This window comes from Micromonospora profundi (assembly GCF_011927785.1).
Lineage (GTDB): Bacteria > Actinomycetota > Actinomycetes > Mycobacteriales > Micromonosporaceae > Micromonospora > Micromonospora profundi.
The window spans coordinates 229567-343938 of record NZ_JAATJK010000001.1 but is presented as its reverse complement, the minus strand read 5'-3'; the positions used below and the strand labels follow the sequence as shown (position 1 = coordinate 343938).

Genomic DNA, 114372 nt, shown 5'->3' with positions numbered 1-114372 from the left:
CTCATCCTGCCAGCCGCCTGCGACACCGCCCGGGCATTGCCGTACCCGGGCGGTGTCGGCAGGGTGCCGCCACCGCTACCGGCGGTGGGCGACGAATCAGGCGGAGACGGGTTCCTCGATGCGCAGCCCCCGGGCGCGGACCTCGCCGGCGACCCGGGAGAGCACCGAGTCGAGGGCGACCAGGGCGGCGGAGAGCTCACCGAGCTGTTCGTTGAGCGTGTCCTCGGACCACGCGGAGACGTCGACGTCCCCCAGCGCACTGACGGCGGCCCCCAAGCGGGCCATCACCTCGTTCGTACTCATGTTCGAAAGGCTATAACAAACCCGCCCGCGACACGCCGCAAACTCCCAGATCAGACAGGGAGTTACGGTTCCGACACCTATCGTCCGTTCGTACCTGCCGCCGCCACCGCGCCCAGCAGCAACGCCTCGGCGAGGCATACCCGAGCGAACTCGCCAAGGTGCAGGCTCTCGTTCGGGCCGTGCGCGCGGGCGTGCGGGTCCTCCACACCGGTCACCAGGATCGCCGCCTGCGGGAACATCTCCTGGAAGGTCGCGATGAACGGGATCGAACCGCCGACACCGATGTCCACCGGGTCGGTGCCGTCCCAGGCGGCCCGGAACGCCGAGCGGGCGGCGTCGAACATCGGGCCGGAAGCGTCGATCACGCACGGCTCACCGTCGTGCTCGAACGTCACCGTCACCTGGGCACCCCAGGGCGCGTGCTTCTCCAGGTGCGCGCGCACCGCCGCGTACGCCCGCTTCGGGTCGTCGCCCGGGGCCAGACGGATGCTGAGCTTTGCCTTCGCGGCCGGCAGCAACGCATTCGGAGCCTCGCCGGTGGCCGGTGCGTCGATGCCGAGCACTGCCAGGGCCGGCTTGTTCCAGAGCCGGTCGGTGATCCGGCCGGTGCCGATGAACTGCACACCCTCGGCCAGCCCCGCCTCGGCCCGGAACCGGTCCTCCGGGTAGTCGACGATGGCACCTCCACGGCTGACCAACCCGTCGACCGCCACGTCACCGGCATCGTCGTGCACTGTGGCCAGCAGGCGTACCAACGCGGTCAGCGCGTCCGGAACGGCACCGCCGAACATGCCGCTGTGCACGGCGTGGTCGAGCGTACGGACCTCGACGAAGCAGTTGACGATGCCGCGCAGCGAGGTGGTCAGCGCCGGTACGCCGATGTCCCAGTTCGCGGAGTCGGCGATCACGATGACGTCGGAGGCGATCTCGTCGCGGTGCTCGGCCAGCAGTCGCTCCAGCGAGTCGGAGCCGTACTCCTCCTCGCCCTCGATGAAGAGGACCACGCCGACCGGCAGCGCGTCACCGTACGCGCGCAGCGCCGCCACGTGCGCCATGATGCCGGCCTTGTCGTCGGCCGCGCCCCGGGCGTAGAGCCGGCCGTCCCGCTCCACCGGCTCGAACGGGTCGGACTCCCACAGCGACCGGTCACCGACCGGCTGCACGTCGTGGTGGGCGTACAGCAGCACTGTCGGCGCCCCGGGCGGTGCCGGCCGCCGGCCGATCACCGCCGGCTGGCCGCCGGAGCGCACGATGTCGACGTCCAGGCCGCAACCGCGCAGCAGCTCGGCGACCGCCTCGGCGGAGCGCTCCACGTGCGAGTGGTCGAAGCCGTCGAACGCGATGCCGGGGATACGGACGAGGCGCTCCAGGTCGGCACGGACGCCGGGCATCTCCCGCTCGACGGCGGCCCGCACCTCGGACTCGGACATGATCGGTGAGGTCATGACCGGAATCGTATGCCGGCCTTACACCGCCGCGCCGCCCGAGCCCGTACCGTCACCGCCACCGGCTCCGCCGGCACCCGCCGTGGCGCCGGGCGCAGCCCGACCGGCGCGGTGCGCCCGGCCGGCTGCCTCAGTCGCGGCATCCACCCAGGAGCGCGCTCGGCCGGCGGTGCCGCCCACCCACTCGCCGACGTCGCTGGCGCCGTCGCCGAGGCGGCGCAGCAACCCGACAAGCGGGTCGGTGGACCTGCTGAATTCCTCCCGGTACGACTCAGCGGCGGCCTTGATCTCCTCCGAGACGCTTGTCGAGCCGTCGTCGTCGCGGCGTGGATAGTCCCCGGCCAGCACCCGCCCGTACGCCCCGGAGTCGATCCACTGCCGCAGCTGGGCGGCCCGCGCCACCGGCGCCGGATGGGTGCTCCACGCCGTCATCCGGATCTTGTGCAGGCTGTCCCGCACATCGCCCCCACCGGCGTACTCGGCGGCCTGCTCCAGGAAGGCTGTGGTGTCGACCTGGGACAGGTCGCCGCCACCGGCGAGCTTCATGAGCAGCCGCAGCGCGGCGGCCGGGTCCTGCCCGGCGAGCAGCCCTGCCCGGTCGGCGGACAGCTCCGCCTTGCGCCACCACTCCAGCATCGCCGCGATGATCGCCCGCAACGCGAACGCGCCCACCGGCAGCCAGCTCAGATTGGCCGCCCACCGGGTCAGGATCATCAGCATCGTCTTGTAGACGGCGTGCCCGCTGCCCACGTGCCCCAACTCGTGGCCGAGCAGGCAGCGCAGCTCGTCCTCATCGAGCTGCTGCACGCACGCCGAGTTCAGCACGATGAACGGCCGCTCCAGGCCGACCGCCTCGGCGCCCAGCCACGGAGACTGCGTCACGTACAGCTCGGGCAGCTCCGCCACGTCGAGCGCCGCCGCGGCCTCGGTGTAGCGCTGCCACACCGCCGGGTACTGCCGGTGGTCGACACGGATGCCGGAGGCCAGCACCGAGAGTCGGAACCCGCGCTCGTTCCACATGCCGAAGAACGCCCGCAGCACATCGTCGAACCCGCGCAGCTCCCGCAGCGCGACAAGGGCGCCCCGGTCCGCCGGATGCTCCCACGCTCGGGAGCTGATGCCGGTGAGGGTGACCCGGCGTCGTGCGGGTGTGTCCGTTGTCGACATGTGACTCCCGTTCGCCGTTCCCGACCTTCCCCGCATCGTGCCCCAGTCGGTGGCCGGCGTCCACGCCCCGGCTGAGGTCGTGCGGGTCCCGGCTCGGGTCGTCCGGGCCCGCCCTCGGGTTCGGGTCGTCCGGGCCCGGACTCGGGCTCGGGTCAGCGGGTCCGCATGTAGTACCTCTCGGCGTCGTACGGCAGGGTCGGTGCACCGTCGATCACCAGGTCGACCCGGCCGGCGGTGCCGTCGGCGGCGAAGTGCGCCCGCTCCCCCGCATGCCAGCGGCGCAGCTCGGGCAGGATCTCAGGCCCGTCCCGGGCAACCGCGCGAGCCAGCCGCGTCGGCGCGGGCGCGGTCACGAACACGGCCGCTGTCACCTCGGGCCGGACGACAGCGCGCGCCGCGCTGACACCCTCCACGATCAGCACCGGCGCGACCGGCACCGGGACCGGGCGGGGCAGGAACGACCGCCGCACCCAGCTGTAGCGGCGGTACGCCCCGGGCCGTCCCGCCCGCAGCGGAGCCAACACCTGCGCCTCCAGCCGCGGCCAGAAGGTGAGCTGGTCGTCCCAACCGTCGAGCAGGTCGTCGGTGTGCACCACCGGAGGTCGCCCGCCTTCACCGTGGCTCCGGGGCGGACCGGTCAGCTCGGCAAGGGCATCCGCGAGGTGCGCCGCGAACCGGCTCTTGCCCGCGCCGCTCGGCCCGTCGACAGCGACAAGCCGGGTCCGCCCCAACCGCGCCGGGCCCGCGAGCACCCGACGAGCCAACTCGGTGTACGCCTCGACGACGGCCACGGTCAACCTACTGTCGGTGCGGTCGGTGGCCTGGTCCACACCACCGAAGTATGCCGTCGTCGCCGAAGGCCGACGTGAGTTGGTCGGGCTGACACGTCCGGCTGACCGCCACGGCCGGGGCACCGTCACGTCCGGGGGAATTGCGGCGGCGACGGGTGACGGGCGACCCGTTCGCCACGCGGGCGGGTAGCCCGCTCGGCATGATCTGGTGGTGCTCCGAGACGTGATGAGCCCCGGCATTGACGCCCTCCTCGAACAGGCCCGCGCCGGGCTGCACCGACTGACTCCGCAGCAGACCGTCGAGGCGGTCCGCGGCGGCGCGCTGCTTGTCGACACCCGTACCGACACGCAACGCCGAGAACAGGGCGACCTGCCCGGCGCCGTCGTCATCGACCGGACGGTGCTGGAATGGCGACTCGACCCGGCCAGCGCCTGGCGCATCCCGGAGGCCACCGGCTACGACCGGGAGATCGTGCTGGTGTGCCGCCAGGGCTACAGCTCCAGCCTGGCCGCCGCCAGCCTGCAGACCCTCGGCCTGCGCCGCGCCACCGACATGATCGGAGGCGTGGACGCCTGGCTCGCCGCCGGTCTGCCCACCACGGATCGCCCCGCCGATATCCGCCCCTGAAGTCCGACCCGACGCCACCACGCCGGCCCGACTCGTGGGGGACGGGCAGACTCTGCCGTCGCGACGCCGCGCCGCGGGCCAGCCGGGACGACAGACACAATCGCCGCTGAGTCTCCGGTCAGGTTCGTGGCGGGCCTGGTGGGATGAACGGGTGCCCGGGAGTGGGGCCGTTTTCGATGAGTTTCCAGAGGGCGTCGGTGTCCAGGTGCTCCTCGACGAGGTCGCCGAGCAGGTCGAGCGAGCGTTCCCGGGCGGCGGCGAAGCTGGTGGCCGGTGAAACACGGAACCCGGTGCGCCCCGCCAGCCGAGCCGCCTCGGTGAGAAACCAGCGACGGAACTCGTCCGACTCGAACGTCCCGTGCCAGTGCGTGCCGTACACCGGGCCGAGCACGGCACCCTCGCCGACGCCGTCGGCACCGGTCAGCAGCGTGGTGAGGGTCGGGTCGGTGTGTGAGACGTACCCGTGGTGGATCTCGTAGCCACGGACGGGCAGGCCACCGAGGGCGGTGCCCACCGACTGCCGGACGGTCTTGCGCGAATCGAAGGTGATCTCGATCGGCAGCAGGCCGAGCCCTGCCACGCTGCCCTGCCGGCTTTCCACCGGGTCGTGGATGGCCCGGCCGAGCATCTGAAAGCCGCCACAGAGGCCGAGCAGCGGCTTTCCGCTGCTCACGTGGGCGTGGATCGCGTCGGCGAGGCCCGTCTCGCGTAGCCAGGCGAGATCCGCGACTGTCGACTTCGAGCCGGGTAGGACGATCAGGTCGGCGGCGGCCAACTCAGCCGGTTCGACGGTGAGGCGGACGCGCACGCCCGGCTCGGTGGCCAGCGCCTCCACGTCGGTGGCATTGCTGACCCGGGGTAGCCGCACTACTGCCACATCCAACCATTCGGTCCCGTGCGGCGCGGCGGGGCGACCGAGCACCCGGCCGTAGGCGAGCGAATCCTCCGCGTCCAGCCAAAGGTCCAGTGCCCAGGGCAGCACCCCGTACGTGGGGCGGCCGGTCACCTGGCGCAGCATGTCCAGGCCGGGCTGGAGCAGACCGAGGTCCCCGCGGAACTTGTTGATCACGAAGCCTGCGATCAGCGCCTGGTCGGCGGCGTCGAGCAGGGCCACGGTGCCGAACATCGAGGCGAACACGCCACCTCGGTCGATGTCGCCGACCACGAGGGTGGGCAGGTTGGCGTGCCGGGCCAGGCCCATGTTCACGTAGTCCCCGGCCCGCAGGTTGATCTCTGCAGGGCTGCCCGCGCCCTCGCAGATCACCACGTCGTACGCGTCACGCAACTCGGCAAGCGCCGCGTACGCGGTCTCGGCGAGCCGGGGCCGCAACTGCCCGAAGGTGCTCGCCGTGATCGTGTCGACCGCCTCGCCGAGCAGCACCACCTGACTGGCCAGATCGCTGCCCGGCTTGAGCAGTACCGGGTTGAAGCGCAGGTCCGGTGCGATGCCGCAGGCGGCTGCCTGCATGGCCTGGGCTCGGCCGATCTCGCCGCCGCGCCCGTCCGGCCCGACGACGACTGCCGAGTTGTTCGACATGTTCTGCGCCTTGAACGGTGCCACCTTCACGCCCTGGCGGTGCAGCCATCGGCAGATGCCGGCGGTGAGCACGCTCTTGCCAGCGTCGGAGGTGGTGCCCGCGACCAGCAGGCCGCCGCTCACCGCCCGTTCCCCTGCCCTGCCACGACAGCCCGCGACCAGCTTTGACCAATCGCGCCACCCAACCCGCGCCCGCCGACCGCGTCACCCAGCCCACGCCCGCTGATCGCCGCACCCAGGCCACGCTTGCCGACCGCGCCACCCAACCCGCGCCCGCCGACCGCTGTGTGCAGGGCGCGCCGACCCACGGCGTTTACCACTCGGCCGACGGTCACCGGGTACGCGGCTGCCAGCCCGAGGGCGGCCAGGCCGACGGCGCCGGAGATGCGGGCGGCCCGCTTGAGGTGGCGTGCTTCGGGGCGCGGGCCGTCACCCAGGAACGGGCGTACCTCGGAGCGCCCGAAGTAGACGTTGCGGCCGCCGAGGCGGACGCCGAGCGCGCCGGCCATCGCCGCCTCGCACTGGCCGGCGTTGGGGCTCGGGTGGTCGTTGCGATCGCGCCGCCACACCTGCCAGGCCCGCTCGCGGTCACCGTGCGCTACCGGGGCGACAGCGATGGTGAGCAGCCCGGTCAGCCGGGACGGCACCAGGTTGAGCAGGTCGTCCAGCCGAGCGGCAGGGGTGCCGAACCGCGCGTACCGCTGCGACCGGTGCCCGACCATGGCGTCGAGGGTGTTAGCCGCGCGGTAGCCCAGGAGGCCGGGCAGGCCGGCGACCGCGCCCCACACGAGCGGGGCGACCACCGCGTCGGAGGTGTTCTCCGCGACGGACTCGACGGTGGCTCGGGCCAGCTCGGACTCCCCCAGGGTCGACGGGTCACGGCCGCAGAGGTGGCCGAGGCGCTGCCGGGCGGCGGGCAGGTCGCCGTCGCGCAGCGTTCGACCCATGACAGAGGCTTCGTGCCGCAGGGTGCGGCCACCCAGCACGGCCCACGTTCCGGCGGCGACGAGTGCCGCACGGGCCACCGGTCGGTGCCGGGTGGCAGCCGCAGCGACCGCACCGAGCATCACGGGCCCACCGACGGCGAGCGCGGTGAACGCCGCCCCGGCTGTCCGGTCCGGTCGGTAGAGGCGGCGCTCCAACGCGCCGGCGGCCCGCCCGAAGCCGGCCACCGGGTGCCACCGGCGGGGGTCCCCGAGCAGCCTGTCCAGGGCGTACCCGGCCAACAGCCCCACCGCGTCAGCAACCGGCGCTGTCCGTCGCACGCGTACCACCTCCGGCCAGCCAGCCTAGACGAGCACCCTATGAGCCGATCCGCGTCCGCAGCGCTCCACCAGCCCGGTGCTGCAGACACGCGGGGTGACGACGCGAGTCGCATCGCCACCCCGCCCCCGTCGTGCCGTGCCGGCGTCGCCGCCCTGCCCTCGCGATGTCCTGGCCCTCGCCATGGCCGGGGGAACCGCGAGCCGAACGGTCACACCGGCTGCGGAACCCGCCCTCGGCCACGCCGCCCCCGACCGGACGGCGCGGCGTCCGGCCGACCCTCGTCGGGGACCGGCCCCAACTCGTCGTCGCCGTCGCCCTGCGGGTCGCCGTCGCCCTGCGGGTCGCCGTCGTCGGGAGGGGTCAGTTCGTCGTCGTCGAGCGGGTCGTGGTCGACAGGGCTGGTCCGCAGCGAGCCGAAGTCGGACAGCTCGAAGTCGTCGTCCACCGGGCGGTCGGCGGGCAGCACTGGTGCCTGGCCGGCCGGCACCGGCTCGGTGGGCTCGCCGTGCACCCGGCTCTCGGCGTCCGCGTCCTCGACCGTGCTGGTCGTCAGAGCCGGCCGGTTACGCAGGAAGCGGGCCCGGCCACGGGACAGGTCGTGGCCGACGGCGACCGCCTCCAGCTCGTAGACGGTGCGGTGGTTGCCGGCGTCGTCGGTCCAGTCGCGGGTGTAGAGGCGGCCACAGACCACCACCGGGTCGCCGACCATCACGGAGGCCGCCACGCCTTCGGCGAGCTTGCGCCAACAGTTGACGCGGACACGCAGCGAATTGCCGTCGACCCAGCGACCGCTGTCGCGGTTGAGCCGGCGGGCGGTGGAGGCGACCTTGAAGTTGGCCACGAGCGTGTTGCTCTGGGTCGTACGTCGCCACTCGGGTGCGGTCAGCACGTTGCCGACGATCGTGACGTAGGTGTCGAACATCGTCCCTCCAGGGGATCGGGGTCTGCCAGCGCGAGTCGACTCGGCCCTCAGCCTGAGCGGCGCCGGCGTGTGTCGCCAGCGCCGCACCTCGACCTGTGGACAACCGGACCGCCTGTGGATAACGCCCTGATCAAGCCCGCATGTGCTACAGCCGAAGACGCCTGCCGTGCCGCCGACCACGCCCACGGCACGCCCACCACGCTCGACACGCTGCCGGCGGTTCCGGGGCCGACCGAGTGGGTATGGATTTGATCAACGCACCACCGACAGCTCCACGTCGACGAGAGGTCAGCGTCATGATGATCACTACTTCCGGCTTCGCGACCGTTTCCGAGGTGCGGCGATGAGCGCCGTGGCGAACCCGGCCACCGTGGCGGAGTGCCTGCGGGTCGGCGCCGGTTTCTCGCAGGGCGACCGCAACTGGATCGCCGAGCAGTTCGCCACTCTCGACGCCCGGCTGGCCAGCTTCCATGCCGACGCCACCGAGCTTGAGGTGTCGGTGAAGGATCGGGAGGCCCGGGGTCAGAAGGTCACCCTGGAGTGCTGGATCGCCGGCCGCCAGAAGATCGTCACCACCTCCGGCGAGGAGGACCTGCACGCCGCGCTCAACGACGTCCGCGACGACCTGCGGCGGCGGCTCAACGACGCCAAGACCCGCCAGGAGCCGCGGCACAACAAGCACCTGCGCGACGTCAGCCCGCCGCAGAGCCCTGTCGACACGGAGGAGCCGGACGCGCTGCCCGCCGCCGACCCGAGCCGCGCCGACGCCGAGACGGCCTGAGCGCGTACCCGCTGTGTCCCGGCCGGCAGGCACGGCCGGTCGGGGCCGGCGGGCTTGCCGGCCGCGGTTCGCGGACCGGGAGGTGAGCCCGGCGGGGCCGGGGCTACCACCGGGTAGCCGGTCGGCGTAGCGTCGGATTCGTGGAACCGGACGTGTTGGGGCCGCCCTACGAGCGGCAGACGATCGACCTGGGCGTCGACGACGAGGGTCCTGTCGTCGCGACACTGGTCCGCCGGCGGGCCGAGCGCCCCACCGGGCGGGCGGTGCTCTACGTGCACGGCTTCGTCGACTACTTCTTCCAGACCCACCTGGCTGACTTCTTCGCCGAGCGTGGCTGGGATTTCTACGCCCTCGATCTGCGCAAATACGGCCGCAGCCTGCTTGCGCATCAGACCCCGAACTTCTGCCAGGACGTCAACGACTACTTCTCCGAGCTGGATGCCGCCGTCGAGATCATCCGCTCCGACGACGGGCATGACACCCTGCTGGCGATGGGCCACTCCACCGGCGGCCTGATCATGTCGCTCTGGGCGGACGCCCGCCGCGACGCCGGCACCATCGACGGCCTGGTGCTCAACAGCCCCTTCTTCGACTTCAACGCCTCCTGGGCGGTGCGCCGGCCCATCGCGGCCGCCGCGGCCCGGCTGGGCCGCAGGGCGCCGCACCGCATCGTGCCGCTCGGGCTCGGCTCGGTGTACGGCGAGAGCCTGCACGCCGACCATCGTGGCGAGTGGACGTACGACCTGGCGTGGAAGCCGCTCGCCGGGTTCCCGGTCCGGGCCGGCTGGCTGAACGCGATCCGCACCGGGCAACGCCGGCTACGCGCCGGGCTGAACATCCAGGTGCCGGTGCTGGTGGCCTGCTCCACCCGCTCCTTCCGGAGCAGTAAATGGCACGAGAACGCGACACTTGCCGACACGGTGCTGGACGTCGAGCACATGGTCCGGTACGCGCCCCGCCTCGGCCGGCACGTCACACTGGCCCGCTTCGACGGAGGGCTGCACGACCTCACGCTCTCCGGCGCAGCCGTACGCGGACAGGTTCTGGACGAGGTCGGCCGGTGGGCCGAGGCGTTCCTGGCCGCCGGTCCCACCGCCCCGGCCGATCCAGCCCCGACCGACCTCGCCCCTGCCGACCGGACCGGGGCGACGGCCAACGACTGACCACCCCGCCCGCAGGGCGACAGCTCAGGCGTCGCCGCGCGTGGCCGGAAGGACTGCCCGGATCCGGTCGAAGGTGGCCACCGGATGCCCGTCGACACCGGGCAGGACCAGGCCGAGGCAGTACAGCGACACCTCGCCGGTGGCGTCGGCGTGCACTGTGAAGACCGGCGCGCCGACGTACCCCTGGGGTAGCTCCGTGGTGATCCGCACGGTGTCCCCGTCGCGGACCACCCGCTCGATCGCCACCTCAAGCGGCCGGGAGCCGTCGGCGCGTACCCCATGGGCCAGCACGAACGCGGACCCGGCGGCGGCGGTGCTGCGCTCGACCACCTCGGGCCCGGCGGCGATTCCGGCGGGCACCGGCTGCACCCGCCACCGCCAGCCGCCGTCGCCGGCGTAGCGGTGCAGCCCGGCGGTGGGGAGTACCGCGACGCCGTCGCCCGGGAAGCGCGCCCAACCGGGGGTGATCTCGGCCACCGTGATCGCGTCCGGGGCGACGCCGGCCGGCTCGCTGACGCTCGCCCGCAGACTCAACTGGCCGCCCGCCGCGCCGACCAGGTCGGCGGCGGTCAGCAGCGACTCCCCCACCGGGTCGTCGGCAGCCTGGAAGAAGAACGCCGTGCCGAAGCGCTGGTCGGCGGCGTCCGATGACCGGAACGGCAGGATGGCGCGGCCGACGACCTGGCACAACTCGTAGGCGACGCCGCTCTCGGCGTCGGGGTCCAGCAACACCAGCCGAGGGTACGGGCCAGCGCCGCGCCCACCGACGAGAACCCGGATGCCCGCCACCTGGCCGCCGTGGGACCCTGCTCGGCGATGTGGACGCGAGCACCCTTTTCGCCGCTGCGAGGCAGGGCGGCGGTACCCTCTTGGCGCGACATCCACGCCACGCGCCCGTAGCTCAGCGGATAGAGCAGGGGACTTCTAATCCCAAGGCCGCAGGTTCGAATCCTGCCGGGCGCACCTCCACCACCGCAGGCCGCCGGCTCCACGTGGTCGACCCGTCGATCGTCGGCTCCCGCCCTCATGGCGGCTGTCAGAGCATCTCGGTGCGGTATTCGGGAGCCAGTTCGACGGCGCGCCGCCGACGCTCCGCGATGTCCTCGTCGGTGAGCTGCGGTGGCGGCGCGTCCCTGTCGGCGACTTCGTCGCCGACGCGCAGGAAGTATTCGTCCTGGCCCGCCGGGGTGCACATGCACAGCATGCGGGCGGGTGCGCCGGAGGCGTTGCGGAAGTTGTGCGGGGCGTTGGCTGGGATGTTGACTGTCGATCCGGCCGGCACGGTGTGCTCCTCCCCGCGGAAGGTGAACTCGATCTCCCCTTCGAGGATGGTGAACATCTCCTCGAAGTCGTGCCGGTGTGGCGGCGGCCCGCCGCCGTCGGGGACGCGCATGTCGATGAGGCAGTACCGCCCGTTGGTCTGCTTGCCCGTGATCAGCATGGCGTAGTTACCCCCGGCGAGGGAGATGCAGGTCGTCGCCGGGTCGTCGGGGTTCGCCACGGTCAGCGTCCGGGTCGGGTCGTCGTCCGGGATGGCGGGGGCAGCGCGGTCGAAGCTGGTCATGCCGCATGTCCTCTCTGGTGTGGTGCTTCGCGGTCGGCGGGTCCACGCCGACACCCTCCTCCTTCTCCGGGTGGCGGCGCCGTTAAACGGAATATATCGTCCGCATAAGAAGGAATCACTGCTGGAGGAAACATGAGCGTGGCGCCCGGTTTCACGCGGAGCACGATCACCACCAACGGCACCGATCTCAGCGTCCTGCACGGCGGCCACGGCGAGCCGCTGGTGCTCCTGCACGGTTGGCCGCAGACCGGCGACTGCTGGCTGCCGATCCTGCCCGCGCTCACCGAGGCGGGCTACACAGTCGTCGTTCCCGACCTACGCGGTCTCGGCCGTTCGGCGCCGGCCGAGACCGGCTTCGACAAAGACAATCAGGCCGAGGACATCCGCGCGCTGCTGCGTACCCTCGGCTTGGGACCTGCCGCGCACGTGGCAGGGCACGACGTCGGCGGCATGGTCGCGTTCGCCTGGGCACGCCGACACCCCGATGAGGTACGCAGCCTCACCCTCATGGAACTCGCCGTGCCCGGCCTCGGGCTGGAACAGGCAATGGACGTCGCGCACGGCGGCCGCTGGCACTTCGGCTTCTTCATGACCCCGCACGTGCCCGAGTTGCTCATCGACGGGCACGAGGACGAGTTCTTCGACCTCTGGTACGCCCAGCTCGCCGGCAACACCAACCCCCTGGCGTCGCACGAGGTGAGCCGGTACACCGACGCGTACCGCGGCAGAGAACGCCTACGGTCGAGCTTCGGCCACTACCGCACGCTGCTCGACGACGGCCGGGCCAATGCGGCCTGGGTTGATGCGGGCAACCGGCTCACCATGCCGGTCCTGGCTGTCGGCGGGGATCAGGCCGTCGGCGACCGGCTCGCCACCAGCCTCCGCGCCGTGGCACCGCACGTCGACGCGGCGGTCGTCGCCGGCAGCGGCCACTTCCCGGCCGAGGAACAACCGGCGCGGCTGACCGAGCGCCTGCTCGCCTTCCTGGCGCAACAATGACGGCCCTGGCGCAACGGTGACGGCCGGCGGCCAGACCGCAAGCAGCCAGCCGCCGGCTAAGCGCGGATAGCCGTGAGGAACAGGTCGATCTGGCGGCCCGCCACCTCGGGCCAGTCGCCCGCGAAAGGCATCGGAACTGCGATCAGCGAGCCGAAAATGATGACATCGCGGGCCGTCAGATCGGCTCGCAGCGTTCCGTCCGCCGCGCCGAGTTCGACAATCCGACCGACGCCCTCCCACACGAGCCGGTCAAGACGTCGGTACTCCGGGTCGGTCGTGACCGGGGCTCCGTGGTGCGGCAGGAAGAGCTCGGAACCGTGCCGCACCGTACCGATCAGGAACTCCCGCACGGCCTCGATGCCCGGAAGCCCGCGCTTGAGCACCTCGTCGAGCATTGTCAGGACCATACCGATGGAACGGACCTCCAGGGCCACAAGCAGGGCGTCGCGGTCGCGGAAATGACGGTAGAGCGTCCCGACGCCCACGCCGGCCTCCTGCGCGACGGCCGCCATCGGAGCCGTGCTGTCACGCTGTAACGTCCGCAACGCCGCCGCCAGGATCTTCTCCCGGTTGGCGAGGCCGTCGCTGCGGGGAGCACGACTCACCGTTGGTCCGCGGGACGCGCTGCACTCATGACCCGAATACTAGGTTCCCCCTCGGCGTCGCCCCGCCCGCGAGCCCTCGCGCCGGGCCATCTCCGCAGCTAGCCGCGCCGCACCGGGGCTATGGCCGTTCCATGACGGATGTGTGGCCCACCCTCGGAGACTGGCGTCAGTCGATGTTCCCGCGCCAACCACCCCAAGGAGGAATCTTGAGACGACTCGTCGCCGCGGTGGCGGCCGCCGCCGTGGTCTTGGTCGGTCTGCAGACGCCTGCGAGCGCCAGCACCCCGACGCTTTTCGGATCGTCGGTGCACCAGCCGTCAGGGCAGACGTTCAACCAGGCACTGGCGGCGGCGGACGCCCGCTACGGCACGCTGCCGATCCTGCGGGTCTTCTACCCGGGCGCCCCCGGCGCGTGGACCGACGCCAAGCTCAACACTCCGGGACGCTCCACGGTGGTGTCCTTCAAGTACGACGCCGACGTCATCCTGACCGGCTCGGCGGACGACTACCTGCGCACGTGGTTCGCCAACGCGCCACGGGACCGGGACATCTACTGGAGCTACTTTCACGAGCCGGAGGACGACATCCGGGACGGGGCGTTCACGGCCGCTGCGTACCGGGCGGCGTGGCAGCGCATCGCCGGCCTTGCCGACCAGGCGAACAACTCGCGCCTGTACGCCACCACCATCTGGATGGACTGGACGCTCGACCCGAAGAGCGGGCGGAACTGGCGCGACTACTACCCGGGTGCGGCGTACGTCGATGTCATGGCCTGGGATGTCTACGGCTTCGACGTGACGAAGTCCGAGACCATGGCGGCGCACAACGCCCTGCGTCCGGGTCTTGAGGTGGCCCGGTCAGAGGGCAAGCCGTACGCGGTGGCGGAACTGGGTGTGGACGACCACGCGAACCGGCCGGCGATGCTCCGCGAGATCGCCAGGTGGATGCGCAACACGGCCGACGCGCGGTTCGTCACCTATTTCGACGCGACCGGCTGGCCGCAGTACGACCTGATCGGCGACTCCGGCAGCATCCAGGCGTGGCGGGAGGCGGTGACCGGTTCACTGTTCGCCGGCCCGCCGGCCATGACCACCTCCGCGGGTCCCGCGGCTCCCACGTCCACGTCGATCCAGTGGTCGACCCGGGTCGATCCTGGACAGGCAACCGGCTGGGTCTCCTGCGCGTCCTGGCTGGCCGTCGGCGGGGACTTCCTGGAAGGGCCGCGCCGGTCGGTGTCCGGCAACCCGGAGACCGTCACCTGCGACCGGGCCGGGTTGGCGCCGAATACCGCCTACCAGGGCCGCCTCAAGTGGTGGAGCGCCCAGACCGGTGGCACCCTGACCGCCACCAGCAACATCGTCACCCAGGTCACGGCCGCGGCATAAGGCACTTCGACCGGTGATGACCGCCGGCCGAGGTCGACATCCACCCACTCACACCGGCGTCGGTCGCCTCCCCCCAGGCGGCCGACGCCGGCCTCTCTGTGCCCGGGAGGACAAGCGCGACGTATCCGGTCCGGGCAAGCGAAAAGTGGTCTGCACAGTGGACACTGAGGCGCCTGCGAAGGAGGGCTGCACGTCTTACTGATGATCCGGTACGGGGGTAACGGATGAGAATCAAGGTGTTCACCATGCTCGGGCCGGTCGAGGTCCATGCCGGAGACAACGGCGTGGCGCTCGGCGGAGCCCGTAACCAGTCGATCCTGGCAGCTCTGCTCCTGGACACTGGTCGAGTGGTGTCGATCCGCCGGTTGATCGACGCCGCCTGGGGAGACGACCCGCCAAGCAGCGCGCGTGCCCAGGTGCAGAACCGGGTGGGTGTCCTGCGTCGTCTCCTACGCTCCGAGCACGCAGAAAGCGAGCTCATCGCCACCCGGGGCTCGGGATACCAGCTCAACCTCGACGGCTGGCAGCTCGATCTGCGCCAGTTCGACGAGGCGGTCGATCGCGCGAACGTCATGGCGGACGGCGGCGACCTGGCTGGCGCCCGCGCGACTCTCTGCGCGGCGTTGCAGTTGTGGCGTGGCCCCGCCCTCGACGGTCTGTCCACTCCGCTGCTGCAAACCGCCGCCGCGCAGATCGAGGAGCGGCGGCTGAGCGCGTTGGAACGCCGCATCCAGCTCGACCTCGCGCTGGGCCGGCACGGGGAGCTGGTGTCCGAGCTGACAAACCTCACCGGCGAGCATCCCTACCGGGAGGGCCTGCAGGCGCTGCTCACGCTGGCGCTCTACCGGTCCGGGCGGCGGGCCGAGGCGCTGAACGCGCACCAGCGCGTACGCCGGCTGCTGGTCGAGCAGATCGGTGTCGAGCCCGGTGAGCTGCTTCGTACGCTGCACGGGGCGATGTTGCGCGGCGACGAGTCGCTGGCCTGGCGGCCACCCGTGGACGAGACAGTGGTGCGCTCGGTCGCCGTACCTCACGAGCTTCCGGCGGACGTCGCCCTGTTCACCGGCCAACGGCGGGCGCTCGCCGAATTGGACCTGCTGCTCCCGGAGGCCGGCGCACCGGCGGTCTCCGCGGCGATCGCGGGCTCGGCCGGGGTGGGCAAGACGGCGCTGGCGGTGCACTGGGCACACCAGGTGGCGCACCGGTTCCCCGACGGGCAACTGTTCATCAACCTGCACGGCTACGCCCCGGAGCCGCCGCTGCGGCCCACCGCGGCGCTGGGTGTGCTGCTGCGCTCGCTCGGGGTCCGCCCCGAAGAGGTGCCGGTCGACGTCGCCGGGGCTTCGGCGATGTACCGGTCGCTGACGGCGGGCAAACGCCTGTTGGTGGTGCTCGACAACGCGCGCTCGGCGGAGGACGTACGCCCTCTGCTGCCCGGGGGTCCGGGCTGCCTGGTGCTCATCACCAGCCGGGACCGGCTCGCCGGGCTCGCCGCCCGCGAGGGTGTCCGCCGCCTCACGCTGGGCGTGCTCACCCCCGATGACGCCGGCACACTGCTGGCCAGGCTGCTCGGCGAGGACCACGCCCGCGCCGAACCGGAGGCGATAGGCGAGCTGGCGAGCCTGTGCGCGTACCTGCCGCTCGCTTTGCGCATCGCTGTCGCGAGCCTCGCGCACCGGCCGTACCGGCGCGTCGCCGATCTCGTAGCCGAGTTGCGCACCGAGGACAGGCTCGCCGCCCTCGCCGCCGATGACGACGACGAAGCGGCCATCCAGGTGGCGTTCGACCTGTCCTACGAGACGGTGCCGCCAGCCGCGCAGCGGCTGTTCCGGCTGTTGGGCCTCGCGCCCGGCGAGGACTTCTCGACCGCGACCGCCGCCGCGTTGAGCGGGACCGCACCCGCCGAGGCGGAGCTGTTGCTCGAACGGCTCGCCGCCGCGCATCTCATCGAGGAGCACGCCCCGGGCCGGTTCGCCTTCCACGACCTGCTCCGCCGGTACGCCCACGACCGGGCGATGCGGCAGCACAGCGCCCACCAACGTCGGGCAGCCCTCGGACGGCTGCACGGCTCCCGCCTAGCCGAGTTGGACTATCCAGCGGGTGAGCGGGATGGCCGGCCCGCCCGGCACCAGCGGCTGTTGGTGTGCGGCGCATCGGGCGCGGCGTGTCGGCGATAGCGCGCAGCCGCAGCCCAGAGAGGGGTCGGGTGCGGTTCGCGCGGTTAGGAGGGGCCCCTTCTTATGCACCAGGCGTTAAGAAGGGGCCCTTCCTTGCGCAGGAAGGGCCTATGCGGCCAGCGCCGAGGGTGTCCGGCAGCCGACGATCGCCGGTGCCTCGTGGACCAGTTCGTCGTTCGTCAGCGCGTCCACCATGAACAGGGCGAAGTCCACCCGGCGCGTGATGTTGCTCTTGAGTACGGGATCGCCCACGTGCCGGCTCCAGACGGGTAGGCCCTGGCTGTCGCCCTCCTCAAGGTCGCTGCCGCGCACCACCGTCCACCGGGTGTCGCTGGCGAAGATCTGCCGGCACGCCTGCACCTGGTCGCGGATGTCGGCGAAGCGGGCCAGCCGCGCGAGCACACCGAAGGCCGCGACGAACGCCCTGAGCCTCCACGGGTAGACGTCCTGGCCGTCGCGCGTGACGTGCCAGCCGCACGAGAAGACCAGGCGTGCTCCCGGGTCGGCGTGGTCCAGGACCGCCCGCGCCGTGCCCGTCGAGTAGCCGTGCACACCCCAGGGGACCAGGACGGTGAGCACACCGTCGCAGCCGGCGACCGCCCGCCCGATGACGTCACGATCGTTCGTCGGCCCCGCGACGACTGTGATGCGGCCCTTGAACTCGTCCAGTTTTCCCACGCTGCCCGCACGGCACACGCCGACGACCTCGTAGCCCTTGTCCAGCGCGTGCCGGACCATGTACCTACCGAGTTTTCCTGAGGCTCCGACGACGCAGACCCTCGACCTGCCACGACTGCTCATGATCGTCCTCTCGTTGCCATGTCGGCCCGATTCGCCTACTCGTCGGGGTATTGAAAGACCTCGTCCAGTGGCACGCCGAACGCCCGGGCGATCTGGAACGCCATCTCCAGCGACGGCGAGTAGCGCCCCTGCTCGATGGCGATGACCGTCTGCCGGGTGACACCGACGCGCTCGGCCAGGTCGGCCTGGGTCATCTCATCGTTGGCGAACCGAAGAGCGCGGATCCGGTTGGTGACGCGGGTCGGCTTAACCATTGAAGACACCGTGGTACGCGCGGATCTTCGCGACGGCCCCCCACGTCGCTCCGATGGCGCCGATCACGAACAGGGCGTTGCCGATCCAGAAGTGATCCACCTCGAACATCACCAGCGCCAGGACGACAGCGCCACCGAAGGCGGTGATGGCCTGTGCCAGGCGGTCGCCGTAGCGGTCGATCTGCTTGTCTCTCACGTCCCCTTTGGACTCCACGTCGCGGTTGGTGATGGCTGCCGCGATCGAGATGAGGATGGTCCCCACGATGGTGCCGACGACCGTCGCGCCGATCGTCCACAGCATCGGCCCCACCCAGGAGACCTCTGCGGCGGGCCGGTCACCCAGCCGGGGCAGGACCACGGCAAGGTACGCGATGGATGCCGCAGGCATGACGACGGCGGAAACCCATGCGTTCCGCTGCCCGAACGTCATGGCGACCCGGTCTTCTCGGTTGGCGTCGCGGATCATCGCCCACTCCCCCCGTGTCAAGAATTGTTTACATGGCCCAATGTAAAACATCCCTTACATCACGTCAACCATCCTCGACACGCACTCCCGCAGCGGCACGCGTGGTGACCCGACTCACCTACCGATCGGTACAGAAACTGCTACGGTTGGCTTGCAGGCAACCGATCGGTACAAAACATGGACACGCGGGGCCGCTCCGGCCGAACGACCGACCGGGGCCAACCAGTCCACACCAGCAGAACGGAAGATCAATCATGAGCACCACCGCGACACGTTCGGGCATGACGACCGAGGAACTGCGCGACTTCTACCTGCGCTACGTCGAACTGGCGAACAAGCGCGAGTTCGCCCGGATGGCCGAGTTCGCCCACGAGGAGGTGATCATGAACGGCACCCCGGTCAAGATGGCCGACATGGTCGCCGAGTTCTACAAGCACGTCGACGCGGTGCCGGACTTCCACTGGGAGATCCAGGACCTCGTCGTCGATGGCGACCGGGTAGCCGCCCGCCTCATCGACACCGGGACACCGGTCCGGGAGTGGAGCGGCCTCGCGCCCACCGGCAAGTCGGTGAAGTTCGCCGAGACCGCCTTCTACCGGATCGAGGACGGCAAGTTCAAGGACATGTGGTACCTGATGGACGCCGACACGGTACGGCGACAGCTCGCCGGCTGATCCGCCGCCGAGAACGCGCCGCGCGACCGCCGCTGACCCTCGTTCTTCGAGGCCAGCGGCGGTCCGGCAACTCACGTCCACGTGGCTGGTCAGGAGTAGCGAGAACCTGGCCGGAAGCAGGTCCCTGCTCGTCACTCCGGTGCCATATGCTGCGCGCGTCGGCACGGGGGCCACGGGGAGATTTCACATGCGACGGCATCTAACGGCAGCGCTCGCGGCTGCGTTCATCACTGTGGCATCGGCGGGCTGCGGCACGCCGGCCGGCACGGACGGCGACCTGGCCGACGACTGGCGACCGATGGCCCAGGCGAAGCAGTTCTCGCCGCAGGCCGGCGAGTGCCATGTCATCCCCGAGCCGACCGCATATCTGAGCAGCTACGCCCCTGTGGACTGCGCGAAGACGCACCTGGTGGAGACGTTCCACGTCGGCACCTTCACGGGCGCCCTGGCCGCGCGGAGCGCCCCGCCGACGGTGGAGTCAGCAGCCATGCGCGCGATCTTCACCGACTGCGACACCCGCGCCAAGGATTTCGTCGGCGGTGAGTGGCGCAGCGCCCGGCTCTCCGTGCAGGTCGCGCCGACGTCACCGGCCGGCTGGGCGGGCGGCAGCCGGTGGTACCGGTGCGACATCTTCGAACTGGACGAGGTGGACGGCGCCAACGGCGACACGGACCGGGCCATCCACCGGGCCGGCACGCTGCGCAACGCTGTGGGCAGCCGCTCCCCGCTGACGTACGGCTGCATGAACGAGGACGAGTGGGGCCGGCTGCGACCGGCTGGCTGCACCACCGCGCACCAGTACGAGTACGTCGGCATCTGGACCGCCCCGGACCGCTCCTACCAGGACGCCGTCCGCGACGAGGCAGCCATCCACCCCGCCTGCCGCACTCTGGTCGCCCGTTACGCCAAGGTTCCCAACGACGCCAACCTGCGCTACCGCACCGGAACGGCGTACCGCCTCCCCTCCCCCAATCTGTGGGCGCGCGGCGACCGGGGTGTGCGCTGCTACTTCTGGTCCGGCGGCGAAACGGTAAAGCGGTCGATCGCCAACGGCGGCCCGGCGGCATTGCCGATCCGCTGAGTCGTGGCCGCGCCGACGGGCGGCCGGAGACCGGAAAGGGACGGCTCAGATCGGCCCGAGCAGCGCGGTCAACGCGGCGTCGCCCTGCCCGAGCCGTGACCCGCCGCCCGGCGGCACGACCAGAATAGGCCGGCAGCCGTCGAGTTCGACGTACGACTCCGCTCCGCTGCCGTCCAGCTGTCGGAGCACAGCGAAACGGGACGCCGGGGTGCCGCAGGGTTTCGCCGGCCGGGTCGTGGCAAGCGCCCGCAGGATGTTCGCCTGCCGATCCGGCGGCAGCGCCCCGCCGTACGCGAAGTCACCGGCTGGCTTGCTGCCGCCCCGCTCGTGGGCGGGCACCCGGTAGACGCAGAGCCGCAGCGGCCCGGCGCCCGGCGCGGGCGGTTCGGGGCGGCCGTCGGTCCCCTGCGCCCAGACCATGTCCGACCACTGTTGGTCGCAGCCTGCGGCCTCGGCCGCCGGAGATTCGATCTGCCTGACGGTACGTGTGGCGACAGTGGTCAGGCGCAACCCGTCCAACGCCGCGCGCACCTCCGGGCGGGGCTTGGTGCACCCGTCCACAGGCAGGTGTGGCCGCAGCCAACGCCCCTGTTGGTCGAGTAGTGCCACCCAGGGCGGGATGACCAGGTCGAGGGTGCAGGCGACCTCCTCGTCGCCGCGCTGGTCAGGTAGGCGCAGCGCGGCGAGCAGGGAGTCGATGTCGTCGGCGCGTCGTTCGGTGGCCACCTGCTCCGTGCCGCCGGCGGGGCCGGGCCGGATCTGCTGTCCGCAGAGCACTGCGGTGAACGGCGTGAACGCGGGGTCGATGCGCCCGGCCGCCGGCTCGTCCGACACCGGGGACGCCGATCCGCCCGGCGGGGGCGGGGCGGGCAGCACGGCGCCGGCGTGCGGTGCGTCCTCGGCACAGGACGTCCACTTGTCGACGATCTGGGCGGGGCCGGGAGTATCCACTCCGTCCGGCCCGGTGTCGGTGCCTGCACAACCGCTCAGCGCCACGCCGAGCAGCGCCGCCGCCACTATCGTTGCCCGCGAGCGCATCCCGGCCCACCACCCCTCTGTCACCAATTCAGACGGGCGGTGACGGTGCCGGGTTCCCACTGGAACAGGTAGTGCGTCGGAGCGACATACCCGCCTCGGCCTGCGGTCTTCGCCATCCGCACGGCGACCGCTGGGATCAACGGCCGATAGCGCAGAGCAACGACGTAATGACACCATGCGGACGGTGGGTGAACACTCACCGTCCGCATGCTATTGTCCGATGTCGATCTCCGCCGTGCGGACCCGCACCGGGTCGTTGTCGGAAGGGACACCCCCCGATGCCGGCGTTAACCGCCCCCACTGTGCCGCCCCCCTCGCTGGACAACCCGGCAGGTGGCGCGTTCGGCCTCATCTTCACCACGCTGCCCGCGCTGCTGCGGCTGACGTGCGGGCTTGTCGGTGCGGCCGTGGCGCTCTCGGTACGTACCTCACCGGTCGAGCCGGCGGTGCTGTGGCCCGGCGTGGCCGTGTTGACCGGCTGGTCACTCTTCTACGGCGTTCGCGCGCTGCGCCACGGCATCAACCGGGTGTTGGCCATCGGCGACATCGTGGTCACCGTTGCTGCGTGCCTGCTCATCCCCCAGATGGTGGCACCGGAGGTGCTGCCCGGCGAGGGCAGCTGGATCGCGGTGTTGGCCAGCACCACGGTGATCAACGCGCAGGCCACGGCTCCCGCCCGCTGGTCGGTGCCGGGAGGGCTGCTGGTCACCGCCGCGTACGTCGCGGGCACACACGCCGCCGGCAACGTCACCGAGGCGCGGGCGCACGCCGCGACGCTGCTGGTGCAGACGGCCGTCACGGCGTTGGTGACTGTGGTGATGCGCCGCCGGATCGGTCGGGCGGACCTGGCGTTCGCCGAGCACCAGCGGCTGACCCGGGAGTCGTTGGTCGCACGGGCAGCACGGGAGGCGGAACGCCAGCAGAACCGCGACCTGCACGACACCGTGCTGGGCACGCTGACGATGGTGGGGCTCGGCGCGGTGGCTGGCCCGTCCGTTGCGTTCCGCGATCGGTGCGCCACCGACCTGCGTACCCTCGTGGCGTTGACCGACAGCGGCCCGACGCCCGGCGACGGCCCGGTGTCCCTGGACGGTCGACTGCGGACGGTGGTCGACCGGCTGCCCCAGTTGCGGATGCACATGGACCTGGCGCCGTGCGCGGTGCCCGCCGGGGTGGCCGACGCGATCACCGAGAGCGCCTACGCGGCGTTGTCCAACGTGGACCGTCACGCTCCGGGCGCGCGGGCCGTGCTGCGGCTGACCCGCGACGCGATGACCGTCGTGGTCGAGGTCGTCGACGACGGTCCCGGCTTCGACCCGGCCACCGTCCCACCGCACCGGTACGGGCTGCGCGAGTCGATCCACGGCCGGATGGCAGCGGTCGGCGGGCGGGCCGACGTGCGGTCCGCGCCCGGCGCGGGCACCCGAATCCGATTGGAGTGGCCCGGTGTCGGCTGACCTCGACGTGCCAGCGGGCCACACCGTCACCCGTGGAGCGGCGACCCGGCAGCAACAGTCGAACGCGACACCGGAGCCCGGGGAGGGGGTGCTCGCCGCACCGGCGGCGGTGGCGCGGGCGTCCGATCGCGGAGCCCGGATCGTCGTCGTCGGCATCGCATGGGCCTGGCATGTAACGATCAGCCTCCCCGCGGTGCTCGGCGTACGCACGGAGTTCGCCGAGCCGGCTGTCGTGCTCGGCTGCTGGGCGCTGGTCGCCGTGGCGGGCGCGGTCGCCGGCGTCCTCCTGCTGCGCGGCACACCGCTGCCGCCGTGGCCGCTGGCCGTGCTGCTGCTCGCCGCCGACGCGGCGGTCTTCGCGGCGGTCGGTGAGCGGCACCTGTTCGGCGCTGCGAACTGGGTGTGGGGCACGCTCGGCTGGTTCTTCGTGCTCATGCTGTGGGGCCGCCGGGTCGTCGGGCTTGTCGTCCTGCTGACGACGCACACGGTGATCGCGTTGGTCGCCGTGCTCACCCACGGCCCCGACGCCGCCGCGCTGGCCCGCTTCACGATGTACGTCTACGGCACCTTCTCCCTGCAACTGGCCGTCTTCGTGGGCGGTGCGACGATCGTCGGGCTGGCCCGTGACCGGGCCGCCACGGCTGCCGCATTGCACGCGATGGCCGCCGAACGGGCTGCGGCCGAGCGGGGCCTGCGGGAGCGCCGTGACCGGCTCGCCCTGGCCGGCGCCGCGGCGGGGCGGGTCCTCGGTGAGCTGGCCTACGGTGCGGCCGACCCGGACGACCCGGAGGTGCAGCGGCGCTGCGTACTGGCCGCGGCCCGGTTACGCCGCATGATCGCGGAGTCCGACGACGTACCCGATCCGCTGCTGCACGAGTTACGGGCCGCCGCCGACCTGGCCGAACGCAACGGACTGCCGATCGACCTGGTCACCATCGGCAATCCACCGCCGTTGCCTGTCGAGATCCGCCGCCAACTGGCCGACCCGCTCGCCGCGCATCTCGCCGACGCACGGGGTTGGGCACGGCTGACCGTCGTTTCCGGGCCCGACGAGGTGGTGGTCAGCCTGGTCACGCCCGACCGGGAGGGGCCGGAGGCGACCGGCCCACCACCCGGGGAGTACGACCACGGGCCGGTACAGCACCTCTACGAACGGGACGGGGACATCAGATGGGCGCAGACCCGGTGGCGGAAGTGACCGGCGACCGGCCGGTCGGGGTGGCGATCGTCGACGACCATCCGGTGGTCGTCGACGGGGTTCGCGCCTGGATGGCCACCGAGCCCCGGCTGAGGGTGCTGGCCACCGGCGACGACCCGGACGAGGTGCTGCGGGCGGCGCCGGACGCCGATGTCGTCCTGCTCGACCTGCGGCTGCACGGTCGGATGGCGCTGGACAAGCTGGCCGAGTTGAGTGCCACCGGGCGACGGGTGGTGGTCTATTCGGAGCACACCGATCCGCAGACGATGCTCGCCGCGCTGGACGCCGGGGCGGTGGCATTCCTGGCCAAGCACGAGGGCCGGGAGCACTGCGTGGCGACCGTGTTGGCGGCGGCGAGCGACCGCCCGTACGTGCCACCGGCGTTGGCCGGCGCGATGGTCGGTGATCCGCGGCCGGACCGGCCGATGCTGTCCGACAAGGAGCGTGAGGCGCTGCTGCTCTGGTTCCAGTCGATGTCCAAGGCGTCGGTGGCCCGCCGGATGCAGATCAGCGAACACACGGTGAAGCAATACGTGGACCGGGCACGCATCAAGTACACCCGTGCGGGGCGGCCGGCCGCCACAAAGGCCGCATTGCTCGCCCGTGCGATCGAGGACGGGCTAGTCCGCCCGGAGGAGATCGGCATCTACCGGTCACAGGCGACGTACGACCGGCCGACCCCCTAACGACCGTCATGACAGCGACCCCCGGATCCGCGAGGCTCGTACGCACAGCCAGCTGACCGGAAGGTCGTGACGATGCACACGGACGCGTCCCCCTTCTTTATCGGTCCACACCGGTTCGACGCACCGGACGACGAGGTGGGTCCCGCCCTGGACCGGCACTACAACATGCGTCCGCTGCCCGGTGAGAACGTGCTCAGCCGACACCGGCTGTTGGTCGCGGGCTGCCTGCTCGGGCCGACAGAGGCCCATCTCGGCTGGCAGCTTCCCGGGCCGGTTTCGGTGACAGTCACCGATCAGCGAATCTGCTGGGTGGGCACCGGTTCGCAGCTGTCCCTCGTCGCCGACGGCACGTCCCGACGCCGACCCCCGGGCCGGCTGGGCGGCCTGATGACCGGCCAGGTCCGCTGGCAGTGGCCGTCCCGGCTGGAGCTTCCACAGGCCGATCCGGCCGAGCTGCTGATCGTCTGCGACGCGCTGCGCACCATCCAGCAGCCGGCGCTGGCCCTCGGCGGGCCGGCCGGAGAGGTCATGGCGCTGGCCCAGCAGATCCGCCGGGCGGTGGCAGTGTTCCGGCTCACCCACCCGGAGCTCGTGGACCTCTCCGCCCAGGAACGCGACGTGCTGCTGCTGCGGGCCGGTCCCGCGTTGCTCGCCGGGGAGAACCGGATCACCCTGCCTGGTTCACTGCCTGTGGAATTCCGCTCCCGGGACGACTACTACCGTTCGGGGCCGGAGCCGACGTCCTGGGACGGGCTCGCAGGCGGCGCAGCATCCGGGCGTCGGTGAAGCCCACGTTCCGCGCCGCAGCCTCCACGGTAGCGCCGTGCCCGATGAGGTGCTCGGCGCGTTCCACGCGCAGCGACTGCTGATAGCCCAGCGGCGTCAGCCCGGTGGCCGCGCGGAACAGCCGGCTCAGTGTCCGCTCCGCCACACCACCGGTGGCGGCCAGCTCGGCCAGCGGCAACGGCTCGGCGTACCGGGTGTCGATCACGTCCTGCACCCGGTGCACCGCGTCGGACAGGTGCAGGCGATGACGCATCATCGCGCTGGCCTGCGGCTCGTTTCCGTTGCGCCGGGTGTGGACGACGAGCGTGCGGGCGATCCGGGCGGCGGTGGCCGGGCCGTGCCGGGTCGCCACCAGGTGCAGGGCCACGTCGATGCCGCTGGCGATGCCCGCCGAGGTGACCACCCGGTCGTCGACCACGTACAGCACGTCGCGGGCCACCCGGGCTGCCGGGTAACGGCGGGCAAGATCGTCCTGCACCTCATGGTGGGTGGTGCAGCGTCGGCCGTCGAGGAGCCCGGCGCGGCCCAGCGCGTACGCGCCCGCGCAGACGCTCGCCACAGTGCCGCCGGACGCGTGGTGGTCGGCCAGGCGCCGCAGGTCGGCCGGCGACACCGGCCCCTGCGGGCCGTGCGCCGCCGGCCGCCAGCCCGGCACGATCACCAGGTCGTCCGGCGTCAGCTCGGGCCAGAGCGTCTCGGCGACCAGCGGTACGCCCTGGACGGTGGGGACCTGCTCCCGCTCGGCCACGTAGTGCAGCCGGTAGTCGTGGCCGAGGTCCGCGGCGCTGGAGAAGACCTGGGCCGGCCCAGCGAGGTCCAGCAGGTGCAGCTGCGGGACCAGCAGGAATACGACCTTGGCCATCGGCTCACCTCCGGGCGTCGGCGAGGGCCGCGCCGGTGACCTCGTCGACAGTGCTGATAGTCGCGAAGCGGCCTGCCAACGCGTACTCGGTGCGGGTGATGATCTCCTCGGTGGTCATGGTGCGCGGATCGGCGAGGATCTCCTCGACGGTCGCTGTCTCCGGCACCTCCCGGTGCGGGATGGGGAAGGTCTGCGTCGCGTCGGTGACGAACGTCATCCGGTAGCCGAGGTCCGACCCCACCCGGGCGGTGGTCTCGACGCACTGCTCGGTGCGGATGCCGCAGACGGTGAGGTCGTCCACGCCCGCGGTGGTGAGCAGCTGCTGCAGATTGGTGGTGGTGAACGCGTTGTGGGCGGTCTTCACGAGCGTCGGCTCACCCGCGGCCGGTGTCAGTCCGTCGAGCAGGCGCACGTGGCCGCGCGCCGGGTCGAAGACGCCGCCTGTGCCCGGTTCGGCGTGCAGGACCCAGACCACCAGGTCGCCGCGTTGACGGGCGGCGGTGACCAGCCGGTCGACCTGCCCGACGATGTCGGGGTTGGAGCCGTACGCCCAGATGGGGCGCTGCCGGAACGATTCCTGGACGTCGATCACGAGAAGTGCTGCTCTGCTCATGACGTCGATCCTGGTCGGGCGGTGACCGCGACGGCAGACACCATCACGCCCGCTTGCGGAACGATCCGGTCACCGTGCCGACCGTTCAGACGCTGGGGGTACGCCGCTCCCCGGCGGCGTCCATGGCGGCGGCCTCCTCCGGCGTCGGGGCGGTGCCGCCCAGGTGCGCCGGCAGCCACCACGTGTCGTCCGGGCCGACCGGTGCGTCCGGGTACTCCCTCTGGGCGCGATCGACGAGCGCCGTGAGCCGGGTCGTCAGCTCGGCGGCCAGCAGATTCGGGTCCCGGAAGTCCGCCGGCTCGATCGGCTCGCCGACCAGGATCGTGATGGGCGTGTGCCGGCGGGTCAGGGTGCGCGGGCGGCCCTTCGTCCAGAGCCGCTGGGTGCCCCACAGCGCGACCGGCAGCACCGGCACCTTCGCCGAGCGGGCCATCCGGACGGTGCCGCTCTTGAGTTCCTTGACGGTGAACGAGCGGCTGATCGTGGCCTCCGGAAAGACGCCGACGACCTCGCCGCGCTTGAGCGCGTCCACCGCCGCCCGGAACGATGCCGCGCCGGCCTCGCGGTCCACAGGGATGTGCTTCATCCCGCGCATCAACGGCCCGCCGATCCGGTGCTCGAAGACCGAGTGCTTGGCCATGAACCGGACCATCCGGCCCGAGGGGTTCGCGCCGAGGCCGGCGAAGATGAAGTCGAGGTAGCTCACGTGGTTGCTGGCCAGCACGGCCCCACCGGTGCGGGGTACGTGGTGGGCGCCCTCAATGTTGATCTTCAGGTCGAGGACCCGGAACATCGTCTTGGCGGCGGCGATAACGGGCGGGTACACGAGCTCCGGCATCCGCAGAATCTATCGTGCCCGGCTGTGGGTCGCCTGGGCGGCGGCCAACGGCGACACGGGTTGCCCGCGCCGCCGCTGTTCGGTGCGTCAGTCGGCCAGGTTGTCCAGGTCGAGCCGGCCCCGGGCGAACGCGTCCACCCGACCCCACCGGCCCGGAATGTCCAGCACCTCGATCCGGCCCATCCCCACAGGCAGCCGTGGCTCGACCGCCAGGTGCCCCTCGTGCGGCTCAAGCCCGAGCATGGTGCGCAGCAACAGCAGCGGCGTACCGGTCGACCACGCCTGCGGGCTGCACGCCGTCGGATACTCCACCGGGAACTTCGTCAGCTCCCGCGGATAGCCGCCGAACGCCTCCGGCAGCCGCCCGTCGAAGTACGTCGCCGCGTCCAGCATGCCGTTGGCGATTGTCGCTGCCTCCTCGGCGAACCCGTACCGGCGCAGACCCCAGGCGATGAAGGAGTTGTCGAACGGCCAGATCGTGCCGTTGTGGTAGCCGATCGGGTTGTACCGGGCCTCCCCCTCGGCCAGGGTCCGTACCCCCCAGCCGGAGAAGAGACGCGGCCCCACCAGGTGCTGCGCGACCTGCTCGGCCCGCTCGCGTTCGACGATCCCGCTCCACAGGAGGTGGCCGATGTTGGAGCTGAGGACGTCACACTGACGGCCTTCCGGGTCCAGCGCGAGCGCGTAGTACCCCCGGTCAGCGACCCACCAGTCCCTGTTGAACCGCTCCTTCAGCTCCGCCGCCTCCCGCTCCAGCTGGTCGGCGAACTCCGGGTCACCCCAGAATTCCCGGGCCAGCCGCGCCGCGCGGATCTTCGCGTCGTACGCGTACCCCTGCACCTCGCAGGTGGCCCGGGGAAAGGGCGGTAGTGTCCCGTCGGAGTAGGAGATCGAGTCCCAGGAGTCCTTCCAGCACTGGTTCTCCAGGCCCGTCTCGGTGTTGCGCCGCTCGTACCAGATGTAGCCGTTGCCGACCAGGTCGGCGTAACTGTCGATCCAGCCCAGCGCCGCCCGGGACTCCCGCTCCAACTCCCTGACCAGGTCGGCGTCTCCGGTCCACCGCTCGTACTCGTCGAGCAGCACCACGAACAGCGGGGTCGCGTCCACCGAGCCGTAGTACGGCGTGTGCGGCTGCTCCTCGAAGGCCGCGGTTTCCCCGTAGCGCATCTCGTGCAGGATCCGCCCCGGGTCCTCGTCCCGGAAGTCGTCGAAACGGGTGCCCTGCAGGGACGCCAGGATGCGCAGGGTCGTCTTCGACAGTTGCGGGGTGAACGGCAGCGTCTGCAGGCAGGTGAGGATGCTGTCCCGGCCGAACATGGTCATGAACCAGGGCAGGCCGGCCGCGGGAAGCGTGGCACCGCCCAGCGACAGCGGCGAGAAGCGCAGCGCCGCAAGATCGATCAAACTGCGCCGGTACGTCGCCGATACCCGACCGTGCTCACTGTTGACCTTGGGCGCGTCCGCGATCCACTGCTCCAGGTCGTGCTGGAGGGCGAGCCGCTCGTTGCCGTGGATCCGAAGCCCCATCCGCAGGTCCCGGCCACCTGGTCCGATCGCGTGCGTCTTCACGTCGATCGCGGTCTTCCACTGCTCGTTGGGCTCCAGGCGCACTGTGTACGCGAACCCCTTGCTGTCGTAGCGGGCCGTCATCGAGGAGGAGATGATCGTCTCCCGCCGGAAGTTGCCCCGTCGGTAGCCCAACCGCAGCCTGTCCGCCTCGACCTCGGCGTAGATCTCGCCCTTCTTGTTCAGGATCTCGTCCTTGACCTGGAACAGGTCGGCGAAGTCCGACGCCGCGTCCATCCTGATCTCCAGGTCGACGGGCTTCTCGTCGTGGTTGAGGATGGTGAGCTGTTCGCGGAAGCTGCCGCCGACCGCGCGCTCGCGGATGATCGACAACTTCGCGTCCACATAGTGCGTCGCCATCCCCGGCACGAGAAAGAACCGCGACTCGAAGTACTGGAGGTCGTCGAAGGAGAGCGAGTTGAGCCGTTCGCCGTTCACCGTCAGCACCCAGGTGGACAAGAACCGGGTGTCCAGGGAAAAGAGCCCGGTCGGCTCGCTCGGCGTCGCCTCGATGTCACCGGTGTCCTCGCAGACCACGAACGTGTTGCCGTCGAGGATCCGTACCGTGTTGCTCTGGCCCATCAGTTCGCCTCCCCCGCGAAGCGGCGACGCGGCCCCCGGGAGTCCGGCGGCCCGGGGAAGATCCGCTCCACCTGAACCACCAGCCGGGCGTCACCCGACACCGTCACGTCACCGCGGAACAGGGCGGCCAGGCCGTGCTCGCGGCCGGAGACGATGTCGTCGAACAGCGCCGGGCTCGTCCCGACCACCGTGTCGGCCTCCCGGTCCTCCTGGGTCACCTGCAGCTGACCGTGGTCGATCGCCAGCAGCCAGTGCCGGGTCTGCGCACCCTCCTGAAGGTCGATCCGCATCGTTCCGGACGCCTTCGCCAGCAAGGGCTCGTACCCCCGTCGCTGAAGGTCCTCGAAGAACCTCGTGGTCGCGTCCACCATCGGGCCCCACTCCTCCCCGTTCACCGGCCGGGATCCCGTCCGGCGCGCTCGCGTCGCGCCCGGCCGGCGTTGCACCTGGACAACCGGGTCCCCGCCAACCCCGCGGTCAACCTCGCCCAGATCGGGTGAGCCGCCGGCGCCGGTCGGTGGCGGTAACGTGCCGGAAGGACACGAGGGGACAGTCCGGGACGGAGTGCCAGATGACGGGGCGGACACCGGAGGTCGACCGGCGCCAGGTGCTCGCCTACCGGGTGGCGGCCCAGCAACTCGATCGCACTGCCGACCGGCGGGCGGGCGACCTGGCGGTGCTGGCGCTCGGTGTACAGGACACGCCGTACGGCGCGGCCCGCCAGGCGCTCGCCGCGCGGGGCGCGACCGGGCCGGACGACCGACTGGAGCTCGTCTGGTCCATGCGCGGCGCCCCACACCTGCACCGACGGGCCGACCTGCCGAGGCTCACCGCCGCGCTCTGGCCGCTCACCGACGTCGACGCCACCCGCCGGATGCCGGGGCAGATCAGGGAGGGCGCCCGGCTCGGGCTTGCCGCCTTCCGGGCCACCGCCGAGGCGTTCCAGGCGGTCGTAACAGCCGAGATGGAGCGCGGCGCGGTCAGCCGCGCCGTCTCCGAACTGGTGCCCGCCGCGCTGACCTACGACTGCCAGCCGTGCCGGTCCCGGCACATCTCCGGCGCGCTCTTCCAGCAGGCCGGGCTCGCCGGCGGGGTACGCCTCGCGGTGTCCGGCCGGGCCGCCCGGCTCGCGCCGCTGCCCGACTGGCCCGGCCCGCCCGCCGAGGCGGCGCACACCGCCGAGGTGGTCACGACGTACCTGCGGCTGCTCGGCCCGGCCACCGTGGGCGATGCCGCAGGCTTCCTCGGCTCGTCGGCGACGGAGCTGCGCCGGGCCTGGCCCACCGGCCTGACCGAGGTACGCGTCGACGGCCGGGCCACCTGGCTGCCGACCGACGCGCTCGACGCGCTGACTGGCGCGTCCCCGCCACGACTGGTGCGACTCCTCCCACCGGGCGACCCATTTCTCGCTGGCCGCGATCGTGACCTGCTGGTCCCCGTACGCGAGCACCAGCAACAGTTGTGGCGGCCGGTCGGCAACCCCGGCGCGCTACTGGTGGACGGTGAGGTGGCGGGCACCTGGCGGGCACGGCAGGCCGGAAAGGGCCGGCTGGAGTTGACCGTCAGCCCCTGGTCGACGCTGTCCACCCGGGTTCGACGGGAACTCGACTCCGAGGCCGCCACTGTCGCCGAGGCCCGAGCCGCCACCGACGTTCGCGTCGAGGTCGACAAGCCCTGACGTCGCCTAGGCCTGGCGAGCGGCCCGGGTCGAGACGGCCCCGGGTCGACGAACGCAGCGCCGGCCCTCCCGAGAGGGAGAGCCGGCGCACCCGCGGCGGACGATCAGTTGTTGGGCTCGTCGGCGCTGATGTCGGCAAGCACCGACTGCGGCTCACGCTCCACCGCGAGGTCACCCATCGACACCAGGCCGATCAGGCGGCCGTCCTCGATCACCGGCAGCCGGCGTACGGCGTAGGTGCGCATCAGGTCCGCGGCGGACACCGCGTCGTCGTACTGGCTCACGGTGATCACATCCCGGCTGGTGATCTCCTTCAGCCGGGTCGTGCCGGGTTCTCGGTTCTCCGCGACACCGCGGACCGCGATGTCCCGGTCCGTGACGATACCGACCACGCTGTCTCCGTCGGTCACCACCACGTCACCGATGGCGCTGTCCCGCATCTCCTGCGCGGCGGCGCTCAACGTGTCGTTGCCGTCCATCGTCACCAACCGGGTCGTCATGAACTCTCCGACCGTTGTCATGGTGCTCCCCTCTCGGTGTCGGCACGGCCCGTCTACCCGCCGCCCGGGGCGAGGTAACGCGCGCTGCGCTGCGCCGATCAGCCGCGCGGGGGCATCCCGTAGAGCCGCTCCACGTGCAGGCGCAGCACCACCCGACGCTCGGCGACCATGGCTTGTCGGTAGTCGTCCCAGTCCGGGTGTTCGCCGCGCACCGAGCGGTACAGCCCCACCAGTTCCTCGACCGTCGCATCGCCGGGATCGGCGGCGGGCGTGGTCAGCTCGGCGCGTCCCTCGATCACCGCGTACGCCCAGCCGTCCTCGCTGCTGACGTGGAAGCTCGCCCGCGGGTCCCGACGCAGGTTGGCGGTCTTGGCCCGCCCGTCGGTGACGGACACCCGGATCAGGCCGGCCTCGGAGTCGAAGGCGTAGACCACTGTCGACAGCTGTGGCCGCCCGTCACGCTTGATCGTCGCCAGTACGCCCATCGAGCGGCTGGCGATCAGGTCGGTCAACGCCTGCTGGGTGCTGTCGTCCGGCACGGGCTCCTCCAGATGGATCGTCGGCTTCGTCCCATCCAAGCACGACCGGCCCGAAGCACAATCGGCAAGCACAACCGGCCGAAGGACACTCGGCCGAAGCACGATCCGCCGAACCGTCGCGCCCGTCGCCGGAGCGGCACCGCGCCCCCGCCGGTGGCCGGCGAGGGCGCGGTGTGAGCGCGGCAGGTCAGCGTCGTTCGGCGGCGACCAGTTCGGCGAGCTGCACGGCGTTGAGCGCGGCACCCTTGCGCAGGTTGTCGTTGGAGCAGAACAGCGCCAACCCGTACTCGACGGTCTCGTCGGCGCGGATGCGCCCCACGTAGGTCGGGTCCTGACCGGCGGCCCGCAACGGCGTCGGCACGGCGGTCAACGCGACGCCGGGGGCGTCGGCGAGCAGTTCGTGGGCGCGCTGCGGGGTGATCGGACGGGCGAACCGGGCGTTGATCTGGAGCGAGTGACCGGTGAAGACCGGCACCCGGACGCAGGTGCCCGACACCTTCAGGTCGGGGATCTCCAGGATCTTGCGGCTCTCGTTGCGGAGCTTCTGCTCCTCGTCGGTCTCGAACGAGCCGTCGTCGACGATCGAGCCGGCCAGCGGGAGCACGTTGAAGGCGATCGGCTCGGCGAACGAGCGCGGCGCGGGGAATTCCACAGCCGAACCGTCGAAGGCGAGCCCGGTGGCGTTTTCGGCGACCTTACGGACCTGCTCGTCCAGCTCGGCGACGCCGGCCAGGCCGGCGCCGGAGACCGCCTGGTACGTCGAGACGACGAGCCCGACCAGGCCGGCCTCGGCGTGCAGTGGGCGCAGCACCGGCATCGCGGCCATTGTGGTGCAGTTGGGGTTGGCGATGATGCCCTTGGGGCGGTCGGCGGCGGCGTGTGGGTTGACCTCGGCGACCACGAGCGGCACCTGCGGGTCCATCCGGAAGGCCGACGAGTTGTCGATCACCACGGCACCGGTTTCGGCCACGCGGGGCGCCAACTCCTTGGCAGTGCCCTTACCGGCCGAGAAGAGCACGATGTCCAGCCCCGCGTAGTCCGCGGTCGTGGCGTCCTCGACGGTCACCTCGCCGCCCCGCCAGGGCAGCGTACGACCGGCGGACCGCGCCGAGGCGAACAACCGCACCTGCTCCGCCGGGAACTCACGGTCCGCCAGCACCTGCCGCATCACGCCACCGACCTGGCCGGTGGCCCCCACAATGCCGATCCTCATGCCCGCGAGGCTACCCAGCCCACCCCCGGGACCGGGAGCCCTTTCCCACCAGTCCCACATCACACCCACTCCCTACCCCGCCTCCGCCGATCATGAGGTTGTCGTCACGACACGCCGGGCGGTGTGACGACAACCTCATGATCAACGCAAGGAGGCGTGTCAGGGTCAGGGTCAAGTGAGCAGGTCGCCCAGGGAGGCCGCGACCAACTCGTCGCGGATCAGCGCCGCGTCGCCCTCGATGACAAGGGTCAGCGCTTCCGGGTGCAGGTGGGTCGCTGCCGCTGCGGAGACCTGCGCCACGTCGGCGGAGAGCAGCGCCTCCCGCAGCCGGGCGTGGTAGTCGTCCGGCAGGTCGTGCACCACAAGCGTGGTCAACGCCGACGCGATCGCCCGTGGGCTCTGCAACTCGACAGACAGCTGCCCGGCCCGCCAGGAACGGGCCACCGCCAGCTCGTCCTCGGTCACTCCCCCCTCCTGGGTACGGGTGATCTCCCCCACTGACTCGACAAGGGCCGGCACTGTGACAGCGGTCTGCACGCCGGAGCTGACAGCGAAGCGGCCGAACCGCCGCGACGAGGCGAACTCGCCCCGGATGCCGTACGTGTAGCCGCGCACCTCACGGATGAGGTGGTTGAGGCGGGAGGTGAACGCGCCGCCGAGCACAGTGCCGGCGAGCGTCATCGGTACGTGGTCGGGGTGCGACCGGTGCGGCGACGGGTGACCGAGCCGCAACGTCGACTGCACGGAGCCGGGCCGGTCCACGAGGATGATCCGCCGGCCGGTGTGCAACGGCACCTCGATCGGGCCGCCCCGCTCGGCCGGGCCACCGCCGGTGCCTGCGAAAGCCGCAGCGGCCAGCGCGTCCAGGTCGATCCGGTCCAGGTCACCGGCGACGATCAGGGTGCCGGGCCGCAGGAACCACTCGGAGTGGAAGACAGTCACGTCCTCCACGTCCAGGCCGGCCACCGAGTCCGGGTCCCCGTACATCGGTCGGCCCCACCGGTTGTCCAGCCCGTACAGGTCCGCGCGCAGCGCCGCGTCAGCGCGCGGCCCCGGGTTGGCCCAGTCCATCCGCAGCGCGGTTGCCTCGTCGTCGCGGACCCGCCGGACGTCGGCCGGGTCCAGTCGGGGCGTCCGGACGGCCTCGGCGAGCAACTGCACGGCGGCGGTCAGCCGGTCCACCGGCACCTGGACGCTGACCTGGAACGAGTCCCAGTCCAGCCCGGTCACCAGTTCCGTGCCGAGCGCCTCGATGGCCAGCGCGTACGCGGTGGCGTCGCGCTGCGCGGTGCCCTCCTCCAGCGCCTTGGCAAGCACCCCGCCCAGGCCCTCCTTGCCTGCCTGCTCCCGGGCGGCGCCCGCGTCGAGCAGCAGCAGCGCGACGGCGAGGTTCTGCCCGGGCAGGTGCGCGGCGACCACCTGGCCGCCAGCCACCGTGCGGCGGACCACCGGCGGGAACCGGTACGGGCGAGCGGCACCCGGGCCGGGACGGTCGGCGATCAGCGTCATGCGGTCTCCTCGGGCAGGTAGGTCAGGGTCACCCGGTCGGCGGCGCCGAGCACCTCGGCGGCGGTCTCGGCGATCTGCTCGGCTGTCACCGCGAGCCAGGCGGGCAGCCGGTCGGCGGCCCGGGCGGGATCGCCGAACTGGGTGGTGTACCGGCCGAGCGTGTCCGCACGACCATCCACTGTCGACATCTGCCGCCACCACGCGGTGCTCAGCAACGCCTTCGCCCGATCCAGTTCGGCGGCGGTCACGGGCACGGTGGCCAGTTCGTCGACGACCTCGGCCAGCCCTTCGGTGAGGCGCTCGGCGCTGATGCCGGGGCGGGCGGTGGCGGTGGCGATCAGCGGTGCCGGGGCGTGTGCCAGATCCACCCCGTACGCGCCGACCAGGTCGGGCTGGGCGATCCGCTCCCCGTCGGCCAGCCGCTGGTAGAGCCGGCTGCCCCGGCCGCTGCCGAGCACTGTGGCGAGCACTGTGAGCACGTCGTACCCCGGGCTGCCGAACGGGTGGCCACGGTGGGCGATGTAGACGCGGGGGGCCGGCACGTCGGCGGTCACCGTCTCCACGGCGGGCGTCCCGGTCGCCGGGACGGTGCGGCCGTCCGGCGCGGGTGGGATGTCCTCGCGGGCGGGCAGGGCCCCGAAGTACTTGTCGGCAAGCGCGAACACCTCGGCGGCGTCGGCGTCACCGACGACGGTGAGGACCGCGTTGTTCGGCGCGTAGTACGTCTTGTGGAACGCCTGGAACGTGGCGAGGTCAGCGGCGTTCAGGTCGGCCATCGAGCCGATGGTCGCGTGATGGTACGGGTGCCCCGGCGGGTAGAGCAGCGGCAGCAGGCGCAGCCACGCGTCCCCGTACGGGACGTTCTCGTAGCGCTGCCGGCGCTCGTTCTTCACCACGTCGCGCTGGTTGTCCAGGGTCTCCTGGGTCAGGGCGGGCACCAGGCCACCCATCCGGTCGGCCTCCAGCCAGAGCGCCAACTCCAGGTGCTCGGCCGGGACCGTCTCGAAGTAGTTGGTGCGGTCCGGGTTGGTGGTGGCGTTGAGTGAGCCGCCGGAGCCCTGGATCAGCTTCATGTGCTCGGTCTTGGCCACGTTCACCGAGCCCTCGAACATCAGGTGCTCGAATAGGTGGGCGAAACCGGTCTGCCCAGCCGGCTCGTGCCGGGAACCGACGTCGTACCAGAGGTTGACGGCCACGGCGGGTGCGGTGCGGTCCTCGCTCACCACCACGCGCAGGCCGTTGTCCAGTCGGGACGTCTCAATGGGCCAGGGGTAACCACTGTCGGGCATGACACGACGCTATCCGATCTCGCGGGCGGAAAGGTGACGTGTGGTCGGTCGGCGAGCCGCCCGCATCGAGCCCTTTGGTCGGGGTATCGGAGGGGAATGACCGTTACCCCTCCCGCACGCCGGACCGCCGGGCCGGCCGCCACCGCCGTCGAGCGCGCAAGCGCCGCGCTCGGCCGGCTGCGCCGCGGCCGGTTGCTGCATCCGGCCGGTGCGTCGTTCGTCGCCGAGGTGACGATCTGGGGTACGCCCGGACCGCCCACCGGGGTCGGCCTGCTGGACGACCCCGGCCGGTACGCGGGCACGGTGCGGCTCTCCAAGGGCACTCCCACGCCCGGCTCCTGGCCGGACGTGCTGGGCCTGGCACTGCGGATGCACCTCGACAGCGGTCGCTCGTTCGACCTGCTGGTCAGCTCCAGCGGCGCCGCCCCGGTGCTGCGGTCGCTGCCGCTGCCTCGGCGGCGCTTCGCCGGGACGTACAGCACGATCGTGGGTTTTCGGGTGGGACGGCGTCGGCTCTGGCTGGCCGCGCTGGCCGACCCCGAGGCGGTCGACCTGGGTCGGAGCCTGGCCGCGGTGGCCGCCGCGGCCCGGACGGACGCGCCGCGACTGGTGCTCGCGGTCGCGTCCGCCGTGGGTCCGTGGCGGCCCGTCGGGCAGTTCAGCATCGGCGCCCGGCTGAGCGCCCGGGAGGATGCCGCACTCGCCTTCGACCCGGTGCGCAACCTGCCGCCGGGGATGCGGGCGGCAGGCCCGCTGGCCTGGCTGCGGGACCAGACCTACCGGGGGTCACGTCGGGCGCGCGGCGCGTCCGGTCAGTCCGGCGGCTCGACGGCCACTGTCTGATCCGAGGTACGGCGCTCCAGCACCGTGTCGGGGGCTGCGTTCTGGTCGGCTTCCCGGATGTCCGACTCGGCGAGGATGGCCTCCGCCTGCGCCTCCGGGTCGTCGCTGCCGGCCGCCGCCTCCTCGGGTAGGAGGTGTGCGCGGGACTCCACCCGCTCCTGGTCGCTCTGCTCGTCAGTCATGGCACCCCTGTTACCCCGGCGGTGCGTCCGACACGCGGTGTTCTTGCCGCATCTTGGGACGACGGTCGCCTTGCGCAGCCGGTCGGGTACGCTGGGCTCGTGAGGTGTTCGTATCGATGGTTTAGGCAGCCGGCTTGCACGCCGGTGACTTCTCCATGATCTGACGTCACCGCTGACCAAGCCGGCCCGGGCAGGAGCTCTCGTTCCTGCCCTTTTGCGTACGAGCAGCCGGCTCGACCCGGGCACCGGCCCCGGGGCACGGTCGGCGGAAGGATGCCCCACCGTGACGACCCCTGAGACCGTTCGCGTCAGTGATCAACGGATCGCACGTGTCGTGCCGTTGACCACTCCCGCGTTGCTGCACCACGAGTTGCCACTGGATGCCTCGCTGGCCTCGGCCGTGTTGACCGGCCGCCGTGCGGTGAGTCGTGTGCTGGACCGCGAGGACGATCGCCTGCTGGTGGTGGTCGGCCCGTGCTCGGTGCACGACCCGGCCGCCGCCCTCGACTACGCCGAGCGTCTGCGCGTGGTCGCGGACCGGCTCTCCGACGACCTGTTGATCGTCATGCGCGTCTACTTCGAGAAGCCGCGCTCGACGGTGGGCTGGAAGGGCCTCATCAACGACCCGGGGCTGGACGGCAGCGGCGACGTCAACACCGGCCTGCGGCTCGCCCGCGCGCTGCTGCTCGACGTGCTGCGCCTCGGCCTGCCGGTGGGCTGCGAGTTCCTCGACCCGATCTCGCCGCAGTACATCGCGGACCTTGTCGGCTGGGGGGCCATCGGCGCCCGCACCGTGGAAAGCCAGGTGCACCGGCAGCTCGCGTCCGGGCTGTCCATGCCGATCGGCATGAAGAATCGCCCCGACGGCAGCATCGGCACCGCCGTGGACGCGATCCGCGCCGCCGGTGTGCCGCACGTCTTCCCGGGCATCGACTTCTCCGGCACCCCGGCGATCATGCACACCCGGGGCAACACCGACGGGCACCTGGTGCTGCGCGGCGGCGGCGGCCGGCCCAACTACGACGCCGAGTCGGTGGCTGGCGCGCTCGACCTGCTTCGCGCGGCCGGGCTGCCGGAGCGGCTGGTCATCGACGCCAGCCACGCCAACAGTGGCAAGGACCACCGCAACCAGCCGAAGGTCGTCGCGGACGTGGCCGGCCAGATGGCCGACGGCCAGCGCGGGATCACCGGCGTGATGCTGGAGTCGTTCCTGCTGCCGGGCCGGCAGGATCTCGACCCGACCCGCGAGCTGGTGTACGGCCGCTCGGTCACCGACGCCTGCCTCGGTTGGGACGACACCGCCCAGGTGCTCGAACACCTGGCCACGGCCGTGCAGACCCGCCGGGCCGCCCTGCCGGCCCGCGCCTGACGGTGTGACGGCGGTCACTGACCCGGCCGGAACACCAGTGGGGGTCGGTCCGTTGACAGAGGTGTCGGTGTGTCCAGTGTCCCCGGGCCTCACCTAAATAGCCCTCGCGGAATACCGTTCGGCTGGAGCCGCGTCGTGCCACTCGCCGAGAGGCGACCTGCACACCGACACCAGCGCCGCCCCCGGCCCTCCGGCCGGGGGCGGCGCTGTCTCTACCGCCGCGCGCCGCGCCCCCGCGCCGCGTCCCCGCACCCCCGCGCCCCGCTCCATGACCCCCGCACCCCTCAATGCCTCCTTTGCTCTGCTTCAACCGACGCAACGGCCGGACCCCAAAAGTGGTGCGTGGGTTGAAGCAGAGCAAAGGAGAGGCACAGGGTCCGGTGCGAGCCGCTGGCGCGACGTTTGACCGATTCCGCCCCGGGTAGCTGATCCGCGTGACCGACGACGCATCCGTTACCGGCGAGCCGGACACCCGAGCTCTCGACGACCTGCTCGACGACCTCTACCGAGGCCAGGAGCGGATCACCCAGGCGGACATCTACCGCCGGGCGGTCGCCGCCGAACTCCCGCCCGAACTGCTCGCCCGGATCGACGCCCTACCTGAGGGCGAGTACGCGGTGGACGAGGTAAGCGACCTGCTCGGCGGTTCCGTCGGGTGAGCGACCCAGAAGGGACACCGACATGACGCACCACGAGGACCACGACGAGAAGGTGCCGGCGCTCGGCCAACCGCCGAAGGGCAGGGACACCACACCCGAGCCGGACTTCGCAAACGAACATGACAAGACGGCAGTCGACCGGGACATCATCACCGGGGCTGACGAGGACGAGCGGGAGCCGGAGTCGCCGCACGGCTGGTCCGGCATGCAGCGCTGACGCATACGTAAGCGGGGGTCGGCATCTGCCGGCCCCCGCTTACGTGTGCGCGTTTCAGTCGTCGTGATGCCCACCCTCGGCGGCCTGCTGCGCCGTCGCGTACGCCATCTGGAGGAAATCGGAGGCGGCGACCGCGGTGAGGGCCGTTGCCACCAGCCGGGTCAGCCGGGGAGCAAGCACCAGACCGCCGGTCAGCCCGGTGGCCACCCACACCGCCAGGCAGAACGGGCAGCTCAGCAGCTCCCCGATGGCGTGCCGGGTGGAGCTGCCCGAGTCACGGACCTGCTCCATCACCTCGCCGCTGCCGATCGGCCGGTCGTACCTGGTGAACGGCGCCCGCAGCGGGCTCGTCACCGCGTCCTTGGACAGCAGCCGACTCAGCTTGTGTGTGGCGATGGAGAGCAGCACCACGTCGGCCGGCGCGGGGCGCTCGGGCACCGGCCGACCGGTTGCCTTGACCAGACCAGCGAGCGCTCCGGTCACTCCGGCGTAGGTGCCCATCGCCACCAGGTAGCCGCCGAGCGGCCGGTGTTCGTGTGGCGCGTACGCCCGGCGCAGCCGCGCCACCCTGTGTCGCAGGCCCGTGTCGGTCACCCGTTCTCCTCGCATGTCGTGAAGGTGCGGTATCAGCCGGCCTGGAGGTTGTCGGCGACCTCACGGACGAGGTTGGCCAACGCCTCGTCCGCGAGTTGGTCCGGACCCGAGCCGCCCGCGCCGTCGGTCAGGTCGAGTTCGATCCGCGCGCCGCCGCTGTCCGCGGGTTGGACCCGGAGTTCCGCGGACCAGTCGGTGTCGTCCCAGCGGGCCCGCAGTTCCTCGCCGTCGATCTCGGCGGCGGGGCTGCCGTCGCCGCGCAACGGCTCAGGCAGCCACGCCGAAGCCCGGGACGGGTCGGTGGCCGTGTTGAAGACCACCTCCGGCGGCGCGGACATGCCTCGTACCGCATGGGCCGCCATCAGTCGTCCCGCAGGCGACTCGGGTCGACCTCGCGGCCCGGGTGGCGGGCCAGGTACTCGGTTTCGAGCTCGGCCGTGCGCCGCAGGTGGTTGGCGAGGGCGGAGTCCGAGGCGTGCCGGAGGGTGTCCAGCCGCGTGCGGTGCAGGCTGTGCATCTCGCGGATCAGATCCTCGTCGGTCAGCTCCGTCGGGTCGACGCCGAGCGTTCCGCCGTCGAGATCCGCGCCACCCGGGTCGGCGAACTGGTCGCCGCCCCACTCGGGCACCCGCTGCTCCGGGCTCATGTCCGTGCTGCCGCTGGACGCAAAACCGTCCTCACGTACCGATCCGGTCATCATCGCCCCCCTGGGTTCGTTTGGGCTGGCGTCTAGACGGATGCCCAAAGGCGGTGCCGCCAAACCATCCCGACGACGCGACGACTACGACACGGTGTCGGAGATCGGCGCGGTGCCCGGTACCCTCGACGGCATGAGGTGGCTCTGGACCCCGGCGTGGATCGCGCGCCACGTGGCCATGGTCGTGCTGGTCGTGAGCTTCCTCGGGCTGGGCTGGTGGCAGATCAGCCGGGCCACCGCCGGCAACAGCATCAGCTGGGGGTACGCCGTCGAGTGGCCGGTCTTCGCCGGCTTCGTGGTCTACGTCTGGTGGCGGGAGGTGCGGCTGGCCCGCCGCAGCGCGGAGGGGGCCGCCGAGTCACCGGCCGACGCAACCGACCCGGCCGGATCACCGGCCGAGGCGACGGCGGCCGAGTCGACGCCGGCCGCGACCACCGGGTCCCGCCCGGCGGTACGCCGGCCGGTCCGGGTGTCCCGGGTGCCGGCGACGGCCCCGCCCGCTGAGGACGCCGACCTGGCCGCCTACAACGACTACCTGTCATGGTTGAACGCCAATCCGGGTGCCCGGCCCGGTGACTACCCCGGCTGAGCCGGGTTCGGAAGGACGGACGACGGTGGGCGCAGCCCTTACCCGGTACCGCGTGATCGCCTGGATCGTGGGCGTCGCGCTGATCCTGCTGGTCGTGATCGGCATGCCGCTGAAGTACGGGTTCGACCGCCCGATCGTGGTGGAGACGGTGGGCCAGGCCCACGGCTTCCTCTACATGCTCTACCTGCTGGCCGCGTTCGACCTGAGCCGCCGGGCCGAGTGGCCGTTGAAGCGGATGCTCCTGGTGATGCTTGCCGGCACCGTGCCGTTCGTCTCGTTCTACGCCGAGCGCCGGGTCACCGGCTGGCTGGACAAGCCGGCAGCGCGTACGCCGGAGCCGGTCGCTAGCTGACCGCGGCCCTGCTGCCGGTCAACGGCTGGGCCGCCACGGGTCGGCCGAGGCGACCGGGTCGACCCAGCCGCCGTACCGGTTGACTTCCCGGGCTCGCAGCAGCGCCCTGGTGACCTGGCCGAACTGCCGCTCGTCGTCGGCGCTGAACAGCAGCACCTCGGCTCCCCGGTGCCACCCCCACAGCTCGTACGGCGGTGGGCGCCAGCGGTCGCCGACAAGGGCAAGCGCCGCCGGCAGCAGGAACACCGCACCGAGAATGAGGTACGCGCCGGCGGTCAGCCGTTCCAGGCCGCCGCTGAAGCCGAGCAGCAGTCCGACCGCACCGATCATGGACGCGGTGGCCACGACGGCCCGGACGGCGATCCGGTCGTGCGGGCCCCGGGTGGTGCGCAGGTGGGTCAGGTCGACGATGCGGTAACTGGTGCGGCCGACGGTGAACCGGTCGACGGTGACGATGATGCCGGGTCGCGCGTACAGCAGTGTCGACCGGGCACCGGGCACCGTTCGTTGCGGTCGCGTCGTTGCGCCTTCACGATTCACGGGTCCTCCCCCCGAGGGGCGATCGCCGGGGGCCCACCAGCCGCGGGCATCGTTGTCTGTCGACGGGATTCCCGGCTCCGGCCTCCATTGTGTTCGGGCGCCGCCAGCCCACCTGGGCATTTACCGGCTTCCGACAGCTCACCCACCCGGGCGACATCGTTACGAAACAGCATCCATTTCAGGTTTTGTCGGTTATCGGGACCGCCCATCCGACGGCATACGCCCGGAACGACGAAAGTCAGAAACCAGTCAATAGGCGACAGAAGGGATTCGGCGTCGCCTCCGCGCGGTGTCAACAGCCCCGAGCGCGCCAGGTGGCCCAATGGTCCTTCGCGTCACTCAGCCAACATTCGCCCCTACTTCAACTGCGGGTTTCAGGCGTCCCGGGTTAGGTTGTTCGAGCCGGTCTGGCCCAGTGCCGTCCACCCGGGTGGCCCCAGCCGGTGTCGCCGAGGCGTCAGCAGCGCCGTCGGCGACCGTGGGAGAGGGGCCTTTCGCTCTTGTCATCCCTGAGATATCTGCTGCGCACCGTGGCGCTGGTCGGAATGTCGGCCGCGCTGGTCGCGCCAACGGCGGTGGCTCACGCCGAGCCATCCCCGGCCGACCTGACCCGCCGGATCGAGGCCTCCTCGACCGAGTTGGAGCGGGTCGTGGAGTCGTACAACAAGCTCAACGAGGAGATCAAGGCCAACAAGGCCACCGTGGCCCAACTACAGGCCCGCATCGGCCCGCTGGAGCAGCAGGCCGAGCAGAGCCGGGCCGACGTCGCCCAACTGGCCAACTCCGCATACAAGAGTGGTGGTCTGCGTACCGCGGACGCCCTGCTGCGGCCCGGCGGTTCCGCGGCGCTGCTGGATCGGCTCGGCACGCTCGACCAGTTGACCCGCCAACGGCAGGCACGCATCTCCGGCTTCACCGCCAACCAGCAGCGGTTGCTGGACGAGAAGTCGCGTCTGGACGCCACGCTGGCCCGGCAGGCCGTGCAGGCCCGCGAACTCGCGGCGGGCAAGAAGCGCATCGAGAACGACCTGGCCAAGCTCTACGAACTGCGCCGCCAGGCGTACGGATCGGCCACCGAACGGCCCGCGCCCAAGACGGCGAAGACCGAGGCCAAGAACGTGCCTGCGGTGTCCGGGGCTGCCGGCACGGCGGTGCGCTACGCCTTCGGCGCGCTCGGCAAGCCGTACGTGTGGGCGGCCGACGGGCCGAACGGCTACGACTGCTCCGGGCTCACCTCGGCGGCTTGGCGGGCCGCCGGCAAGTCACTACCGCACAACACGCGCATGCAGTGGGGCGCGGTGAGCCACATCAGCAAGGGCGACCTGCGGCCGGGAGACCTGGTCTTCTACAGCGGGCTCGGGCACGTCGCCCTCTACGTGGGTGGCGGTCAGGTGATCGACGCACCGAGCGCCGGCCGTAACGTGCTCAAACGCGGCATGAACATGATGCCGATCCAGGGCTACGGCCGGGTCCGCTAGCCGGACTCGAATACGGCGAACGGCCGGCGTCCCCCTATCGGACGCCGGCCGTTCGCCGTCATTACTACCAGGTCAGGCTGCCTGCAGCCCCTCCGCGCGGGCAAGCTCACGCAGCCGGCCGAGGGCCTGGATCTCCAGCTGGCGGATCCGCTCACGCGACAGCGAGAACCGCGACGCGACCTCGGTGAGCGAGTGCTCGCGGCCGTCCTCGAGGCCGTAACGGGCCCGCATGATGCCTGCCGAACGGTCGTCGAGGTGGTTGAGCAGACCCTCGATGCGCTGCCGCTCCAGCCCGCTGAGGACGATGTCCTCCGGCGACGGCGCGTCGCTGTCGGCGACCAGGTCGCCCAGGTTGGTGTCACCGTCGTCGCCGACCGGAGTGTCGAGCGACACGGTGTCCTGCGACCAGCGGCGCAGCTCGTTGACCCGCTCGACGGTGACGCCGAGCGATGCCGCGATCTGCTCCGGCTCCGGGTCGGCGCCCAGCTCACGGGTGAGCTGCCGGGCCACGTTGCGCATCCGGTTGACGTCCTCCACCAGGTGCACAGGCAGTCGCACGGTGCGCTCCTGCTGGGCGATCGCCCGGCTGATGGCCTGACGGATCCACCAGGTGGCGTAGGTGGAGAACTTGTAGCCACGCTCGTAGTCGAACTTCTCGACCGCCCGGACGAGGCCGGTGTTGCCCTCCTGGATCAGGTCCAGCATGGGCATGCCCGAGCGCACGTAGCGGCGGGCGATCGACACGACCAGTCGCAGGTTGGCGCGGATGAAGAGGTCCTTCGCGCGCTCACCCTCGACGACCAGCCACTCCAGGTCGGTCCGGTCGACCCCGTCGGGAACGGCGTCCTCACCGAGCAGGTGCTCGGCGTACAGGCCGGCCTCGATCGCCTTGGAGAGGTCGACCTCCTTGGCGGCGTCCAGCAGTGGCGTCCGGGAGATCTCGTGCAGGTAGACGCCGACCAGGTCGCGCTCCTCGGCCACCTCGTCGGTGCGCATGCCGATGTTCTTGTCCACGTTGCCCACGGTCCCCTCGCTCGCGCCGGTTGCCCGGTTCCTTGCCATTCCCCACGTCGGTCAGCCCCTGGTAACTTCTGCTGTGCCCATCGGTGCTGACACCTACACAACAGATAAGACGTCTCGGGGATTCCATGTCGTGAGTCGAAAGTGTCACGAATGCCTGAGTAGTTGCTGAGAGCGCGATCCATGTTCGCTGTCAGCACCCGCCCGGGTAACTCGCCGCTGGGCACCTCAGACGGGTTGGCGGGTCGACGAAATCGCCGAACGCCCGCACCATGGCAACACCGCCCGCCGCGGGGGCACAGCGACCCGGGTCACCACCGTGCTGCGATCCTGGTCACTGCCAAACACGTACCGGCGGGCCGGTCGGTTCATCCACGAGGGTGTTATTACCCCCCGCCCCGATGAACAATCCGGAGCCCCGTTCGCTTCCCGGTATTGCGGGGTCTCAGGAGGCGAGCAGCGCGAGGGCCCCGCGCACCTGGTCGGCGGAGCGCGCCAACGCGGCCCGCGCGGCAGCGACCTCGGCACCGGAGACCAGCGAAACCAGTGCCGTCTTCAGATCACCGTCGGCCTCGTTGAGAGCCCGCCGGCAAACCTCCTCGGAGCATCCGGTCGCCTCCATCAGGATCGAGATCATTCGGCCACGAAGCTTCGCGTTTGTGGCGACCATATCGATCATGAGGTTCGAGTAGACCCGCCCCAGGCGCACCATGACGGCTGTCGAGAACGTGTTCAGCACCAACTTCTGCGCTGTGCCCGCCTTCATCCGGGTCGACCCCGTGACCACCTCGGGTCCGGTGTCCACCCCGATGAACACGTCGACGGACCGGGCCGCCTCCGCCTCCGGATTGGCGCAGAGCAGCACTGTCGAGGCACCCGTGGCGCGGGACGCGGCGAGCGCCCCGAGGACGTACGGGGTGCGCCCGCTGGCCGCGAGACCGACCACCAGGTCACCCGCACGCACACATCCGGCGGCCTCGACCGCACCGCCCTGATCGTCGTCCTCGGCGTCCTCCACTGCCCGCCACATCGCGTCCGGCCCGCCCGCGAGGTGTGCGCAGAACCAGTGCCGGGGCGAGTTGAACGTGGGTGCCAACTCGGCAGCGTCGAGGACGCCCAGCCGACCCGAGGTGCCGGCCCCGAAGTAGTGCACCCGGTGGCCACCGCGCAGCGCCGCGACGGCCAGGTCGACAGTGGCGGCGATCTCGTCGAGCACTGCGGCGACCGCCGCCGGCACCCGCCGGTCGGCTTCGTTGATGACGGTGAGCACGTCCCTGGTCGACATCAGGTCGAGGTCGACGCTCAGCGGGTTGCGCCGTTCCGTGGGGGCGCCCACCCGGACGGCCGGGCGGACGGGCGGTGCTGACATGGTCTCGTCCGGCTCCACCGCACCGGGCGTCATGCCCGCCTCCGGTTGGCACCCACCCGGTGCGACTGGACCGCCTCGGCGGTCGCCTCAAGGGCTTTGCGGGCGCGGGACCTGTTGCGGGCGGCCACCCCGACGAAGAGGCAGTCGACCACTGTGAGCTGGGCCAGCCGGCTGGCTGTGGCACCGGAGCGGTAGGTCGTCTCCCGGGCCGCCGTGGTCAGCACGAAGTCGGCCACCTCGGTGATCGGCGAGCGCGGGAAGTTCGTGAGCGCCACAGTGCTGGCACCCCGCTTACGCGCCTGCTCCAGCACCTCGATGACGTCGGAGGTGGTGCCGGTGTGCGAGATGCCGATCGCGATGTCGCCCTTGCCGAGCAACGCGGCGGACGTCAGCGCGGTGTGCACGTCCGGAAAGTAGAAGGCGATCCGGCCGATGCGGTGCAGCTTCTGTTGGAAGTCGGAGGCGACGAACCCACTGGCACCGGCACCGTAGATGTCGATGCGACCGGCACCGTTGATGGCCTCGACCACCTGCTCGCAGATGGCGGGGTCGAGTTGCTCGGCGGTCTCCTCGACCGCGCGGGCGTCGTTGAACGCGATGGTGGCGATGATCTGGGCGAGGTCGGCGCCGGGCGGGATGTCACCGCCGACGACCCTGGCGTCCGGCGGCTCGACCCGGCGGGCGGCCTCGGCGGCGAGCCGGATGCGCAGCTGCGGGTAACCGTCCATGCCCACCGAACGGCAGAACCGGATGACTGTCGCCTCGGACGTCTCCGCTGCGGTGGCGAGGTCGGTGATCGTCCGCCGGGCGGCGGCGGCCGGATCGGACACGACCAGTCGGGCGACCCGCTGCTCGGCAGGCGACAGCGACGGCAGCAGCCCACTGATGTGGACGATCAGCCCACCGGGCTCGTGATTCGCAGAAATCTTCGGACTCTTCGCCACGGATGAAACTTACTTTCACCAGGCGGAGGCGTCAACCACGACTCCACGTGTTGGGCAAAACACTGCCGAACCGGCCGGGCTCCTCCGGCCAAGGGTGCCACCGTCCAGACAGCACCGCCTCCCCCACCGGGTCCGGCCACCGCACCGTACGGTGCCGGAGGTGCGGCGATCCGGGCCCGGCCGGACCGTACGGCCCGCATGGTCGACCGCACCGGCCAGCCCATCCCCACGAGACGCTAGCGTGACCGCATGGCGGAACGCAGTGTGCTTGTCACCGGAGGCGCGGGCGGGCTGGGCGGGGCGGTCACCAGCACCTTCCTGGCGGCGGGCTGGCGTGTGGTCGTACCCGAGCGGCAGAGTCGGCCCGGGTCGGAGCCGGCGGCCGACGGTCTGGTCCGGCTGGCGGCGGACCTGAGCGACCCCGCGGGCGCGGCCCGCGCGGTCGAGGCCGCCACCGCCGACGCCGCCGCGCCGCTGCGGGCCGTGGTCAACCTCGTCGGTGGGTACGCCAGCGGCGGGCTTGTGCACGAGACGCCGGTCGAGGAGTTCGAGCGGATGCTCACCGTCAACCTGCGACCGACCTACCTGGTCACCCAGGCCGCCTTGCCGCACCTCGTTGCCGCCGGTGGCGGGGCGGTGGTCTGCGTGTCGTCCCGCGCGGCCCTCGCACCGTTTCCCGGTGCGGCCGGCTACGTCACGGCGAAGGCGGCGGTGCTGGCCTTCGCCAACGCGGTCGCGGTGGAGTACCGATCCCGGAACGTTCGCTGCAACACAGTCCTGCCAAGCGTCATCGACACGCCCGCGAACCGGACCGCCCAGCCCGACGCCGACCACTCCCGCTGGGTCTCCCCGGCCGAGATCGCGCCGGTGATCCACTTTCTGGCCTCGGCCGAATCCGCGCCGACAAGCGGTGCCACCGTCCCGGTCTACGGACGCGCCTGAGCCACGAGCGGACCGATGCCGCCGCGCTCCGAGCGTTGCGCCACCGGCGTGACGGGCGGCCCGTCCGGCAGCGGTGGAGAATCGAACGACTGCGGCACCGGGCCGGAGCCGACGCCGGAGGGCAGCCAGGCCGTGAGGTGCGCACGGATCTGCTCGGTCACCTCATCGGCCGGAAGCCCGGCGTCCACAAGCACGAAGGTCGGATACTCGGGCAGCGTCCGGTACGCCGTGTCCGCCGCGGTGAGCCAGCCCATCGTCTCGTGGTCGGTGCCCCGCCGCTCGATGCGCCGGTACGCCTCCGCCGGGTCGACGGCGAGCAGGAACGTCACCTGCGGCGTCGGGAACAGTCGGTAGCCGGCACGGGCCAGCCGCTCCCAGCGCTGCCCGCCATGCGCCCTGATGCTGGCGTACTGGCAGGCCGAATAGCGGTCCATCACCGCAGTGCGCCCGGTGAGCAGGCAGCTGATCAGGGCGATGGCGATGGCCAACCAGCGCAGCACGGACTCCACAGCCAGGACGCCGTCGCGCCCCACGAGCCGCTGGGCATCCGGACGACCGAGCCGCTGCGCGACCCGGCCGAGCCAGCGACGCCCGCTGGCGTTGCGGCGGTAGGTGGCGGGGCGACCGGCGGCGGTCAGCGCGTCGGCCAGCCGGTGCGCCTGGGTCGTCTTGCCCGATCCGTCGATGCCGATCAGTGCGATGGTGCGTAATCGGGTCCTGCCACGTCGCATCCCCGGTGATCTGGCCACCCTTGACAGGTTATCCGACGCACGCTCATCTCTCCGTGAGGTTTGTAACCCTTCATCCCCGTTGATCCCCGACCGCCACCTCGCCAGGTGTGGGCAACCGGAATGCCGGGTACGGAAGTTCGATCCAGCCGCCTGTCCACAAACATGACCGACGGGAGACCCAGATGGCCGAGCGCGGGGACGAGAGTCTGGTGCACACCCTCAAAAAGGTCGCCGCCGTGCTCAAGCAGTCCGAGATCCCGTTCGCCCTGGGCGGCAGCTTCGCCGTCTACGCGCACGGGGGCCACTCGAGCGATCACGACGTCGACTTCCTGATCCGTGAGGCCGACGTCGAACGGTCGCTGGAGGCCCTGGTGGCCGCCGGCTTCCGCGCCGAGCGCCCGCCGGAGGACTGGCTCGTCAAGGTCTTCGACGACGAGCGGATGGTCGATCTGATCCACCGGCCGATCGAGACACCGGTGACCGAGGAGACGTTCGCCGACACTGTCGTGCGTCCGGTGGACGCCATCCAGATGCCGGTCCTGTCCGCCACCCAGCTCATGGTGCACAAGTTGCTGAGCTTCTCCCAGCACTACTGCGACTTCGCCCGCGGCCTGCCACTGGCCCGGTCGCTGAGGGAGCAGATCGACTGGGAACGGGTACGCAAGGAGACACAGCACTCGCCGTACGCGGAAGCGTTCCTGGTGCTGCTGGACCGGCTGGAAGTGGTGCCGGACAGCGGCACCCAGGCAGGAGAGGGGACACCGTGACGCACGATCGCGACACCGGCGCCGGGCCACCACCGGACGAGTACGTCGAGGCGGAGATCCAACGGTTGCTCACCGAGGATCCCGCGGTCGCCGAACAGGGGATCACCGTGGTCCGGCGGGAAAGCGCCCTCGTGCTCAACGGCGAGGTGGAGAGCCCACACCGGCGCGACGAGATCATGCGCCGAGTGGCCGAGCGCTTCCCGGACGTGCCGATCACCAGCGACATCGGGGTGATCCGCGCCCAGGCGCCCACGGAGATCGAGCAACTGCCCTGAGGGAGGTTCGATGGTGATCCGGATAGCCGCCGTGGGTGACGTGCATCTGGACGAGGACGTCGTCGGCCGGTTCCGCCCGGCGTTGGAGGAGCTGCCGGACTGCGCCGACGTGCTACTGCTGGCCGGAGACCTGACCCGGCACGGCACCGAGGCCGAGGCGCGCTGCGTGGCGCAGGAGTTCGGTGGCCTCGCAGTGCCGGTGGTGACGGTGCTGGGCAACCACGACCACCAGTGCGACCAGGTGCCACAGGTGGTCAAGGTGCTCGAGGACGCGGGCATCACGGTGCTGGAGGGCAACGGTGTGGTGCTGGACTGCGCGGGCGGCCGGCTCGGCATCGCCGGCGTCAAGGGCTTCGGCGGTGGGTTCGCGGGGCGCTGCGCGAGCGACTTCGGCGAGCCTGAGATGAAGGCGTTCGTCCGGACCACGAACGAGAGCGCGGAGAGCCTCGGCGCTGCCCTGCGCTCGCTGGACTGCGACATGCTCGTCGCGCTGACCCACTACGCCCCGGTGCCGGACACCCTGGTCGGCGAGCCGCTGGAGATCTACCCGTTCCTCGGCTCGTACCAGCTGGGGCAGGCCATCGACTCGGCACCCACAGCGCTTGCCGTACACGGGCACGCGCACGCGGGCACCGAGCGCGGAACCACCCCCGGCGGGGTGCGCGTCCGCAACGTGGCGCACCCGGTGATCAAGCAGGCGTACAGCGTGTTCCATGTCGGCGATCAACTCGACACCGACCAGGTTTCCAGAATCGGCGGGTCGGGTAGTCAGAGGTCATGGAGCTGATTCTTTGGATTCTCGCAGTCGTACTCGTCGTCGCCGGCATCCTCGCGCTGTTCCGCCGGCAGATCCTGTGGGGCATCGTCCTCATCGTTGTCGGGCTGTTGGTCGGCCCGGGTGGTGTCAGCATCTTCAATTGACGTTCGTATCGAACAAAACACCGGGACCCGTCGGGGCCGCCGGCGACCGGAGCTCCGTCCTCCCGACAGGGGCACCGGCCGCGGCGGCCCCGGCGCCGTTGTGTGGGCAGGTGGGGCCCGTGCGGCCGCGCTGCGTCGTCGATGTCCGGCCCAGTGCCGGTTTGACGGGTAGCTGACCGGAAATATCTCGACCATGGAGACGACTCGGCAGGCGCGACCCACCACCGGCCGGCCATCCTGGTTCGCCCTGGCCGGTTTCGCGGCGGCGGTCTTCGTCGCGGCCGCTATCGGCGGGCTGGGTGTTCAGGGCACCACCGACGAGTACGCGAGCCTGCAACAGCCCAGCTGGGCGCCGCCCTCCTGGCTGTTCGGCCCGGTCTGGTCGGCGCTCTACGCGCTGATCGCGGTGGCCGGTTGGCTGGTCTGGCGGCGCGTCGGCTTCTCCCCCGCCCTCTGGGCATGGACCGCCCAGTTGGTGCTCAACGCGATCTGGACCCCGCTGTTCTTCGGCGCGGGGCAGTACGGGCTGGCGTTCGCGGAGATCGTGCTGATGTGGCTGGCGATCGGGGTCACCGTGGCGCTCTTCGCCCGGGTGTCCCGGGTCGCGATGGCGCTGATGCTGCCCTACTGGGCCTGGGTCACCTTCGCCGCCGCGCTGAACCTGTCGATCTGGCAGCTGAACTCCTGACCCGCGTCGGGTCTCCGGCCGGCGGTGCCAGCCGGAGACCCTCATCGCCCCGTCAGCAGCGGGGCACGTTCGGGATGTAGCCGTCGTAGCCGGTGTAGACGTACGCGTCGGCGATGAAGCGTCCGCTGCCGATGCGGTCCCAGATCGTGCTGGTGCCGTAGGTGCCGGTGACGCTCGTGCCGCTGGTCTGGCAGGCGATCGTCACCTTGGCGCCGTCGGCGACGGTCCCAACCGAGGCGTACCCGGTGCCCGGGCCGGAGCGCACGGTCAGCGGCGTACCGCTGGTGTCGACGGTGCCCGAGCCGGTGCCTGAGCTGCAACCGTTGCCGCTTGCGTAGTTCTTGGTGCCCCAGTAGAGCGCCAGGCTGCCGTTGAACCGGACCTGGATGTCGCTGCCGTTGAGGCGCTGCTCGTAGTGCAGGTGCGGCCCGGTGGATCCACCGGTGCTGCCGACCCAGCCGATGACCTTGCCGTAGCCGACCGTCTGCCCGACCGAGACGTTGAAGCCGCTGAGGTGGGCGTAGTAGGTGGTGTAGCCCCCGCCGTGGTTGATCCGGACGTACTTGCCGTAGCTGGTGTTACCGAGGTTGGTCACCACGTCGACGGTGCCGGGGGCGCTGGCCACCACCGGATCGCCGGCGTCGTCGGTGCGGTTGAAGTCGATGGCGTACGCCGGGCTGTGCCCTGACCGGGTCTGCCCGGACCAGGTCTGGCCGCAGGGGAACGGCACCCTGAAGGTCGGCGCGGCCATCGCCGGGCTGACCGGCGTGAGGACTCCCGCGACGAGCACAGCGGTCGCCAACAGGCTCATCCACCTCTTACGCATACAGCACCTCCTATGTTGAAAACCTTCGATGCAGTGGGATCAGCCTGACAGATATCGCCAATCTTCGAAAGAGGGCTGGGAGCGTGCCCATCCAGGGTTTCAAGGTTTCTGGATTGTTACTCGCTCGTGTCTGACTGGGGGTGGACCAGATCGGATGCAAGCGCTTACATGTGTGCACGCCCAATCGGACCGGCGCCGGGTCAACAGCACGACCGCGCCGGCTAGGAAGGAGGACGGCATGGCGGTCTTCACCAGACCACGCCACGCCTTCGTGATCGCCGGTGTGCTCGGGCTGGCGCTCAGCGCCACCGCCTGCGGCACCGGTGACGACAAGAAGAGTGACAAGGCGGGCTCCGCGGAGTGCGCCCCGTACGAGAAGTACCAGGGCAACGACGGCAAGAAGGTCTCCATCTACGCGTCCATCCGCGACGCCGAGGCCGACCTGCTGGAGCGTTCGTGGGCCCAGTTCACCGACTGCACCGGCATCGAGATCAACTACGAGGGCAGCGGCGAGTTCGAGGCGCAGCTCCCCGTGCGGGTCGACGGCGGCAACGCCCCCGACATCGCCTTCGTTCCCCAGCCCGGCCTGGTGAAGCGCTTCGCGGACGCCGGCAAGCTGAAGTCCCTCGGGGCCGACACCAAGGCCATGGCCGAGCAGAACATGCCTGCCGACTGGCTGAAGTACGGCACCGTCAACGGGACGCTCTACGGCGTGCCGCTCGGCGCCAACGTCAAGTCCTTCGTGTGGTACTCGCCGAAGACGTTCAAGGAGAAGGGCTGGGAGGTCCCGACCACCTGGGAGCAGCTCATCACCCTGAGCGACAAGATCGCTGACAGCGGCATGAAGCCGTGGTGCGCGGGCGTCGAGTCCGGTGACGCCACCGGCTGGCCGGCCACCGACTGGATCGAGGACGTGCTGCTGCGTACGCAGACGCCCGACGTCTACGACCAGTGGACCACCCACGCGATCCCGTTCAACGACCCTCGGATCATCGACGCCGTTGACCGCGCGGGCACCATCCTCAAGAACGACAAGTACATGAACGGCGGCTTCGGCGGCGTCAAGAGCATCACCACCACCTCCTTCCAGGAGGCGGGCGTGCCGGTGACCAACGGCAAGTGCGCGATGCACCGTCAGGCGTCGTTCTACGCCAACCAGTTCCCCGAGGGCACCAAGGTGGCCGAGGACGGCGACGCGTTCGCCTTCTACTTCCCGGCCATCGACCCGGCCAAGGGCAAGCCGGTCCTGGGCGCTGGCGAGTTCGTCGTCGCGTACGCCGACCGCCCCGAGGTCCAGGCGGTGCAGACCTACCTCGCCTCCGGTGAGTACGTGAACAGCCGCGCGAAGCTCGGCAACTGGGTCACGGCGAACAACAAGCTGGACATCGCCAACGTCGCCAGCCCGGTCGACAAGCTCTCCGTCCAGATCCTCCAGGACAAGAGCGGCGTGTTCCGCTTCGACGGATCCGACCTGATGCCGGCCGCCGTCGGCGCGGGAACGTTCTGGAAGGGCATGGTCGACTGGCTGAACGGCAAGGCGACCGCCCCGGTGCTCCAGGGCATCGAGAGCAGCTGGCCTAAGTGATCCCGGCGGTGGCCCGGCCCGCGCTCAGCGGGCCGGGCCACCGACCGCACGGACCTTCAAGGGAGGGTTGATGGAGTTCGACTTCGCCGACGAGCAGCCGAAGCTCCTCATGCTGATGTACGGGCTGGTCGCCTTCGTGGTGGTGGTGGGCGGCCTGCTCCTGCTGCTCGACGTCGTACCGGCCTGGTTCGCCAAGCGGCGGGAAGCGCAACTCGTGGCGGCCTCGACGAGTGGAACCCCACTCCCCCGCCGCCCGAAGCAGCGCGAGGGCTTCTTCGCGTTCTTCTTCCTGCTGCCGACGCTGCTGCTGCTCGCCGTCGGCCTGGTCGTGCCGGCCATCCGCACCATGCTGCTCTCCCTGATGGACGGCAGCAGCACCAACTGGGTGGGGTTGCGCAACTACGGCTGGATGTTCTCCGACGACTCGATCGTCCGGGTCCTGATCAACACCCTGGTCTGGGTGGTCCTGGTCCCGCTGGTCGCGACCGCCTTCGGCCTGATCTACGCCGTCATGGTGGACAAGGCCCGCTTCGAGGCCATAGCCAAATCGCTGATCTTCCTGCCGATGGCGATCTCGTTCGTCGGCGCCAGCATCATCTGGAAGTTCGTCTACGCCTATCGCGGCGAAGGCGACCAGATCGGCCTGCTCAACCAGATCGTGGTCAGCCTCGGCGGCGAGCCCAGGCAGTGGTTGCTCGAATCACCGCTGAACACGCTCCTGCTGATCGTCATCATGGTCTGGATCCAGGCCGGCTTCGCCATGGTGGTGCTCTCCGCCGCGATCAAGGCGATCCCCGGCGACATCGTGGAGGCCGCCCGACTCGACGGCGTCAGCCCGTGGCAGATGTTCTGGCAGATCACCATGCCGAGCATCCGACCGGCGCTGATCGTCGTGGCGGTGACCCTCACGATCGCCACGCTCAAGGTCTTCGACATCGTCCGGACCTCGACGAACGGCAACTACGACACCAGCGTGATCGCCAGCGAGATGTACAACCAGGCGTTCCGGTACGGCCAGAACGGGCAGGGCTCCGCGCTCGCGGTCTTCCTCTTCATCCTGGTCATCCCGGTCGTGATCTACCAGATCCGCAACCTCCGTCAGCAACGGGAGGGCTGAGATGACCACCGCAACGCCGACCGTCGCCGCCGGCACCCAGAAGACCGACGCACCGAAGACCACAGCAGGGCGGGTCCGCAAGCGACTGAACACCCGTACGGCCACCCTGGTCTCCATCGTCATCGCGGTGGTCTGGACCATCCCGACCTTCGGCCTGTTCATCTCCTCCCTCCGCCCGGAGGACGAGATCAAGACGACCGGCTGGTGGACGGCCTTCACCAACCCGCAGTTCACGCTGGAGAACTACCAGCAGGTCCTGTTCGGGCGGTCGTCGTCATCCGGGCAGCTCGCCAGCTACTTCATCAACTCGCTGGCCATCACCATCCCGTCGGTACTCTTCCCGCTCGCCTTCGCGGCCCTGGCCGCGTACGCGCTGGCGTGGATGAACTTCAAGGGACGGGACTGGCTCTACATTGCGATCTTCGCGTTGCAGATCGTTCCACTGCAGATGGCCCTGGTGCCGCTGCTGAAGTTCTTCTCCACAGGCGTCAGCCTCGGCGGCATCACACTGATGCCCGCCTGGGACCTGGTGGACGAGCAGAAGTTCGCCCAGGTGTGGTTCGCACATACCTGCTTCGCGCTGCCGTTCGCCGTCTTCCTGCTGCACAACTTCATCTCGCAGCTCCCGGGGGACCTGATGGAGGCCGCCCGCGTCGACGGGGCGAGCCACCCGAAGATCTTCCGCACCATCGTGTTGCCGCTGATCACCCCGGCGCTTGCGGCGTTCGGCATCTTCCAGTTCCTCTGGGTCTGGAACGACCTGCTTGTCGCGCTGATCTTCGCCGGCGGCGGCAACGAGACCGCCCCGCTCACGGTTCGGCTGGCCGAGATGGCCGGCACGCGGGGCAACGAGTGGCAACGGCTCACCGCCGGCGCGTTCGTGTCGATCATCGTTCCGCTCGTCGTGTTCCTGTCCCTTCAGCGCTTCTTCGTGCGAGGTCTGCTCGCCGGCAGCGTCAAGGGCTGACCCGCTCGCCCGCCGCCGCCTGGCCCCTTGGGCGGCGGCGGGCGCCGCGTACGAAGCGGGGGAACCGTGACGAGGATTGATGATGTCGCCCGGTTGGCCGGGGTCTCCACGGCCACCGTCTCACGGGCTCTACGCGGGCTGCCGACGGTCTCGGCAGCCACCCGACGCCGGGTGCTCGCCGCCGCCGAGCAGCTCGACTACGCGGTTTCACCGAGCGCGTCCCGGCTTGCCGGAGGCCGTACCGGCACCGTCGCGGTGGTCGTCCCCCGGATCACCCGCTGGTTCTTCAGCACCGTGGTCGAGGCCGTCGAGGAGTACCTCCACCAGTCCGGCTACGACCTGCTGCTCTACAACCTCGGCGGCCGGGAGCAGGTCCGCCAGCGGGTGCTGCGTACCGCGAATCTGCACAAGCGGGTGGACGCCATGATGCTCGTCGCCACCCCGCTGCGCCCGGCCGACCTGACCGCGCTGGCCACCCTGGACCTGCCGGGGGTGACCATCAGCTCCGGCAGCAGGGTGCCCAACTGGCCGTGCGTACGCATCGACGACGTTGCCGCCGCGCGGGTGGCCACCCGCCACCTGCTCGACCTCGGCCACCGCCGGATCGCCCACATCTCCGGCGACCCCGACGACGAGTTGGCGTTCACCACCCACATCGACCGGCGTCGCGGCTACCAGGCCGAGTTGAAGGCCGCCGGCCTGCGACCCGACCCGAGCCTGGACGTCGAGTCGTCGTTCACCATCGACGGCGGCAACCAGGCGGCCACCGAGTTGCTGGCCCGTGGTGAGCCCCCGACCGCGATCGTCGCGGCCTGCGACGAGATGGCGATGGGTGCGATGACCGCGCTGCGCGACGCCGGGCTGCGCGTACCGCAGGACGTCAGCGTGATCGGCATCGACGACCACGACCTCGCCGGTGTGCTGGGGCTCAGCACCATCGCCCAGCCCGCCGCCGAGCAGGGCCGGCTGGCCGCCCGCATGCTGCTGGACCCGCTCGGGGCGCGCAGCATCGGCCCGGTCGTCGGCCAGCGGGCCGGAGACCCCGACACGCCGGTGATCCTGCCCACTCGGCTGGTGGTCCGCGAGTCGACAGCACCGCCCCGGGCACACTGACATCTCAATGTTCTGCCGCCGGTCGGCGGCTGGCGGCGACGCGGCCGGCAGCCGCGCCCCCGCCCGGCGGTCCACCCACGGCTCGACATGGGAGATCATTCTGAACACCGACCCGACCCAGCAGACCCCCTCCGGCGGCCCCATCACCGGCTGGTGGACCGAGGCCGCCATCTACCAGATCTATCCCCGTTCGTTCTCCGACTCCGACGGCGACGGGATCGGCGACCTGCCGGGCATCACAGCCCGCCTCGACCACCTTGTCGAGTTGGGCGTGGACGCGGTGTGGCTGTCCCCGTTCTATCCGTCGCCGCAGGCCGACGCGGGTTACGACGTGGCCGACTACCGGGACGTCGACCCCCTGTTCGGAACCCTCGCCGACGCGGACAAGCTGATCGCCGAGGCCCGCTCCCGCGGTCTGCGGGTGATCGTCGACCTGGTGCCGAACCACACCTCCTCGGCACACCGTTGGTTCCAGGCCGCGCTGGCCGCCGCCCCGGGCAGCCCGGAGCGCGCCCGGTACGTCTTCCGGGACGGCCTCGGCCCGACCGGTGACCAGGCGCCGAACGACTGGCAGAGCGTCTTCGGCGGCCCCGCCTGGACGCGGACTGTCGACCCGGACGGCCAGCCGGGCCAGTGGTACCTGCACCTGTTCGACACGGGCCAGCCGGACCTCAACTGGGACAACCCCGAGGTGCACGAGGAGTTCCTCGACGTCCTGCGGTTCTGGCTGGACCGCGGGGTGGACGGCTTCCGCGTCGACGTGGCACACGGCCTCGTCAAGCAGGCCGACCTGGCCAACTGGCAGGAACCGCAGGAGATCCTCTCCGGCCAGGACGTGGACAAGCCGCGCCCGCCGATGTGGGACCAGGACGGCGTCCACGAGATCTACCGCCAGTGGCGGCAGGTCCTCGACGGCTACCCGGGCGGGCGTGTGCTTGTCGCCGAGGCGTGGGTGGAGCCGGCCGAGCGACTGGCCCGCTACGTCCGCCCGGACGAGATGCACCAGGCGTTCAACTTCGAGTACCTGCTCGCCGCCTGGTCCGCGCCGGCCCAGTACGCGGTGATCACCCGCTCGCTGGAGGCGACCGATTCGGTCGGGGCGCCGACCACCTGGGTGCTGTCCAACCACGACGTGGTGCGGCACGCCTCACGGCTCGGTCTGCCGATCGGCAGCGGCCGGCCCAACGGCATCGGCTCCGACGACCCGCAGCCGGACGCCGCGCTCGGCCTGCGCCGCGCTCGGGCGGCCACCCTGCTGATGCTCGCCCTGCCCGGCTCGGCGTACCTCTACCAGGGTGAGGAGCTGGGCCTGCCCGAGCACACCACGATGCCCGACGAGGCCCGCCAGGACCCGACCTGGGCGCGCAGCGGGCACACCCAGCGGGGCCGGGACGGCTGCCGGGTGCCGATCCCGTGGGAGGCCGACGCGCCGTCGTACGGCTTCGGGCCGACCGACGCCAGTTGGCTGCCGCAGCCCGCGTCCTGGGCCGAGTACGCCCTGGACCGGCAGCGCGGCGTCGCCGGCTCGACGTACGAGCTGTACCGCACGGCCCTGCGGCTGCGCCGCGAACACGGGCTGGGCCGCGGCACGCTGGAGTGGCTGTCCTCCGGCGACGAGGTGCTTGCCTTCCGCAACGGCGAGCTGACGGTGCTCACCAACTTCGGCGACGCGCCGGTGCCGGTTCCGGCAGGGGCCGAACTCCTCGCGGCGAGCGCACCGCTGGACGACGACGGCGCGATCCCGACCGACGTGACCGTCTGGCTGCGCGCCTGACCCCGACCCACCAGCCCCCGCCGATCCCATGCTCGTGACGGGACGGCGGGGGTGGTCGCTGCCGCACACGAGGGCGGCTCAGAGCCGGTCGGCACGGCTGTGCAGCAGGTCGTGCACGTTGTCGATGTCCGTCGGCGAGGTGCGCGAGGCGAGCCAGTACATGATGCCGGTCGGGATGAAGAAGAGCTGGAACGCCGCCAGCCCGACGGCGAAGTTCAACGGCGGCGGGAACGCGGCACGTAGCCCCTGGAAGGCCACCCCGACCAGCCCGTTGCCGGCCGCCCGCCCGACGCCGTTGACGAGGTTGCCGAGGCTGTAGACGGTGCCCCGGTGCTCCGGCGGGTTGACGTCGGCGATCAGCGCGAACCAGTTCGGCGAGTTGGCCGAGGTCAGCGCGAGCGCCACCACGGCTGTGAGCAGGCTCAGCCCCACCGACGGTTCGGTGAACACGCTGGACAGCACAGCGCCGATCACCGCGCCGCCACCGGCGCCGTCGGGCACGTCGATGGTCACCGGCACGAAGAACAACACCAGGTAGAACGGCACGGCCGCGAGAATGCCGACCGCCGCGACAAGTGCCCGGCCCCTCGGGGTACGCCGTTGCAGCGCGTCGCCGACCAGCCCCCCGACGATGGAGAGCACTCCGCCGAGCTGGAACAGTGTGGCGAAGACGCTGCCCACCACCACTGCCGTCGACGGCGAGTAGCCCTGCGCCTCGGCTCGTTCGGCGAAGAGCACCGGCAGCCAGACAAGTGAGCCGAAGGCCGCCTGCGCGGTCAGACCCTGCAGGATGAGCCAGATGTTGGTCCGCCGGGCCAGGATGCGCGGCAGATCGGCCCGGCTGATCCGGTAGTCGTAGTCGGCACCGGCGTCCAGCGCCCGGGCCAGCTCCGGTTCGCTCTGGCCGCGTCGGATGTCGTAGGTGAACAGGTAGGCCACAGTGGCGACCAGGCCGACCACGGTCAGCACCCAGAACGGCCGCCGCCAGTCGGTGGCCCCGAGCAGGCCGCCGACGAGCGTTCCGGCAAGCGTGCCGACCCCCTGCGACAGCCCCCAGAAGCTCATCACCAGCCCGCGCCGGGTCGGCGAGATCAGGTCGGTGACCACCGAGAAGCCCACCGAGCCGACCGCGCCGAGACCGACAGCCCCGACCATCTGTGCGGCCAGGAACGTGAGATAACCGCCGGCGAGGGCGCTGCCGCCGGTGCCCGCCGCCCAGAGCAACGTGCCCACCATGAGCAGTGGCTTGCGGTTGGTCCGGTCACCGACGTACGCCCAGCCGACCGCTGCCACCGCGCTGACCAGGAAGCTGACCGCGGTCACCAGACCGAGCAGCCGCCCCGGCACGTCGAACGCGTCGGAGATCGGGCCGTACAGCGGCGGCACCAACCCGATCGCCACGTTGTCCAGCGAGGCGAGGAGCACGAACACCGCGACGCTGTAGAACCGGTGCGCCGGGCCCCCGCCCCAGCCGTGCAGGCGTCGCGCCCGGCCCGGCGCAGGCCCGCCACTGGTCACGGTCATGACCGGCAGCCAACCAGACTCCGCTGAGGAGGTCGTCACGCGGGTGGGTACCGGTCAGCTTCGCACCGGCACCCACCCGCGTCGACCCGGTCGGTCAGCGCCTGTCCAGGACCATCCCGCGTGCGGCGGCGTACTTGTCACGGACTGCGGGGGCGGGCTCGGCCGCGTACTCCTCGGTGCCCTCGACCGCCCAGTTGGGCGGCGTCGGGCCGCCAAGGGCGACCCAGGCGGCCTGGCGGGCGGCGCCGTCGGCGACGTATTCGCCTGGCGGCGGGACGACCACCGGGCAGCCGAAGACCTGCGGCGCGATCCGGCGGACCGCCGCCGACCGTGCGCCGCCGCCGACCAGGATGACGCGCCGGGCGGTGGCGCCCTGCGCGGTCAGCGCGTCGAGGCCGTCGGCGAGCGCGCAGAGCATGCCCTCCACGGCGGCACGGGCCAGGTGCGCGGGCGTCGACGTGCGCAGGGTCAGCCCGTGTACCGCGCCGGTGGCAAGCGGCCGGTTGGGCGTCCGCTCGCCCTCCAGGTAGGGCACCATGACCAGCCCGTCCGCGCCGGCCGGCGCGGAGAGCGCCAACTCGGCCAGGCGGTCGAGGGTGACGCCGAGCATCGCGGCGGCGGCGTCCAGCACCCGGGCGGCGTTGAGCGTGGCGACAAGCGGCAGGAAGCGGCCGGAAGCGTCGGCGAAGCCCGCCACCGCACCGCTCTCGTCGGCGGCCGGCACGTCGGCGACGCTGAACACGGTGCCGGAGGTGCCGATCGAGACGATCACGTCACCCGGCCCGGCGCCGACGCCGAGCGCGGCGGCGGCGTTGTCTCCCGTGCCCGCGCCGAGCAGCGCGCCGCCCGACCCGCCCAGGTCATCGGCCAGCTTTCCCGCCGACTCCGCCGGCCCGAGCACCTCGGGCACCACCACCTGCCGGCCGAAGCCCCGCTCCAGCAGGTCCATCCGGTATTCGCCGGTGGCCGGCGACCAGTAGCTGGTGCCGCTGGCATCACCCCGGTCGGTACGCAGCGCGCCGAGCCCCGGTGCGCCGGCCAGCCGCCACGTCAGCCAATCGTGGGGCAGGCAGACGGCCGCCACCCGGGCTGCCCGCTCCGGCTCGTGCGTGGCCAGCCACCGCAGCTTGGTGAGGGTGAAGCTGGCCACCGGCACACTTCCGGTGGCCTCGGCCCAGAACCGACGCCCGGCCGCGCCGCCGCCGGCCTCCTCGATCAGGCCGGCGGCGGCGTCGGCGGAGCGGGTGTCGTTCCACAGCAGGGCCGGGCGGACCACCTGCCCGGCCTCGTCGAGGCAGACCATGCCGTGCTGCTGGCCGGCGACGGAGACCGCCGCCACGTCGCCAAGCCCGCCGGCCTGCTCGGCGGCGCTGCGCAGCGCCTGCCACCAGGCTTCCGGATCGACCTCGGTGCCGTCCGGGTGCGGTGCCCGGCCCTGCCGGACCAGGGCACCGGTCTCCGCGTCCCGGATGACGACCTTGCACGACTGAGTGGACGAATCAACGCCCGCGACCAGCGGCATGGCGGGGCCTCAGCGGGCGCCGAGCAGGTGCTCGACGGCGAGCTGGTTGAGCCGGACGAAGGCGAAGCCCCGCGCGGCCACCGCGTCGACGTCGAACTCCTCGAACGCGGACCGGTCGGCGCGCAGGTCGTCGTACCCCTCGCCCGGGTTGAGGGTCGGGGTGCTGAGCTCGCCGACCTTGCTTGCGGCGAGCGCCTCGACCACCTCGGGGTCGGCGCGGAACGCCGCAGCCCGCTCCTTGAGCAGCAGGTAGGTGGCCATGTTGGCGGCCGCCGACGCCCACACACCGTCCATGTCCTCGGTGCGGGAGGGCTTGTAGTCGAAGTGCCGGGGGCCGTCGTAGGTCGGGCCGCCGTTGGGGCCGCCGTTCTCCAGAAGGTCCACCAGGGCGAACGCGTTCATCAGGTCGCCGTGGCCGAAGACCAGGTCCTGGTCGTACTTGATGCCGCGCTGGCCGTTGAGGTCCAGGTGGAACAGCTTGCCCTGCCAGAGCGCCTGGGCGATGCCGTGGGCGTAGTTGAGCCCGGCCATCTGCTCGTGGCCGACCTCCGGGTTGAGGCCGACCATCTCCGGGTGGGCCAGCTGGGAGATGAAGGCGAGCGCGTGCCCGACCGTGGGCAGCAGGATGTCGCCGCGCGGCTCGTTGGGCTTGGGCTCCAGGGCGAAGCGCAGGTCGTAGCCCTGGTCGATGACGTACTGGGTGAGCAGGTCGACGGCCTCGCGGTAGCGGTCCAGGGCGGCCCGGACGTCCTTGGCGACGTCGTACTCGGAGCCCTCACGCCCGCCCCACATCACGAAGGTGCTCGCGCCCAGCTCGGCGGCCAGGTCGACGTTGCGCAGCACCTTGCGCAGCGCGTAGCGGCGGACGTCGCGGTCGTTGCTGGTGAAGCCGCCGTCCTTGAAGACCGGGTGGGTGAAGAGGTTGGTGGTGACCATCGGTACCACCAGGCCGGTCTCGTCGAGGGCCTTGCGGAACCGCGCGATGTGCGAGTCGCGGGTGGTGGCGTCGACACCGAACGGGATCAGGTCGTCGTCGTGGAAGGTGATGCCGTACGCGCCCAGCTCGGCGAGCCGGTGCACGGCCTCGACCGGGTCGAGCTCGGGCCGGGTCGCGTCACCGAACGGGTCGCGGGCCTGCCAGCCCACGGTCCAGAGCCCGAAGGAGAACTTGTCGGCGGGGGTGGGGCGGGGTGCCATGAAGGACCTCCGGGGTGGTGGTGGGTGATGGTGTCCGGTATTTGTTCAGCGATTGAATTATTTGCCCGCAATATGGCACTGTCAAGAGGTGAGCCCCACCCACGCCCCGGCCGGCGCCGCCCGTCAAGGGAGCCTGCGCGAACTCAATCTCGCCCTCGTGCTCGGTCGGATCGCCGCCGCCGACCGTCCCCCTTCCCGCGCCGACCTGGCCACCGCCACAGGCCTGACCCGGGCCACCGTCTCCGCGGTGGTCGAGGACCTGCTCGCCGGCCAACTGGTGAGCGAGGCCGACCCGGCGCCCCGCGCCGGCGCCGGCCGACCGGCCCGCGGGCTGGTCCTTGCCGACCAGGGCCCCGCCGGGCTGGGTCTGGAGGTCAACGTCGACTACCTGGCGGTGTGCGTTGTCGACCTCGCCGGCCAGGTACGCCACCACACAGTGCACCGCGCCGACCTGCGCCCGGTGGCACCCGCCGACGCCCTGGCCCAACTGGTCACCCTGGCCGGGCAGGCCCGCGCCGACGCCGCCCGGCAGGGCCTCACCCTGGCCGGCGCCGCGCTCGCCGTCCCCGGCCTGGTGGACGACGCCGGAGTGGTCCGGCTCGCACCGAACCTCGGCTGGCAGGACGTACCGGTTCCGACCCTGCTGCGGGGGCACCCTCCGCTCACCGATCAGGTGCCCGGCGTACCGGCGCTGGTGGTCGACAACGAGGCAAATCTCGCCGCGCTCGGCGAACTGCACTCCGGACCCCCGGGGCCGGCCAGCTTCCTGCACATCTCCGGCGAGGTCGGCATCGGCGCGGGCATCGTGCTGGACGGCGCGCTGTTCCGGGGCGTCCGGGGTTGGAGCGGTGAGATCGGGCACCTCCCGGTCCACCCGCAGGGGCGTCCGTGCCGCTGCGGCGGGCGAGGCTGTCTGGAGCAGTACGCCGGTCAGGAGGCGATCGTGGCCGCCGCCGGGCTGGCTCGCGCGGAGCTTCCCGCCGACACCGCAACCGTACGGCTGGCGGAGCTGGCCGAGGCCGGCGACCCGGACGCCCTGCGGGCGCTGCGCGACGCCGGCACCGCGCTCGGTGTCGCAGTGGCCAGCGTGGTCAACCTGCTGGACCTGGACACCGTGGTACTCGGCGGAGGGTACGCCCCGCTTGCGCCCTGGCTGTGCCCTCCGGTGCTCGCCGAGATCGCCGCTCGGGTGCTCACCGCCGCCTGGTCACCGGTCACGGTCCGACCGTCGACCCTCGGCCCGGAGGCAGCCTCGGTAGGCGCCGCCGGATCGGTGGTCCGCCACATCGTGGGCCGACCCGCCGGCTGGCTGACCCGTTCCAGCTGATCACCGCCCGCACCCTGGGTGTCCGTCACAAGGGCTCGGTACGCTTGCTGTCAGGCAACGATCCGCGGGCGAGGAGTGCAGGAGCAGCATGCGTAGAGGGCGTCAGACGCGGGCCGGCGTCGGGCGGTGAGCACTACCCGACGCGGCGGCGACGCCGGCCCGGTCAGCGACGAGGGGCAGACGCCCCACTCCGTCCGGCAGCCCACCGGCGGCCCACTTCCGGCCGACTCGCCGTTGGCCCGCGAGCTGCTCGACGGGCTCGGCGAGGCTGTGCTGACAACCGACAGCGCCGGCCGGGTCACCCTTGTCAACGCCATGGCCGCAGAGCTGCTCCCGGAGATCGTCGCGGGCACCGGGCTGCCCGGCTGTCCGATCGCGCCGCTGGCCCGGGCGGTCACCGACGGCGCCGAGCACTTCGACGCCGAGCACCGTGGCCGGCAGCTGCGCGGCTACCGCCGACAGCTCGCCGGCAACCGGTACGCCTGGTACGTCAGGGACGTCACCGAGGAGCACGCCCGTGCCGACGCCCTGCTGGCCGAACGGTCCCGCACCGCGTTCCTCGCCCAGGCCGGCAGCCGGCTGGGGCTCTCCCTGCACCGGGACCAGACCCTGCGGGTCACCACCACCCTCGCCGTGCCGTACCTGGCCGACGCCGCCGTGGCACTGCACCGCGCGCCGGCCGAGCCGTACACCCGCTGGACCCGGTACGCCGAGGGGGCACCTGCCCCCGTCACCGGCCGCGTCGGGCCGGAGCTGAGCGCCGTCGTCTCCGGCCTCGCCGAGGCGCTCGACGGCACGCTCGCCGAGCCGTGCCTGTGGCGGGACGTCACGTCCGACGGCCTGGCCTCCGTACTGCCGCCCGACTTCGACCCGCCCGGTGCCGTGCTGGTCTGCCCGATGCGCGGCGCGGGCGGCCCGGCCGGCGCCCTGCTGCTGATCCGGCGCAGCGGCCGGGCCGGATTCGACCCGCGCGACGTCGAACTGGCCCGCGAGTTCGCGGCGCGAGCGGGCGCGGCACTGGCCACCGCCGAGTTGTACGGCGAACAGGCCCACCTGGCCCGCGTGTTGCAGACCAGCCTGCTCCCGCCGGAGCTGCCGACGGTGCCGGGCGTGAGCATCGCCGGGGGCTACCGGTCCGCCGGGGACACCCTGCGCATCGGCGGAGACTTCTACGAGGTGTTCCCGCACCCGCGCGGGGCGCTGTTCGCCCTCGGCGACGTGTGCGGCAAGGGCGTCGGCGCGGCCGTCCTGACCGGCCGGGTCCGCCAGTCGTTGCAGACGTTGCGGCTTGTCGAGCAGCGCCCGCTGGAGCTGATCCACCTTCTCAACCGGGCGCTCTTCGACGCCCCCGAAGCGGCACGGCGCAGCCAGTTCACCACCCTGCTGCTCGGCTCGCTGGAGCGCGGACCGGCCGGGGTGGACATCCGGATCGCCGGTGGCGGCCACCCGGCGCCCCTGCTTGTCACCGCCTCCGGCTCGGTCACCCCGGTTCCGGTCGGCGGGATGCCGGTCGGCGCGCTCGCCGACGCGCGGTTCGCCGAGACCCGGGTGCATCTCGACCCTGGTGACCTGCTGCTCGCGTACACCGATGGGGTGACCGAGGCGCACGGCGGGCCGATCGACGTCGAGATGTTCGGCGAGCACCGGCTGCGCGCCGCGCTCGCCTCGGCGGCCGGGCTGCCCCCCGCCGTGCTTGTCGACCGGCTACTCCAGCTCGTGGACGAATGGCTGGGCGGGCAGGCCCACGACGACATCGCCATGCTTGCGGTGTGCGCGTCGACGCCGACGTGACCGACCTCCGGGGCCTGTCGGATCAGGCGGTCCGGGCCACCGGTGGCTCGCCCGTGGGCCACTCGCGAGGGCTGCCCACCTGCCTGTCGGTGTCTGTCGGCCCGCCCTGTCGCATCGTGCGCGACGGCCGGTCGGGGGCCGCAGGCCAGTCCCTCGCCCGGCTGGTGGGCCGGTCCGGATCGCGCGGCCACCCGGCCGGGTCGTCCCCGTCGGCTGGCCAGTCGCCCGACGTCGGCGTGCTCTGCGCCTGCTGCCGGCGGGCGGCCTCGTCGAAGTCCTGCATCCCGCGCAGCAGCGCGGTGCGCCCTGCCGGGCTCATCGCGCCCAGGACGGCGGCGAGCCGCGCCTGGCGGTCGGCCCGCAGCTCCGCGAGGAGCCGACGTGCCTCCGGGGTGAGGTGCAGGGAGATCTCCCGCCGGTCGAAACGGCCCGGCTCGCGTTCCAGCATGCCGGCGGCGACCAACCTGTCGCAGAGCCGGCTGGCGGAGCTGAGCAACATGTCGAGCTGGGTGGAGAGCCGGCGCAGGTTGATCCCGTCTTGGTGCTCGACCACCATCACAGCCCGTAACTGGACTCCGGAGAGCCGGTTGGCGGTCGCCTCCCGGGCGGAATCCCACACGCTCAGCAATGCACCCGCCGCCGCGTCCAACGCGGCGGCCATACTCGTCTCGTGGTCCGGTGGACCGGGCAGTTCGGCCATGGTGGCCCGAGACTACTCCGAACCCGCTGGTGGTTGAGCTTGATCAAGGAGCCCTGATGAACGAACCGGTCAATCGGGCACGACGTACCCTCAATGAGACGCCCGCCGACCGCCTCGTGAGCGGGGTCGAGGAGGTTCTCTTTGAGGCGTACGGGATCAGCGACGTCGAGCTGTACCAGGTCGACTACCGACTCTCGGAGCTACTGCCGCTCACCGAGGGTGACCCTCTCCGAGGTGCCGGGCACCCCGCGTGGCGAGCTTTCGACCACCAGTCGCCCCTGCGGGTCGACGACACAGCCTGGCTGCCGGTCAGTATGCGCGGCGAGCGCCGCGGCGTACTGCGCGTGGCGGCGGTACCGGCCGACCCGACAGTTCTCGCGGACCTGGCCGAGATCGCTACCGCGCTCGCCCACGAACTGGACGCCGTCTCCCCCGGCACCGACGTGTACAGCGCCGCGCGGCGCAGCCAGCGGCTCACCCTGGCCGCGGAGATGCAGTGGGACCTGCTGCCCGGCCGCAGCCGGATCAGGCCGTCGTTCAGCCTCGCCGGGCAACTGGAGCCGGCGTACGCGGTGCGGGGCGACAGCTTCGACTGGTCCGACGACGGGCAGCGGCTCTGGCTGTCCACAGTCAACGGCACCGGCGAGGGTGTCGCGGCGTCCCTGCTCACCTCGCTCGCCACCCACGCGCTCCGCAATGCCCGCCGGGCCGGGCTGGGTCTGGCCGACCAGGCGGCCCTCGCCGACCAGGCCATCTACGACGAGTACCGGGGCAAGCGGCACCTGTCCGTCCTGCTGCTGGAGCTGGACCTGCGATCCGGGACGATGACAGTGGTGGACGCGGGCTCACCCCGGCTGGTCCTGCTGCGCGGCGGCGAGGTCACCGAGCAGCCGCTGGAGGCGCAGTTTCCGCTCGGCATGTTCGAGGCGACCGACTACCGCGAGCAGACGTTCACCCTGGAGCGCGGCGACCGGCTGTTCGTGGTCAGCGACGGGGTGGTGGAGGCCACCGGGCGGGATGTGCGCTACGGCGAGACGGCCCTCGACCGGTTTCTGCGCCGGACCGGGCCGATGGAGCCGCTGGACGCCGTCCGCTCACTGATCGGTGACCTGCGCGCGTTCGTGGCCGGCGACCTGATCGACGACGCCGTTGTGGTCTGCCTGGACTGGACCGGCCCGCAGCCGTGACCGGCGACGGTCAGTACGCGCCGCGACTGTTCAGCACCGCACCGACGGTCTTCCAGAGGATGGTGAGGTCGGCGGCGAGGGACCAGTTCTCCACGTAGTAGAGGTCGAGGCGGATGCCGTCCTCCCAGCTCAGGTCGGATCGCCCGCTGACCTGCCACAGCCCGGTCATGCCAGGCTTGACAAGCAGCCGGCGTGCGACGTCGCCGTCGTAGCGGGCCACCTCCGAGGGCAGCGGTGGGCGCGGCCCGACCAGGCTCATCTGGCCCAGCAGCACGTTCACCAGCTGCGGCAGCTCGTCCAGCGACCACTTGCGCAGCAGCCGACCGACCCGGGTGACCCGTGGGTCGTCGCGCATCTTGAACATGAGGCCGTCGGTCTCGTTGCGGGCGGTCAGCTCGGCGAGCAGCGCATCGGCGTTCACCACCATGGTCCGGAACTTGTAGACGCCGAACTCCTTGCCGCCCCGGCCTACCCGGGTCTGCCGGAACAGCACCGGACCCCGGCTGTCGAGTTTGATGGCAAGCGCGATGACCGCGATGATCGGCAGCAGCAGCGCCAGGGCGACCGACGACACCGACCTGTCGACGAATCCCTTTACCAGCTTGCGCGCACCGCGGAACTCGGGCGCCTCGACGTGGATCAGCGGCAGCCCGGCGACCGGGCGGGTGTGGATCCGGGGGCCGGCCACGTCGGTGAGCGCGGGTGCCACGACGAGGTCGACACCTGTGCCCTCCAGTTGCCAGCCGAGCCGGCGCAGTCGGGCGGCGGTCAGCTCGCCCGAGGCGGTCACGGCCACCGTGTCCGCGCCGATCGCGGTCGCGGCCTCCGGAATGCCCCGGAACGACCCCACCACCGGTACGTCACCGAGACGCTGCGCCACCGGTGCCAGCAGCGCGTCCGGGATGCACGCGCCGACCACCTGATAGCCGGCGTACGGCTCCCGGCGCAGTGTGTGCACCAACTCCAGAACATGGGCGGTGTCACCGACCACGAGCACCTTGCGGGACCAGCCGAACCCCCGGGACCGTGCCCGGTGCAGACGTTTTCGGGCGGCGAACCGGGCCACCTCCAGCCCGACGGTGCCCACCGCGAAGGAGATGCCGAGGAAACCCCGGGAGACCCCGACGTCGGCGATGTATCCGGCGATGGCTATCGCCCCGGCCAGCCGCAGGCTCGCGGAGCTGACCCGCCGGTACTCGTCCGCCCCGTAGCCGATCACCCGGTCGTCGTAGCAACCAAGCGCCTTGAGCGAGACCAGCCAGGCCAGGACCAACCCGGGCGCCACCAGCACGTACGGGATCTTCGAGCCGCTCGGCTCCTCGTCACCGAACCGCGCGACGTACCCGACGAGCAGGGCGATGGTGAGGATGGCGGTGTCCAGCACCACCAGGACCCGGATGTAGGACCGCTCGTCGGCGCGGGCCATCAGCCCAGCCGGGCGGCCATCCGGCTTCGCGGACGCGCTGGCGGGGGTCATCAGTGTCGTGGCGGTCACTGGCCCTCCCCACTCTGTTCAGGTCGGCCCGGCCGATGGGCCGCACCGAGGCGGACCGAGAAACCGGGGCGGCCGGGCGGACCGACAATGCCGGGACACGTCGACATCCTGCCCTGATAACTATGACTGCCGATTGATTCCGACGTATTGCCGTCACTTTTCTTCAACTCAGCGGTTACAAAGGGGCCCGCCGTGCCGGATCGGCGGTCCGGCAGGCTCCCTGTGCTGTGCGTCGGCTCAGCGCGGCGCCGGGGGGCGGCGGGCGATGGCGCTGAGGAAGATGCTGCCGATCTCACTCGGGTCCTTGGTGACGAAGACGTCCCCACCGGTGACCTTGGTGATCGACTCCAACTCGGCCTTGCTGACGCCCTCGCCGATACCGATCATGATGACCTGCACCGGACGCTCGGGGTCGGCGATCTGCTTCAGCTTGGCCAGCAACTGCTGCTGGTTGAGCCCGTTGTCGTCCTCGTTCTTACCGTCGGTGAACAGCACGATCGAGTTGACGCGGCCGGGCTGCCAATCTTCCTGGACCGCCTGGTAGGCGGCCAACATGGTGTCGTAGAGGCCGGTGTCGCCGTCGGACGGCTTGATCGTACCGAGGGCCGCTTCGAGCTGACCGCGCTGGCTCGACAGCGGGCCGATGGGAACCAGCTCACGGTAGTCGCGGTTCCCGACGAGCTTGGTGGAGAAGGTCCACAGGCCGATCGCCCAGGAGTCGTCGAAGAGGCCGAGGCCGCGACGCGCCGCGTCAACGGTGACCTCCTCGCGGCTACGCCTGTTGGCGCTGGGCACCTCTTCCTTCATCGAGCCGGAGACGTCGATGACGCAGAGCATGCGGCCGGACTGGGTGGCGATCGACCAGCTGGAGACGACACGCTGTATCGCGGCCGGGTCGAGGCCGCCTGCCGCCGTGCCGCCTGCCGCCGGCTCCGCCGGCGCGGTACCCGACGGGCTCGGGGCGCCCTGCGGCGCGCGGAAACCGGCACCCCAGTTGCCGTCCGGCCCGCGCAGCGACTGCGCCGCCAGCCGGTCCCGGAACTTCGGGGCGGTGAGCAACTCGAACAGCACCTTGGCCGCCGACGCCTTGGTCGGCTCGATGCCGGGCAGAACCGCGTACGGGTAGTCCAGCGGCATCGGCGCCGGCTCCATGTAGAGGGCGGCGAGCGGCACCGGCGGCTGCTTGCTGTTGTAGGCGATCACGTCTTCCTCGGACAGCGCCGCCGCACCGAGGCCGCTCGCGATGGAGGTCGGGTCCGTGGCGGTCGGGAAGCGTGCCACAAGGTCGCTGCGCAGCGACGAACGGCCCGTGGCCAGCGCCCGCAGCGCACCGACGGTGTTGCGTTGGGTGTCGCCGCCCGCCGCGCTGGCAGCGGCCGTCAGCGAGAGCAGACCGGACAGACCGGCAGCGTCCCGGGTGGGCTCGACGATCCCGGTACGCAGCGGCTTGCTGCTGTTCACCTGCTTGAGGAGGTCCGCCCAGGTGAACTTCGCGTTGGGCCAGCCCAACCGGGTGGCCACCGGCTCGGGCATGGCGACGACGACGGGGCTGCGGGCGATGGAGGCGCCGTTTGTCGGAGCGAAGGCGGTCGCGTCCTTCTTGAGCCGCAGCAGCCAGGTCGACGAGTCCGGCACCCAGACGTCCGGGGTGACGGCGGTGCCGCTGGCCTGCCCGACACCGGCCAGGACGGCACCGTGCTTCGCAGCCACGACGGCGGCCACGTCGACCGGGTCGGACGCCGAGACGTCGACGCGGATGCAGGTGGGGCCGACAGCGGCACCGTCCTTTACCCACTGGGACGCGGCGGCGTCGACGGCAGGCGCGAGCTCGGCGGCGACCGCCACCGCGAGTCGGATCTCCCCGGAGCAGTTCGGCTGGATCAGCTCCTTGTAGCCGAACCACGCGCCGGTGGTGACGACGAGAACCGTCGCCATCGATCCGACGACGGCGAGGTGGAGTTTCGAACGCATGCGATGGCGGCCTGCTGACACGCTGACCATCTTGCGTATTAGGTGCCGTCTCTGCCACAACCGTTCGGACTAAAGTTACGCAGGAGAAACAGTTGATCACCGTTTAGCGACACAGAGTGATGAAGCCGCCCCGAGCCGTCGTCAAATCGGCATCGTCTTCACGTCTCGCCCCCCGATGGTACGGCTCACGGCAGCACACAGGTCGGGCTCGGCACCGCCACGGGCTCGCCGACCGGTGCCGGGATGCCGGTGCTCGCGTCCAGCCGGAAGACCCGCACCATGTCCGCGCGCTCGTCGGCGACGTACAGATGCTTACCGATCAGTGCGAAGTGCCGGGGCCACTCACCACCGGTGTCCACCTCGGCCACCAGCTCGGGCAGCTCGCCGGCCAGGTTGAAGACGGCGATGGTGCCCACCCCGCGGTTGGCGACGTACAGGAATCGGCCGTCCGGGCCGACCGCTACCTCCGACGGCTGCACGTGCCCGGTCCGGTCGCTCGCGTCGACCCGGCCACGCTGGTGCAGCGCCCCGTCGTCGTCAAGCTCGTACGCGGTCACAGTGGCGTCCAGCTCGCCAACCAGGTAGCAGCGTCGCCCGTCGGGGTGGCGTGCCAGGTGCCGCGGCCCGGTGCCGGGCGCCGTGCGCGCCCGTGGCCCGCGCGGCGTCAACCGGCCGCTCGCGCCGTCGAGGTCGTACCTGTAGACCGAGTCGGTGCCCAGATCCACAGCGAGCAGCGGTCCCGCGCCCGGGTCCGGGGAGACCATGTGGGTGTGTGCCCGGTCCTGGCGGTCCGGGTCGGGACCGTGCCCCTCGTGCACCACGAGGTCGGTGCGCTCGCCGGGTACGCCCTGCGCGTCGAGCGGAAAGACCGCGACGCTGCCGCCGCCGTAGTTGGCCGCCACCAGGTGCCCACCGTCGGGCAGCACCGCCAGGTGGCACGGCTCGGCGCCACCTGTCGAGTGGCTGCCGAGCGGGTCCAGCGAACCGTCGGACCCGACCTGCCAGGCGCTGATCGCCCCGTCGGTCACCTCGTTGACCGCGTAGAGCACCGGCTGACGGGGGTGCCGAACCAGGAACGACGGGGACTCGGTGACCGCCACAGTGCCCAGCGGGGTCAGCGCCCCCGTGGCCGGGTCCCGCAGGGCCGCCACGATGCCACTGCCACGCCCTCCGCCCTGCGCCGTGTAACCGCCGATGTGGACGACCTCGCCCTGACCACTCACGCCCCACCCCTTAGCCGGCATCCTCGGTAGATCCAATCAGAGCTGCCCACGATGCCGGCCGGCTAACCAGCTTTCCGGGCCCGGATCGCCGACCATCGGCTCTCCGCGCGAGCTGACCGCCGATCCGCCGCCCGCGCGGAGGCGGCTCAGGCGGTCGGCACCGGCTCACCACGCTGGCGGGCCACGTGCTCGACCAGGGAGATCAACACCAGCTTGCCGGACTGCCGGTCCCGGGCGTCACAGAGCACCATCGGTACGTCCGGATCGAGGTCCAGCGCCCGACGTACGGTCTCCAACTCGAACCGACGGGTGTCGTCGAAGCAGTTGACGCCCACCACGAACGGGATGCCGCGCTGCTCGAAGTAGTCGATCGAGGGGAAGCAGTCGGCCAACCGTCGCGTGTCGGCGAGCACCACAGCGCCGAGCGCGCCGAAGGCCAACTCGTCCCACAGGAACCAGAACCGGTCCTGACCCGGGGTGCCGAAAAGATAGACCTGGAGGTCCTCGTTGATGGTGATCCGGCCGAAGTCCATCGCCACCGTGGTGGTCGACTTGCCCTCCACGCCGGAGATGTCGTCGGTGCCGATCCCGGCCCCGGTCAACACCTCCTCGGTCTGCAACGGGCGGACCTCGCTCAACGCGCTCACCAGCGTCGTCTTGCCGGCACCGAAGCCTCCGGCGATGAGGATCTTCAGTGCCAGCGGGATGGTGGTGCGAGTGCCCGCATGGTCATAACGCACGGAGTCCACTGACCACCGCCTTGAGGATGTCGTCGTCGGGAAGGTTGCCGTCGGCCGGCGGCTCGTGCACCGCGACCAGGCCCTGAGCGAGAAGATCACCGAGAAGCACCCGGATCACACCGACCGCGAGGTCCAGCTCGGCTGCCAACTCGGCCACCGAGACCGGCCGGCCGGCGAGCGCGACGAGCCGCCGGTGCTCCGGGAGTAGCTGCGGGTCGGCTGCCGGATCGAAATCCGAGGCGGCCAGGACGAACGCGACAAGGTCGAACCCGACGGCGGAGCGTACCCGTCCGCCGGTGAGCGTGTACGGGCGCACGACCGGCCCCGCGTCGCCGTCCAGCCACTCGTGCTGGGGCGCGGGCGGCTCAGCCCGCATCACCGGCACCCGCCGACGGCCGGGCCGGCGCGCTGAGGTTCTCCCCCACACGGATGACAAGCATCGCCATCTCGTATGCCACCAGGCCGATGTCCGCGTCCGCGTCACTCACCACGGCCAGGCAGGCACCCTGCCCGGCGGCCGTGACGAAGAGGTACGCCGACTCCATCTCCACAACGGTCTGCCGGACCGGACCACCGTCCACGTGTCGGCTGGCACCTCGGGCCAGGCTGGAGAAGCCTGCGGCGAGCGCGCAGAGGTGCTCGGCGTCGGAGCGGTCCAGCTCGGTGGAGGAGCCCATCAGCAGCCCGTCGGCGGAGAGCACCACCGCCTCCCGGGCGGCTGGCACCCGTTGCACCAGCTCGTCGAGCAGCCAGTCGAGGCTGGCGCCCTGCTTCGTCGTCTGTCGCACTAGGCGTCCCTCTCAGTCTCGGTCTGGGGTTCGGTGGTGTCCCGGTCCGCAACGGAACGGTCCGCCGGAGCTGCCGTGGCCGGCGGAGATCCGGTGGCCCGGCCGCGGGCGGTTCCCGCCTGAAGTGCCGCCATGACCCGGCGTACCTCCTCCGGCGACCGGGGCGACGGCGTATCGGCGGCCGTCGACCGGGGCACTGCGGCGGGGGTACGTCGTCGCACCCGGCGGGGCAGTCCGTCCAGGTCGTCAGGTGTGTCGTCCGAGGGCGCCCCCTCGACGTCCGGCCCGGTCGTGCCGGACCCGACGGCTGCCGAGGCGTTGGCGGCCGAGGCGTCCGGCCCGTGGGCGGGCGAGGCGGTGGTGGGCGGTCCGATGGCGGCCACGGGCGGGCGGGCGCGGTTGGGCCGGGGTCGGGGCACTGTGCCTCGGCGGGTCGGTCGCAGTGCACCGGGCGCGGAAGTCGGCGCGGTGAGGTCGGGCCCGGCCGGCGGCTCGGCGGTGACCAGCTCGCTGGGGATCAGCACCACGGCGGTCAGCCCGCTCTCCCTGCCGGGGCGCAGCCGGACCCGTACCGCGTGCCGTGCCGCCAGTCGGGCCACCACGAACAGGCCGAGTCGCGCGCTCTCGGTCGGGTCGAACTCGGGCGAGCTGGCCAGCCGGGTGTTGGCGCTCTCCAGCGCCGCCTCGGACATCCCCAGCCCCTGGTCGGTGATCTCCAGGGCGTACCCGTTGGCCACCTGCTCCCCCGTCACTGTGACCCGGGTGTCCGGCGGCGAGAAGGCGGTGGCGTTCTCGATCAGCTCGGCCAGCAGGTGGATGACGTCGCCGACCGCCCGGCCGAGCACGCCGGCCGGCTGCACGACGGTGACGTCCACCCGGTCGTACGCCTCGACCTCGGAGATCGCGCCGCGAACCAGGTCGACCATCGCGACCGGGTTGCGCCATCCTCGGCCCGGCGCGGAGCCGGCAAGAATGACCAGGTCCTCGGCGTGCCGACGGAGCCGGGTGGCCAGGTGGTCCACCTGGAACAGTTCGGCCAGCTCGTCCGGGTCCTCGGCGCGGCGCTCCATCCGGTCCAGCAGGTGCAACTGCCGGTGCACCAGGCCCTGGCTGCGCCGGGCGATGTTGAGGAACACCTCGTTGAGGCCACGGCGCAGGGTGACCTCGTCCACCGCTGCCTGTACGGCGGTGCGCTGCACCTGGGTGAAGGCCCGCCCGACCTCGCCGATCTCGTCGTGGCCGTACTCCAGCGGCGGCGCCTCCCGCGCGACGTCGACGAGCTCGCCACGGCGCAGCCGGGTCACCACGTCCGGAAGGCGGTGCTCGGCCAACTCGAGCGCGGCGGTACGCACTCCGCTGAGGCGCCGGACCAGCGTGCGGCCGACACGCACCGCCACCAGCACCGAGACCACCACGGCGACGAGTCCGAGCACACCGGCGGCGGCCAGCCGGAGCAGGATCCGGACGGCCATCGGCACCGAGCGGTCGGTGAGCCCGTCGGCCTCGGACAGCTCGAAGTCGCGCAACTGTTGCTGTACGGCGTCATGGCTGGCCTGCCATGACGCCGCGTCCACCGGTGGACGCCCGGTCCGGCTGGCACCGATCAACGCGTCCTGCATGGCGCGCAGGCTTGTGAACTCCGGAGTCTCGGTAAGTCGTTGGTACGCGACGCGCCCGGCCTCGGGCAGGTCGGCGACCGCGCTCTCGCTGAGCCACCGCTGGTTGCCGATGGCCTGCACGAGTTGGGTGTGCTCGCCGTCGGCGAACCGGCCTGCGGTGAACGCGCCGGCCAGCAGGGCGTCGGTCTGGCCGAGCAGTTCCCGGGAGCGCCCCAGCGCGGTGAGCGCCAGCGCCTCTCGGTTGATGTCGGGATCGGGCAGATCCGCCATGGCGGAGAACGCCTGGAAGGCCGCGGTGACGATGCCACTGTAGAGGCCGAGCGCGCCGGCACGGTCCATCATGCGGTCGTCGATGAAGTTCCGGCCGCTCGGCAGGGCCGCCAGTGCGGTGACCAGCCGGTCGATCCGGTCCTCCAGGACGTCGTCGGCGGCGTCGCGCAACGCCTCCCCGTCGATCCGGTGGCGCAGCTCGGCGACCGCCCGATCGGTGCGTTGGCGTTGCTCGGCCAGGGCCGGCAGCACGTTGGTGCCGGCGAGTTGCACCACCGACAGCCTGCGTTCCCTTTGCAGCTCGGTGACCACTGCCTCACCGGGGCGGCCCAGGTCGTACAGCAGGGTGCGCGCGGAGAGCAGATCCAGTGCCGGGCCGAAGGTCAACGTCGTCGCGAAGATCCACAGTGCCAGCAGCGCGGTCACCGGCGCGACGACCAACGCGGTCAGCTTCGAGCGGATCGGCCAGTCGCGGGTTCTCATCAGACCTCGCCCGTACAGGGGTGGCAGGAGTGCGCCGGCACCGCCGGGCAACGCGCTCGCCGGGTGCGCGCCCGACCGTCCAGGTCGGGTGCCGGCGCGGGCGCCTTGGGCAGGATACGTAATCACGCGCCGATGCACTACCGCCCGTCGCGTGGGCATCGACGCTACGGAATGCAACACCGCCGGACGCCGACGGCGGCGGCCTCGCGAACCCGGCTCGGATCAGGTTTGACCCCGCGTTGCGCCGTGTCCCTGGTCCGCGTTTCGCCCTGTAATGCCCTCACTAGGCGAAACGTGACGCGGATCGGTGCGGAAAGTGCCTCGGATCGGGATTGGCGATCAGTACGCGGAGGGAATACCAGGTAACGAAGGAGGAGCCCATGTCGTCCACGCAGATAATCGTCATCGTCCTCGTCGTGCTGGTGATCGCAGCACTGGCCGTGGCAGCGCTGTCGTTCAGCCGCCGCCGCAAACTGCAGAGCCGGTTCGGGCCGGAGTACGACCGGGTGGTGCAGGAGCAGGACAGCCGGTCCGCCGCGGAGCGCGAACTGCGCGATCGGGAGCGCCGGCACGCCGAGCTCACGCTCACCCCGCTCAGCCCGGAGTCCCGGGCCCACTACGCCGCGGCCTGGGAGGAACTCCAGATCCGCTTCATCGACTCGCCCGGCGACACGGTGGGCGACGCTGATGAACTCGTCACCCGACTCATCGAGGAGCGGGGCTACCCGACCGGGGACTTCTCCGACCAGATCGCCCACCTCTCCGTCGACCATGCCCGCACGCTTACCCACTACCGGGACGCGCACGAGATCCACCTGCGCAACTCCCGGGGTGAGGCCAGCACCGAGGAACTGCGCCAGGCGGTCGTGCACTACCGGGCTCTCTTCGCCGACCTGCTCGGCGAGGAGCCGGTCGGACAGCACGCACCCGAACAGCGCCACCACCCGGACACTCCGCACGACGCCACGAGCCGCTGAGGAGGCCACCCATGCGCCAGCAAGAGCAGGTGAGCAACGACCACCCGGAGGCCGTCCGGTCCACACCGGTACCCGTGCCGCCGACCGACGACCGAACCGACCGTGACGACCAGACCGACAGGGACTACCGCTCGGACGCCCCCGAGGGCAGTGTGGACGACCGGGGCGCCTTCGACGACCCCGACCCCGACGCCGAGCGCGACCTCACCGCCGAGCGCGAGCGGACCGACGACGTCGACACGGGCCTGTACGACGTCGACGACGAGACGGCGGACGACCGACGCCACCGGGCGGACGAACGGCAGGCCGACGCGACGGACGACAGCGACGGCGAGGGCGGATTCCACGAGCCCGGCCCGCTGCCGACCGCTTTCGGCGCCACCACCGTGGGGGACGCGGTGGCCGCGTCCGCGCTGGCCAGCCCGCACCCGCAGGACCAGCCCGACCCCCGGGCCGAGCGGACCGCCGAGCCCGGAGACGGCGCCGAGGACGGCGAGCGGGTGGGACTGACCGCTGACCCCACCGCCGAACTGCACCGCCGGGACGGCGGCCCGGAGACCGACCGGGACACCGATCTGGATCCCGACGCCGACGACCAGCACACCGACGCCGACGGTTCCACCCGTACCGTCGTACCGGCGGGGAGCACTGACGGTGCGGCCGAGCGCCGCGGTGACCTGACCGACTGGGCCGGGGACCCGGACGCGACGACGGCCGGCGCGGCCGGCTACGGCAGCGCCACGCCGGAGATGGTCGACCCGGACGCGGACGCCGACGTGGTGCCCGTCGTCGCTGGCACCACCTCGTCGCTGGAGTCGGCCGGAACGTCGCGGCCCGCCGGGTCGACGGTGGCCGCCGAGCCGGCGACGCTCCTCGAAGCCGACACGGCGCAGGGATTCCGGGACCGCTGGCGCGACGTGCAGCTGCGGTTCGTGGACGACCCGCACGCGGCGGCCGGCGAGGCGCAGTCGCTGGTCGAGGAGGCCATCCAGGCGCTCTCCTCGGCGCTGGCCGCGCAGAAGAACAAGCTTGGTGGCTGGCAGGACGCCGGTTCGGCGGACACCGAGCAGCTACGGATGGCGGTCCGCAACTACAGGGACTTCCTGGACCGCGTACTCGGTCGCTGAGTGACGCACGGGCGCCCCGGTCGATCATCGACCGGGGCGCCCCCGTATGTCCGTCCCGCTCGCCCGCCCGTTGCGGCCGGAAGCGCGCCGAAAGTGGGCATCCGGGCGTGAAAGCGCCGCGCATGGGCCCCCCGACACGGGGTACGCGAGGGATCAGGCAACGTGTCGGACCCAGGAGGCAGCACCATGACCGATCGCGACCGCCGACCGCCGCTGGAAGAGAGCCCGCAAACGGCCGCTGCGGTGGACGACGACAGCACCGTCCCGCAACTGCGGACCGGAGGCGGCCCGGACCGGGACAATCCGGCCTTCGCCGAGCCCCGGGACCGGCCGGAGGATCTCGCGCCGGAAACCGACGAGTTGATCGGTGACCCGTACGCCGCCGGCACCGGCGCGACCGGGACGGGCACCGGCGCGGCCGGTGACAACATCCGCACAGGGGCTGAGCAGCCCTGGGAGCCGGAGGATCTGGTGATGGCCCGCGGGCAGGACCTCACCAGGGAGAACCTCGACAAGGCGCGCCGTGACCTGGCCGAGCAGGGCCGGGCGGCGATCGAGCGCACAGTGCCCTGACCGGGCCGGCAACGGGGTGGGTCCCCGACCCGACCTGTGACGGTCGAGTCGGGGACCCGGGGGGACCTGCCGCCGGCAGTGCCTCACCTACTGCCGGCGGCGGGTGGTGCTGGAGCGTTCCCGGTCAGAGCGCCGGGTACGCGTTGCGCATGAGCTCCTGGAACTGGGCGGAGAACCACGCACCGGAGATCGGGGCGTCGGCCAGCGCACCGGACGGGTTGTTGCCGTTACGGGCGTTACCGCCGTACGTCGGGTCGCACATCCGGTCGAAGCCCTTGCCCTCGTTGTTCGGGATCTCCTTGCTGGAGCCGTCCGACTCGCCCGGAGGCTTCACCCAGACGTAGGCGTCGATGCCCGGCTCCGGGTTGGCCCGGGGACGCTCACCGAGGCCGGCACCGGCCTGGTTGCACCAGTTGCCGAGGTGGAGCCGACGGTCGACCCGGCCACCGTTGACGTACGTGTCGACGCTGGTCGTCGCGCCCGGGCCGGTGGGCCGGGCGGACCCGCCCCAGCCGTTGCGGGAGGTGTCGATCAGCATGCCGATGTTGGAGTTGAAGCCGACCGAGACCAGCTTGTCGCGGAACGCCTGCGCGAAGGACAGCTCGTCGACGTAGTAGTTCCAGTCCACCCACTTCGACTGCCGCACCGTCTGGCCGTTCACGTTGTCCGTCACCTTGAAGTACGGCTCACGCAGCGCCGAGTAGTTCGCCGTGTTGGTGATGAAGCCGTGCACGTTGTTGACAGTGCTGCCGGAGGCGACCGCTGCGGTCTTCAGGATGTCGGCGGTCGGGCCGAAGTTGGTGTCCCAGCCCAGCCAGCCGTGGTGTCCGGCGTCGACGTAGTTGTAGACGTTGCTGATCGCACCGAACTTCGCCAGCGCGTAGCCGACGCCGTTGACGTAGGCGCCGTTGGCCTTGACGGTGTCACACATCACCGTGCCACCCGCGTTGCCCGTGGTGTTGGTGACCAGGTTCGGCAGCGAGTCGATTTCGATGACGTTGATGATCCGCAGGTTCCGGTACTTCGAGTCGGACTGGATCGCCGCGATCGGGTCGATGTACTCGGCCTTGTACCTGGGCAGCTCGTCCGGGCCCAGCTCACCGTTGGAGGCGAGCGCGGAGCAGTCCCGGCCCGGCAGGTTGTAGATCACGAACTGGATGTAGCCGGCACCCTGGCGCAGCGCCTCGTCCAGGTGGTCCCGCACCCCGAAAGCACCGTTGGAGCTGCTGTCCGGCGTGCCGTTGATGGCAGCGATCCGGTCCAGCCACACGGCGGTGGGGTTGTTGGAGACCCGGCTTCCGCCCGCCTCGGCGTCCGCCTTGGCCTTCCACTCCGGGTTCACGTAGCCGGGAACACCGGCGTACGGGTTGTCCACCTTGGTTCCGGGCGGCGGGGTCGTCGGCGGAGGCGTGGTGGGCGGAGGCGTGGTCGGCGGAGGCGTGGTCGGGGGTGGGGTGGTGGCCGGGGGCGTGGTGGGCGGCGGGGTGGTCGGGCCACCGCCGTTGCAGACCACTCCGTTGAGGGTGAACGACGTCGGCTTCGGGTTGCTGCCGCTCCACGCACCGTTGAACCCGATGTTCGTCGACGCACCGGTGGCGAGGCTGCCGTTGTAGGACAGGCTGCGGGCCGTGACCTGGCTGCCGGACTGGGTGAACTCGGCCGACCAGCCCTGCTGCACCCGCTGGCTGGAGTTGGGGAAGGTCCAGCCCAACGTCCAGCCGTTGACCGGGTCGCCGAGGTTCTTGATTGTGACGTTGCCGGTGAAGCCACCGGGCCAGTCGTTCGTCGAGTAGACGATCTCGCACTGCGTCGCGGCCTGTGCCGCGGTAACGGGGATCGTCACCAACCCTCCGGCGACCAGCACGCCCGCGCCTGCGAGCGCGAAGGTCCGGCGTGGGCCGGACAGCCTTCTCCACACATTCATGCCACTGATCTCCTTGGGCGAGACCGGGCTCGCGTACGGCCCGGCGTGGGACGGCCCGGTGAGACGTCCTGGACGGACGGCTGCCGGCGCCAACGGGATTCTTTGGGGGGTGCCCGACCCGGACGGGCTGCTGTGGTGGTGGTGAACGACCGGCGCGGACCGGCCCAGTGGCGGCCGGATGTCGTCCGGCGAAACCGGATGCCCTCGACGCCCTGCCTGCGCGGTGTGGCTCCCCGAACCGCGTGCGCCGATTCTTACATGGGAGCGCTTCCATGGCAATGGCTCGATGCGTGTGGCCGACCTTTGCGACTCGGACGATACCCCCGAGCGGGATCTGCCGGCACGAGAGCGACGGGCCTGCCGTTACCGGATGAGCGCTGGTGGGCCGGCACGCGGCGTGCCGAACACCGCTATCGACGCCGCAGGGCGGTGGCGCGCCTAAGACGTACGGCAAGCCCGAGAAGGCGGCGTAGCACTCCTTAGCCTCTTACCAGCAGCAAAGGTCAAAACGCGAATCTTTCCCTTCATAAGTCATGAAACCGTCTAACGTCGGTCGTAGCTCGACTGTCGTCGGGCTCAGGACAACAGGGATGGAGTGACGCAAGTCATGGCTAAAAAGATGCTCGGGAAGGTCGTTGCGGGCGCTGCGCTCGGCGGCGCATCGCTCCTGGTGTTCGCGCCGGGGATCGCGTTCGCCGACGGGCACCACGACGGCGGCAAGGACCACGACGGCAAGGTCTACGCCAAGCCGCACGTCGTGAAGGCTGGCGACGAGGTCAAGCTCCTCGAGATCTGCCCGGACCGGCAGGAGCACGCCTTCGTCTGGTCCAAGGTCACCGGCAAGGTCAAGCTGGAGGCGGCGCGGGACGACAAGGGCAAGGACCACGGCGAGTGGAACAAGGAGGACGGCTCCTACGACCGCGAGGACCGCGGCCGGGACGAACACGGCAAGGACGACAAGGGCAAGGACGACAAGGGCAAGGACGAGCACGGCAAGGACGACAAGGACAAGGGCAAGGACCACGAGGGCAAGGGCGAAGACGGCAAGGACAAGCCGCAGCCGCCGGCCGACTCCCCGCAGCCCGGTGGCCAGGGCGGCGGCGCTGCCGCCGACGCCTACGGCGACGAGGGTGGCAAGGACTGGAAGGGCGAGGAGCACGGCCAGGACGCGGAGAACGGCCGCGACAAGGACTGGGGCTCCAAGGACGAAGGCAAGAAGGACTGGGAGTCCAAGGACGAAGGCAAGAAGGACTGGGAGTCCAAGGACGAAGGCAAGAAGGACTGGGACTCCAAGGACGGCGAGTACGGCTCGGACGAGTACGGCTCGGACAAGGGCTGGGAGTCCAAGGGCGGCGAGTACGGCTCCGACGAGTACGGCTCCGACAAGGGCTGGGAGTCCAAGGGCGGCGAGTACGGCTCCGACGAGCACGGCTCCGACAAGGGCTGGGACTCCAAGGGCGGCGAGTACGGCGACAAGGGCGGCGAGTACGGCGACCACGGCAAGGACGGCGGCTGGGAGCGCGAGCGCGAGTTCGTGTACTACGGCGAGGCCAAGGTCGACAAGGACGCCAAGCCGGGTCGCTACGAGCTCAAGGGTTCGTGCGGCGAAGGTGAGCTCGTCGTGCTGCCCCACGGTGGGGTCGACGGTGGTGACGGTGGCGCCAGCACCGGTACCGACCGGGGCCTGGCCACCGGTGGCGCGAGCCTGCTCGGCGCTGCCGCGCTGGGCGGGATCGTTCTGATGCGTCGTCGGCGGACCGATGGTTCCCTCGTCTGACGTGACGATGGCACGGGCCGGCGGCCGTCACGGGAGACCGTGGCGTGCCGCCGGCGCGGCCGTCGTCGTCACAGTGGCCATGGTCGGCGCCGGCATGATCGGCGCCGCGCTGAAGACCACGCCCGCTCCCCGCCCACCGCAGCCGCTGGCCCAGGCCGGTCCCGAGACCACCGACCCCGACGTTCCCCGGCTCGACGGCGGGGAGTCCGCCGCACCGGGGAGTGTCCCGGCGGGACTGAACCGGGCTACGCCGACAAGCATCGAGATCCCCCGGATCGGCGTCAACGCGACGATCATGCCGCTCGGCACCAACCCGGACGGCACCGTCCAGGTCCCCCCGTTGGAGCAGGCCGACCATGCCGGCTGGTACGAGCCGGGCGTGAGCCCTGGCGAGACCGGCAACGCGGTGATCGTCGGTCACGTGGACTCGGCGCAGCTCGGCCCTGCCGTCTTCTTCGACCTGGGCTCCCTCGTTCCCGGCGACACGATCACCGTGCGTCGGGCTGACGGCCAGCCCGCCACCTTCAAGGTCGAGTCGGTGAAGGCGTACCCGAAGACGGCCTTCCCCACCGAGCTCGTCTACGGGCCGAACGACAGGCCCGGCCTGCGGGTGGTGACCTGCGGCGGTCAGTTCGACGAGAGTGTCAGGAGCTACCCGGACAACGTGGTCGCCTTCGCGACCCTTGTGGAGTGACCTGGGAGTGCGAAAAAGGTCCGGCCGGTCGGGGTGACCCGACCGGCCGGACCGCGTCCGGCGTACCGACTCAGGCCGCGGCGCCGGAGGTCCGCACCAGCGTGCGGATCTGACGCAGCAGCACGGACAGGGCTGCGAGGTCCGCCCTCGACTCGTCGAACTCCCCCATCGCCTGGCGGGCACGGTGGATCGAGGTGGCGTTCGACTGCTCCCACTGGTGCACCCGCTCGTGCGGCGGCAGTTCGCCAGGTGTGGAGTCGAGCACCTCCGCGGTGAGCGCGGCCAGCGCGGCGTACAGGTCGTAGCGCAGCGCCATCCGGGCCAGCGTCTGCCACCGGTCCTCGCGCGGCAGCAGGGAGATCTTCGACAGCAGCGAGTCAACCCGGAACAGGTCGGACAGCACGAAGTAGACCGAGGCCACCTCGCCGACCTGCCGCCCGCTGCGGGTCGCGGTCTCCACCACGTCCAGCAGGCCGAAGCTGTACATCAGCCGGGTCGCCTGCTCGGCCAGCTCTCGGGGCAGCCCACGCTTTGTCGACGAGTCGATGTGCTCGGCGATGGCCTGCCGCTCACTGCCGTAGAACAGGTCCTCGAGCCCCGGCAGCAGGTCGGCCACCCCGGCGCGCAGCCGCTTGATCTCGGCCGGCACGTCGATCGGCGAGCGTCGGTTGGTGACAAGCCACCGGACGGCGCGGTCGAGCAGCCGGCGGGTGTCCAGGTAGACGCTCGTCTGTAGCTCCGGGGAGACCTTGTTGTCCAGCGCCTCCACCGCGTCCCACAGCTCGCGCAGCCCGAAGACCTCGCGGACCACCACGTACGCCCGGATCACGTCGGCAGCGTTCGCCGCGGTCTCCTCGACGACCCGGAAGACGAACGAGATCCCGCCCCGGTTGATCGCCTCGTTGACGAGCACCGTGGTGACGATCTCCCGGCGCAGCCGGTGCTGGCCCATCCGGTCGGCGAACCGCTCGCGCATGGGCGTCGGGAAGTAGTTGACCAGCACGTCGGTCGTCCACGCCTCGTCGGCCACCCCGTCGGCGAGGATCTCCCGTTCAAGGACGATCTTCACGTACGCGAGCAGCACCGCGAACTCCGGCGCGGTCAGCCCGGACTCGCCTCGTACCGCCAGCTCCTCGTCCGGCGGCAACGCCTCCAGCGCCCGGTCCAGCCCGCCCGAGCGCTCCAGCTCGTTGATCATCCGGCGGTGCACCGGAAGCAGCGAGGCTGCCTGCGCCTGGGCGTTGTTGATCGCCCGAGCCTGGTCGTAGTTGTCCCGCAGCACCAGCTTGGCGACCTCGTCGGTCATCCCCGCCAGCAGCTCGTCCCGCTCGGCGGTGGTCAGCTCGCCGTCGGCGACAGCCGTGTTCAGCAGGATCTTGATGTTCACCTCGTGGTCGGAGGTGTCCACACCGGCCGCGTTGTCGATGAAGTCGGTGTAGATCCGGCCACCGGTCAGCGCGTACTCGATGCGCCCGAGCTGGGTCCAGCCCAGGTTGCCGCCCTCGCCCGCCACCCGGCAGCGCAGGCTGCGCCCGTCCACCCGGATCGCGTCGTTGGACTTGTCGCCCACCTCCGCGTTGGTCTGCGTGGACGCCTTCACGTAGGTGCCGATGCCGCCGTTCCAGAACAGGTCCACCGGCGCGGTGACGATCGCCTTCATCAACTCCTGCGGCGACATCTGCGTGACGTCGTCGTCCAGGCCGAGCACCGCCCGGACCTGCGGCGTGATCGGGACCGACTTCGCGGTACGCGAGTAGACGCCGCCGCCGGCCGAGATCAGCTCCGCGTTGTAGTCCTCCCAGGAGGACCGGGGCATGTCGAACAGCCGCCTGCGCTCGGCGTACGAGGTGGCCGCGTCCGGGTCGGGGTCGAGGAAGATGTGCCGGTGGTCGAACGCGGCGACCAGCCGGATGTGCTCGGAGAGCAGCATCCCGTTACCGAACACGTCACCTGACATGTCGCCGACGCCGACCACAGTGAAGTCCTGGGTCTGAGTGTCGTGGCCCAACTCCCGGAAGTGTCGCTTCACCGACTCCCAGGCGCCCCGGGCGGTGATGCCCATCTTCTTGTGGTCGTAGCCTGCCGAACCACCGGAGGCGAACGCGTCACCCATCCAGAAGGCGTGCGCCTTGGAGATCTCGTTGGCGATGTCGGAGAACGTCGCAGTGCCCTTGTCCGCCGCCACCACCAGGTACGGGTCGTCGCCGTCGTGCCGGACCACGTCCTCCGGCGGAACGATCTGCCCAGCGACGATGTTGTCGGTGACGTCAAGCATCGCGCCGACGAACTCCTGGTAGCAGGCGACAGCCTCGTCCCGGTCGCCCGGCTTCTGCTTCAACACGAAGCCGCCCTTGGCGCCCACCGGCACGATCACTGTGTTCTTCACCATCTGCGCCTTGACCAGGCCGAGCACCTCGGTGCGGAAGTCCTCCCGACGGTCCGACCAGCGCAACCCGCCCCGGGCCACCGGCCCGAACCGCAGGTGCACTCCCTCGAACCGGGGCGAGTAGACGAAGATCTCGAACTTCGGCCGGGGCGCCGGCAGGTCCGGGATGGCCTGCGGATCGAGCTTGAACGCCACGTACGCCTTCGGCCGCCCGTCGGCGCGCTTCTGGTAGAAGCTCGTCCGCAGGGTCGCCTCGATCACCGTCAGGTACGAGCGCAGGATCCGGTCCTGGTCGAGGCTCGCCACGTCGTCAAGGGCGGCCCGGATCGTCTCCACCAGCTCACCACTGCGCTGCTGACGCTGCTCGCCGCTCTGCTCACCCGGCGCGAACCGGGTCTCGAACAGCTCCACCAACAGCGCGGCGATCTTCGGGTACGCGATGAAGGTCTGCTCCATGTAGTCCTGCGAGAAGACCGTGCCGGCCTGCCGCAGGTACTTCGCGTACGCCCGCAGCACCACCACCTGCCGCCAGGTCAGCCCGCCGCGCAGCACCAGCTCGTTGAAGCGGTCCACCTCGGCCTCGCCACGCCACGCCGCCGCGAACGCGTTCTCCACGTGTGGGCGCACCTCGGACAGCTCGTGGTGCCCCTCGGGCAGCATGAGGCCGAAGTCGTACAGGTAGACCCGACCGTCGATGCGGTCCACCTCGTACGGGTGCTCGTCGACCACCCGTACGCCGAGTGAGTGCAGCACCGGCAGCACGGCGGAGAGCATCATCGGCTCCCCGTACCGGTAGACCTTGAACCGGACGTCCATGGTCTCGGCCAGGTCCGCACCGGGCACACGGGTGCCCGGGCGGGGCGCCAACTGCTTGCGGAACAGGTGCATCTCCAGCTGGCCGGGCTCCTCAAGCAGCTCCAGCTTGGCCAGATCCTTCATCGCCTCGTACGGCGTGTGCCCGTCCTTGTAGCCCTCCGGGAACGCGTCGGCGTACCTGGTGAACAGGTGCTTGGCCTGCTCGTCGCCGAGCTTGCGCTCCAACACCAGCCGGTAGTCGTCGTCCCAGAGCCGGGTCGCGTCGGCCAACTCCTCGGCCAGCAGGTCGGCGTCGATGTCACCGGGCGGCCGGGTCGGGTCGGTACGGACGATGAAGTGCACCCGCGCCAGCATCGACTCGGTGACCCGGGTCGTGTAGTCAACCCCGACGCCGTTCAGCTCGCGCAGCAGGATGTCCTGCATACGCAGCCGGTTCTGCGTGGTGAACCGGTCCCGTGGCAGATAGATCAGGCAGGAGATGAACCGCCCGTACGCGTCGCGGCGCAGGAACACCCGCAGCTGCCGGCGACCCGCCATCCGAAGCACACCGACCACCGCGTGGTACAGGTCGTCGGTCTTGATCTGGAACAGCTCGTCGCGCGGGTACGTCTCCAGGATCTGCAGCAGGTCCTTGCCGGAGTGGCTGCGCTGGCTCAGGCCGGAGCGGTCCAGCACCTCGGCGACCTTGCGGCGCACCACAGGCAACTCCTGGACGCTGGTCCGGTACGCGGCGGTGGAGAACAGCCCCAGGAAGCGCCGCTCACCGATGACCTCGCCCGCCTCGTTGAAGATCTTGAAGCCGATGTAGTCCAGGTACGCCGAGCGGTGCACGGTGGCCCGCGAGTTGGCCTTGGTGATGATGAGCAGGCGCTTCTCCAGCACCTTCTCGTGCGCCTCGTGCGTCATCGACGCCAGCGACCGGGCCTCCGGCGAGTCCGAGCGCAGGATGCCCAGGCCGGTGCCGAGCACCGCCTCCAGCGCCTTGCCGTCGACCGGGTCCGAGGAACTCGCGTCCGGCACGTCCACCAGCCGGTACTCGCGGTAGCCCAGGAAGGTGAAGTGGTCGTGGGCAAGCCAGCGCAGCAACTCCACCGAGTCGGTGATGTCCTTCTCCGGCACCGGCGGGCGGTTGTCGGCGGTACGGGCCGAGGCCAGTTCGTCGGCGAGCGCGAGGGCCCGCTGTCGCATCTTCGGCCAGTCCTCCACGGCCTCCCGCACGTCGGTGAGCACCCGTTGCAGCTCACGACGCAGCCGGTCCCGCTCGTCGGCGTCGCGCACCGGGTCGATCTCGATCCGCATCCAGCTCTCGACGATGTCGCCGGCGATCGCGTCGTCCGGCTCCACGTCCGCGGAGACCTCGGTGAGGCGACCCAGCGGCTCGCGCCGGACCACCACAAGCGGGTGCACAAGCAGGTGCACATCCAGGTGGTACGAGTTGAGCAGCGCGGTGACCGAGTCGACAAGGAACGGCATGTCGTCGGTGACGATCTCGACGACCGTGTGGTGCTGGTCGGCGTGCGGCTCGTGGATCCGTAGCTTCAGCTCACCGGGGACCCGCTGCTGGGCCAGGTCCCGGTGTGCCCGGGCCGCGTCCAGCATCTCCTCCGCCGTGAGGCCGACCAACTCTTCGTCCGGGGCGAACCGCCAGAAGCGGCCGACCAGGGTCGCCGCATCGTGGTCGTCCCCGGCGAGCGCGACGGCCTGGGCCACGAGGCGCTCCGCGTTGGGGACCGGCTCGTCGAGATCGGCGTCCTCCACGTCGTCGGCCAGCACCTCCGGTGGCAGGCCCAGATCGTAGATGGTGTCGATGCTCGACCCAGTCAGCCCGGTGACTCCCGTGTCGAGCCGGCCGTAGCCGTCCCCGTCGGTCGCCGAATCGAAGCTGTCGTCCCGGCCGAAGTCGTCCTGCCGGAGGTCGGGTTCCGGTTTGATCGCCGGACGCCGGTCCATCGGTGCCACTCCCCTCGACCCACCGCGTTGTGGGTCACTCTCGCCCAGCCTAAGCCTGCCGCTCTGTTCCTCCATCGGCGGATCAAGGGCCGGACGTCCGGATCGGGACTCTGTCCTTTCACCCGTTGCGGGTCCGAGGTTGGCCGGGTCGTCGGATACCCCGCCGCGCGATGTTCATCACACCGGCGCGCTCCCTCTTTCCGCACGTCGGACGTCTCACGGGACGCCTCGGACAGCGTCGCCGTACTACCGTGCAGGGCAGCCGAGACCGGAAGGACCCGCTCCATGACCTTGTCCTACCCCCGGCCCCACCGGGCGAATCACGCCCGCCGGGCGGTCGCCGCGCTGGCCGCGACCCTGCTCACCGCCGGTGGCCTGGTGGCCTGCTCCGGCGACGACGGGCCGCAGCGCAGCGTCGACGCCTTCCTCACCGGGTGGCGCAACGGCGATCTTCAGGCAGTCGGGGTGGTCGACACGACCGGCGGCAAGCTGCCGGCAGCCGACGTGACCCGCGAGATCAAGGAACTCTCCGGCGAACTGGTCGGCAGCCCGCCGACGCTTACCCGCCGGGGCGAGCCGAAGGTCACCGCCGACATCGCGACCGCCCCGATCCGGGTGGAGTGGACCCTTCCGGGCGACATCCGCTGGGCGTACGACAGGGAACTGCGGCTCGTCAAGGGCGACGACGACCAGTGGCAGGTCATGTGGGACCCCCGGGTGGTGCACGAGCAGCTCACCAAGGGTGACCGGCTGGGGCTGCGCCGCGACACCGGTCCCCGTGCGGCGCTGCTGGACGCTGCCGGGCAGCCGATCGTGACGCCCCGGCCGGTGATCCGCGTCGGCGTGCAGCCCAACCAGGTCACCGACATCAAAAAGCTCGTCAAGGATCTGGACGCGGGCTTCAAGGCGATCCGCCCGGCCCTCGTCCCCGCCGTCGACCTGGCCGACCTGCCCGAGCGGGTGGCCAAGGCCGACCCGGGCGCCTTCGTCGAGGTGGTGACCCTGCGCGAGGAGGCGTACCGGCAGATCAAGCCCCGGATCTACGACCTGCCCGGCACCAAGTTCGTGTCCGACAAGCTCGACCTGGCACCGACCCGGGAGTTCGCCCGCGCGCTGCTCGGCACTGTCGACCCGGCGCAGGCCGACGACCTCACCGCGCACCCCGACCGGTACGTCGCCGGCGACCTGGTCGGGCACGGCGGCCTCCAGGGCCGCTACGACGAGCGGCTGCGCGGCACGCCAGGGCTGACCGTGGTGGTCGAACGCCCCGCCGAAGGCGGCAAACTGGCCCCCACCGGCACCGAACTGTTCCAACAGAAGCCGCAGCCCGGCCAGGCGCTGAAGACCACCCTGGACGTCGCCGTCCAGAACGCGGCCGACGGAGCGTTGCGCGCCCAGTCCCGCCGATCCGCGCTGGTGGCCGTACGGATCAGTGACGGCGCGGTCCTCGCCGCCGCGAACGGCCCCGGGCCGGCCGGCGAGAACCTGGCATTCGTCGCCCAGGTCCCGCCGGGCTCCACGTTCAAGATGGTCAGCACGCTCGGCCTGCTGAACCAGGGCGCGGTCAGCCTGGACGGGCCGGTGAACTGCCCGAAGACCTTCACCGTCGACGGCCGGTCCTTCAAGAACTCGGACAACTTCGAACTGGGCCAGGTGCCGTTCCGCACCAACTTCGCCAAATCGTGCAACACGGCGTTCGCCTCGCTGGCCCCGAAGCTGGGCGGGGACGGGCTCGCCGCCGCCGGCCGCTCGCTGGGCCTGGAGGGCCCCTGGGACCTCGGCACGGACGTCTTCACCGGCAAGGTGTCCACCGGCGGCAGCCAGGCCGAACAGGCCGCCGCCTCGTTCGGGCAGGGCACCACGCTTGTCAGCCCGCTGGCCATGGCCGGTGCCACCGCCGCCGTCGCCCGGGGCCGATTCGAGCAGCCGAAGCTGCTGCTCGACCCGGCACCCGCCAAACCGGCCCCGGCCGGCGAGCAGCTCAAGCCGGAATCGGTCGAGGCGCTGCGCACGATGATGCGCGAGGTGGTCACCGCCGGCACCGGCAGCGCCCTCAAGGACGTACCGGGCGAGGTGTACGGCAAGACCGGCACCGCCGAGTACGACAACAACCCGGCCAACACGCACGCCTGGTTCGTCGGCTGGCGGGGAGATGTCGCGTTCGCCGTCTTCGTGGAGAAGGGCGGCGCCAGCACCTCCTCGGCCGTCCCGATCGCCGAGCGCTTCCTGCGCGCCCTACCCGCGACCTGAGGACCGCAGCGCCCCCGGCGGCCAGGGTGCTGGTGGCGGCGGCTCCCCCACTGGGCGCGGCCAGGCAGCTCCGCCGATGATCGACTCGGTTTCTTGGTAATCGCGGTATCCGAGCTAGTGGGACACCGCGATTACCAGGAACTCGAGTCGATCAACCGCTTGTGCCGACCGGCAACCGGTCAGGCAGTGCCGGATTCGCGGCGGTTCGTGTGGTTTTGCTCGGCCGGCGAGGGCCTCCGCAGCAGCCCGGGACCAGCCGACGCGGGCGGGCCGACAGGTTCCCGCTCGGTTGAAGCCGGAGTGCCGGCCGCGTCGCTGGACACGACACCTGACGGCTCCCACCGGGTCGCACCCCGCGTACCGAACGGCTCCGCCCGGACCGGAACCGGGACACCGCCCGGCACCTCGGCCACAGGCGGCTGGGCGTCGGAAGGCCCGGTGTCGGCAGGCCCAGCACCGAACGGCTCAGCGCCGGCAGCACCAGCGGGCGCGGCCCTGAAGGAATCGGCCCCGACGCGCCCGGCGGACGCAGCAGCGACATGCTCGCCGCCAGCGGACCCGGCGGGCTCAACTGCGAAGGACCCGCCGAGAGCAGAACCAGCACCGGAGGATTCGACGCCGGCGGGTTCGACGCCGAAGGGCTCGACGTGGGCGGAATCGGCAGCTCCGGAACCTGGACCGGCGAACGCCGCATCAGCAGCGCCGACACCGCTGACGCTCGCTCCGCCCAGGCCCGCATCAACAGAGACCGCATCGGCAAGGCCCGCACGATCCGAGCGCTCCGACCGGTCCGCGCGATCCGCGAGACCCGCACGATCCGAGAGACCCGCACGATCCGAGAGACCCGGACGGTCTGAGACACCCGCACGGTCGGAGCGGGCGTCGAGGTCTGCCGCGCGGGTCTTGGTACGCCGGGGACCGGGCGCCGGTCGGGCGGACAGCAGCCGGGGCGGCAGCGCCTCCGGGGCGGTCACCGGGGCCAGCCCTGCGACGACGGTGTTGACGATCTCGGCTGCGTACGAGCCGTCCGGGTCGTAGTCGGGGTCGAAGACTGTCAGCTCGACGCCGAGGCAGTGTGGGGTGTCGACAAGGCCGGCGAGGAGGATCTCCAACTCGGCGAAGGCGATGCCGCCCGGGTCCGGTGCGTCGACGGCGGGCATCACCGCGGGGTCGAGGACGTCCACGTCGATGTGTACCCAGTAGCCGGCGCAGTCGGCGAGTTGCTCGTGCGCCCACTGGGCTGTCCGGGCGGCGCCTTCGGCGCGTAGCGCCGGCACCGGCCGGGTGATGATCCCGGCGGCTTGCAGGTCGAGCCGGTATTCGTCCTGCGCCCGGATGCCGAGCACCACGACGTCGATGTCGCGGAAGTAGGGTCGGCGGCCTTCCAGGGCGGCCAGGTCGGCCTGCCCGCGTCCGGTGACCAGGGCCAGGTCCTCACCGGCTGCCGCGCCGACGTAGGAGGCGTTGCCGGGGTGCCGGAAGTCGGAGTGCCCGTCCACGAAGACCAGCCCGATGTGACCGCCGACGGCCTCACCGAGGCGGTGCATGGCAAGCGCGGAGCCGAGCAGTACCGAGCAGTCGCCGCCCAGCACGACGGGGAACTCGCCCCTGTCGATGATGGAGCCGATGCGCTCGGCGAGGGCGAGTGAGTAGTCGGCGATTTCCCGGGCGTGGCAGACGCCGTCGCCGGGTCGCCAGTCGCCGGGGTCGTACCGGGGCGGCGTGATGCAGCCGGCGTCGCGGGCCCGCAGCCGGGCGAGCAGGTCGTGGTCGCGCAGGGCCCCGGGTGCCTTGGTGCAGCCCGGGACGGAGGTGGGGGTCGGCGGGCGCAGGCCCAGGTTTGTCGGCGCGTCGAGGACGGCAATCCGGCGCATCATGAGCTCCCGTCCCCGGTGGTCGGGCGGGCCGGCGGATCGCCGGCCCGCGCTGGCGTGCTACGAACTCAAAACCGTGCGTGAACTCAGAACAGGGCGCTGGCCAGGGCCCGCCGGGCCGAGGCGACGGCCGGGTCGTCCGGGCCGGCGATGCTGAACAGGGACACGAGGTGCTGGCGGACGGTCTCGCGGTCCTCCCCGGCGGTGCGTCGGACGAGACCGACGAGCCGGGCGTACGCCTGCTCGGCCAGACCGCTGAGCACCTCGATGTCGGCGGCGAGTAGCTGGGCGGCGACGTCGTCGGGGGCGCTCTCGGCAGCGGCGAGCGCGGCGGCCGGGTCGGCGCCGGCGACCCGGCGGGCGACACCGACCTGGGCGAGGCCCGCCTCGGCCGCGGCGTCCGCCGGCGAGTCGGCCAGAATCTTGCGGTACGCCCGCTCGGCGGCGTCCAGGTCGCCGCTCATCAGCGCGTCGTCCGCCTCGTCGAGGCGCGGGTCCTCCGGCTCGGCGACGGTCACGCCTCCGGCCTTGAGGACGGCCTGGATCCACTGGCGGAGTTGGGCCTCGGGCACCACGCCGGAGAACGCGTCGATCGGCTGGCCGCCGACCACCGCGTACACCATGGGGATGCCCTGGACCCGGAACATCTGGGCGATCCGGGGGTTTTCCTGCACGTCGACCCGGGCGAGCGCCCAGGCGCCGCCGCTCTCGGCGGCCAGCCGTTCCAGTACGGGGGCGAATTCGTCGCTCTCCGGGAAACCTGCCGCGCCGAAGAAGACGACGACGGGCATGGTCATCGACCGTTCGAGCACCTCGGACTGGATTGTCGCCTCGGTGACGTCGACGATGAGGGCGTTACCACCGGCGGCCTGCGCGCCAGGGGTGCTGGCGGAGGGGCCGCCCTGCGGGGGTGTGCCGGGGCGGGTACTGGCTGGTGCGGGGCCGCGCAGCGTGCTGAGGTCGACCGCGCCGCGGGTGAAGATCGACGAGGTGATCCGTGGGTCGCTCATGGTTACCTAGTCTCGCACGCGAGCCGGCGTTCTCAGATCACCCGCAACTCCGACGTTGCAACTCTCACGCCCCACCCCCACCCCCGCGATCTTGCACTTTCGGTCCCCTATACAGGCCGTATGCGGCATATGTCGAGGCAGCAACTGCAAGATCGACGGGGAAGGGGGTGGGAGCGGGAGCCCGTTAGAAGCGGGCGGGCTCGCGGTAGACGCCCCACTCGGCGCGTAGGGCGTTGCAGATCTCGCCGAGCGTCGCTTCGGCGCGGACCGCGTCGAGCATGGCCGGGATCATGTTCTCGTCGGTGCGGCTGGCCTCGACCATGCGGGTGACCGCCGCACGCACTGCGGCCTCGTCCCTCGCGTTCTTGCGCTCGGCCAGCACCCGGCGCTGCTCCAGCTCCACCTCGTGCGAGATGCGCAGGATCTCCAGCTCCTTTGTGACGGTGCCGGTGTGACAGTTGACGCCGACGATCTTCTTGTCGCCCTTTTCGAGAGCCTGCTGGTAGACGAAGGCGGACTCCGCGATGTGCCCCGTGAACCAGCCGTCCTCGATGCCACGCAGGATGCCGGAGGTCATCGGGCCGATCTGGTGCGGCCCTTCCCCGCCGAGCTGCCGGATCCGGGCGAAGATCTCCTCCGCCTCGGCCTCGATCTTGTCGGTCAGCGCCTCGACGTACCAGGAGCCACCGAGCGGGTCGGCCACGTTGACGACGCCGATCTCCTCCATCAGCACCTGCTGCGTACGCAGGGCGATCTCGGCGGACTCGTCGGTGGGCAGAGCCAGGGTCTCGTCCAGCGCGTTGGTGTGCAGCGAGTTTGTCCCGCCCAGTACCGCCGCGAGCGCCTCGACGGCGGTGCGTACCACGTTGTTTACCGGCTGCTGCGCGGTCAGCGACACCCCGGCGGTCTGCGTGTGGAACCGCAGCCAGAGGGCCTTCTCGCTGGTGGCGCCGTAGACGTCACGCAGCCAGCGGGCCCAGATGCGGCGGGCCGCGCGGAACTTGGCGATCTCCTCGAAGAAGTCCAGGTGCGAGTCGAAGAAGAAGCTCAGCCCCGGCGCGAAGACGTTCACGTCCAGGCCGCGCGACAGGCCCAGCTCGACGTACCCGAATCCGTCGGCGAGGGTGTACGCCAGCTCCTGCGCGGCGGTCGAGCCGGCCTCGCGGATGTGGTACCCGGAGACCGACAGCGGCTTGTAGCGCGGGATCTCGGCTGCGCAGTATTCCATCAGGTCGCCGATCAGGCGCAGGTGCGGCTCCGGGTCGAAGAGCCACTCCTTCTGCGCGATGTACTCCTTGAAGATGTCGGTCTGCAGCGTGCCGTCCAGTTTGGACAGGTCGGCGCCCTGCCGCTCGGCGGCGACCAGGTACATGCAGAACACCGGCACGGCCGGGCCGGAGATGGTCATCGAGGTGGTGACGCCGGCCAGGTCGATGCCATCGAAGAGCGCCTGCATGTCGGTGGCGGTGTCGATGGCGACGCCGCAGTGGCCGACCTCGCCGAGCGCCTGCGGGTCGTCGGAGTCGCGGCCCATCAGGGTCGGCATGTCGAACGCGACCGAGAGACCACCCCCGCCGGCGCCGAGGATCATCTTGTAGCGCTCGTTGGTCTGCTGGGCGTTGCCGAAGCCCGCGAACTGCCGGATCGTCCAGGTCCGCCCGCGGTAGCCGGTCGGATAAAGGCCCCGGGTGTACGGGTATTCGCCGGGCCAGCCGATCCGCTCGAAGCCCGGGTAGGAGCTGCCCTCCGGCGGGCCGTAGACCGGGTCGACAGGCATCCCGGAGAGGGTGGTGAAGTCGGCGTCCCGCTTGCGCGCGGAGTCGTACCGGGCCTGCCAGCGGGCCCGTCCGGCGTCGATCTCGTCAGCGTCCATGCGCGGAGCTCCTCCTCGAGTCCTCGTCCCACGGCGAGTGTAGATCGCCTACCTGAACGGTCGCTAAGGGATACTCCTACCAGCGGGTAACTCCGGCCGGCGCCGTGGTGCACCCACGGCATCTCCCGTGTCTCACGTGCCGGACGGCTCTCCGGCTGGAGCCTCCCGACGACAAAAGCCGTGCCAGACTGCCGCCGTGGACATTCGAGTCGTGATCGAGCTGATTACCTAGGCGACGTGCGTCTCCTGCGTGCGTCGCCGGCCCAGCCATCCTGTCGGCTCGACATTGTGAGGCCCCCCGTGACCACGTTCCCCCTCACCCCCACACCTTTCGCTCACGCGGCGCAGACGGTGCCGCCCCGCCCGAGCGACGCGGTCGAACCCACCGCCCCCGGCCCCGGGCCGGGCCCCCAGCACGACGAGCCCTCCGGGGAGGACGGCACGCCGTGGACGATGGTGGTGCACCTCGGCGAGGGGCACTCCACGACAGGCCTGCTCAAGGTGCTGTCAGTGCTGCACTCACGTCGGGTCGCGGTCTCCCACGTCCAGTACGTGCAGTGCCCGAACACGTCGGCGGTGATGATCCTCGAGTGCTCCCCCAGCGTGGCGACGCTGGAGACGGTTCGTCGGAGCGTCGCGAACGCCGTACCCGTCGTCAGCGTGAGTCTGCACGCCGCACCGCCGCGCGACGGCGTCCGGCGTCGGCGGACGCGCCACCGCACCCACAGCTGACGATCACGCCCCCGGAGCACGGGTAACCGGCGTCCCGGGGGCGCGTCAGCCCGCCGCCCCGAGGCTGTTCTTCGTCCGCATCACGTCACGTGCGGTGAGCGCCACGTGCAGCGACAGGTGCCTCTCGCTCGAATCGAGGTCGACGTCGAGCACGCGCTGGATCAGCTGGAGCCGCTGGTACAACGCGGACCTGGACAGTGCCATCGCGGCCGCCGCGCGCCGCTTGTTGCGCCCCTCGACGAGGTACGCCTCCAGGAGGGCGACGTGGTTCGTGCCGTGCCGCTGGTCGTACGACAGCAGTGGGCCCAGCTCGCGCTCGACGAACGTCTGCAGGCGCACGTCCTCCCGCAGCAGGTGCAGGAGGCCCCGGAGCCGGACGTCGAGGAGCCGGTAGAAGGGTCGCGGCTCGGCGGTGTGCACCGAGGCATCGGCCACCTGCGCCGCCTCCACCAGTGAGCGCCGGGCCAGGTCGAGGGATCTGACCACGGACCCCGCGGCGACGACGACGTCCGACCCGGCGGAGTGGCCCGCCTCGGTGAGCGCGGTGGAGAGCCCCTGCAGTGCGGCTTCGTCGGTGTCCTCGTTTCCGAGGGCGACGAGGACACTGACCCCCTCACCGCCCACCGCCTCTCCGACGTCGCCGGTCAGTGCCGCGAGCCCGCAGTCGCCGACCGCTCTCTCCACGGCGTCCAGCAGCTCCCGTCGACGGGCGTTCATCTCGACGCCGGCGGTCCGGGTCAGCCGACGCCTGCGGACGACGACCCCGAACAGCCGTCGCTGCTCCAGCACCACACCCAGCCCGCGTGCCCGAAGCGCCACGTCCCGGGTGGGCGCGGAGTGGGTGACGATGCTCCACAGGAGGTTGCTGCGCGCCTGTCTTTCGACGGAGGAGGAGTCCTGTACGACGAGTTGGTTCAGCGCGATGGTGGACGCGGCGCGCTCCAGCAGGACCCTTGTCCGTGCCGGCGGCTCCTGGTCGCACAGCAGCACGAGCCGCCCCCACCGGCTGCCCCGGGCCTCGACGCCGGTCACCAGCCAGCCCGAGCGCGGCTCGTAACCGGTGCCGGACGGGACCTCGACCGCGCGTGAGCGGGCCTCCCAACGGTCGAGCAACTCCTCGGCGGACAGCGGGCCCGTCTCGTACGCGAGCACCTGGTGGGCGAGGTTCTCCAGTACGGCGGGACGCCGGGACAGGCGGGTGACCTCCCGGAGCACCTGCCGAGGCTCCGCGCCCTCGACCGAGAGTTCGGTGAAGATGCGGTGGATCTCGTCGTTCGCGAGCAGGTCGGCGGTCTGCTCCTCAACGATCACGGAATGGACGACCTCGGTCACGGCCACGAACCGCACCTCGCGTCGGAGCGCGATGAGGGGCAGGTCCCGGCTGCGGGCACGCTCGACGAGCCCGGTCGGCAGGGTGGGGCCGAACCGCCGGCCGAGTTCGATGACGACGCCAGCCGCGCCGACAGCCGCAAGCGCGTCGATCCAGCGGCACAACCCGTCGTCGTCCGGCGGCAGGCCGATGCCCGTTGTCAGCACCAGTTCGCCACCGCGAAGCAGGTCGGCGATCTCGGGCACCTCGGCGACGTGCACCCATCGCACCGGCGCATCAAGCCGGGTGCGACCAGCCAGGACACGTGGCCCGGCCTGTTGCAGCGCTGGCAGCTCGAGCACGTCCCGGACCGTCATCGGCATGAGCTCGTCTCCCTTCTCGCCCAGGCGCACAGTATGTGCGGTTCCAGAGAGCGAGAGCGACACAGTGCCCATTGCCCGGATGCGGGGAAGCGCAGATGATCCGGGCATGACCCAGACAGAACCCGAGACCGTCCCCGCTCCTGCCCCGCCCCAGCGGGTGACCCACTGGATCGGTGGCCAGCGGGTCGCCGGCGTCGCCGAGCGGACGGCGCCAGTCTATGACCCGGCGCTGGGCACGATCCGCACGGAGGTTCCGTTGGCCTCCGTCGACGAGGTGGACCGCGCCGTCGCCTCCGCCGCGGCCGCGTTCGCGTCGTGGCGGACGTCTTCGCTTACCAAGCGCTCGCAGGTGCTGTTCGCGTTCCGGGAGTTGGTGAACCAGCACAAGCACGAGCTGGCCGAACTCATCACGGCCGAGCACGGCAAGGTCCTCTCCGATGCCCTCGGCGAGGTCTCCCGCGGTCTGGAGGTCGTCGAGTTCGCCTGCGGGATCCCGCACCTCCTCAAGGGCGGCCACTCTGAGGGTGTCTCCACGAACGTGGATGTCTACTCCATCCGCCAGCCCCTCGGTGTCTGCGCCATCATCTCGCCGTTCAACTTCCCGGTGATGGTCCCGATGTGGTTCATGCCCATCGCCATCGCGGCGGGCAACGCCGTCGTCCTCAAGCCCAGCGAGAAGGACCCTTCCGCGTCTCTGCTCATAGCCCGCCTGTGGGAGCAGGCCGGTCTGCCCGCCGGCGTGTTCAACGTCGTCCACGGCGACAAGGTGGCCGTCGACAGGCTGCTGGAACACCCCGAGGTGAAGGCGGTGTCGTTCGTCGGCTCCACCCCGATCGCCCGGTACGTGTACGAGACCGGCGCCCGGAACGGCAAGCGCGTCCAGGCCCTCGGCGGGGCGAAGAACCACATGGTGGTGCTGCCGGACGCCGACCTCGACCTGGCCGCGGACGCGGCAGTCAACGCGGGGTTCGGTTCCGCCGGAGAGCGGTGCATGGCCATCTCGGTCCTTGTGGTGGTCGAGCCCGTCGCCGACGAGTTGGTGAAGCGGATCCGCGAACGCATCGCCACTTTGAAGGTCGGTGACGGCCGGCGCTCCTGCGACATGGGGCCGCTTGTCACCAGGGAGCACCGCGACCGCGTCGCGTCGTACCTCGCAGCTGGCGTCGACGCCGGTGCCGAGCTGGTGGTGGATGGTCGCGGCGTGCAGGCCGACGGCGACGAGGCCGGCTTCTGGCTCGGGCCGAGCCTGTTGGACCGGGTCTCCCCCGAGATGAGCGTCTACACCGACGAGATCTTCGGGCCCGTGCTGTCCGTCGTACGCGTGGGCGGCTACGCCGAGGCGCTCGAGTTGGTGAACGCCAACCCGTACGGCAACGGAACCGCCATCTTCACGAACGACGGCGGCGCGGCACGCAGGTACCAGAACGAGGTCGAGGTCGGCATGGTCGGCATCAACGTCCCGATCCCGGTGCCGATGGCGTACTACTCGTTCGGCGGCTGGAAGGACAGCCTGTTCGGCGACTCCCACGCCCACGGCACCGAGGGGGTGCACTTCTTCACCCGCGGCAAGGTCATCACGTCCCGTTGGCTTGACCCCAGCCACGGCGGGATCAACCTCGGCTTCCCCGAGAACGACTGAGCATCGGAGAGAACCGCCAATGAGCACCCGTGCAACGCGCACCTACGAACTGGACCGCGCTCACGTCTTCCACTCCTGGTCCGCCCAGTCCACGCTCGACCCCATGGTCGTCGAGGGCGCCGAGGGCTCGTACTTCTGGGACGGCGACGGCAACCGCTACCTGGACTTCTCGTCGCAGCTCGTCTACACCAACATCGGCCACCAGCACCCCGCTGTGGTCGCTGCGATCCAGGAGCAGGCGGCGCGACTGTGCACTATCGCGCCGCCCTACGCCAACGAGGCGCGCAGCGAGGCGGCCCGGCTGATCGCCGAGCGGACCCCTGCCGGTCTGGACAAGGTGTTCTTCACGAACGGCGGCGCGGAGGCGGTCGAGCACGCCGTCCGGATGGCCCGGCTGCACACCGGCCGGCCGAAGGTGTTGTCCCAGTACCGCAGCTACCACGGCGGCACCCAGACGGCGGTGAACCTCACCGGCGACCCGCGACGCTGGCCCAACGACACCGGCACCGCCGGGGTCGCGCGCTTCTTCGGCCCCTTCCTGTACCGGTCGGAGTTCGGGGCCACCACCGAGGAGGAGGAGGCCGCGCTCGCGCTGCGCCACCTGGAGCGCGTCGTGGAGATGGAGGGACCCTCCACCATCGCCGCCATCGTCCTGGAGACCGTGCCCGGCACGGCCGGTGTCATGCCTCCACCGCCGGGCTACCTGGCGGGAGTTCGGGCGCTGTGCGACAAGCACGGCATCCTCTACGTCGCCGACGAGGTGATGGCGGGCTTCGGGCGTACCGGCGCCTGGTTCGCCCTGGACCATTACGGGGTCGTACCCGACCTCATCACCTTCGCCAAGGGCGTGAACTCCGGTTACGTCCCGCTCGGCGGTGTCGTGATCTCCGACCACGTCGTCGAGACGTTCTCCACCCGCCCCTACCCCGGTGGGCTCACGTACTCCGGTCACCCACTGGCCGCCGCGGCCGCCGTCGCCACCATGACGGCGATGCGGGATGAGGGGATCGTCGAGAACGCCGCCAGGATCGGTGCCGACGTGCTGGGCCCGGGGCTGCGCGAGATGGCCGAGCGGCACCCGAGCGTCGGGGACGTACGCGGACTCGGGGTGTTCTGGGCTGTGGAGTTGGTGAAGGACCGCGCCACGAAGGAGCCGTTGGCACCGTACGGGTCGTCGTCGGTCGAGATGAACGAGGTGCTGGCGGCGTGCAAGCGCAACGGCGTCATCCCACTCGCCAACTTCAACCGGATCCACGTGGTGCCGCCCTGCACCGTTTCGGAGACGGAGGTCAAGACGGGTCTGGCGGTCCTCGACGAGGCGTTGAACCTCGCCGACCGGTACACCGTGTAATTGCCGCGAGCCACCGCCCGCTCGGTCGACGTGGCGGGCGGTGTTCCATATCCGCCATCCGCGGCCCGCCGGTGACCCCGGCGCCGCGGAGCCCAGCACCCAGAAGGTGGCGCCTTGAGTACCTCGAACATCGTCAGGTCACCCGCCGGCAGCTCGACGCCCTCCCCCGCCAATCCCTTCACCAGCACCGCCGACCTTCCGCGAGCCCCGGACGGCTTCATCCAGTTCATCGCCCCGGACGGGCAACTACGCACGGACACCGACGTCGACCGCGACGCCCTCGGCAGGCTCACCCGCGACCTGTACCGCGGTATGCGGCTCGCACGCCGCCTCGACGACGAGGCGTTCGCGTTGCAGCGACAGGGCGAGCTGGGCCTGTGGTTGCAGTGCCGCGGCCAGGAGGCCGCACAGGTCGGCTCCATAGCTGCGGTACGCGCCGACGACTACGTCTTCCCGAGCTACCGCGAGCACGCCGCCGCCCTGTGGCGCGGCATCCGCCCCGCGGACCTGCTCCGGCAGTGGCGTGGGGTCGCCAACAGCGGCTGGGACCCCGAGCCGTACTCGTTCCACATCTACACCCTGGTCCTGGCAGCTCAGTTGCTGCACGCCACCGGGTACGCCCTGGGGGTGCAGCGCGACGGCAGCGACACGGTGGTCGTGGCGTACTTCGGTGACGGCGCCGCCAGCGAGGGCGACGCGAGCGAGGCGATGAACATCGCCGCCACCAATGACGCGCCGGTCCTGTTCTTCTGCCAGGACAACCACTGGGCGATCTCGACGGCCTCGTCGTCCCAGTCGCGCACGCCGATCCACCGGAGGGGGGCCGGGTTCGGTCTGCGCAGCGAGTGGGTCGACGGCAACGACGTCCTCGCCGTGTACGCCGTGACGTCCGCGCTGACCGAACACGTGCGCTCCGGCGGCGGGCCCGCGCTCATCGAGGCCACCACGTACCGGATGGGCGGGCACAGCACGTCCGACGACCCCACGCGGTACCGCACCGACAGCGAACTCGAAGCGTGGCGGGCGAAGGATCCGTTGGCGCGCGTCGAAGCACTTCTGCGCGCCGAGGGCTGGAGCGACACGGCGTTCCTCGACGAGATCCAGGCCGAGGCGGACGAACTCGCCGACCGCACGCGCCGGGAATGCCTGGCACTGCAGGCGCCGGACCTCGCGGACGCCTTCGCCACTGTGCTGGCCGACGTACCACAACTGCTTCAGGAGGAGCACGACGCGTTCGTCGCCTACCGCGACTCTTTCCTCGACTGACGCCAGCCCGGATCGGAGAACACGTTCATGCTCACTCTCTGTCACGCATTGAACAGCGGTCTGCGTCGCGCCATGGAGGACGACGCCAAGGTCATGTTGCTGGGCGAGGACATCGGCCGGCTCGGCGGCGTCTTCCGGGTCACCGATGGTCTGCAGAAGGACTTCGGCAAAGCCCGGGTGATGGACTCGACACTCGCCGAGTCCGGGATCATCGGCACCGCGATCGGCTTGGCACTGCGCGGGTACCGCCCGGTCTGCGAGATCCAGTTCGACGGCTTCGTCTACCCCGCCTTCAACCAGATCGTGTCTCAGCTCGCCAAGATGCGGGCCCGCACCAACGGTCGCACGAGCCTGCCGGTGGTCGTGCGGATCCCCGTGGGTGGCGGCATCGGGGCCGTGGAGCACCACAGCGAGTCGAACGAGGCGTACTTCGCGCACACAGCCGGGCTGCGCGTCGTCTACTGCTCCAGCGCGGACGACGCGCACTGGATGATCCGTCAGGCCATCGCCGGCGACGACCCGGTCATCTTCTACGAGCCCAAACGCCGCTACTGGATGAAGGGAGAGGTGACCCCCGAGGACGAGGGCCCGCCGCGACCGCTGGACCGGGCCCACATCGTGCGTCGCGGCAGCGACGTGACGCTGCTGACCTACGGGGGCATGGTCGCCACCTGCCTCGCCGCCGCGGAGGCGGCCGCGGAGGCGGCCGCGGAGGACGGCCGCGATGTCGAGGTGGTCGACCTACGCTCCATCTCCCCGCTGGACGTGCGGACCATCGAGGAGTCCGTCCGTCGCACAGGCCGGGCCGTCGTGGTCCACGAGGCCCCCACGTTCGCGGGTTTCGGCGCCGAGGTCGCCGCGCAGGTCATGACGCGGTGCTTCTACTCCCTGGAGGCGCCTGTCGAGCGTGTCGGCGGCTTCAACCTGCCGTATCCACCGGCAAAGGTCGAGGAGGAGTACCTGCCCGACCTGGACCGGATCCTCGACGCCGTCGACCGCGTGCTCGCCGCGTGAGAGGAGAGGCCCCAGTGACAATCAAACAGTTCCGCCTGCCCGACGTCGGGGAAGGCCTCACCGAGGCCGAGGTCGTCACCTGGCGCGTCGCCCCGGGCGACCCGGTCGGTCTCAACGACGTCCTCGTGGAGATCGAGACCGCCAAGTCTCTCGTCGAGCTGCCCAGCCCGTACGCCGGTGTGGTGCACAGCCTCCTCGTCGAGGAGGGACAGACCGTCGGCGTCGGCTCGCCGATCATCGCCATCCGGATCGTCAGCGAGCCTGGTCCGGTCGTCCCCGACGACACGGCCAGCACGCTCGCCGCCGATCCGACCGCCGTTCCGCACCCCGACGGTGCGCCGCTACCGCAACGGTCCGCGGTGCTCGTGGGCTACGGGGTGGCCGCGCAGGCACAGACCCGTCGGCGACGACGGAGACCGCATCCCGCCCGGCCCGACGACACCGCCCGCGTGCCGCAGTCGTCGCGGCCGCCGGTGCTCACGAAGCCGCCGCTGCGCAAACTCGCCAAGGAACTCGGTGTGGAACTGGCCGAGGTGCGCGGCAGCGGCCCCGACGGCCGGGTCACGCGCCAGGACGTCCTCGACCACACCGCCCGGCCGGCGCAGCCCGATCCGGGTGCGAAACGTTCCAACGGGTCCACGGCGTCGACAGCGGGAGCCGACAATGCCGTACGGCAGGACGAACGGGTCCCCGTCCGCGGGGTGCGCAAGGCGACAGCTGCCGCCATGGTGGCGAGCGCGTTCACCGCACCGCACGTCACGGAGTTCCTCACCGTCGACGCGACAGGCACCGTCGAGTTCGTGGATCGGCTGAGGAAGGATCCGACCTTCGACGGGGTACGGGTCGGACCCCTGCTCGTGGTGTCGCTGGCACTGCTGGACGCCGTACGCAACCACCCCGACGTCAATGCCCGCTGGGATCAGGAGAACCAGGAGATCGTCCGGTACGCCGACGTCAACCTCGGCATCGCCGCCGCGACGCCGCGCGGCCTGCTCGTGCCGAACATCAAGGCCTCGCAGGACCTGCCGGTGCGTGACCTTGCCGTAGCCCTGAACGAGCTGACGCTGTCGGCGCGGGAAGGTCGCGTCCGGCCCGCCGACCTGGCCGGTGGCACCATCACCATCACCAACATCGGCGTGTTCGGCATCGACGCCGGCACACCGATACTCAACCCCGGCGAGGCCGCGATCCTGTGCCTCGGCGCACTGCGCAGGACGCCGTGGGTGGTCGACGAGCAGGTGGTCCCCCGGTGGACGGTGCAGTTGTCGCTGTCGTTCGACCACCGGCTCGTGGACGGGGATCTCGGCAGCCGGGTGCTCGCCCACGTGGGCCGGTTCGTCGAGGACCCGCTGTGGGGCCTGGCGATGCGCTGACCACACCGTCCAGCGACCTGACGGCGCGTGCACGGACCCCGGTCCGGTCACGCGCCGTCGTCGTACACCGGGCTGGTGTCAGTCCACGACCTCGAACGCGACGCCTGGCGACGGCTGCGGGAGGGCGTCCTGCGCCTGCGCGATCGGCTCGCCGACCTCCTCGGACGCCGCGAGCCGGAACCGCACGTACTCGAGCTCGCCGGAGAAGTCGTGCCGGGATGGGTAGCTCGTGGACACCGGCGAGTGGATGCTGCGACCGATGTCCATGCCCGCGAACCCGTGGAAGTACGGCAGCAGCTGCGGGAACCGCGCCGTGCCCACCGTCTCGCCGTTGACGAGCAGGCGGCCGGTGCCCTGACAGTCGGCGGTCTTCAGCAGCTCGAACGTCAGGTCCACGGTGCCCAGCGGCAACTCGTTCTCGGACCGGACCGTGTAGAGGGTGCCGAGGTAGTTGTACTCGTACACGAGGTGGTTGTCCTGGATGTGCATCACGTACCCGCCGCTGACGTTGCCGAGCACCACGATCACCCCGCCCTGGGAGGTGTCGGTGCGGTGTACGCGCGCGTTGATGGCGTGCGAGCGGTTCATCGTCGGCGGTACGGCCGCACCGGAGATCGCCGGTACGCCAGCCAGGTAGGTGAACACCAGCCTGTCCCGCACCGACCCCGGCCGCGGCACCCGGGCCCGCACGGCGAATCCGCGGTCGTCAAGGGGCAGCACGTCGTAGCGGGCGGCCTCGATCCAGAACTCCTCGATGAGGCGCTGAAGCACCTCGGGATGCTCGGCGGCGAGGTCGCGGCTCTCGGTGGGGTCCTCGTCGATCCGGTAGAGCTCCCAGCGGTCGTCGTCCCACGAGGTGCCGCGCTCGTGGAACGCCACGGCCTTCCAGCCCTGGCGGTAGATGCCGCGGTGTCCGAACATCTCGAAGTACTGGCAGTCCCGGGACGGCGGTGCCTGCGGGTCCCGCAGCCCGTCCCGGAAGCTGCGACCGTGCAGCGGCATCTGCGGGATGCCACGGCGCACCACGGGTGGCTCCACCCCGACGAGGTCCAGCACCGTCGCTGTGACGTCGATGCTGTGCTGGAACTGCTTCCGTACCTGCCCCCCGGGGACCTCACCGGCCGGCCAGCTCAGCACGAACGGCACCCGTACGCCGCCCTCGTGGGTGTGCTGCTTGTAGCGGCGGAACGGCGTGTTGCTGACCTGCGCCCAGCCCAGCGGATAGTTGCTCTGCGCTCGCGGGCCGCCGATCTCGTCGATCCTCGCGAGGCTGTCCTGAAGGTCCTCCGGCACCCGGTTCTGGAAGGCGGTGGGGTTGAGCGTGCCGATGGGGGTGCCCTCGGGGCTGGCCCCGTTGTCCGACATGACGATCACGATGGTGTTGTCGAGCTGGCCGATCCGCTCGAGGAAGTCGACGAGGCGCCCGAGCTGGGCGTCGGTGTGATCGACCATCGCCGCATAGGCCTCCTGCATGCGGGCGAACAGGCGCTGCTGCTCGGGCGGCACCTCGTCCCACGGAACGACGCCGGGGTTGTGCGGTGGCAGCGGCGCGTCCTCCGGGATGATGCCGAGTTCGATCTGCCGCCGGTGCCGCCGCGCACGAACGTCGTCCCAGCCGCTGTCGTAGCGCCCCCGGTACTTCTCCAGGTACTCCTGCGGGGCCTGGTGCGGTGCGTGCGCCGCGGCGTACGCCAGGTAGAGGAAGAACGGCTTCTCCGGCGTGAAGGAGACCTGGTCCCGGACGAACCCGATGGCCCGGTCGGTCAAATCCTCGGTGAGGTGATAGCCCTCCTCGGGCGTGGCCGGCGGGTCCACCTGGTGGTTGTCGTGCACCAACTCCGGATAGAAGCTGTCGGTCTCCGCCTCGAGGAAGCCGTAGTAACGCTCGAAACCCCGGCCCAGCGGCCACTGGTCGTACGGGCCGGACGGCGTCGTGTGCTCCAGCGGCGCGACGTGCCATTTGCCGACCGCCATTGTGTTGAAGCCGGCGTCGACGAGCATCTCCGCGACAGTGGCGGCGGCGTGGGTGATCCGCCCTCGGCCGCTGGGGAAGCCACTGTCGAAGTTCGACAGCATGCGCATGCCGACACTGTGGTGGTTACGGCCGCTGAGCAGGCTGGCGCGCGTCGGCGAGCACAGCGGCGAGGTGTGGAAGTTGGTGTACCGCAGCCCGGAGGCGGCGAGCCTGTCGATCGTCGGTGTGTCGATCTCCGCGCCGAAGCAGCCGAAGTCCGAGAACCCGACGTCGTCAAGCAGCACGTACACCACGTTCGGCTTACCTGCCGCTGCCGCTGGCGGTGCGCTCCAGTGCTCCGTCGACTCCTGGTAGGTGCGTCCGATGGCCCCCTCGTACGGAGGGTCCGCGAGGGGGTTGGTCACTGCCACCCTCAGCCGGCCGTCGTGCCGCCGTCGAGGACGAGCGTGTGGCCAGTCACCATCCGCGCCTCGTCGCTGGCGAGGTACACCACCGCGTCCGCGGAGTCGCGCGGCGTCGCCATGCGGCCCAACGGGATCGACTCCCGGAAGTTCTGCCGGGCGCTGTCCGGAACGTCTCCCATCCCGCCGAGGAACGCCGAGAGCATCGGCGTCTCCGTCGCCGCGGGGGCGATCGCGTTGACCCGGATGCCGTGCGGCGCAAGCTCAAGGGCCAGCCCCTTCATCAGCCCGATGACCCCGTGCTTGGCGGCGGTGTACGGCGAGTACCGCGGGCGGGCGATGACGGCCTGCAGGGACGCGGTGAACACGATCGAGCCGCCACCTGCCTCGATCAGCGCGGGCACCGCGGCCTGCGCCGTCCAGAACGCCCCCTTGAGGTTGACGTCCACGACGCGGTCGAGCGTCGCCTGGTCCACCTCCTCGACGGGCCCGGTGAACGGCGTACCCGCGTTGGCGTGCATGAGGTCGAGCTTCCCGAACCGCTCCACGGCGGTCGCGACGGCAGCACGGCAGTCCTCTGCCCGGGTGACGTCGCAGGCCACCCCGATGACGCTGGTCCCGAAATCGGCTGCCACCCGGACGGCACGGTCGCCGTCGAGGTCGGCGATGACGACACGCGCGCCCTCCTCGACGAGCCGGCCGACGGTCGCCAGTCCGATACCGCTGGCACCTCCGGTCACGACGGCGACGCGGTCAACCAACCTCATGTGCTGCTCCTGTTGAATCGGTCCAGAAGGTCGCCGCGCAGGGTGGGCACCGCGGACAGCAACCTCTGGGTGTAGGGGTGCTGGGGGTCGGAGTAGATCGACGCGGTGTCACCCGTCTCGACGATCCGGCCCTGGTTCATCACCGCGACCCGGTCACACAGGTACCGGACGACGGACAGGTCGTGGGAGACGAGGACCAGTGTCAGCCTGAACTGTTCGGCCAGGTCCGTGAGCAGGTTGAGGATCTGCGCGCGCACCGAGACGTCGAGCGCGCTGACGGGCTCGTCGCCCACGATGACCTTCGGCCCCGCCGCGAGGGCGCGAGCGATCGCGATGCGCTGCCGCTGGCCGCCCGAGAACTGGTGCGGGTAGCGGCTCACCGCCTCCTCTGGCAGACCCACGGCGTGCATGAGCTCGGCGACCCGCGCCCGGTGGTCACCCGGCAGGCGCAGCGCGCGCATCGGTTCCGCGATGATGTCCGCGACCCGCATCCGCGGGTTCAACGACGACATGGGGTCCTGCAACACCATCTGCACGTCCCGCCGCAGGAACCCGAGCCGCCGCTCCGGCACGCCGCTGATGCGCTGGCCGGCGTAGGTCGCTATACCGGCGGTCGGCTGGTCGAGCGCCATGAGGATGCGCGACAGCGTGGACTTGCCGGAGCCGCTCTCCCCCACGATGCCGAACGCCTCGCCCTCGTGGACCTGAAGGCTCACGCCGTCCAGCGCGCGGACCGGCCGCCCCGGCGTGCGCAGCGACTGCCGCGGGGACCGGTACTCGCGCACCACGCCGACGGCTTCCAGCAACGGGGTCGCGGTCATGCCCTGGCCCTTCCGCTCTCTAGGGGCTGGTCGCTCTCGATCGGGTGGTGGCAGGCCGCACGCCGACTGCTGCCGGGTGGCGCCGTCAGCAACGGGACGGTCTTGCAGACGTCGTCCGCGCGCGGGCACCGGTTGCGGTACACGCACCCGCCGGGGAAGGCCCCGAGGCTCGGCACCCGACCGGGGATCGTCGCCAGCCGGCCGCTTCCGTCGGCGCTGTCCAGCACGGTGGACGCCTTCAGACCCGCCGTGTACGGGTGCCGCGGGGAGTCGAACACCGCTGCGACCTCGCCGTGCTCGACGATCGTGCCGCCGTACATCACCAGCAGTTCCTGGCAGATGCTGGCGACGACGGGCAGGTCGTGGGTGATGAGCAGGAGGGACGCCCCTTCCTCGCGCACCAGCGTGTCCATCAGCCGCAGCATCTCCGCCTGCACCGTGACATCCAGCGCCGTGGTCGGCTCGTCCGCCACAAGTACGGCGGGGTCGCAGGCCAGCGCGATGGCCAGCACGACGCGCTGCCGCTGGCCGCCGGACAGCTGGTGCGGGTACTTACGCGCGGTGCGGTCAGGCTCGGGCAGCTGGACCCGTTCGAGCAGCTCGACGGCTCGGGCGCCGGCCGCCGCACGGCTCATCCCGCGATGCAGCCGCAGCGACTCGGCGACCTGGTTGCCGACCCGCATGAGCGGGTTGAGCGCCGTCATGGGCTCCTGGAACACCATCGCGATGTCGTTGCCCCGGACCGAACACATCTCGCGGTCGGACAGGTCCAGAAGGTTACGACCGTCGAGCAGCACCCGCCCCGACGCCGTCACCCCGTGAGGCAGCAGGCCCATCAGGGCGAGGGCCGTCAGGGACTTGCCGCACCCCGACTCACCGATGAGCCCCATGCGGCTGCCCCGCTCGATCTCGAACGAGATGCCCTTGACGGCGGGCACGCCGTGGACCTCGACGACGAGGTCCTCCACCACGAGCCCGCTCACCCCGGTCACCGTCCTCTCAGCCGCGGGTCGAGGGCGTCGCGCAACCCGTCGCCCATGAGGTTGAAACCGAGCACCGACAGGGCGATGGCCAGACCGGGCCAGACTGCGAGCATCGGTTGTACGACGAAGTAGTTCTGGGCCTCCTGGAGCATCCGGCCCCAGGTGGGGGTCGGTGGCGGAGTGCCGAAGCCGAGGTAGGACAGCGCCGCCTCCGCGAGGACCGCGTGCGCGAACGACACCGACGCCTGGACGATGAGCAGTGCCGCGATGTTGGGCAGCACGTACCGGACCATGAGCACCACGCCCCGGCGACCGTAGCTGCGCGCGGCCAGGACGAAGTCGCTGCGCAGCACCTGGAGCGCGCCGGCGCGCGTGATGCGGCCGAACACGGGGACGTTGGCGACGCCGATAGCGATCATGCCGGTGAGCGTGGAGGCGGAGAAGGCTGCCGCGAGGATGATCGCCAGCAGGATGGCGGGGAAGGCGAACACGATGTCCAGCGCACGCATCACGGGTTCGCTGAGCCAGCGCCGCCCGCCGGCGGCGAGCAGACCCAGCGGTACGCCGATCGCCGCGCTGATCGTCACGGCGACGACACCGACGAACAGGGTGGTACGCGCGCCGACGAGCAACTGGCTGAAGATGTCCCGGCCGAAGTGGTCGGTACCGAGCCAGTGGGCGCTGCCGGGGGAAGCCAGCGTCTGCGCCGGGTTGACGCGGGTGGGGTCGTACGGCGTCCAGAGGAACGACACGAGTGCGGTGAGGACGACGAGGCCCACGATGGTGGTGCCGATCACCAGCGTGAGGTTCCACCGGCGGCGCGGCTTGCCGACGCTTGGCGCGACGACGTCGGCGGTGGCCTCGGGTGGGGCGTCGGCGACGGAGGTCATGCGTTGCTCCTCAGCCTGGGGTCGACCGCGTGGTACACCACGTCGACCAGGAAGTTGATCAGCAGCACCGCAGCCGTGAGCACCATGACCGTGCCCTGCACCTTCAGCAGATCGCGGTTGCCGACGTCCTGGAGCAGCATCCGGCCGAGGCCGGGCAGGCCGAAGACGTTCTCGATGACGACGGTGCCGATGAGCAGCGTCGCGAGCTGGAGGCCGAGGACCGTGATGACGGGGATCGCCGCGTTGCGCAACGCGTGCCGCTTCAGCGCCTGCGAGCGGCTCAGACCCTTGGCCCGCGCGGTCTGGATGAAGTCCTCCTGCATGACCTCGACCACCGCGGAGCGGACGTAGCGCATCAGGATGGCGCCCTGCGCCACGCCGAGGACAAGCGCCGGCATCAGCAGGGCCTGGACAGCGCCACCGACGTCCTCCCACCCCGTGAACCCGCCGGCGGGCAGCATCTGCAGCTTCACCGCGAAGACAGTGATGAGCAGGATGCCGAGCCAGAACGAAGGTACGGCGATGCCGACCTGGCTGAGCGCCGACAGCGCCGTTCCGATCGGCGTACGGCTCTTCACGGCCGCGAGGACGCCGAGCGGGAGCGCGATGAGCAGCGCCAGCGTCATCCCGGCCAGAATCAGTGGCACTGTGACGCCGAGCTTGTCGACGATCTCCGAGCCCACCGACACCCCGCTGAGCGGCGAGGTTCCGAAGTCGCCACGGAGCAGGCCGCCGATCCAGTCGAGGTACCGCTCGGTGAACGGCCGGTTCGTCCCGAACTGCTCGCGCAACGCCTCCAGCGCCTCGGGGGTGGCGTTCACGCCGAGCCTTGCCTGCGCCTGGTCACCGGGCAGCAGCGACAGCAACGTGAAGACGAGGACGGACGCGGCGAACAGGGATACCGCGAGGATGACCAGCCGCCTGACGAAGTAGATCAGCATGCGGGTGTGCTCCTACTCCGAATCATGGCCTGATCATCACCATCTTGGTCACGGTGAACTCCTCCATGGCGAAGCGGGGCCCTTCCCGTCCGATACCGGAGTCCTTCACGCCGCCGTAGGGCATGTTGTCGGCCCGGAACCCGGGCACCTCGTTGACGAGTACCCCGCCGACGTCGAGGCGGCGTACGGCGTCGAGGGCGACCGCCAGGTCGCGCGTGAAGACGGCTGCCTGCAACCCGTAGCGGGACCGGTTGACAGTCGCGACGGCAGCGTCCATGTCGGCCACCGAACGGATGCACACCACTGGCCCGAAGATCTCCTCCGACCAGCACTCGGCGTCCTCGGGGACGTCGACGAGCACTGTCGGTTGCAGGACGCGGCCCTGCGCCGTTCCGCCGGCCAGGCAGCGGGCCCCGCTGGCGACCGCCCGGTCCACCCACGAGTGGACCCGCTCGGTGGACGCCTCGTCCACGAGGGCTGACACGCGGGTGTCCGCGGACCGGGGATCCCCTGTGGTGACGGTCTCCAGCAGCGGCTGGAGGCGCTCGATCAGCGCCTCGCGGACCGGCTCCTCGACGATGACCCGCTGGACGCTGATGCACGCCTGCCCGGATGCGTAGAACCCGCCGCGTACGACGGCCTCGGCGGCCCGGTCGAGGTCGGCGTCGCGGCCGATGACGAGCGCGGCGTTGGACCCGAGTTCCAGCAGCACCTTCCGCGGGGCGGCGGCACGGGCGATCTCGTGCCCGACCTTCGCGGAACCGGTGAAGGACACGGCGGCGACGTACGGGTGCGTGGTCAGGATCTTGCCGACCTCGACGCCACCGGTGACGAGTTGCACGCCGGCCGCCGGGCAACCCGCGCGCCGGAACAGGTCGACGAGCACGAGCGTGGCGAGGGGCGTGTTGGGCGCCGGCTTGACGATGACCGGGCAGCCCGCCGCGACGGACGGCGCGACCTTGTGCGCGGCCAGCAGCAGCGGGTAGTTGAACCCGGTGATGCCGACGACGACGCCGATCGGGCGGCGTACCCAGAACCCCACCATGCCCTCGCCGGCCGGCTGCATGTCGAGGGCGACCGTCTCGCCGGTGAGGTGCCCGACCTCCTCGGCGGCCGTCTCCAGCGTGACAAGGGTGCGGGCGACCTCGACCCGACAGTCGACAAGCGGCTTGCCGGTCTCGAGGACGAGCAACTCGGCGAGGGACCCGGCGAGGGCGCGGACGTCGGCGGCGACCTGCATCAGCACCCGACGGCGTGCGTGGCCGGGCAGGTTGGCCATCTGCTCGGCGACGTCGTGCGCGGCCTTGACGGCGGCCTCCGCGTCATCGGAGCTGCCCCACGGCGCCTCGGTCACGGTGCTGCCGTCGTACGGGAACCGCACAGGCTTCATCTGCGTGGCGGTCACCCAGCCGTCGCCGATCGGCAGGCCGGCCGGCAGCGCGGCCAGCAGCTCCTGGGCGGTCACAGCGCCCCACCCGCCTCGGCGACCGTGGCGCCGGTGAGGAAGACCAGCGCGGCCTCGGCGTAAACCCTGGTCTTGCGTACGACGTCGTCGACCTCGACGTACTCGTCGGGCTGGTGGGCGATCCACTTCGGACCGGGACCGTAGACGACGTTCGGGATGCCGCTGTCACGCCACAGGATCGTTCCGTCGGTAGCGCCGGGCACGCCGCCGAAGGCGGGTTCGACACCGGTGACGTCGCGGTGGGCCCGGGCCACGGCGAGCGCGATGGGGTGGTCCTCGGGCGTGACAGCGCAGGGCCTGTCGTCGACGACGTCGACGGCGAACGTGACGCCGTGCCGGGCGCCGATGGCCGCCGCGTCGGAGCGGACGCGCTCGGCGAGGGCGGCGTGGTCGACACCGGGCACCGTGCGGCAGTCCACGCCGAGGACGGCCCGGCCCGGGATGACGTTGATCTGGTCGGCGGAGCCGGCGTCCAGAACCGTGGGGGTCAGGTACGTCAGGCCGAGATGCTCGTGCTCACCGGGCACCACCTGCAACTCCGCCTGAAAACGGCTGAGGGCCTGGACGAGTTCGGCCACCGCGGGAATCGGGTTGCGGCCGTGCTGCGGCATCGCACCGTGGGCCATCCGTCCGGTACAGGTGACCAGCAACCGAACGGCGCCCTTGGCGACCGCGCAGATCTCCTCCGCCTCCGGCTCGCAGACGATCGCGGCGTCCACTTCGGCGGCGAGGGGGGTGGTCGTGAAGTGCTTCGCGCCCAGCATCTGGCCCTCCTCGTCCACGAGGGCGGCCACCACGATCCGGCCGGGGAACGGCCCGGCCAGCTCGACGGCTCGCGTGGCGTGGATCATCGCGGCGACGCCGGCCTTCATGTCGGCGGAGCCGCGGCCGTACAGGCGCCCGTCGACGATCTCGCCGCCGAACGGGTCGACGGTCCACTCGTCACGAGAGCCCTCGGTGACGACATCGGTGTGCCCCTCGAACATCAACGTCGGCCCGGGCAGGCCACCGTCCACGACCGCCACGACGTTGGGCCGCCCCGGGGCAACCTCGACGACCTCCGGCTGCCAGC

105 protein-coding genes, 1 tRNA gene and 2 pseudogenes (2 of these 108 cut by a window edge) are annotated in these 114372 nt (G+C 71.2%); 48 read left to right on the top strand and 60 right to left on the bottom strand.

Translation table 11 applies throughout. From position 1 onward, the window contains the following. From F4558_RS01570 to F4558_RS01550, 5 genes are all read right to left on the bottom strand, one after another. Positions 1-5, bottom strand: the start of a protein-coding gene (locus tag F4558_RS01570; RefSeq protein WP_209273151.1) for an ATP-dependent DNA ligase. It extends 1588 nt beyond the left edge of the window; only the first 5 of its 1593 coding nucleotides appear in the window; its start codon is at positions 3-5; its stop codon lies off the left edge, out of view. A 91-nt stretch (positions 6-96) separates the two neighbouring features. Then, complete coding sequence (locus F4558_RS01565; protein WP_030333429.1) at positions 97-303, bottom strand: hypothetical protein; 207 nt, start codon at positions 301-303, stop codon at positions 97-99. 77 nt (positions 304-380) lie between these two features. Then, positions 381-1733: a dipeptidase gene (locus F4558_RS01560; protein WP_197281444.1), complete on the bottom strand. Its 1353-nt coding sequence runs from the start codon at positions 1731-1733 to the stop codon at positions 381-383. Between the two features lie 36 nt (positions 1734-1769). Beyond that, positions 1770-2915: a M48 family metallopeptidase gene (locus F4558_RS01555; protein ID WP_053653025.1), complete on the bottom strand. Its 1146-nt coding sequence runs from the start codon at positions 2913-2915 to the stop codon at positions 1770-1772. A 152-nt stretch (positions 2916-3067) separates the two neighbouring features. Further along, positions 3068-3712, bottom strand: coding sequence for a uridine kinase family protein (locus F4558_RS01550; protein WP_167947170.1), 645 nt, complete (start codon positions 3710-3712; stop codon positions 3068-3070). Between the two features lie 220 nt (positions 3713-3932). Here F4558_RS01550 and F4558_RS01545 point away from each other — a divergent pair, with 220 nt between their 5' ends. After that, positions 3933-4334: a rhodanese-like domain-containing protein gene (locus F4558_RS01545; RefSeq protein WP_053653131.1), complete on the top strand. Its 402-nt coding sequence runs from the start codon at positions 3933-3935 to the stop codon at positions 4332-4334. Between the two features lie 118 nt (positions 4335-4452). Here the strand turns inward: F4558_RS01545 and F4558_RS01540 are convergent, their stop codons facing one another. The 3 genes and pseudogenes from F4558_RS01540 to F4558_RS01530 all read right to left on the bottom strand — a co-directional run bounded on the left by F4558_RS01540 (position 4453) and on the right by F4558_RS01530 (position 8059). Next, positions 4453-5994, bottom strand: coding sequence for a cobyric acid synthase (locus F4558_RS01540; RefSeq protein WP_167942974.1), 1542 nt, complete (start codon positions 5992-5994; stop codon positions 4453-4455). A 167-nt stretch (positions 5995-6161) separates the two neighbouring features. Further along, positions 6162-7136, bottom strand: a pseudogene (locus tag F4558_RS01535) (cobalamin biosynthesis protein); the annotation flags it as partial. A gap of 209 nt (positions 7137-7345) precedes the next feature. Next, positions 7346-8059 (bottom strand): single-stranded DNA-binding protein, encoded by a 714-nt coding sequence (locus F4558_RS01530; RefSeq protein WP_167942972.1) that lies wholly within the window; start codon positions 8057-8059, stop codon positions 7346-7348. 343 nt (positions 8060-8402) lie between these two features. Between F4558_RS01530 and F4558_RS01525 the strand changes: the two genes are divergently transcribed. Both F4558_RS01525 and F4558_RS01520 read left to right on the top strand, forming a co-directional pair. Next, entirely contained in the window at positions 8403-8840 is a 438-nt protein-coding gene (locus F4558_RS01525; RefSeq protein WP_053653027.1) for an HPF/RaiA family ribosome-associated protein, read from the top strand. A 140-nt stretch (positions 8841-8980) separates the two neighbouring features. Then, positions 8981-10003, top strand: coding sequence for an alpha/beta hydrolase (locus tag F4558_RS01520; RefSeq protein ID WP_167942971.1), 1023 nt, complete (start codon positions 8981-8983; stop codon positions 10001-10003). A 24-nt stretch (positions 10004-10027) separates the two neighbouring features. Here the strand turns inward: F4558_RS01520 and F4558_RS01515 are convergent, their stop codons facing one another. Then, positions 10028-10735: a hypothetical protein gene (locus F4558_RS01515; protein ID WP_167942970.1), complete on the bottom strand. Its 708-nt coding sequence runs from the start codon at positions 10733-10735 to the stop codon at positions 10028-10030. Between the two features lie 158 nt (positions 10736-10893). Between F4558_RS01515 and F4558_RS01510 the strand changes: the two genes are divergently transcribed. Continuing rightward, positions 10894-10966, top strand: a tRNA-Arg gene (locus F4558_RS01510). 73 nt (positions 10967-11039) lie between these two features. Here F4558_RS01510 and F4558_RS01505 read toward each other — a convergent pair. Further along, positions 11040-11567, bottom strand: coding sequence for a cupin domain-containing protein (locus tag F4558_RS01505; protein WP_167942969.1), 528 nt, complete (start codon positions 11565-11567; stop codon positions 11040-11042). Positions 11568-11699: 132 nt separating this feature from the next. On the opposite strand from F4558_RS01505, the gene F4558_RS01500 reads away from it, so the two are divergent. Continuing rightward, positions 11700-12566, top strand: coding sequence for an alpha/beta fold hydrolase (locus tag F4558_RS01500; RefSeq protein ID WP_167942968.1), 867 nt, complete (start codon positions 11700-11702; stop codon positions 12564-12566). A 56-nt stretch (positions 12567-12622) separates the two neighbouring features. Here F4558_RS01500 and F4558_RS01495 read toward each other — a convergent pair whose 3' ends face one another. Beyond that, on the bottom strand, positions 12623-13171 hold the full coding sequence (locus F4558_RS01495; RefSeq protein WP_167942967.1) for a TetR/AcrR family transcriptional regulator: 549 nt from the start codon (positions 13169-13171) through the stop codon (positions 12623-12625). A 206-nt stretch (positions 13172-13377) separates the two neighbouring features. Here F4558_RS01495 and F4558_RS01490 point away from each other — a divergent pair, with 206 nt between their 5' ends. Further along, positions 13378-14556, top strand: coding sequence for a glycoside hydrolase family 26 protein (locus tag F4558_RS01490; protein WP_167942966.1), 1179 nt, complete (start codon positions 13378-13380; stop codon positions 14554-14556). Between the two features lie 224 nt (positions 14557-14780). Next, positions 14781-16733: an AfsR/SARP family transcriptional regulator gene (locus tag F4558_RS01485; RefSeq protein WP_245241251.1), complete on the top strand. Its 1953-nt coding sequence runs from the start codon at positions 14781-14783 to the stop codon at positions 16731-16733. Positions 16734-16841: 108 nt separating this feature from the next. Here the strand turns inward: F4558_RS01485 and F4558_RS01480 are convergent, their stop codons facing one another. Genes F4558_RS01480 through F4558_RS01470 form a run of 3 tightly spaced genes read right to left on the bottom strand, consistent with a single transcriptional unit; the run spans position 16842 to position 18254 of the window. Continuing rightward, positions 16842-17534: an NAD(P)-dependent oxidoreductase gene (locus F4558_RS01480; RefSeq protein WP_167942965.1), complete on the bottom strand. Its 693-nt coding sequence runs from the start codon at positions 17532-17534 to the stop codon at positions 16842-16844. Positions 17535-17569: 35 nt separating this feature from the next. Then, complete coding sequence (locus F4558_RS01475; protein WP_053653038.1) at positions 17570-17788, bottom strand: helix-turn-helix transcriptional regulator; 219 nt, start codon at positions 17786-17788, stop codon at positions 17570-17572. Continuing rightward, positions 17781-18254, bottom strand: a complete 474-nt coding sequence (locus tag F4558_RS01470; protein ID WP_167942964.1) for a hypothetical protein — start codon at positions 18252-18254, stop codon at positions 17781-17783. The genes F4558_RS01475 and F4558_RS01470 overlap by 8 nt, the downstream gene beginning before the upstream one ends. A 254-nt stretch (positions 18255-18508) precedes the next feature. Here F4558_RS01470 and F4558_RS01465 point away from each other — a divergent pair, with 254 nt between their 5' ends. Both F4558_RS01465 and F4558_RS01460 read left to right on the top strand, forming a co-directional pair. Further along, positions 18509-18928 carry an ester cyclase gene (locus F4558_RS01465; RefSeq protein ID WP_209273150.1) on the top strand — a complete coding sequence of 140 codons (420 nt, stop codon included), beginning with the start codon at positions 18509-18511 and terminating at the stop codon, positions 18926-18928. Positions 18929-19115: 187 nt separating this feature from the next. Continuing rightward, positions 19116-20009 (top strand): septum formation family protein, encoded by an 894-nt coding sequence (locus F4558_RS01460; RefSeq protein ID WP_167942963.1) that lies wholly within the window; start codon positions 19116-19118, stop codon positions 20007-20009. A 45-nt stretch (positions 20010-20054) separates the two neighbouring features. On the opposite strand, the gene F4558_RS01455 is transcribed toward F4558_RS01460, so the two are convergent. Further along, a complete protein-coding gene (locus F4558_RS01455) occupies positions 20055-21047 on the bottom strand; it encodes a hypothetical protein (RefSeq protein ID WP_167942962.1) in 993 nt (330 codons plus the stop codon). Between the two features lie 278 nt (positions 21048-21325). On the opposite strand from F4558_RS01455, the gene F4558_RS01450 reads away from it, so the two are divergent. From F4558_RS01450 to F4558_RS01435, 4 genes are all read left to right on the top strand, one after another. Then, positions 21326-22504 (top strand): sensor histidine kinase, encoded by a 1179-nt coding sequence (locus tag F4558_RS01450; protein ID WP_167942961.1) that lies wholly within the window; start codon positions 21326-21328, stop codon positions 22502-22504. Positions 22505-22592: 88 nt separating this feature from the next. Then, positions 22593-23702: a hypothetical protein gene (locus F4558_RS01445; protein ID WP_312877424.1), complete on the top strand. Its 1110-nt coding sequence runs from the start codon at positions 22593-22595 to the stop codon at positions 23700-23702. Then, entirely contained in the window at positions 23675-24388 is a 714-nt protein-coding gene (locus F4558_RS01440) for a response regulator transcription factor (protein WP_167942960.1), read from the top strand. Before F4558_RS01445 ends, F4558_RS01440 begins: the two co-directional genes overlap by 28 nt. Positions 24389-24460: 72 nt before the next feature. Next, complete coding sequence (locus tag F4558_RS01435; protein ID WP_157552307.1) at positions 24461-25174, top strand: hypothetical protein; 714 nt, start codon at positions 24461-24463, stop codon at positions 25172-25174. Here F4558_RS01435 and F4558_RS01430 read toward each other — a convergent pair. The 5 genes from F4558_RS01430 to F4558_RS01410 form a co-directional block, all read right to left on the bottom strand. Next, positions 25056-26036, bottom strand: a complete 981-nt coding sequence (locus F4558_RS01430) for a GlxA family transcriptional regulator (protein WP_053653045.1) — start codon at positions 26034-26036, stop codon at positions 25056-25058. The genes F4558_RS01435 and F4558_RS01430 overlap by 119 nt on opposite strands. Positions 26037-26040: 4 nt before the next feature. After that, positions 26041-26649, bottom strand: coding sequence for an isochorismatase family protein (locus F4558_RS01425; RefSeq protein ID WP_082377279.1), 609 nt, complete (start codon positions 26647-26649; stop codon positions 26041-26043). An 85-nt stretch (positions 26650-26734) separates the two neighbouring features. Further along, complete coding sequence (locus tag F4558_RS01420; protein ID WP_167942959.1) at positions 26735-27487, bottom strand: lysophospholipid acyltransferase family protein; 753 nt, start codon at positions 27485-27487, stop codon at positions 26735-26737. 87 nt (positions 27488-27574) lie between these two features. After that, on the bottom strand, positions 27575-29635 hold the full coding sequence (locus tag F4558_RS01415) for an amylo-alpha-1,6-glucosidase (RefSeq protein WP_053653048.1): 2061 nt from the start codon (positions 29633-29635) through the stop codon (positions 27575-27577). Then, complete coding sequence (locus tag F4558_RS01410; RefSeq protein WP_053653136.1) at positions 29635-30006, bottom strand: SCP2 sterol-binding domain-containing protein; 372 nt, start codon at positions 30004-30006, stop codon at positions 29635-29637. Before F4558_RS01410 ends, F4558_RS01415 begins: the two co-directional genes overlap by 1 nt. A gap of 200 nt (positions 30007-30206) precedes the next feature. Between F4558_RS01410 and F4558_RS01405 the strand changes: the two genes are divergently transcribed. Then, a complete protein-coding gene (locus tag F4558_RS01405) occupies positions 30207-31313 on the top strand; it encodes a DNA glycosylase AlkZ-like family protein (RefSeq protein WP_167942958.1) in 1107 nt (368 codons plus the stop codon). Positions 31314-31417: 104 nt separating this feature from the next. Here F4558_RS01405 and F4558_RS01400 read toward each other — a convergent pair whose 3' ends face one another. The 5 genes from F4558_RS01400 to F4558_RS01380 all read right to left on the bottom strand — a co-directional run bounded on the left by F4558_RS01400 (position 31418) and on the right by F4558_RS01380 (position 36363). Next, positions 31418-31834, bottom strand: a complete 417-nt coding sequence (locus F4558_RS01400; protein ID WP_167942957.1) for a CBS domain-containing protein — start codon at positions 31832-31834, stop codon at positions 31418-31420. Positions 31835-31911: 77 nt separating this feature from the next. Then, complete coding sequence (locus F4558_RS01395; protein ID WP_082377280.1) at positions 31912-32352, bottom strand: PPOX class F420-dependent oxidoreductase; 441 nt, start codon at positions 32350-32352, stop codon at positions 31912-31914. A gap of 187 nt (positions 32353-32539) precedes the next feature. Then, entirely contained in the window at positions 32540-33565 is a 1026-nt protein-coding gene (locus tag F4558_RS01390; RefSeq protein WP_167942956.1) for an aspartate-semialdehyde dehydrogenase, read from the bottom strand. Positions 33566-33736: 171 nt separating this feature from the next. Continuing rightward, positions 33737-35074 carry a M16 family metallopeptidase gene (locus F4558_RS01385; RefSeq protein WP_167942955.1) on the bottom strand — a complete coding sequence of 446 codons (1338 nt, stop codon included), beginning with the start codon at positions 35072-35074 and terminating at the stop codon, positions 33737-33739. Continuing rightward, positions 35071-36363, bottom strand: a complete 1293-nt coding sequence (locus tag F4558_RS01380) for a M16 family metallopeptidase (RefSeq protein WP_053653053.1) — start codon at positions 36361-36363, stop codon at positions 35071-35073. The genes F4558_RS01385 and F4558_RS01380 overlap by 4 nt, the downstream gene beginning before the upstream one ends. 96 nt (positions 36364-36459) lie before the next feature. Here F4558_RS01380 and F4558_RS01375 point away from each other — a divergent pair, with 96 nt between their 5' ends. Then, a complete protein-coding gene (locus tag F4558_RS01375; RefSeq protein WP_167942954.1) occupies positions 36460-37206 on the top strand; it encodes a phosphodiesterase in 747 nt (248 codons plus the stop codon). Here F4558_RS01375 and F4558_RS01370 read toward each other — a convergent pair. After that, the gene (locus F4558_RS01370; RefSeq protein WP_053653055.1) at positions 37176-37388 is read right to left on the bottom strand and encodes a hypothetical protein; all 213 of its coding nucleotides are present in this window, start codon (positions 37386-37388) and stop codon (positions 37176-37178) included. The two genes, F4558_RS01375 and F4558_RS01370, sit on opposite strands and share 31 nt — an antisense overlap. Positions 37389-37671: 283 nt before the next feature. Here F4558_RS01370 and F4558_RS01365 point away from each other — a divergent pair, with 283 nt between their 5' ends. From F4558_RS01365 to F4558_RS01355, 3 genes are all read left to right on the top strand, one after another. Then, complete coding sequence (locus tag F4558_RS01365) at positions 37672-38757, top strand: 3-deoxy-7-phosphoheptulonate synthase (protein WP_167942953.1); 1086 nt, start codon at positions 37672-37674, stop codon at positions 38755-38757. Between the two features lie 434 nt (positions 38758-39191). Next, positions 39192-39416 (top strand): hypothetical protein, encoded by a 225-nt coding sequence (locus F4558_RS01360; RefSeq protein WP_053653057.1) that lies wholly within the window; start codon positions 39192-39194, stop codon positions 39414-39416. Positions 39417-39438: 22 nt separating this feature from the next. Continuing rightward, entirely contained in the window at positions 39439-39633 is a 195-nt protein-coding gene (locus tag F4558_RS01355; protein ID WP_053653058.1) for a hypothetical protein, read from the top strand. A gap of 54 nt (positions 39634-39687) precedes the next feature. Here F4558_RS01355 and F4558_RS01350 read toward each other — a convergent pair whose 3' ends face one another. From F4558_RS01350 to F4558_RS01340, 3 genes are read right to left on the bottom strand one after another with little or no spacing between them, the layout of a single operon-like run. Further along, positions 39688-40242, bottom strand: a complete 555-nt coding sequence (locus F4558_RS01350; protein WP_053653059.1) for a DUF1360 domain-containing protein — start codon at positions 40240-40242, stop codon at positions 39688-39690. A gap of 17 nt (positions 40243-40259) precedes the next feature. Next, a complete protein-coding gene (locus F4558_RS01345) occupies positions 40260-40589 on the bottom strand; it encodes a hypothetical protein (protein WP_053653060.1) in 330 nt (109 codons plus the stop codon). Further along, positions 40589-40927 carry a DUF6158 family protein gene (locus F4558_RS01340; RefSeq protein ID WP_167942952.1) on the bottom strand — a complete coding sequence of 113 codons (339 nt, stop codon included), beginning with the start codon at positions 40925-40927 and terminating at the stop codon, positions 40589-40591. The genes F4558_RS01345 and F4558_RS01340 overlap by 1 nt, the downstream gene beginning before the upstream one ends. Positions 40928-41057: 130 nt before the next feature. On the opposite strand from F4558_RS01340, the gene F4558_RS01335 reads away from it, so the two are divergent. Both F4558_RS01335 and F4558_RS01330 read left to right on the top strand, forming a co-directional pair. Then, the gene (locus F4558_RS01335; RefSeq protein ID WP_053653138.1) at positions 41058-41513 is read left to right on the top strand and encodes a hypothetical protein; all 456 of its coding nucleotides are present in this window, start codon (positions 41058-41060) and stop codon (positions 41511-41513) included. A 25-nt stretch (positions 41514-41538) separates the two neighbouring features. Continuing rightward, complete coding sequence (locus F4558_RS01330) at positions 41539-41865, top strand: DUF3817 domain-containing protein (RefSeq protein ID WP_053653062.1); 327 nt, start codon at positions 41539-41541, stop codon at positions 41863-41865. 18 nt (positions 41866-41883) lie between these two features. Here F4558_RS01330 and F4558_RS01325 read toward each other — a convergent pair whose 3' ends face one another. Continuing rightward, positions 41884-42405, bottom strand: coding sequence for a DUF6232 family protein (locus F4558_RS01325; protein WP_053653063.1), 522 nt, complete (start codon positions 42403-42405; stop codon positions 41884-41886). A gap of 500 nt (positions 42406-42905) precedes the next feature. Here F4558_RS01325 and F4558_RS01320 point away from each other — a divergent pair, with 500 nt between their 5' ends. Then, positions 42906-43883: a C40 family peptidase gene (locus F4558_RS01320; protein WP_053653064.1), complete on the top strand. Its 978-nt coding sequence runs from the start codon at positions 42906-42908 to the stop codon at positions 43881-43883. Between the two features lie 72 nt (positions 43884-43955). On the opposite strand, the gene F4558_RS01315 is transcribed toward F4558_RS01320, so the two are convergent. The 3 genes from F4558_RS01315 to F4558_RS01305 all read right to left on the bottom strand — a co-directional run bounded on the left by F4558_RS01315 (position 43956) and on the right by F4558_RS01305 (position 47216). After that, a complete protein-coding gene (locus F4558_RS01315) occupies positions 43956-44945 on the bottom strand; it encodes a sigma-70 family RNA polymerase sigma factor (protein ID WP_053653065.1) in 990 nt (329 codons plus the stop codon). Between the two features lie 403 nt (positions 44946-45348). Next, positions 45349-46305: an N-acetylmuramic acid 6-phosphate etherase gene (murQ, locus tag F4558_RS01310; protein WP_082377282.1), complete on the bottom strand. Its 957-nt coding sequence runs from the start codon at positions 46303-46305 to the stop codon at positions 45349-45351. Then, positions 46302-47216: a MurR/RpiR family transcriptional regulator gene (locus tag F4558_RS01305; protein ID WP_053653066.1), complete on the bottom strand. Its 915-nt coding sequence runs from the start codon at positions 47214-47216 to the stop codon at positions 46302-46304. Before F4558_RS01305 ends, murQ begins: the two co-directional genes overlap by 4 nt. Positions 47217-47465: 249 nt before the next feature. Here F4558_RS01305 and F4558_RS01300 point away from each other — a divergent pair, with 249 nt between their 5' ends. Continuing rightward, complete coding sequence (locus F4558_RS01300) at positions 47466-48158, top strand: SDR family NAD(P)-dependent oxidoreductase (RefSeq protein ID WP_167942951.1); 693 nt, start codon at positions 47466-47468, stop codon at positions 48156-48158. On the opposite strand, the gene F4558_RS01295 is transcribed toward F4558_RS01300, so the two are convergent. Beyond that, positions 48143-48889: a dTMP kinase gene (locus F4558_RS01295; protein ID WP_167947162.1), complete on the bottom strand. Its 747-nt coding sequence runs from the start codon at positions 48887-48889 to the stop codon at positions 48143-48145. The two genes, F4558_RS01300 and F4558_RS01295, sit on opposite strands and share 16 nt — an antisense overlap. A gap of 140 nt (positions 48890-49029) precedes the next feature. Here F4558_RS01295 and F4558_RS01290 point away from each other — a divergent pair, with 140 nt between their 5' ends. The 5 genes from F4558_RS01290 (at position 49030) to F4558_RS01270 (ending at position 51540) form a co-directional block, all read left to right on the top strand. Beyond that, positions 49030-49656 (top strand): nucleotidyltransferase, encoded by a 627-nt coding sequence (locus F4558_RS01290; protein ID WP_255353020.1) that lies wholly within the window; start codon positions 49030-49032, stop codon positions 49654-49656. After that, the gene (locus F4558_RS01285) at positions 49653-49931 is read left to right on the top strand and encodes a BON domain-containing protein (protein WP_053653070.1); all 279 of its coding nucleotides are present in this window, start codon (positions 49653-49655) and stop codon (positions 49929-49931) included. The genes F4558_RS01290 and F4558_RS01285 overlap by 4 nt, the downstream gene beginning before the upstream one ends. Before the next feature lie 10 nt (positions 49932-49941). Further along, on the top strand, positions 49942-50718 hold the full coding sequence (locus tag F4558_RS01280; protein ID WP_053653071.1) for a metallophosphoesterase family protein: 777 nt from the start codon (positions 49942-49944) through the stop codon (positions 50716-50718). Then, positions 50709-50852, top strand: coding sequence for a GPGG-motif small membrane protein (locus F4558_RS01275; protein WP_007464364.1), 144 nt, complete (start codon positions 50709-50711; stop codon positions 50850-50852). Before F4558_RS01280 ends, F4558_RS01275 begins: the two co-directional genes overlap by 10 nt. A 193-nt stretch (positions 50853-51045) precedes the next feature. After that, positions 51046-51540, top strand: a complete 495-nt coding sequence (locus F4558_RS01270) for a TspO/MBR family protein (RefSeq protein WP_167942950.1) — start codon at positions 51046-51048, stop codon at positions 51538-51540. A gap of 52 nt (positions 51541-51592) precedes the next feature. On the opposite strand, the gene F4558_RS01265 is transcribed toward F4558_RS01270, so the two are convergent. Then, on the bottom strand, positions 51593-52366 hold the full coding sequence (locus F4558_RS01265) for a M23 family metallopeptidase (RefSeq protein WP_167942949.1): 774 nt from the start codon (positions 52364-52366) through the stop codon (positions 51593-51595). A gap of 238 nt (positions 52367-52604) precedes the next feature. Between F4558_RS01265 and F4558_RS01260 the strand changes: the two genes are divergently transcribed. The 5 genes from F4558_RS01260 (at position 52605) to F4558_RS01240 (ending at position 58922) form a co-directional block, all read left to right on the top strand. Further along, positions 52605-53951 (top strand): ABC transporter substrate-binding protein, encoded by a 1347-nt coding sequence (locus F4558_RS01260; protein ID WP_053653074.1) that lies wholly within the window; start codon positions 52605-52607, stop codon positions 53949-53951. Between the two features lie 70 nt (positions 53952-54021). Further along, positions 54022-55068, top strand: coding sequence for a carbohydrate ABC transporter permease (locus tag F4558_RS01255; RefSeq protein WP_053653075.1), 1047 nt, complete (start codon positions 54022-54024; stop codon positions 55066-55068). A gap of 1 nt (position 55069) precedes the next feature. Next, positions 55070-56035 (top strand): carbohydrate ABC transporter permease, encoded by a 966-nt coding sequence (locus F4558_RS01250; protein ID WP_053653076.1) that lies wholly within the window; start codon positions 55070-55072, stop codon positions 56033-56035. Positions 56036-56101: 66 nt separating this feature from the next. Continuing rightward, positions 56102-57148, top strand: coding sequence for a LacI family DNA-binding transcriptional regulator (locus F4558_RS01245; RefSeq protein WP_053653077.1), 1047 nt, complete (start codon positions 56102-56104; stop codon positions 57146-57148). Positions 57149-57248: 100 nt separating this feature from the next. Further along, positions 57249-58922, top strand: coding sequence for a glycoside hydrolase family 13 protein (locus F4558_RS01240; RefSeq protein ID WP_167947160.1), 1674 nt, complete (start codon positions 57249-57251; stop codon positions 58920-58922). 78 nt (positions 58923-59000) lie between these two features. On the opposite strand, the gene F4558_RS01235 is transcribed toward F4558_RS01240, so the two are convergent. The 3 genes from F4558_RS01235 to xylA all read right to left on the bottom strand — a co-directional run bounded on the left by F4558_RS01235 (position 59001) and on the right by xylA (position 63165). Next, a complete protein-coding gene (locus tag F4558_RS01235; protein ID WP_167942948.1) occupies positions 59001-60446 on the bottom strand; it encodes an MFS transporter in 1446 nt (481 codons plus the stop codon). Between the two features lie 94 nt (positions 60447-60540). After that, complete coding sequence (xylB, locus tag F4558_RS01230; RefSeq protein ID WP_167942947.1) at positions 60541-61968, bottom strand: xylulokinase; 1428 nt, start codon at positions 61966-61968, stop codon at positions 60541-60543. A 9-nt stretch (positions 61969-61977) separates the two neighbouring features. Beyond that, complete coding sequence (gene xylA, locus F4558_RS01225; RefSeq protein ID WP_053653080.1) at positions 61978-63165, bottom strand: xylose isomerase; 1188 nt, start codon at positions 63163-63165, stop codon at positions 61978-61980. Positions 63166-63253: 88 nt separating this feature from the next. On the opposite strand from xylA, the gene F4558_RS01220 reads away from it, so the two are divergent. Both F4558_RS01220 and F4558_RS01215 read left to right on the top strand, forming a co-directional pair. Next, the gene (locus F4558_RS01220) at positions 63254-64492 is read left to right on the top strand and encodes an ROK family transcriptional regulator (RefSeq protein ID WP_197281442.1); all 1239 of its coding nucleotides are present in this window, start codon (positions 63254-63256) and stop codon (positions 64490-64492) included. Positions 64493-64618: 126 nt separating this feature from the next. Further along, complete coding sequence (locus F4558_RS01215; RefSeq protein ID WP_312877260.1) at positions 64619-66283, top strand: SpoIIE family protein phosphatase; 1665 nt, start codon at positions 64619-64621, stop codon at positions 66281-66283. Positions 66284-66305: 22 nt separating this feature from the next. Here F4558_RS01215 and F4558_RS01210 read toward each other — a convergent pair whose 3' ends face one another. Further along, on the bottom strand, positions 66306-66983 hold the full coding sequence (locus F4558_RS01210; protein WP_245241249.1) for a MarR family winged helix-turn-helix transcriptional regulator: 678 nt from the start codon (positions 66981-66983) through the stop codon (positions 66306-66308). Between the two features lie 56 nt (positions 66984-67039). On the opposite strand from F4558_RS01210, the gene F4558_RS01205 reads away from it, so the two are divergent. Continuing rightward, complete coding sequence (locus tag F4558_RS01205; RefSeq protein WP_167942946.1) at positions 67040-68170, top strand: PP2C family protein-serine/threonine phosphatase; 1131 nt, start codon at positions 67040-67042, stop codon at positions 68168-68170. Between the two features lie 10 nt (positions 68171-68180). On the opposite strand, the gene F4558_RS01200 is transcribed toward F4558_RS01205, so the two are convergent. From F4558_RS01200 to F4558_RS01170, 7 genes are all read right to left on the bottom strand, one after another. Beyond that, a complete protein-coding gene (locus tag F4558_RS01200) occupies positions 68181-69647 on the bottom strand; it encodes a sugar transferase (protein WP_209273502.1) in 1467 nt (488 codons plus the stop codon). Positions 69648-69902: 255 nt separating this feature from the next. After that, entirely contained in the window at positions 69903-71657 is a 1755-nt protein-coding gene (locus tag F4558_RS01195) for a substrate-binding domain-containing protein (RefSeq protein ID WP_053653142.1), read from the bottom strand. A gap of 164 nt (positions 71658-71821) precedes the next feature. Next, positions 71822-72859, bottom strand: a complete 1038-nt coding sequence (locus F4558_RS01190) for a lactonase family protein (RefSeq protein WP_053653085.1) — start codon at positions 72857-72859, stop codon at positions 71822-71824. A gap of 146 nt (positions 72860-73005) precedes the next feature. Continuing rightward, entirely contained in the window at positions 73006-73608 is a 603-nt protein-coding gene (locus tag F4558_RS01185) for a GTP-binding protein (protein ID WP_053653086.1), read from the bottom strand. Beyond that, complete coding sequence (locus F4558_RS01180; RefSeq protein WP_167942944.1) at positions 73589-73975, bottom strand: DUF742 domain-containing protein; 387 nt, start codon at positions 73973-73975, stop codon at positions 73589-73591. Before F4558_RS01180 ends, F4558_RS01185 begins: the two co-directional genes overlap by 20 nt. Continuing rightward, on the bottom strand, positions 73965-74387 hold the full coding sequence (locus tag F4558_RS01175) for a roadblock/LC7 domain-containing protein (protein ID WP_053653087.1): 423 nt from the start codon (positions 74385-74387) through the stop codon (positions 73965-73967). Before F4558_RS01175 ends, F4558_RS01180 begins: the two co-directional genes overlap by 11 nt. After that, on the bottom strand, positions 74387-76759 hold the full coding sequence (locus tag F4558_RS01170; protein ID WP_167942943.1) for a sensor histidine kinase: 2373 nt from the start codon (positions 76757-76759) through the stop codon (positions 74387-74389). The genes F4558_RS01175 and F4558_RS01170 overlap by 1 nt, the downstream gene beginning before the upstream one ends. Before the next feature lie 380 nt (positions 76760-77139). Between F4558_RS01170 and F4558_RS01165 the strand changes: the two genes are divergently transcribed. From F4558_RS01165 to F4558_RS01155, 3 genes are all read left to right on the top strand, one after another. Further along, positions 77140-77736, top strand: a complete 597-nt coding sequence (locus tag F4558_RS01165) for a hypothetical protein (RefSeq protein WP_053653089.1) — start codon at positions 77140-77142, stop codon at positions 77734-77736. 11 nt (positions 77737-77747) lie between these two features. After that, a complete protein-coding gene (locus tag F4558_RS01160) occupies positions 77748-78863 on the top strand; it encodes a hypothetical protein (RefSeq protein WP_167942942.1) in 1116 nt (371 codons plus the stop codon). A gap of 186 nt (positions 78864-79049) precedes the next feature. Continuing rightward, the gene (locus F4558_RS01155; RefSeq protein ID WP_053653091.1) at positions 79050-79436 is read left to right on the top strand and encodes a hypothetical protein; all 387 of its coding nucleotides are present in this window, start codon (positions 79050-79052) and stop codon (positions 79434-79436) included. A gap of 124 nt (positions 79437-79560) precedes the next feature. On the opposite strand, the gene F4558_RS01150 is transcribed toward F4558_RS01155, so the two are convergent. Then, positions 79561-81360, bottom strand: coding sequence for a glycoside hydrolase family 6 protein (locus F4558_RS01150; RefSeq protein WP_167942941.1), 1800 nt, complete (start codon positions 81358-81360; stop codon positions 79561-79563). Between F4558_RS01150 and F4558_RS01145 the strand changes: the two genes are divergently transcribed. The 3 genes from F4558_RS01145 to F4558_RS01135 all read left to right on the top strand — a co-directional run bounded on the left by F4558_RS01145 (position 81359) and on the right by F4558_RS01135 (position 83831). Beyond that, the gene (locus tag F4558_RS01145) at positions 81359-81505 is read left to right on the top strand and encodes a hypothetical protein (protein WP_167942940.1); all 147 of its coding nucleotides are present in this window, start codon (positions 81359-81361) and stop codon (positions 81503-81505) included. The genes F4558_RS01150 and F4558_RS01145 overlap by 2 nt on opposite strands. A gap of 462 nt (positions 81506-81967) precedes the next feature. Beyond that, the gene (locus F4558_RS01140) at positions 81968-83137 is read left to right on the top strand and encodes a putative sodium/potassium/calcium exchanger (protein ID WP_167942939.1); all 1170 of its coding nucleotides are present in this window, start codon (positions 81968-81970) and stop codon (positions 83135-83137) included. A 1-nt stretch (position 83138) separates the two neighbouring features. Next, entirely contained in the window at positions 83139-83831 is a 693-nt protein-coding gene (locus F4558_RS01135) for a class F sortase (protein ID WP_167942938.1), read from the top strand. Positions 83832-83901: 70 nt separating this feature from the next. On the opposite strand, the gene F4558_RS01130 is transcribed toward F4558_RS01135, so the two are convergent. Further along, complete coding sequence (locus tag F4558_RS01130) at positions 83902-88983, bottom strand: NAD-glutamate dehydrogenase (protein ID WP_167942937.1); 5082 nt, start codon at positions 88981-88983, stop codon at positions 83902-83904. 285 nt (positions 88984-89268) lie between these two features. Between F4558_RS01130 and F4558_RS01125 the strand changes: the two genes are divergently transcribed. Next, positions 89269-91233, top strand: coding sequence for a penicillin-binding transpeptidase domain-containing protein (locus F4558_RS01125; RefSeq protein WP_167942936.1), 1965 nt, complete (start codon positions 89269-89271; stop codon positions 91231-91233). An 854-nt stretch (positions 91234-92087) separates the two neighbouring features. Here F4558_RS01125 and F4558_RS31340 read toward each other — a convergent pair. From F4558_RS31340 to icmA, 3 genes and pseudogenes are all read right to left on the bottom strand, one after another. Next, a pseudogene (locus F4558_RS31340) lies at positions 92088-93110 on the bottom strand (arginase family protein); the annotation flags it as partial. Between the two features lie 83 nt (positions 93111-93193). Then, positions 93194-94117, bottom strand: coding sequence for a tetratricopeptide repeat protein (locus F4558_RS01115; RefSeq protein WP_167942934.1), 924 nt, complete (start codon positions 94115-94117; stop codon positions 93194-93196). A 184-nt stretch (positions 94118-94301) separates the two neighbouring features. Continuing rightward, positions 94302-95990, bottom strand: a complete 1689-nt coding sequence (gene icmA / locus F4558_RS01110; RefSeq protein WP_053653100.1) for a coenzyme B12-dependent isobutyryl-CoA mutase large subunit — start codon at positions 95988-95990, stop codon at positions 94302-94304. A gap of 300 nt (positions 95991-96290) precedes the next feature. Here icmA and F4558_RS01105 point away from each other — a divergent pair, with 300 nt between their 5' ends. After that, positions 96291-96722 carry a hypothetical protein gene (locus tag F4558_RS01105; protein WP_231639944.1) on the top strand — a complete coding sequence of 144 codons (432 nt, stop codon included), beginning with the start codon at positions 96291-96293 and terminating at the stop codon, positions 96720-96722. Positions 96723-96767: 45 nt separating this feature from the next. On the opposite strand, the gene F4558_RS01100 is transcribed toward F4558_RS01105, so the two are convergent. Beyond that, entirely contained in the window at positions 96768-98414 is a 1647-nt protein-coding gene (locus tag F4558_RS01100) for a PucR family transcriptional regulator (protein WP_053653145.1), read from the bottom strand. A 106-nt stretch (positions 98415-98520) separates the two neighbouring features. On the opposite strand from F4558_RS01100, the gene F4558_RS01095 reads away from it, so the two are divergent. The 5 genes from F4558_RS01095 (at position 98521) to F4558_RS01075 (ending at position 105057) form a co-directional block, all read left to right on the top strand. Continuing rightward, entirely contained in the window at positions 98521-100053 is a 1533-nt protein-coding gene (locus F4558_RS01095; RefSeq protein WP_167942933.1) for a CoA-acylating methylmalonate-semialdehyde dehydrogenase, read from the top strand. A 19-nt stretch (positions 100054-100072) separates the two neighbouring features. After that, on the top strand, positions 100073-101404 hold the full coding sequence (locus F4558_RS01090) for an aspartate aminotransferase family protein (protein WP_167942932.1): 1332 nt from the start codon (positions 100073-100075) through the stop codon (positions 101402-101404). 114 nt (positions 101405-101518) lie between these two features. Next, positions 101519-102670, top strand: coding sequence for a thiamine pyrophosphate-dependent dehydrogenase E1 component subunit alpha (locus F4558_RS01085; protein ID WP_209273145.1), 1152 nt, complete (start codon positions 101519-101521; stop codon positions 102668-102670). A gap of 27 nt (positions 102671-102697) precedes the next feature. After that, positions 102698-103684, top strand: coding sequence for an alpha-ketoacid dehydrogenase subunit beta (locus F4558_RS01080; protein WP_167942931.1), 987 nt, complete (start codon positions 102698-102700; stop codon positions 103682-103684). 14 nt (positions 103685-103698) lie between these two features. Beyond that, a complete protein-coding gene (locus tag F4558_RS01075) occupies positions 103699-105057 on the top strand; it encodes a dihydrolipoamide acetyltransferase family protein (protein WP_167942930.1) in 1359 nt (452 codons plus the stop codon). Between the two features lie 78 nt (positions 105058-105135). On the opposite strand, the gene F4558_RS01070 is transcribed toward F4558_RS01075, so the two are convergent. The 8 genes in view from F4558_RS01070 to F4558_RS01035 are tightly spaced (at most 22 nt apart) and all read right to left on the bottom strand, a layout consistent with a single transcriptional unit that may run on beyond the window. Continuing rightward, positions 105136-107436, bottom strand: a complete 2301-nt coding sequence (locus F4558_RS01070) for an arylsulfatase (protein ID WP_053653147.1) — start codon at positions 107434-107436, stop codon at positions 105136-105138. A gap of 8 nt (positions 107437-107444) precedes the next feature. Continuing rightward, positions 107445-108200 carry an SDR family NAD(P)-dependent oxidoreductase gene (locus F4558_RS01065; RefSeq protein WP_053653105.1) on the bottom strand — a complete coding sequence of 252 codons (756 nt, stop codon included), beginning with the start codon at positions 108198-108200 and terminating at the stop codon, positions 107445-107447. Next, complete coding sequence (locus tag F4558_RS01060; RefSeq protein ID WP_053653106.1) at positions 108197-109021, bottom strand: ATP-binding cassette domain-containing protein; 825 nt, start codon at positions 109019-109021, stop codon at positions 108197-108199. Before F4558_RS01060 ends, F4558_RS01065 begins: the two co-directional genes overlap by 4 nt. Further along, positions 109018-110004, bottom strand: a complete 987-nt coding sequence (locus tag F4558_RS01055) for an ABC transporter ATP-binding protein (protein WP_231639945.1) — start codon at positions 110002-110004, stop codon at positions 109018-109020. The genes F4558_RS01060 and F4558_RS01055 overlap by 4 nt, the downstream gene beginning before the upstream one ends. Before the next feature lie 5 nt (positions 110005-110009). Further along, the gene (locus F4558_RS01050; protein ID WP_167942929.1) at positions 110010-110894 is read right to left on the bottom strand and encodes an ABC transporter permease; all 885 of its coding nucleotides are present in this window, start codon (positions 110892-110894) and stop codon (positions 110010-110012) included. Then, positions 110891-111835, bottom strand: a complete 945-nt coding sequence (locus F4558_RS01045) for an ABC transporter permease (protein ID WP_053653109.1) — start codon at positions 111833-111835, stop codon at positions 110891-110893. The genes F4558_RS01050 and F4558_RS01045 overlap by 4 nt, the downstream gene beginning before the upstream one ends. Positions 111836-111857: 22 nt before the next feature. After that, a complete protein-coding gene (locus tag F4558_RS01040; protein ID WP_167942928.1) occupies positions 111858-113300 on the bottom strand; it encodes an aldehyde dehydrogenase family protein in 1443 nt (480 codons plus the stop codon). After that, positions 113297-114372 carry the 3' portion of a M20 family metallopeptidase gene (locus tag F4558_RS01035; RefSeq protein ID WP_167942927.1) on the bottom strand. Its footprint extends 169 nt past the window's final position, so 1076 of the gene's 1245 nt are visible here — the last part of the coding sequence; its start codon lies beyond the right edge, outside the window; the stop codon is at positions 113297-113299. Before F4558_RS01035 ends, F4558_RS01040 begins: the two co-directional genes overlap by 4 nt.

Coding starts and splice junctions, on each gene's coding strand:
- F4558_RS01565 (WP_030333429.1), bottom strand. CDS start 303: ATGAGTACGAACGAGGTGATGGCCCGCTTGGGGGCCGCCGTCAGTGCG.
- F4558_RS01560 (WP_197281444.1), bottom strand. CDS start 1,733: ATGTCCGAGTCCGAGGTGCGGGCCGCCGTCGAGCGGGAGATGCCCGGC.
- F4558_RS01555 (WP_053653025.1), bottom strand. CDS start 2,915: ATGTCGACAACGGACACACCCGCACGACGCCGGGTCACCCTCACCGGC.
- F4558_RS01545 (WP_053653131.1), top strand. CDS start 3,933: ATGAGCCCCGGCATTGACGCCCTCCTCGAACAGGCCCGCGCCGGGCTG.
- F4558_RS01530 (WP_167942972.1), bottom strand. CDS start 8,059: ATGTTCGACACCTACGTCACGATCGTCGGCAACGTGCTGACCGCACCC.
- F4558_RS01525 (WP_053653027.1), top strand. CDS start 8,403: ATGAGCGCCGTGGCGAACCCGGCCACCGTGGCGGAGTGCCTGCGGGTC.
- F4558_RS01505 (WP_167942969.1), bottom strand. CDS start 11,567: ATGACCAGCTTCGACCGCGCTGCCCCCGCCATCCCGGACGACGACCCG.
- F4558_RS01500 (WP_167942968.1), top strand. CDS start 11,700: ATGAGCGTGGCGCCCGGTTTCACGCGGAGCACGATCACCACCAACGGC.
- F4558_RS01485 (WP_245241251.1), top strand. CDS start 14,781: ATGAGAATCAAGGTGTTCACCATGCTCGGGCCGGTCGAGGTCCATGCC.
- F4558_RS01480 (WP_167942965.1), bottom strand. CDS start 17,534: ATGAGCAGTCGTGGCAGGTCGAGGGTCTGCGTCGTCGGAGCCTCAGGA.
- F4558_RS01475 (WP_053653038.1), bottom strand. CDS start 17,788: ATGGTTAAGCCGACCCGCGTCACCAACCGGATCCGCGCTCTTCGGTTC.
- F4558_RS01470 (WP_167942964.1), bottom strand. CDS start 18,254: ATGATCCGCGACGCCAACCGAGAAGACCGGGTCGCCATGACGTTCGGG.
- F4558_RS01465 (WP_209273150.1), top strand. CDS start 18,509: ATGAGCACCACCGCGACACGTTCGGGCATGACGACCGAGGAACTGCGC.
- F4558_RS01460 (WP_167942963.1), top strand. CDS start 19,116: ATGCGACGGCATCTAACGGCAGCGCTCGCGGCTGCGTTCATCACTGTG.
- F4558_RS01455 (WP_167942962.1), bottom strand. CDS start 21,047: ATGCGCTCGCGGGCAACGATAGTGGCGGCGGCGCTGCTCGGCGTGGCG.
- F4558_RS01450 (WP_167942961.1), top strand. CDS start 21,326: ATGCCGGCGTTAACCGCCCCCACTGTGCCGCCCCCCTCGCTGGACAAC.
- F4558_RS01440 (WP_167942960.1), top strand. CDS start 23,675: ATGGGCGCAGACCCGGTGGCGGAAGTGACCGGCGACCGGCCGGTCGGG.
- F4558_RS01435 (WP_157552307.1), top strand. CDS start 24,461: ATGCACACGGACGCGTCCCCCTTCTTTATCGGTCCACACCGGTTCGAC.
- F4558_RS01430 (WP_053653045.1), bottom strand. CDS start 26,036: ATGGCCAAGGTCGTATTCCTGCTGGTCCCGCAGCTGCACCTGCTGGAC.
- F4558_RS01425 (WP_082377279.1), bottom strand. CDS start 26,649: ATGAGCAGAGCAGCACTTCTCGTGATCGACGTCCAGGAATCGTTCCGG.
- F4558_RS01420 (WP_167942959.1), bottom strand. CDS start 27,487: ATGCCGGAGCTCGTGTACCCGCCCGTTATCGCCGCCGCCAAGACGATG.
- F4558_RS01415 (WP_053653048.1), bottom strand. CDS start 29,635: ATGGGCCAGAGCAACACGGTACGGATCCTCGACGGCAACACGTTCGTG.
- F4558_RS01410 (WP_053653136.1), bottom strand. CDS start 30,006: ATGGTGGACGCGACCACGAGGTTCTTCGAGGACCTTCAGCGACGGGGG.
- F4558_RS01405 (WP_167942958.1), top strand. CDS start 30,207: ATGACGGGGCGGACACCGGAGGTCGACCGGCGCCAGGTGCTCGCCTAC.
- F4558_RS01400 (WP_167942957.1), bottom strand. CDS start 31,834: ATGACAACGGTCGGAGAGTTCATGACGACCCGGTTGGTGACGATGGAC.
- F4558_RS01390 (WP_167942956.1), bottom strand. CDS start 33,565: ATGAGGATCGGCATTGTGGGGGCCACCGGCCAGGTCGGTGGCGTGATG.
- F4558_RS01385 (WP_167942955.1), bottom strand. CDS start 35,074: ATGACGCTGATCGCCGACCGTCCCGGCCCGGGTGCCGCTCGCCCGTAC.
- F4558_RS01380 (WP_053653053.1), bottom strand. CDS start 36,363: ATGCCCGACAGTGGTTACCCCTGGCCCATTGAGACGTCCCGACTGGAC.
- F4558_RS01375 (WP_167942954.1), top strand. CDS start 36,460: ATGACCGTTACCCCTCCCGCACGCCGGACCGCCGGGCCGGCCGCCACC.
- F4558_RS01370 (WP_053653055.1), bottom strand. CDS start 37,388: ATGACTGACGAGCAGAGCGACCAGGAGCGGGTGGAGTCCCGCGCACAC.
- F4558_RS01355 (WP_053653058.1), top strand. CDS start 39,439: ATGACGCACCACGAGGACCACGACGAGAAGGTGCCGGCGCTCGGCCAA.
- F4558_RS01350 (WP_053653059.1), bottom strand. CDS start 40,242: ATGCGAGGAGAACGGGTGACCGACACGGGCCTGCGACACAGGGTGGCG.
- F4558_RS01345 (WP_053653060.1), bottom strand. CDS start 40,589: ATGGCGGCCCATGCGGTACGAGGCATGTCCGCGCCGCCGGAGGTGGTC.
- F4558_RS01340 (WP_167942952.1), bottom strand. CDS start 40,927: ATGATGACCGGATCGGTACGTGAGGACGGTTTTGCGTCCAGCGGCAGC.
- F4558_RS01335 (WP_053653138.1), top strand. CDS start 41,058: ATGAGGTGGCTCTGGACCCCGGCGTGGATCGCGCGCCACGTGGCCATG.
- F4558_RS01315 (WP_053653065.1), bottom strand. CDS start 44,945: ATGGCAAGGAACCGGGCAACCGGCGCGAGCGAGGGGACCGTGGGCAAC.
- murQ (WP_082377282.1), bottom strand. CDS start 46,305: ATGACGCCCGGTGCGGTGGAGCCGGACGAGACCATGTCAGCACCGCCC.
- F4558_RS01300 (WP_167942951.1), top strand. CDS start 47,466: ATGGCGGAACGCAGTGTGCTTGTCACCGGAGGCGCGGGCGGGCTGGGC.
- F4558_RS01295 (WP_167947162.1), bottom strand. CDS start 48,889: ATGCGACGTGGCAGGACCCGATTACGCACCATCGCACTGATCGGCATC.
- F4558_RS01280 (WP_053653071.1), top strand. CDS start 49,942: ATGGTGATCCGGATAGCCGCCGTGGGTGACGTGCATCTGGACGAGGAC.
- F4558_RS01275 (WP_007464364.1), top strand. CDS start 50,709: ATGGAGCTGATTCTTTGGATTCTCGCAGTCGTACTCGTCGTCGCCGGC.
- F4558_RS01270 (WP_167942950.1), top strand. CDS start 51,046: ATGGAGACGACTCGGCAGGCGCGACCCACCACCGGCCGGCCATCCTGG.
- F4558_RS01265 (WP_167942949.1), bottom strand. CDS start 52,366: ATGCGTAAGAGGTGGATGAGCCTGTTGGCGACCGCTGTGCTCGTCGCG.
- F4558_RS01260 (WP_053653074.1), top strand. CDS start 52,605: ATGGCGGTCTTCACCAGACCACGCCACGCCTTCGTGATCGCCGGTGTG.
- F4558_RS01255 (WP_053653075.1), top strand. CDS start 54,022: ATGGAGTTCGACTTCGCCGACGAGCAGCCGAAGCTCCTCATGCTGATG.
- F4558_RS01250 (WP_053653076.1), top strand. CDS start 55,070: ATGACCACCGCAACGCCGACCGTCGCCGCCGGCACCCAGAAGACCGAC.
- F4558_RS01235 (WP_167942948.1), bottom strand. CDS start 60,446: ATGACCGTGACCAGTGGCGGGCCTGCGCCGGGCCGGGCGCGACGCCTG.
- xylB (WP_167942947.1), bottom strand. CDS start 61,968: ATGCCGCTGGTCGCGGGCGTTGATTCGTCCACTCAGTCGTGCAAGGTC.
- xylA (WP_053653080.1), bottom strand. CDS start 63,165: ATGGCACCCCGCCCCACCCCCGCCGACAAGTTCTCCTTCGGGCTCTGG.
- F4558_RS01210 (WP_245241249.1), bottom strand. CDS start 66,983: ATGGCCGAACTGCCCGGTCCACCGGACCACGAGACGAGTATGGCCGCC.
- F4558_RS01205 (WP_167942946.1), top strand. CDS start 67,040: ATGAACGAACCGGTCAATCGGGCACGACGTACCCTCAATGAGACGCCC.
- F4558_RS01200 (WP_209273502.1), bottom strand. CDS start 69,647: ATGACCCCCGCCAGCGCGTCCGCGAAGCCGGATGGCCGCCCGGCTGGG.
- F4558_RS01180 (WP_167942944.1), bottom strand. CDS start 73,975: ATGCGGGCTGAGCCGCCCGCGCCCCAGCACGAGTGGCTGGACGGCGAC.
- F4558_RS01170 (WP_167942943.1), bottom strand. CDS start 76,759: ATGAGAACCCGCGACTGGCCGATCCGCTCGAAGCTGACCGCGTTGGTC.
- F4558_RS01165 (WP_053653089.1), top strand. CDS start 77,140: ATGTCGTCCACGCAGATAATCGTCATCGTCCTCGTCGTGCTGGTGATC.
- F4558_RS01160 (WP_167942942.1), top strand. CDS start 77,748: ATGCGCCAGCAAGAGCAGGTGAGCAACGACCACCCGGAGGCCGTCCGG.
- F4558_RS01155 (WP_053653091.1), top strand. CDS start 79,050: ATGACCGATCGCGACCGCCGACCGCCGCTGGAAGAGAGCCCGCAAACG.
- F4558_RS01145 (WP_167942940.1), top strand. CDS start 81,359: ATGCCACTGATCTCCTTGGGCGAGACCGGGCTCGCGTACGGCCCGGCG.
- F4558_RS01150 (WP_167942941.1), bottom strand. CDS start 81,360: ATGAATGTGTGGAGAAGGCTGTCCGGCCCACGCCGGACCTTCGCGCTC.
- F4558_RS01140 (WP_167942939.1), top strand. CDS start 81,968: ATGGCTAAAAAGATGCTCGGGAAGGTCGTTGCGGGCGCTGCGCTCGGC.
- F4558_RS01130 (WP_167942937.1), bottom strand. CDS start 88,983: ATGGACCGGCGTCCGGCGATCAAACCGGAACCCGACCTCCGGCAGGAC.
- F4558_RS01125 (WP_167942936.1), top strand. CDS start 89,269: ATGACCTTGTCCTACCCCCGGCCCCACCGGGCGAATCACGCCCGCCGG.
- F4558_RS01115 (WP_167942934.1), bottom strand. CDS start 94,117: ATGAGCGACCCACGGATCACCTCGTCGATCTTCACCCGCGGCGCGGTC.
- icmA (WP_053653100.1), bottom strand. CDS start 95,990: ATGGACGCTGACGAGATCGACGCCGGACGGGCCCGCTGGCAGGCCCGG.
- F4558_RS01100 (WP_053653145.1), bottom strand. CDS start 98,414: ATGCCGATGACGGTCCGGGACGTGCTCGAGCTGCCAGCGCTGCAACAG.
- F4558_RS01095 (WP_167942933.1), top strand. CDS start 98,521: ATGACCCAGACAGAACCCGAGACCGTCCCCGCTCCTGCCCCGCCCCAG.
- F4558_RS01090 (WP_167942932.1), top strand. CDS start 100,073: ATGAGCACCCGTGCAACGCGCACCTACGAACTGGACCGCGCTCACGTC.
- F4558_RS01080 (WP_167942931.1), top strand. CDS start 102,698: ATGCTCACTCTCTGTCACGCATTGAACAGCGGTCTGCGTCGCGCCATG.
- F4558_RS01065 (WP_053653105.1), bottom strand. CDS start 108,200: ATGAGGTTGGTTGACCGCGTCGCCGTCGTGACCGGAGGTGCCAGCGGT.
- F4558_RS01060 (WP_053653106.1), bottom strand. CDS start 109,021: ATGACCGCGACCCCGTTGCTGGAAGCCGTCGGCGTGGTGCGCGAGTAC.
- F4558_RS01050 (WP_167942929.1), bottom strand. CDS start 110,894: ATGACCTCCGTCGCCGACGCCCCACCCGAGGCCACCGCCGACGTCGTC.
- F4558_RS01045 (WP_053653109.1), bottom strand. CDS start 111,835: ATGCTGATCTACTTCGTCAGGCGGCTGGTCATCCTCGCGGTATCCCTG.